The 115,343-nt window shown below is 47.5% G+C and carries 111 protein-coding genes, 1 tRNA gene, 2 pseudogenes and 1 riboswitch (1 of these 115 running past the window's edge); of the genes and pseudogenes, 59 read left to right on the forward strand and 55 right to left on the reverse strand.

Features of this window, described 5'->3' with window-relative positions; translation table 11 throughout:
* From ACTHS8_RS06000 to coaBC, 3 genes are all read left to right on the forward strand, one after another.
* Window positions 1–181, forward strand: a 181-nt coding sequence (locus ACTHS8_RS06000) for a hypothetical protein (RefSeq protein ID WP_440373243.1), incomplete at its 5' end; no start/stop codon positions are given.
* A gap of 136 nt (window positions 182–317) precedes the next feature.
* A complete protein-coding gene (locus ACTHS8_RS06005) occupies window positions 318–1,547 on the forward strand; it encodes a tetratricopeptide repeat protein (protein WP_440373244.1) in 1,230 nt (409 codons plus the stop codon).
* 44 nt (window positions 1,548–1,591) lie between these two features.
* On the forward strand, window positions 1,592–2,770 hold the full coding sequence (coaBC, locus tag ACTHS8_RS06010) for a bifunctional phosphopantothenoylcysteine decarboxylase/phosphopantothenate--cysteine ligase CoaBC (RefSeq protein ID WP_440373245.1): 1,179 nt from the start codon (window positions 1,592–1,594) through the stop codon (window positions 2,768–2,770).
* A 54-nt stretch (window positions 2,771–2,824) separates the two neighbouring features.
* Here the strand turns inward: coaBC and era are convergent, their stop codons facing one another.
* Both era and rnc read right to left on the reverse strand, forming a co-directional pair.
* On the reverse strand, window positions 2,825–3,754 hold the full coding sequence (gene era, locus ACTHS8_RS06015) for a GTPase Era (protein ID WP_036493257.1): 930 nt from the start codon (window positions 3,752–3,754) through the stop codon (window positions 2,825–2,827).
* A 64-nt stretch (window positions 3,755–3,818) separates the two neighbouring features.
* Complete coding sequence (gene rnc / locus ACTHS8_RS06020) at window positions 3,819–4,538, reverse strand: ribonuclease III (RefSeq protein WP_003683027.1); 720 nt, start codon at window positions 4,536–4,538, stop codon at window positions 3,819–3,821.
* Window positions 4,539–4,792: 254 nt separating this feature from the next.
* Here rnc and ACTHS8_RS06025 point away from each other — a divergent pair, with 254 nt between their 5' ends.
* The 3 genes from ACTHS8_RS06025 (at window position 4,793) to nusB (ending at window position 6,239) form a co-directional block, all read left to right on the forward strand.
* Window positions 4,793–5,116, forward strand: a complete 324-nt coding sequence (locus ACTHS8_RS06025) for a DUF2185 domain-containing protein (protein ID WP_371508234.1) — start codon at window positions 4,793–4,795, stop codon at window positions 5,114–5,116.
* 93 nt (window positions 5,117–5,209) lie between these two features.
* Complete coding sequence (ribH, locus tag ACTHS8_RS06030) at window positions 5,210–5,689, forward strand: 6,7-dimethyl-8-ribityllumazine synthase (protein WP_036493252.1); 480 nt, start codon at window positions 5,210–5,212, stop codon at window positions 5,687–5,689.
* Between the two features lie 121 nt (window positions 5,690–5,810).
* A complete protein-coding gene (gene nusB / locus ACTHS8_RS06035) occupies window positions 5,811–6,239 on the forward strand; it encodes a transcription antitermination factor NusB (protein WP_049350952.1) in 429 nt (142 codons plus the stop codon).
* 117 nt (window positions 6,240–6,356) lie between these two features.
* Here the strand turns inward: nusB and ACTHS8_RS06040 are convergent, their stop codons facing one another.
* A complete protein-coding gene (locus ACTHS8_RS06040) occupies window positions 6,357–6,779 on the reverse strand; it encodes a type IV pilin protein (protein WP_440373246.1) in 423 nt (140 codons plus the stop codon).
* 289 nt (window positions 6,780–7,068) lie between these two features.
* Between ACTHS8_RS06040 and ACTHS8_RS06045 the strand changes: the two genes are divergently transcribed.
* The 10 genes from ACTHS8_RS06045 to nagZ all read left to right on the forward strand — a co-directional run bounded on the left by ACTHS8_RS06045 (window position 7,069) and on the right by nagZ (window position 21,424).
* A complete protein-coding gene (locus ACTHS8_RS06045) occupies window positions 7,069–8,250 on the forward strand; it encodes an efflux RND transporter periplasmic adaptor subunit (protein ID WP_188209865.1) in 1,182 nt (393 codons plus the stop codon).
* 81 nt (window positions 8,251–8,331) lie between these two features.
* Window positions 8,332–10,269: a MacB family efflux pump subunit gene (locus tag ACTHS8_RS06050; protein WP_293205166.1), complete on the forward strand. Its 1,938-nt coding sequence runs from the start codon at window positions 8,332–8,334 to the stop codon at window positions 10,267–10,269.
* Between the two features lie 63 nt (window positions 10,270–10,332).
* Complete coding sequence (locus tag ACTHS8_RS06055) at window positions 10,333–11,715, forward strand: TolC family protein (protein WP_440373247.1); 1,383 nt, start codon at window positions 10,333–10,335, stop codon at window positions 11,713–11,715.
* A 112-nt stretch (window positions 11,716–11,827) separates the two neighbouring features.
* Window positions 11,828–12,694 carry a DUF808 domain-containing protein gene (locus ACTHS8_RS06060; RefSeq protein ID WP_440373248.1) on the forward strand — a complete coding sequence of 289 codons (867 nt, stop codon included), beginning with the start codon at window positions 11,828–11,830 and terminating at the stop codon, window positions 12,692–12,694.
* Between the two features lie 55 nt (window positions 12,695–12,749).
* Window positions 12,750–14,297: an apolipoprotein N-acyltransferase gene (lnt, locus tag ACTHS8_RS06065; RefSeq protein ID WP_440373249.1), complete on the forward strand. Its 1,548-nt coding sequence runs from the start codon at window positions 12,750–12,752 to the stop codon at window positions 14,295–14,297.
* Between the two features lie 279 nt (window positions 14,298–14,576).
* Entirely contained in the window at window positions 14,577–15,440 is an 864-nt protein-coding gene (gene rpoH / locus ACTHS8_RS06070; protein ID WP_440373250.1) for an RNA polymerase sigma factor RpoH, read from the forward strand.
* A 148-nt stretch (window positions 15,441–15,588) separates the two neighbouring features.
* Entirely contained in the window at window positions 15,589–16,842 is a 1,254-nt protein-coding gene (gene hemA, locus ACTHS8_RS06075; protein ID WP_003684306.1) for a glutamyl-tRNA reductase, read from the forward strand.
* Window positions 16,843–17,086: 244 nt separating this feature from the next.
* On the forward strand, window positions 17,087–18,586 hold the full coding sequence (locus ACTHS8_RS06080) for a DegQ family serine endoprotease (RefSeq protein ID WP_440373251.1): 1,500 nt from the start codon (window positions 17,087–17,089) through the stop codon (window positions 18,584–18,586).
* Window positions 18,587–18,720: 134 nt separating this feature from the next.
* Entirely contained in the window at window positions 18,721–20,241 is a 1,521-nt protein-coding gene (locus ACTHS8_RS06085; RefSeq protein ID WP_440373252.1) for a Na+/H+ antiporter NhaC family protein, read from the forward strand.
* 97 nt (window positions 20,242–20,338) lie between these two features.
* The gene (gene nagZ / locus ACTHS8_RS06090) at window positions 20,339–21,424 is read left to right on the forward strand and encodes a beta-N-acetylhexosaminidase (protein ID WP_440373253.1); all 1,086 of its coding nucleotides are present in this window, start codon (window positions 20,339–20,341) and stop codon (window positions 21,422–21,424) included.
* 78 nt (window positions 21,425–21,502) lie between these two features.
* On the opposite strand, the gene ACTHS8_RS06095 is transcribed toward nagZ, so the two are convergent.
* A complete protein-coding gene (locus ACTHS8_RS06095) occupies window positions 21,503–22,249 on the reverse strand; it encodes an amino acid ABC transporter permease (protein WP_440373254.1) in 747 nt (248 codons plus the stop codon).
* A gap of 327 nt (window positions 22,250–22,576) precedes the next feature.
* Here ACTHS8_RS06095 and trhP point away from each other — a divergent pair, with 327 nt between their 5' ends.
* Complete coding sequence (gene trhP / locus ACTHS8_RS06100; protein ID WP_049350962.1) at window positions 22,577–23,932, forward strand: prephenate-dependent tRNA uridine(34) hydroxylase TrhP; 1,356 nt, start codon at window positions 22,577–22,579, stop codon at window positions 23,930–23,932.
* 63 nt (window positions 23,933–23,995) lie between these two features.
* Here the strand turns inward: trhP and hemC are convergent, their stop codons facing one another.
* Window positions 23,996–24,931, reverse strand: coding sequence for a hydroxymethylbilane synthase (gene hemC, locus ACTHS8_RS06105; RefSeq protein ID WP_141745143.1), 936 nt, complete (start codon window positions 24,929–24,931; stop codon window positions 23,996–23,998).
* Between the two features lie 118 nt (window positions 24,932–25,049).
* Between hemC and ybeY the strand changes: the two genes are divergently transcribed.
* From ybeY to ACTHS8_RS06130, 5 genes are all read left to right on the forward strand, one after another.
* Window positions 25,050–25,565 (forward strand): rRNA maturation RNase YbeY, encoded by a 516-nt coding sequence (gene ybeY, locus ACTHS8_RS06110; protein WP_440373255.1) that lies wholly within the window; start codon window positions 25,050–25,052, stop codon window positions 25,563–25,565.
* Between the two features lies 1 nt (window position 25,566).
* Window positions 25,567–26,409 carry an HlyC/CorC family transporter gene (locus ACTHS8_RS06115; RefSeq protein WP_070589562.1) on the forward strand — a complete coding sequence of 281 codons (843 nt, stop codon included), beginning with the start codon at window positions 25,567–25,569 and terminating at the stop codon, window positions 26,407–26,409.
* On the forward strand, window positions 26,406–27,143 hold the full coding sequence (locus ACTHS8_RS06120; RefSeq protein WP_003679393.1) for a methionine ABC transporter ATP-binding protein: 738 nt from the start codon (window positions 26,406–26,408) through the stop codon (window positions 27,141–27,143). The genes ACTHS8_RS06115 and ACTHS8_RS06120 overlap by 4 nt, the downstream gene beginning before the upstream one ends.
* A 1-nt stretch (window position 27,144) precedes the next feature.
* Window positions 27,145–27,831, forward strand: coding sequence for a methionine ABC transporter permease (locus tag ACTHS8_RS06125; RefSeq protein WP_440373256.1), 687 nt, complete (start codon window positions 27,145–27,147; stop codon window positions 27,829–27,831).
* Window positions 27,832–28,029: 198 nt separating this feature from the next.
* Window positions 28,030–28,941: a MetQ/NlpA family ABC transporter substrate-binding protein gene (locus ACTHS8_RS06130; RefSeq protein WP_440373257.1), complete on the forward strand. Its 912-nt coding sequence runs from the start codon at window positions 28,030–28,032 to the stop codon at window positions 28,939–28,941.
* Between the two features lie 590 nt (window positions 28,942–29,531).
* On the opposite strand, the gene ACTHS8_RS06135 is transcribed toward ACTHS8_RS06130, so the two are convergent.
* From ACTHS8_RS06135 to ACTHS8_RS06180, 10 genes are all read right to left on the reverse strand, one after another.
* Complete coding sequence (locus ACTHS8_RS06135; RefSeq protein WP_440373258.1) at window positions 29,532–30,557, reverse strand: FAD:protein FMN transferase; 1,026 nt, start codon at window positions 30,555–30,557, stop codon at window positions 29,532–29,534.
* A gap of 116 nt (window positions 30,558–30,673) precedes the next feature.
* A complete protein-coding gene (locus tag ACTHS8_RS06140) occupies window positions 30,674–31,168 on the reverse strand; it encodes a nitrous oxide reductase accessory protein NosL (protein WP_254323188.1) in 495 nt (164 codons plus the stop codon).
* On the reverse strand, window positions 31,165–31,995 hold the full coding sequence (locus ACTHS8_RS06145; RefSeq protein ID WP_440373259.1) for an ABC transporter permease: 831 nt from the start codon (window positions 31,993–31,995) through the stop codon (window positions 31,165–31,167). The genes ACTHS8_RS06140 and ACTHS8_RS06145 overlap by 4 nt, the downstream gene beginning before the upstream one ends.
* Window positions 31,992–32,885 (reverse strand): ABC transporter ATP-binding protein, encoded by an 894-nt coding sequence (locus ACTHS8_RS06150; protein ID WP_188209882.1) that lies wholly within the window; start codon window positions 32,883–32,885, stop codon window positions 31,992–31,994. The genes ACTHS8_RS06145 and ACTHS8_RS06150 overlap by 4 nt, the downstream gene beginning before the upstream one ends.
* 59 nt (window positions 32,886–32,944) lie before the next feature.
* A complete protein-coding gene (locus ACTHS8_RS06155; RefSeq protein WP_440373260.1) occupies window positions 32,945–34,306 on the reverse strand; it encodes a nitrous oxide reductase family maturation protein NosD in 1,362 nt (453 codons plus the stop codon).
* Between the two features lie 198 nt (window positions 34,307–34,504).
* The gene (nosZ, locus tag ACTHS8_RS06160; protein ID WP_254342447.1) at window positions 34,505–36,472 is read right to left on the reverse strand and encodes a TAT-dependent nitrous-oxide reductase; all 1,968 of its coding nucleotides are present in this window, start codon (window positions 36,470–36,472) and stop codon (window positions 34,505–34,507) included.
* Between the two features lie 110 nt (window positions 36,473–36,582).
* A complete protein-coding gene (locus tag ACTHS8_RS06165; RefSeq protein ID WP_440373261.1) occupies window positions 36,583–38,856 on the reverse strand; it encodes a 4Fe-4S binding protein in 2,274 nt (757 codons plus the stop codon).
* Window positions 38,857–39,344: 488 nt separating this feature from the next.
* The gene (gene porB, locus ACTHS8_RS06170) at window positions 39,345–40,406 is read right to left on the reverse strand and encodes a trimeric porin PorB (RefSeq protein ID WP_295862466.1); all 1,062 of its coding nucleotides are present in this window, start codon (window positions 40,404–40,406) and stop codon (window positions 39,345–39,347) included.
* A 313-nt stretch (window positions 40,407–40,719) separates the two neighbouring features.
* Window positions 40,720–41,565: a tRNA pseudouridine(38-40) synthase TruA gene (truA, locus tag ACTHS8_RS06175; protein WP_440373262.1), complete on the reverse strand. Its 846-nt coding sequence runs from the start codon at window positions 41,563–41,565 to the stop codon at window positions 40,720–40,722.
* A 232-nt stretch (window positions 41,566–41,797) separates the two neighbouring features.
* Window positions 41,798–43,789, reverse strand: coding sequence for a FimV/HubP family polar landmark protein (locus tag ACTHS8_RS06180; protein ID WP_440373384.1), 1,992 nt, complete (start codon window positions 43,787–43,789; stop codon window positions 41,798–41,800).
* A 353-nt stretch (window positions 43,790–44,142) separates the two neighbouring features.
* Between ACTHS8_RS06180 and ACTHS8_RS06185 the strand changes: the two genes are divergently transcribed.
* The 6 genes from ACTHS8_RS06185 to dtd all read left to right on the forward strand — a co-directional run bounded on the left by ACTHS8_RS06185 (window position 44,143) and on the right by dtd (window position 47,529).
* Window positions 44,143–44,676, forward strand: coding sequence for a septation protein A (locus tag ACTHS8_RS06185; RefSeq protein ID WP_070712274.1), 534 nt, complete (start codon window positions 44,143–44,145; stop codon window positions 44,674–44,676).
* Window positions 44,676–44,966, forward strand: a complete 291-nt coding sequence (locus tag ACTHS8_RS06190) for a YciI family protein (RefSeq protein ID WP_004519663.1) — start codon at window positions 44,676–44,678, stop codon at window positions 44,964–44,966. Before ACTHS8_RS06185 ends, ACTHS8_RS06190 begins: the two co-directional genes overlap by 1 nt.
* The gene (locus ACTHS8_RS06195) at window positions 44,963–45,235 is read left to right on the forward strand and encodes a BolA family protein (protein ID WP_440373263.1); all 273 of its coding nucleotides are present in this window, start codon (window positions 44,963–44,965) and stop codon (window positions 45,233–45,235) included. The genes ACTHS8_RS06190 and ACTHS8_RS06195 overlap by 4 nt, the downstream gene beginning before the upstream one ends.
* Before the next feature lie 51 nt (window positions 45,236–45,286).
* Entirely contained in the window at window positions 45,287–46,159 is an 873-nt protein-coding gene (locus tag ACTHS8_RS06200) for a peptidylprolyl isomerase (RefSeq protein ID WP_440373264.1), read from the forward strand.
* Between the two features lie 45 nt (window positions 46,160–46,204).
* Window positions 46,205–46,969 carry a peptidyl-prolyl cis-trans isomerase gene (locus ACTHS8_RS06205; RefSeq protein WP_250580682.1) on the forward strand — a complete coding sequence of 255 codons (765 nt, stop codon included), beginning with the start codon at window positions 46,205–46,207 and terminating at the stop codon, window positions 46,967–46,969.
* A gap of 98 nt (window positions 46,970–47,067) precedes the next feature.
* Window positions 47,068–47,529: a D-aminoacyl-tRNA deacylase gene (gene dtd / locus ACTHS8_RS06210; protein ID WP_003748635.1), complete on the forward strand. Its 462-nt coding sequence runs from the start codon at window positions 47,068–47,070 to the stop codon at window positions 47,527–47,529.
* 59 nt (window positions 47,530–47,588) lie between these two features.
* Here the strand turns inward: dtd and ACTHS8_RS06215 are convergent, their stop codons facing one another.
* The 14 genes from ACTHS8_RS06215 to hisC form a co-directional block, all read right to left on the reverse strand.
* Window positions 47,589–48,107 carry a gluconokinase, GntK/IdnK-type gene (locus ACTHS8_RS06215; protein WP_440373265.1) on the reverse strand — a complete coding sequence of 173 codons (519 nt, stop codon included), beginning with the start codon at window positions 48,105–48,107 and terminating at the stop codon, window positions 47,589–47,591.
* Window positions 48,108–48,198: 91 nt separating this feature from the next.
* The gene (locus tag ACTHS8_RS06220) at window positions 48,199–49,584 is read right to left on the reverse strand and encodes a GntP family permease (protein WP_440373266.1); all 1,386 of its coding nucleotides are present in this window, start codon (window positions 49,582–49,584) and stop codon (window positions 48,199–48,201) included.
* A 575-nt stretch (window positions 49,585–50,159) separates the two neighbouring features.
* Entirely contained in the window at window positions 50,160–50,936 is a 777-nt protein-coding gene (gene tatC, locus ACTHS8_RS06225; RefSeq protein ID WP_070606845.1) for a twin-arginine translocase subunit TatC, read from the reverse strand.
* 15 nt (window positions 50,937–50,951) lie between these two features.
* The gene (gene tatB, locus ACTHS8_RS06230; protein ID WP_440373267.1) at window positions 50,952–51,611 is read right to left on the reverse strand and encodes a Sec-independent protein translocase protein TatB; all 660 of its coding nucleotides are present in this window, start codon (window positions 51,609–51,611) and stop codon (window positions 50,952–50,954) included.
* 3 nt (window positions 51,612–51,614) lie between these two features.
* On the reverse strand, window positions 51,615–51,818 hold the full coding sequence (gene tatA / locus ACTHS8_RS06235; protein ID WP_003679438.1) for a Sec-independent protein translocase subunit TatA: 204 nt from the start codon (window positions 51,816–51,818) through the stop codon (window positions 51,615–51,617).
* Window positions 51,819–51,859: 41 nt separating this feature from the next.
* Window positions 51,860–52,183 (reverse strand): histidine triad nucleotide-binding protein, encoded by a 324-nt coding sequence (locus ACTHS8_RS06240; protein WP_049329536.1) that lies wholly within the window; start codon window positions 52,181–52,183, stop codon window positions 51,860–51,862.
* A 117-nt stretch (window positions 52,184–52,300) separates the two neighbouring features.
* Window positions 52,301–52,624, reverse strand: coding sequence for a phosphoribosyl-ATP diphosphatase (locus ACTHS8_RS06245; protein ID WP_003679440.1), 324 nt, complete (start codon window positions 52,622–52,624; stop codon window positions 52,301–52,303).
* Window positions 52,625–52,656: 32 nt separating this feature from the next.
* Window positions 52,657–53,064, reverse strand: coding sequence for a phosphoribosyl-AMP cyclohydrolase (hisI, locus tag ACTHS8_RS06250; RefSeq protein ID WP_440373268.1), 408 nt, complete (start codon window positions 53,062–53,064; stop codon window positions 52,657–52,659).
* 43 nt (window positions 53,065–53,107) lie between these two features.
* A complete protein-coding gene (hisF, locus tag ACTHS8_RS06255) occupies window positions 53,108–53,875 on the reverse strand; it encodes an imidazole glycerol phosphate synthase subunit HisF (protein ID WP_440373269.1) in 768 nt (255 codons plus the stop codon).
* Between the two features lie 40 nt (window positions 53,876–53,915).
* Window positions 53,916–54,233: a hypothetical protein gene (locus ACTHS8_RS06260; RefSeq protein WP_063075325.1), complete on the reverse strand. Its 318-nt coding sequence runs from the start codon at window positions 54,231–54,233 to the stop codon at window positions 53,916–53,918.
* Between the two features lie 177 nt (window positions 54,234–54,410).
* Complete coding sequence (hisA, locus tag ACTHS8_RS06265; RefSeq protein ID WP_070606856.1) at window positions 54,411–55,148, reverse strand: 1-(5-phosphoribosyl)-5-[(5-phosphoribosylamino)methylideneamino]imidazole-4-carboxamide isomerase; 738 nt, start codon at window positions 55,146–55,148, stop codon at window positions 54,411–54,413.
* Window positions 55,149–55,220: 72 nt separating this feature from the next.
* Entirely contained in the window at window positions 55,221–55,865 is a 645-nt protein-coding gene (gene hisH, locus ACTHS8_RS06270) for an imidazole glycerol phosphate synthase subunit HisH (RefSeq protein ID WP_440373270.1), read from the reverse strand.
* A gap of 169 nt (window positions 55,866–56,034) precedes the next feature.
* Window positions 56,035–56,991 carry an imidazoleglycerol-phosphate dehydratase HisB gene (hisB, locus tag ACTHS8_RS06275; RefSeq protein ID WP_440373271.1) on the reverse strand — a complete coding sequence of 319 codons (957 nt, stop codon included), beginning with the start codon at window positions 56,989–56,991 and terminating at the stop codon, window positions 56,035–56,037.
* A gap of 19 nt (window positions 56,992–57,010) precedes the next feature.
* On the reverse strand, window positions 57,011–58,096 hold the full coding sequence (hisC, locus tag ACTHS8_RS06280) for a histidinol-phosphate transaminase (protein ID WP_440373272.1): 1,086 nt from the start codon (window positions 58,094–58,096) through the stop codon (window positions 57,011–57,013).
* A gap of 217 nt (window positions 58,097–58,313) precedes the next feature.
* Between hisC and ACTHS8_RS06285 the strand changes: the two genes are divergently transcribed.
* From ACTHS8_RS06285 to rplS, 9 genes are all read left to right on the forward strand, one after another.
* Window positions 58,314–58,670, forward strand: a complete 357-nt coding sequence (locus tag ACTHS8_RS06285) for a DUF2069 domain-containing protein (RefSeq protein WP_063075639.1) — start codon at window positions 58,314–58,316, stop codon at window positions 58,668–58,670.
* Window positions 58,667–60,499 (forward strand): Wzy polymerase domain-containing protein, encoded by a 1,833-nt coding sequence (locus ACTHS8_RS06290; protein WP_440373273.1) that lies wholly within the window; start codon window positions 58,667–58,669, stop codon window positions 60,497–60,499. Before ACTHS8_RS06285 ends, ACTHS8_RS06290 begins: the two co-directional genes overlap by 4 nt.
* A 207-nt stretch (window positions 60,500–60,706) precedes the next feature.
* Entirely contained in the window at window positions 60,707–61,384 is a 678-nt protein-coding gene (gene misR, locus ACTHS8_RS06295) for a two-component system response regulator MisR (RefSeq protein WP_070589510.1), read from the forward strand.
* 15 nt (window positions 61,385–61,399) lie between these two features.
* Complete coding sequence (locus ACTHS8_RS06300; RefSeq protein ID WP_070589508.1) at window positions 61,400–62,797, forward strand: HAMP domain-containing sensor histidine kinase; 1,398 nt, start codon at window positions 61,400–61,402, stop codon at window positions 62,795–62,797.
* A gap of 55 nt (window positions 62,798–62,852) precedes the next feature.
* Window positions 62,853–65,243 carry a GNAT family N-acetyltransferase gene (locus ACTHS8_RS06305; protein ID WP_440373274.1) on the forward strand — a complete coding sequence of 797 codons (2,391 nt, stop codon included), beginning with the start codon at window positions 62,853–62,855 and terminating at the stop codon, window positions 65,241–65,243.
* A 75-nt stretch (window positions 65,244–65,318) separates the two neighbouring features.
* Window positions 65,319–65,567 (forward strand): 30S ribosomal protein S16, encoded by a 249-nt coding sequence (gene rpsP, locus ACTHS8_RS06310; RefSeq protein WP_003684452.1) that lies wholly within the window; start codon window positions 65,319–65,321, stop codon window positions 65,565–65,567.
* 15 nt (window positions 65,568–65,582) lie between these two features.
* On the forward strand, window positions 65,583–66,092 hold the full coding sequence (rimM, locus tag ACTHS8_RS06315) for a ribosome maturation factor RimM (RefSeq protein WP_049329569.1): 510 nt from the start codon (window positions 65,583–65,585) through the stop codon (window positions 66,090–66,092).
* The gene (trmD, locus tag ACTHS8_RS06320) at window positions 66,092–66,841 is read left to right on the forward strand and encodes a tRNA (guanosine(37)-N1)-methyltransferase TrmD (protein ID WP_440373275.1); all 750 of its coding nucleotides are present in this window, start codon (window positions 66,092–66,094) and stop codon (window positions 66,839–66,841) included. The genes rimM and trmD overlap by 1 nt, the downstream gene beginning before the upstream one ends.
* 14 nt (window positions 66,842–66,855) lie before the next feature.
* Window positions 66,856–67,221 (forward strand): 50S ribosomal protein L19, encoded by a 366-nt coding sequence (gene rplS, locus ACTHS8_RS06325; RefSeq protein ID WP_003679470.1) that lies wholly within the window; start codon window positions 66,856–66,858, stop codon window positions 67,219–67,221.
* A 211-nt stretch (window positions 67,222–67,432) separates the two neighbouring features.
* On the opposite strand, the gene ACTHS8_RS06330 is transcribed toward rplS, so the two are convergent.
* Window positions 67,433–68,842, reverse strand: a complete 1,410-nt coding sequence (locus ACTHS8_RS06330) for a PepSY-associated TM helix domain-containing protein (protein ID WP_440373276.1) — start codon at window positions 68,840–68,842, stop codon at window positions 67,433–67,435.
* Window positions 68,843–69,186: 344 nt separating this feature from the next.
* Here ACTHS8_RS06330 and greA point away from each other — a divergent pair, with 344 nt between their 5' ends.
* Both greA and ACTHS8_RS06340 read left to right on the forward strand, forming a co-directional pair.
* Complete coding sequence (gene greA, locus ACTHS8_RS06335; protein WP_003684304.1) at window positions 69,187–69,663, forward strand: transcription elongation factor GreA; 477 nt, start codon at window positions 69,187–69,189, stop codon at window positions 69,661–69,663.
* Between the two features lie 97 nt (window positions 69,664–69,760).
* Complete coding sequence (locus ACTHS8_RS06340) at window positions 69,761–70,189, forward strand: DUF4149 domain-containing protein (protein WP_440369693.1); 429 nt, start codon at window positions 69,761–69,763, stop codon at window positions 70,187–70,189.
* 136 nt (window positions 70,190–70,325) lie between these two features.
* Here the strand turns inward: ACTHS8_RS06340 and ACTHS8_RS06345 are convergent, their stop codons facing one another.
* Window positions 70,326–71,087 (reverse strand): OmpA family protein, encoded by a 762-nt coding sequence (locus tag ACTHS8_RS06345; RefSeq protein WP_371489816.1) that lies wholly within the window; start codon window positions 71,085–71,087, stop codon window positions 70,326–70,328.
* 442 nt (window positions 71,088–71,529) lie between these two features.
* Between ACTHS8_RS06345 and ACTHS8_RS06350 the strand changes: the two genes are divergently transcribed.
* Complete coding sequence (locus ACTHS8_RS06350; protein WP_036493297.1) at window positions 71,530–72,480, forward strand: CysB family HTH-type transcriptional regulator; 951 nt, start codon at window positions 71,530–71,532, stop codon at window positions 72,478–72,480.
* Between the two features lie 86 nt (window positions 72,481–72,566).
* On the opposite strand, the gene fnr is transcribed toward ACTHS8_RS06350, so the two are convergent.
* Window positions 72,567–73,301, reverse strand: a complete 735-nt coding sequence (gene fnr, locus ACTHS8_RS06355; protein ID WP_039862092.1) for a fumarate/nitrate reduction transcriptional regulator Fnr — start codon at window positions 73,299–73,301, stop codon at window positions 72,567–72,569.
* A gap of 161 nt (window positions 73,302–73,462) precedes the next feature.
* On the opposite strand from fnr, the gene hemN reads away from it, so the two are divergent.
* The 4 genes from hemN (at window position 73,463) to ACTHS8_RS06375 (ending at window position 77,233) form a co-directional block, all read left to right on the forward strand.
* On the forward strand, window positions 73,463–74,884 hold the full coding sequence (gene hemN / locus ACTHS8_RS06360) for an oxygen-independent coproporphyrinogen III oxidase (RefSeq protein ID WP_070591642.1): 1,422 nt from the start codon (window positions 73,463–73,465) through the stop codon (window positions 74,882–74,884).
* 131 nt (window positions 74,885–75,015) lie between these two features.
* Window positions 75,016–75,348 carry a hypothetical protein gene (locus ACTHS8_RS06365; protein WP_440373277.1) on the forward strand — a complete coding sequence of 111 codons (333 nt, stop codon included), beginning with the start codon at window positions 75,016–75,018 and terminating at the stop codon, window positions 75,346–75,348.
* Between the two features lie 614 nt (window positions 75,349–75,962).
* Window positions 75,963–76,208, forward strand: a complete 246-nt coding sequence (locus tag ACTHS8_RS06370) for a DUF1289 domain-containing protein (protein ID WP_440373278.1) — start codon at window positions 75,963–75,965, stop codon at window positions 76,206–76,208.
* 38 nt (window positions 76,209–76,246) lie between these two features.
* A complete protein-coding gene (locus ACTHS8_RS06375) occupies window positions 76,247–77,233 on the forward strand; it encodes a TraB/GumN family protein (RefSeq protein ID WP_440373279.1) in 987 nt (328 codons plus the stop codon).
* 98 nt (window positions 77,234–77,331) lie between these two features.
* On the opposite strand, the gene argF is transcribed toward ACTHS8_RS06375, so the two are convergent.
* From argF to ACTHS8_RS06415, 8 genes are all read right to left on the reverse strand, one after another.
* Window positions 77,332–78,327 (reverse strand): ornithine carbamoyltransferase, encoded by a 996-nt coding sequence (argF, locus tag ACTHS8_RS06380; RefSeq protein ID WP_440373280.1) that lies wholly within the window; start codon window positions 78,325–78,327, stop codon window positions 77,332–77,334.
* Between the two features lie 37 nt (window positions 78,328–78,364).
* Window positions 78,365–79,048 (reverse strand): SLATT domain-containing protein, encoded by a 684-nt coding sequence (locus tag ACTHS8_RS06385; protein ID WP_440373281.1) that lies wholly within the window; start codon window positions 79,046–79,048, stop codon window positions 78,365–78,367.
* Between the two features lie 28 nt (window positions 79,049–79,076).
* Window positions 79,077–79,835, reverse strand: a complete 759-nt coding sequence (locus ACTHS8_RS06390) for a methylated-DNA--[protein]-cysteine S-methyltransferase (RefSeq protein ID WP_440373282.1) — start codon at window positions 79,833–79,835, stop codon at window positions 79,077–79,079.
* 94 nt (window positions 79,836–79,929) lie between these two features.
* On the reverse strand, window positions 79,930–81,063 hold the full coding sequence (gene dapE / locus ACTHS8_RS06395) for a succinyl-diaminopimelate desuccinylase (RefSeq protein ID WP_440373283.1): 1,134 nt from the start codon (window positions 81,061–81,063) through the stop codon (window positions 79,930–79,932).
* A 100-nt stretch (window positions 81,064–81,163) separates the two neighbouring features.
* Window positions 81,164–81,784, reverse strand: a complete 621-nt coding sequence (locus ACTHS8_RS06400; RefSeq protein WP_004519621.1) for a glucose-6-phosphate 1-dehydrogenase family protein — start codon at window positions 81,782–81,784, stop codon at window positions 81,164–81,166.
* A 34-nt stretch (window positions 81,785–81,818) separates the two neighbouring features.
* Window positions 81,819–82,328: a hemerythrin domain-containing protein gene (locus ACTHS8_RS06405; protein ID WP_314592463.1), complete on the reverse strand. Its 510-nt coding sequence runs from the start codon at window positions 82,326–82,328 to the stop codon at window positions 81,819–81,821.
* A gap of 85 nt (window positions 82,329–82,413) precedes the next feature.
* On the reverse strand, window positions 82,414–82,992 hold the full coding sequence (gene azu, locus ACTHS8_RS06410; protein WP_440373284.1) for an azurin: 579 nt from the start codon (window positions 82,990–82,992) through the stop codon (window positions 82,414–82,416).
* A gap of 291 nt (window positions 82,993–83,283) precedes the next feature.
* Window positions 83,284–83,706, reverse strand: a complete 423-nt coding sequence (locus tag ACTHS8_RS06415) for a DciA family protein (protein WP_295847837.1) — start codon at window positions 83,704–83,706, stop codon at window positions 83,284–83,286.
* 154 nt (window positions 83,707–83,860) lie between these two features.
* Between ACTHS8_RS06415 and secA the strand changes: the two genes are divergently transcribed.
* The 3 genes from secA to ACTHS8_RS06430 all read left to right on the forward strand — a co-directional run bounded on the left by secA (window position 83,861) and on the right by ACTHS8_RS06430 (window position 88,402).
* Window positions 83,861–86,614 carry a preprotein translocase subunit SecA gene (gene secA / locus ACTHS8_RS06420; RefSeq protein ID WP_440373285.1) on the forward strand — a complete coding sequence of 918 codons (2,754 nt, stop codon included), beginning with the start codon at window positions 83,861–83,863 and terminating at the stop codon, window positions 86,612–86,614.
* A gap of 132 nt (window positions 86,615–86,746) precedes the next feature.
* The gene (aroC, locus tag ACTHS8_RS06425; protein ID WP_440373286.1) at window positions 86,747–87,847 is read left to right on the forward strand and encodes a chorismate synthase; all 1,101 of its coding nucleotides are present in this window, start codon (window positions 86,747–86,749) and stop codon (window positions 87,845–87,847) included.
* Window positions 87,848–87,964: 117 nt separating this feature from the next.
* Window positions 87,965–88,402: a ProQ/FINO family protein gene (locus ACTHS8_RS06430; RefSeq protein WP_440373287.1), complete on the forward strand. Its 438-nt coding sequence runs from the start codon at window positions 87,965–87,967 to the stop codon at window positions 88,400–88,402.
* Between the two features lie 225 nt (window positions 88,403–88,627).
* Here the strand turns inward: ACTHS8_RS06430 and ACTHS8_RS06435 are convergent, their stop codons facing one another.
* A complete protein-coding gene (locus tag ACTHS8_RS06435) occupies window positions 88,628–90,202 on the reverse strand; it encodes an inorganic phosphate transporter (protein ID WP_311476911.1) in 1,575 nt (524 codons plus the stop codon).
* A gap of 153 nt (window positions 90,203–90,355) precedes the next feature.
* On the opposite strand from ACTHS8_RS06435, the gene ACTHS8_RS06440 reads away from it, so the two are divergent.
* Window positions 90,356–91,459, forward strand: coding sequence for an anhydro-N-acetylmuramic acid kinase (locus tag ACTHS8_RS06440; RefSeq protein ID WP_440373288.1), 1,104 nt, complete (start codon window positions 90,356–90,358; stop codon window positions 91,457–91,459).
* A gap of 63 nt (window positions 91,460–91,522) precedes the next feature.
* Here ACTHS8_RS06440 and ACTHS8_RS06445 read toward each other — a convergent pair whose 3' ends face one another.
* The 11 genes and pseudogenes from ACTHS8_RS06445 to rlmD form a co-directional block, all read right to left on the reverse strand.
* On the reverse strand, window positions 91,523–93,082 hold the full coding sequence (locus ACTHS8_RS06445) for a TerC family protein (RefSeq protein ID WP_101755888.1): 1,560 nt from the start codon (window positions 93,080–93,082) through the stop codon (window positions 91,523–91,525).
* Window positions 93,083–93,342: 260 nt separating this feature from the next.
* Window positions 93,343–93,819, reverse strand: a pseudogene (locus ACTHS8_RS06450) (fimb protein); the annotation flags it as partial.
* A gap of 147 nt (window positions 93,820–93,966) precedes the next feature.
* A pseudogene (locus tag ACTHS8_RS06455) lies at window positions 93,967–94,975 on the reverse strand (IS5 family transposase).
* Between the two features lie 199 nt (window positions 94,976–95,174).
* Window positions 95,175–95,570 (reverse strand): hypothetical protein, encoded by a 396-nt coding sequence (locus ACTHS8_RS06460; RefSeq protein WP_440373289.1) that lies wholly within the window; start codon window positions 95,568–95,570, stop codon window positions 95,175–95,177.
* A 245-nt stretch (window positions 95,571–95,815) separates the two neighbouring features.
* Window positions 95,816–95,891 (reverse strand) — tRNA-Asn (locus ACTHS8_RS06465).
* A gap of 98 nt (window positions 95,892–95,989) precedes the next feature.
* Window positions 95,990–96,349 carry a roadblock/LC7 domain-containing protein gene (locus tag ACTHS8_RS06470; protein WP_003679682.1) on the reverse strand — a complete coding sequence of 120 codons (360 nt, stop codon included), beginning with the start codon at window positions 96,347–96,349 and terminating at the stop codon, window positions 95,990–95,992.
* A 39-nt stretch (window positions 96,350–96,388) separates the two neighbouring features.
* Window positions 96,389–97,030: a hypothetical protein gene (locus ACTHS8_RS06475; RefSeq protein WP_003679679.1), complete on the reverse strand. Its 642-nt coding sequence runs from the start codon at window positions 97,028–97,030 to the stop codon at window positions 96,389–96,391.
* 1 nt (window position 97,031) lies between these two features.
* The gene (locus tag ACTHS8_RS06480; protein ID WP_003748733.1) at window positions 97,032–97,568 is read right to left on the reverse strand and encodes a GTP-binding protein; all 537 of its coding nucleotides are present in this window, start codon (window positions 97,566–97,568) and stop codon (window positions 97,032–97,034) included.
* Between the two features lie 10 nt (window positions 97,569–97,578).
* Window positions 97,579–98,682 carry a response regulator transcription factor gene (locus tag ACTHS8_RS06485; protein ID WP_063075607.1) on the reverse strand — a complete coding sequence of 368 codons (1,104 nt, stop codon included), beginning with the start codon at window positions 98,680–98,682 and terminating at the stop codon, window positions 97,579–97,581.
* A 23-nt stretch (window positions 98,683–98,705) separates the two neighbouring features.
* A complete protein-coding gene (locus ACTHS8_RS06490) occupies window positions 98,706–100,181 on the reverse strand; it encodes a 23S rRNA methyltransferase (RefSeq protein ID WP_440373290.1) in 1,476 nt (491 codons plus the stop codon).
* 124 nt (window positions 100,182–100,305) lie between these two features.
* Entirely contained in the window at window positions 100,306–101,631 is a 1,326-nt protein-coding gene (rlmD, locus tag ACTHS8_RS06495; protein ID WP_063075605.1) for a 23S rRNA (uracil(1939)-C(5))-methyltransferase RlmD, read from the reverse strand.
* 139 nt (window positions 101,632–101,770) lie between these two features.
* Here rlmD and ACTHS8_RS06500 point away from each other — a divergent pair, with 139 nt between their 5' ends.
* Window positions 101,771–102,916, forward strand: coding sequence for a L,D-transpeptidase (locus ACTHS8_RS06500; protein WP_440373291.1), 1,146 nt, complete (start codon window positions 101,771–101,773; stop codon window positions 102,914–102,916).
* A gap of 94 nt (window positions 102,917–103,010) precedes the next feature.
* Here the strand turns inward: ACTHS8_RS06500 and queC are convergent, their stop codons facing one another.
* Window positions 103,011–103,670: a 7-cyano-7-deazaguanine synthase QueC gene (queC, locus tag ACTHS8_RS06505; protein WP_440373292.1), complete on the reverse strand. Its 660-nt coding sequence runs from the start codon at window positions 103,668–103,670 to the stop codon at window positions 103,011–103,013.
* A 3-nt stretch (window positions 103,671–103,673) separates the two neighbouring features.
* A riboswitch (PreQ1 riboswitch) is annotated at window positions 103,674–103,719 on the reverse strand.
* 71 nt (window positions 103,720–103,790) lie between these two features.
* On the opposite strand from queC, the gene ACTHS8_RS06510 reads away from it, so the two are divergent.
* Window positions 103,791–104,390 (forward strand): CDP-alcohol phosphatidyltransferase family protein, encoded by a 600-nt coding sequence (locus ACTHS8_RS06510; RefSeq protein ID WP_440373293.1) that lies wholly within the window; start codon window positions 103,791–103,793, stop codon window positions 104,388–104,390.
* 140 nt (window positions 104,391–104,530) lie between these two features.
* On the opposite strand, the gene ACTHS8_RS06515 is transcribed toward ACTHS8_RS06510, so the two are convergent.
* Both ACTHS8_RS06515 and ACTHS8_RS06520 read right to left on the reverse strand, forming a co-directional pair.
* Window positions 104,531–106,393 (reverse strand): Pycsar system effector family protein, encoded by a 1,863-nt coding sequence (locus tag ACTHS8_RS06515; RefSeq protein ID WP_440373294.1) that lies wholly within the window; start codon window positions 106,391–106,393, stop codon window positions 104,531–104,533.
* Between the two features lie 166 nt (window positions 106,394–106,559).
* Window positions 106,560–106,844 (reverse strand): PepSY domain-containing protein, encoded by a 285-nt coding sequence (locus tag ACTHS8_RS06520; protein ID WP_315111948.1) that lies wholly within the window; start codon window positions 106,842–106,844, stop codon window positions 106,560–106,562.
* 231 nt (window positions 106,845–107,075) lie between these two features.
* Here ACTHS8_RS06520 and ACTHS8_RS06525 point away from each other — a divergent pair, with 231 nt between their 5' ends.
* The 9 genes from ACTHS8_RS06525 to ACTHS8_RS06565 form a co-directional block, all read left to right on the forward strand.
* Window positions 107,076–107,846, forward strand: coding sequence for a PP2C family protein-serine/threonine phosphatase (locus tag ACTHS8_RS06525; protein ID WP_440373295.1), 771 nt, complete (start codon window positions 107,076–107,078; stop codon window positions 107,844–107,846).
* Window positions 107,847–108,003: 157 nt separating this feature from the next.
* Window positions 108,004–109,746: a bifunctional alpha/beta hydrolase/class I SAM-dependent methyltransferase gene (locus tag ACTHS8_RS06530; RefSeq protein WP_440373296.1), complete on the forward strand. Its 1,743-nt coding sequence runs from the start codon at window positions 108,004–108,006 to the stop codon at window positions 109,744–109,746.
* A gap of 65 nt (window positions 109,747–109,811) precedes the next feature.
* Complete coding sequence (locus ACTHS8_RS06535) at window positions 109,812–111,098, forward strand: phosphatase PAP2/dual specificity phosphatase family protein (RefSeq protein WP_440373297.1); 1,287 nt, start codon at window positions 109,812–109,814, stop codon at window positions 111,096–111,098.
* A 2-nt stretch (window positions 111,099–111,100) separates the two neighbouring features.
* Complete coding sequence (locus tag ACTHS8_RS06540; protein ID WP_440373385.1) at window positions 111,101–111,475, forward strand: hypothetical protein; 375 nt, start codon at window positions 111,101–111,103, stop codon at window positions 111,473–111,475.
* Window positions 111,476–111,538: 63 nt separating this feature from the next.
* Window positions 111,539–112,246 carry a lysophospholipid acyltransferase family protein gene (locus ACTHS8_RS06545; protein ID WP_440373298.1) on the forward strand — a complete coding sequence of 236 codons (708 nt, stop codon included), beginning with the start codon at window positions 111,539–111,541 and terminating at the stop codon, window positions 112,244–112,246.
* On the forward strand, window positions 112,243–113,232 hold the full coding sequence (locus tag ACTHS8_RS06550; protein WP_107792327.1) for a phosphatidate cytidylyltransferase: 990 nt from the start codon (window positions 112,243–112,245) through the stop codon (window positions 113,230–113,232). The genes ACTHS8_RS06545 and ACTHS8_RS06550 overlap by 4 nt, the downstream gene beginning before the upstream one ends.
* A 108-nt stretch (window positions 113,233–113,340) precedes the next feature.
* Window positions 113,341–113,961: a DUF2238 domain-containing protein gene (locus ACTHS8_RS06555; protein WP_440373299.1), complete on the forward strand. Its 621-nt coding sequence runs from the start codon at window positions 113,341–113,343 to the stop codon at window positions 113,959–113,961.
* 334 nt (window positions 113,962–114,295) lie between these two features.
* Complete coding sequence (gene ubiU, locus ACTHS8_RS06560) at window positions 114,296–115,303, forward strand: ubiquinone anaerobic biosynthesis protein UbiU (protein WP_440373300.1); 1,008 nt, start codon at window positions 114,296–114,298, stop codon at window positions 115,301–115,303.
* Window positions 115,304–115,313: 10 nt separating this feature from the next.
* Window positions 115,314–115,343, forward strand: the 5' portion of a protein-coding gene (locus tag ACTHS8_RS06565) for a U32 family peptidase (protein WP_440373301.1). It continues 888 nt past the right edge of the window; only the first 30 of its 918 coding nucleotides appear in the window; it begins with the start codon at window positions 115,314–115,316; the stop codon falls past the right edge of the window.

The raw sequence follows: 115,343 nt of genomic DNA on the forward strand, positions 1-115,343 counted from the left end.
CTGTCTGCTTCGTTTTCTTCACCGCGTCAGCAGCGAAGAACCGAACTATACGCCTCACAACAAAACCAGTCAACACCCAGTTTCAAAAAAATTAAAATTTTTTCACAACTATCTGTATTTAAACAATTTAAAATTTATTGAATTTTATCGTTCGATAAATAAAACAGATATCCTAAGATAAATAGTCCTACGGCTTTGCTCTTATTTGCCACATTCAGCACTCTATATCTCTATATTACTGGCGCTTTAGTCCTATCTACTCTTACAATCTCTACTTTCCCCAATAAAACAATCATAAATTTAGAATAGTCCCTATTATGAGTAACGAAAAGATTCAACAAAAATTTGAACAAGCATATCACTCTTTTATCGAAGAGGAAAATTACGAGGAAGCGCTTAAACGTGCCGAAATTCTTTGCCTTCTCAACCCCCAATCTGTCGAATTTCATCATAAAGTTGCTTATGCCTATCTGAAGCAATTGAAATGGGAAAAAGCCATTGAGGCTGAAATGAAAACGCTAGAGCTGGATAGCACCTATATTCCTGCTTTGGATTTACTTGCCCATGCTTACGGCGCTCTAGATAATTGGGAAAAAACCGGGTTTTACGGTCATCAGGCTTTGGTTCTAAAAGATAAAGCCATTCCAGACCTAGAACATGAAATCATTCCGACACCAGCTCCAAAAAACGGCAAACGGATTATCTCCTTTTCTTTATTTGGCAATAATTCCAAATATATTGAACCTGCCGTCTTGAATACCCAGCTTGCGCCTGTGCTTTTCCCCGGTTGGACATGTCGTTTTTATGTTGACGATTCTGTATCGGCTGAAGCTATTCAACGATTTAGAAATAACGGTGCAGAAGTGATTAAAGTTGGCGCTCCATTGGACAACTGGCCGGGTACGATGTGGCGCTTTCTTGCCATCAATGATCCCGAGGTTGAATACGTTATTTTCCGTGATGCAGATTCTATTATTTGTTATCGTGATGCAGCAGCCGTATCCGAATGGATAAAAAGTGGCACCCTATTCCACACTATTCGCGACTCAGGCTCGCATACTGCCCTGATTCTTGCGGGCATGTGGGGCGCTAAAGCGGGTGCAGTCCCAGATATGCAGGCAAGAATTCAAAACTTTGTCGACGAGGGCTACCCTTCCAGACATTTTGCCGACCAAGATTTTCTAGAAAAAGAATTGTGGGCCTATATCCGTCAGAACCTGTTTGCACATGACAGATTATTTGATTTCTGTAATGCACACGAAATTCCCGGCGAGTTCTACTCTAATTATCAAATCGCTTTCAGCGAAGGGGTTACCAGCTTTAATGCAACGACTGATTATGAAGACGGCAGTCTGGCAAGATGGACGCTGTACTCCAGTGCTTCGCCTTTGGTCAATCCGGACTACTCGCTCAATGTTGTTCCTGAATTTAAAGTCTGCAGTTATGTGACTGAAGTGAAAAACGGGGTGGTTTCAGCATTCCTACCGAAGAGATATGGCAATGCGATTAAAGCAAAACTGGCCAGAATCAACATCGAACAAATTTAATTTGATTTGATTCCTATATATCTCATTTCATGAACCCGTTATTTATGAGCAAACACATTCTCCTCGGCATTACCGGCGGTATTGCGGCGTATAAATCTTGCGAACTGGTCAGACTGCTGAAAAAGCAAGGACATTCTGTATCAGTGGTGATGACAGATTCTGCGACAGAATTTGTCTCCCCGCTGACTTTCCAAGCTTTAACCGGCAACCCTGTTTTATCGGATACCTATTCAGGTGCTTCCAATAATGGCATGGCGCACATCAATCTGACGCGTGAGGCTGATGCATTTCTTATTGCGCCTGCAACTGCCAATACGATTGCCAAAATTGCCAACGGATTGGCCGACAACCTGCTGACTACTTTGGCTGCAGCCAGAAAATGTCCTTTGGCCGTTGCGCCTGCAATGAATGTCGAAATGTGGAACAACCCTGCCAACCTGCGCAATATTGCGCAACTGGTTTCAGACGGCATTACCGTGTTTTACCCAAACAGTGGCGAACAGGCTTGTGGCGAAACAGGTACAGGCAGAATGGTTGAAGCGATCGATCTGGCAGATTTGCTAGAGGATTTATGGACACCAAAGCTGCTGAGCGGCAAAAAAGTTCTGATTACAGCCGGCGCAACGTTTGAAGCCATCGATCCTGTCCGCGGCATTACCAATATTTCCAGCGGACAAATGGGTATGGCTTTAGCGCGTGCGTGCCGTGCTGCCGGAGCGAAAGTCACGCTGATTTACGGCCAAATTCAGACGGCTTTGCCGGCAGGCTTGGCTCATTCCGAACAAGCTGTCAGCGCAGAAGCCATGTATCAGGCAGTTCACCGCCATATCCATGAACAAGATGTCTTTATTTCCGTTGCAGCCGTTGCAGACTATAAAGTCAAAAACAGCAGCAACGAGAAACTAAAGAAAAACGGCAATCAGCCTCCAATTATCAAACTGACGGAAAATCCGGATATTCTCGCATCCATTGCCGCCTTGCCTTCTCCACCATTCTGCGTTGGCTTTGCTGCCGAAAGCCATCAGGTTTTGGAATTTGCACGGGCAAAACGTTTGCGCAAAAACGTACCGATGCTGGTGGCCAACCAAGTTTCCGTTTCCATGGGTAAGCCAACCAATCAAATCACCATTATTGATGACCTTGCCGAAACCTCATTTCCGGAAACATCGAAACGCCAAGCAGCAGATGAAATCGTCAAACGTTTGGCTGAACTGTTGGCTTGATAAACAAAGGCCGTCTGAAAGTTTTTCAGATGGCCTTTATTCAAACACATTAAATCACAAACCCAATTCGCGCAGAAAACGAATATCGTCTGCCCAACCGGATTTCACTTTCACCCAAATCTTCAAGAAGACTTTGGTATCAAACAATTTTTCCATATCAAGGCGGGCTTCAGTAGAAATTTTCTTCAATTTCTCCCCACCCTTACCAATTAAAATCGCCTTTTGGCTGTCTTTATCGACCAACACCGCGATATAAATGCGGAACAGTCCGCTTTCCTCTTCCTCAAATTGCTCCACTTCAACATTCATCGCATACGGCAGCTCTTCACCCAAATAGCGGAACAATTTTTCGCGCACAATTTCCATCGCCAAGAATCGGCTGGATTTGTCCGTTACCATATCTTCCGGATACATCGGGATACTTTCCGGCAGATACGGCTTGAGCAGTTCCAGTAGATTGGCAATACGCAGACCATGTTTCGCGCTGACTGCCTCGCTGGCGGCAAACTCAAACTCTTGGCGTACTTCATTGATAAACGCCTCAAGCGCAAATTTATCTTTGGCTTTATCTTTATCGATTTTATTGACCACCAATACCACAGGCGTATGCTTAGGCAACTGCTTCAGCACCACGCGGTCGGCATCGGTAAAGCGCATGGCCTCTACCACAAAAACCACCACATCCACGCCGCTCAACGCTTCGGTTACGTTTTGATTAAGACGGTCGTTCAAAGCATTACGGTGATTGGTTTGGAAACCCGGCGTATCGACAAACACAAATTGCGCCGTGTCGTCGGTGTAAATACCGGTTACACGGTTGCGCGTGGTTTGTGCTTTTTTACTGGTAATACTGATTTTCTGACCGATTAAATGGTTCATCAGCGTGGATTTGCCGACATTCGGGCGACCCACGATGGCCACAAAGCCGCACCGATAATCTGTCGGGTGTTGCGACTCGTTTTGCAAAAAGGTTTCGATATCCATTTATATATGACTTTCTTGATTGTTTCAGACGGCCTTTGCATTTTCTCAAAGGCCGTCTGAAGTATTATTTTTTAGCTTTTTTCAAAGGAAACTTCTGTTCCAACCACTCTAAGGCTTCACATGCCGCTTTTTGCTCGGCCACTTTCCGACTGCTTCCGCGTGCATTGCAGATGAAACCGAGTTCACCCAAATCACAGGAAATCACAAACATCGCATCAGCCGTCTGCTCCGCCTGCTCTTCGATTCGATATTTCGGCAAGGCAAAGCGGCGTGCCTGCAAGGCTTCCTGCAAAGCAGTTTTACTGTCTTTCTTGCCGATATTCAAATCCGCACGTTTCACGCGTTCCGCAAACAAATGGCGAACCACTTTTTCCGCCGCAGAAAAATCCGCATCAAAGCTGACCGCCGCAAACATCGCCTCCATCGCGTCAGCCAAAATTGAAGGCCGTCTGAAACCGCCGCTCTTCAACTCGCCGGCACCCAAATACAAACCGTCGCCGACATTCATTTCCAACGCGATTTCAGCCAACACGCCTTCATTTACCAAAGCCGCACGCATCCGCGACAACTCGCCTTCCGACAATTTCGGAAACGCGTCAAACAACATCCTCGCCACGGAATAGTTCAAAATCGAATCGCCGACAAATTCAAAACGCTCATTGTGTTTGGCATTGTAGCTGCGGTGGGTCAAAGCCTGCTGGAGCAGCTCCATATTGCGGAACTCATAGCCCAGACGCTTTTGAATCGCTCGATGCGCCTGCTGTTTGAGCAAATCAGGTTTCATTCCATACTTTCAAAAAAACAGCCGGAAAGCACGCCTCATCCGCAGTGAAACAAAATAAAAAGGCTACACCGGCAACTTTTTTATTTTGGCTCATTGTTTCTTGCGTCCCTCAAGCCGATAAACAATCAAAAGCCGTCATATTCAAACCTGACGGCACTTGCCGACATTGTACCATCAAACCGCCCCTGCACACATCCGTGCGGAAAAGCGGCGAATCGTGTAAAATCATGCCAAATCATCTCTTTGTCAACTCCATGAACAAATTTGCCCAAGCATTGGCCGCAGCGCTCGACCGCTGCATCGTCACCAACACCGTCGCCGAACAAGGCGAGCCCGTCGGCTTCCTCTACCGCGAAGCCCCCGTATTTGAAAACGACAGCGGCTGGCGTATTTTCAGCGGCGACGAAACTGACGAATACACCGACAATCCCGACAATTTCAGCATTGTCAGCCTCTCTGCCATTACCGCAGACAATCCCGACATCGCGCCCCTGCTGGCTCAAGCAGAAGGCAGCGCGTGGGAATTGAACGAAGACGGCGAGTTCCAAGCCGTTGCCGATTGGCAGCCGCAAGAATAACCCATCCCTATTTCGTTTCAGACGACCTACTTTATAACAAGGCCGTCTGAAACCGAGCCGAATCCCTATTTCACAAATACTGAAGGAATCATCATGAACATTATCGAACCACGCCTCGATGGCACCAACCTGCGCATCGGCATCGTTCAAGCCCGCTTCACCAACGAAATCGGCAGCGAAATGGTCAAAGTTTGCTGCCGCACCTTGAAAGAATTGGGCGTATCCGAAGACAACATCACGCTTGCCACCGTTCCCGGCGCGCTTGAAGTGCCTATCGCGCTAATGAACCTCGCATCCTCCGAACAATTCGATGCCCTGATTGCCATCGGCGTTGTGATTCGTGGCGAAACCTACCACTTTGAATTGGTATCCAATGAGTCCGGAGCAGGTGTCAGCCGCGTTGCCCTTGACTACAACATCCCTATCGCCAACGCCATCCTGACGACTGAAAACGACGAACAAGCCGTTGCACGTATCGAAGAAAAAGCCTCCGATGCTGCCAAAGTTGCCGTAGAATGTGCCAACTTGGTCAACCATCTTTTGTCAGAACAATACGAAGACGACGAAGAATAAGCTTCTCCCCGTATTGAATACCGCATATTTTCAGACGGCCTCTCAATCATGATATTGAGGCCGTCTGAATCATTCAATATTCAGCCGACAACCATCGGCACTCTCTTCACAAGGAATACCCATGAAAAGCCCACGCCGCCGCGCACGCGAGCTTGCCGTACAAGCTATTTATCAAGCAGGCATCAACAAAACTGCCGCTCCCGAAATTGCCAAAAACATCCACGAACTGTCCCAAACATCCAATATGGATGAAGAGTTGTTCAACAAACTGTTTTTCGGCGCACAAACCCATGCTGAAGAATACATGGAAAAAATCAGCCCCCTGCTCGACCGCGACGAAAAAGACCTCAGTCCTATCGAACGCGCCGTTTTGCTGGTTGCCTGCCATGAGCTGAGCACCATGCCTGAGACCCCCTACCCTGTCATCATCAACGAAGCCATCGAAGTTACCAAAACTTTCGGCGGCACCGATGGCCATAAATTCGTCAACGGCATCCTCGACCAACTGGCTTCCCGCATCCGCCCTGACGAACCGCGCCGCAAAGGCTAAGATTGACTTCGCATCGGGTCGGGATTACTGATCTTTGCCCTGTTTAGGCTAATGTACTTATACAGCCAAACCATTAAAAAGGCCGTCTGAAATTCAGACGGCCTTTTATATTTCGATTTATTCTGATTTTGGCATTTCATAACCGGGACAGTTTTGCTTGTCGCTGCTTGCCCAGATGATGCCGCTGTCGTTGTAATAAACGGTACAGGTTTCATTTGCATTGGTTTCTTTGTTGGGTTCGGCCTTCAAAATATAACCTGAATCGGAAGGATTAGGCATAGAAGCCGTACCTTCGGAAAAACTAATATTGAAATATTCATTCTGCTGTAAATTTTCAGCAGGAAAATCCTTAAATGTCCTTTTTTGAGTGTAGTAGCGTTCGAGCTGTTGGGCGTTATGCAGCATCTGCGTGCGGACGGCGGCAAGGCGCGTTTGGCGGATGTAGTTTTGATAAGACGGATATGCGATGGTAGCAAGAATGGCTGCAATCACAACGACTATCAGCAGCTCGATAAGCGTGAAGCCTTGTTGGTGTTTCATTGTATTTATGTCGTAAATAATTAGAATAAGACGTGAATATTATAGTAGTTTTCTTGCAGCTTAAATGTTCAGATTCGGAGGGAGTTTGGGAATTTATGTAAATGAGGTGCAAGTTCTGAAAAATGTTTACTGCCCTTTATTTTTTATTTCAATAAGTTAAACTTCAATTTAAACCGACCGTCTCTTGGTCGGACTTGGTCTTTACAGTAAAATCCAGTTGTTTTTTTGTTTCTATCAATACATTTGTTGCTTGTCTGCGACGTTATTTTATTGAATTGGTTCCTTTTATATGTCTAAAGTTTTCAAGTGGGCGGCCGGTACGGCTGTTGTAGTAGCAGCGGCTTTCGGCGGCTGGTCTTTGATGAAGCCTGAGCCTCAGTCTTCTTTTATTACAGAAGTAGTCAAACGCGGCGATATCCGTCAAACCGTGTCGGCAACCGGCGAAATCTCACCTTCCAATTTGGTATCCGTGGGCGCGGAAGCTTCAGGTCAGATTAAAAAACTGTATGTGAAACTGGGCCAACAAGTGAAAAAAGGCGATCTGATTGCAGAAATCGACTCAACCAATCAGATCAATACCTTAAATACCGAAAAATCCAAACTGGAAACCTATCAGGCAAAATTGGTTTCTGCCGAAATCGCGCTTTCCAGTGCGGAGAAAAAATATAAACGCGAACTTGCCTTATGGAAAGAACAGGCAACTTCCAAAGAAGACTTGGAATCTGCACAAGACTCTTTAGCCGCAGCCAAAGCCAATGTTGCCGAACTGAAAGCCGCTATCAAACAATCAAAAATCTCCATCAATACAGCCGAATCCGAACTAGGCCACACGCGGATTACCGCCACCATGGACGGCACCGTAGTCGCCATTCCTGTTGAAGAAGGCCAATCCGTCAATGCGGCGCAATCTACGCCGACCATTATTCAACTGGCCAACTTGGAAACCATGTTAAACAAAATGCAGATTGCCGAGGGCGACATCACGAAAGTCAAAGCCGGTCAGGATATTTCGTTCACCATTTTGTCCGAGCCGGACACCCCGATTAAAGCGAAATTAGACAGCGTCGACCCCGGCCTGACCACCATGTCTTTGGGCAGCTACACCAGTAGCACGGACACGACTTCCAATGCGATTTACTACTATGCTCGCGCCCTTGTGCCGAATAATGACGGCAAGCTCTCCATCGGCATGACCACTCAAAATACGATTGAAATCAACGGCGTGAAGAATGTCTTGCTGGTACCGACTCTGACCGTGAAAAAGCATAACGGCAAATCATTTGTCAGTGTTTTGGGCGCAGACAATAAAGCTGTCGAGCGCGAAGTAACCGTCGGTTTGAAAGACAGCATGAATACCGAAATCAAAAGCGGCTTGAAAGAAGGCGAAAAAGTGATCATTTCTGAAATGAGCGCAGATGAAAAGAATAAGAGCAGCGAACGCGCGATGATGGGCGGCGGCCCTCCTCGCTGATTGATTAAGGCCGTCTGAAAAATTTGACTGTGTTTCAGACGGCCTTAGTTCCTGTATTTCTATTTTTCGCCCGGAAAGATTATGAGTTTAATCGAATGTAAGAATATCAACCGTTTTTTCGGTAGCGGTGAAAACCGTGTGCATGTATTGAAAGATGTCAGCCTTTCTATTGAGAAAGGCGACTTTGTGGCGATTATCGGCCAGTCCGGTTCAGGCAAATCGACGCTGATGAATATTTTGGGCTGTCTGGATACCGCTACTTCCGGCTCTTATCAAATCGACGGCATCGAAACATCGCAAATGCAGCCGGATGAACTGGCGGCTTTGCGCCGTGAGCGTTTCGGCTTTATTTTCCAGCGTTACAACCTGTTAAGCTCGCTGACCGCCCGAGACAACGTCGCCCTGCCTGCCGTGTATATGGGCATGGACAGTAAAGAGCGCGCAGAACGTGCGGAAAAACTGTTGGGCGATTTGGGTTTACAAAATAAAGAAGGCAACAAACCCAGCGAACTTTCCGGCGGTCAGCAACAACGCGTTTCGATTGCCCGCGCGTTGATGAACGGCGGCGAAATCATCTTTGCCGACGAGCCGACCGGCGCATTGGATACCGCCAGCGGTAAAAACGTGATGGAAATCATCCATAAGCTGCACGAAGACGGGCATACCGTGATTATGGTCACCCACGATCCGGGCATTGCGGCAAACGCAAACCGCGTCATCGAAATCCGCGACGGTCAGATTATTTCGGATACGTCTAAAAATCCGGATATTCCGCCAAGCAAAGTAGAACGGATTAAAGAAAAAGCTTCCTGGTCGTTTTATTACGATCAATTTATGGAAGCATTCAAAATGTCGGTGCAGGCGATTATGGCGCACAAAATGCGTTCGCTGCTGACCATGCTGGGGATTATCATCGGTATCGCTTCGGTGGTATCAGTAGTGGCATTGGGTAATGGCTCGCAACAAAAAATCTTGGAAGACATCAACTCGATGGGCACAAACACCATCAGTATCTTCCCCGGCCGTGGTTTTGGCGACCGCCGCAGCGGACGGATCAAAACGCTGACGATTAATGACGCAAAAGCCATCAGCCAACAAAGCTACGTCGCCTCTGCTACCCCTCAAACCAACTCCGGCGGCACCTTGACCTACCGCAACACCGACCTGACCGCCTCGCTTTACGGCGTAGGCGAACAATATTTCGACGTGCGCGGTTTGAAATTGGAAGAAGGCCGTCTGTTTGATGATGACGATGTAAAAACCGATGCCCAAGTCGTCGTTATCGACCAAAACACCAAAACCAAACTCTTCGGCGAAGGTGTCAATCCTTTAGGCAAAACCATCCTTTTCAAAAAACGCCCGCTAACCGTCATCGGCATTATGAAAAAGGATGACAACTCGTTTGGTAATTCCGACTCGCTGATGCTTTGGTCGCCATATACAACGGTCATGCACCAAATTACCGGCGAAAGCTATACCAACTCCATCGTTGTCAAAATCAAAGACGATGCCAACACGCAAGTTGCCGAAAAAAGCCTGACCGAGCTGCTGAAAGCACGCCACGGTACAGAAGACTTCTTTATGAACAACAGCGACAGCATTAAAGAAATGGTTGAAAGCACAACCGGCACCATGACGCTGCTGATTTCTTCCATCGCGGTCATCTCTTTGGTGGTCGGCGGCATCGGCGTGATGAACATCATGCTGGTCTCCGTTACCGAGCGCACCAAAGAAATCGGCGTCCGCATGGCAATCGGCGCACGCCGCAACAATATTTTGCAACAGTTTCTGATTGAGGCCGTCTTAATCTGTATTATCGGCGGCCTGTCAGGCGTATTGTTGTCCGCAAGCATCAGCCTGGTGTTCAACTACTTTGTCACCGACTTCCCGATGAGTATTTCCATGACTTCCGTCATCGGCGCAGTTGTCTGCTCCACCGCCATCGGCGTCGCATTCGGCTTTATGCCTGCCAACAAAGCTTCCAAGCTCAACCCGATTGATGCGCTGGCTCAGGATTGATTATGTTTCAGACGGCCTATTATTTTAGGGCCGTCTGAAATGCTGTTACCCGAAAGATTTTTTATGAAGACGAAACCTTTTTCCCAAGCAGCCTTATCATTGGCTGTTGCCCTTGCCCTAAGTGCGTGCGCTGCACCTAAAGCCAATCCGAACCTGACACTGGAAGCGACCGGCCAAGTTATGAGCGCGGCGGAAACTGCCGAACGCTACGATGTCAACGGCAACTGGTGGGAAATCTACCAAAGCCAGCAGCTCAACGCGCTGATGGAGCAGGCGTTGGCGAATAATGTCGATTTGAAACAGGCGGCCATCAGCGTCAACAAGGCTTTGTATCAAGCCAATATTTTGGGTGCGGATTTGGTGCCTTCGTTCAGCGGCTCGTTGGGCGCGAACGCTTCTAAAAACCTGAAAACCGGCAGCCACGGCAATACCTTCAGCAGCCAGCTTGGTTTGAGCTACGAATTGGATTTGTGGCGCAAACTCAGTGCTACTGCCGATGCGCAGGTATGGGAATACCAAGCTACGCATGAAGACATGGCCAACACGCGCCTGACTTTGATTAATAATGTCGCCGATGCGTATTTCAATATCGCCTACCTGAACGAAGCCATCGAGTTAGCAAAAAAATCGCTGAAGCAATATCAGGAAATCAACCGCATCGCGAATGCCAAGTTCCGCTACGGCAGGGCCGACTCAAGCCAGCCGACCCAAGCCAAACAGTCATTGCTGAGCGCGGAAAACAGCCTATTGTCTTTGCAAAACAATTTGGATACGCAAAAACAGGTTTTGCGTAATTTGTTGAATTTAAGGCCGTCTGAAAACATGGCCGCCGATCCGGCACAATTCCGCCTGCTGCCTGTCAAAGGCGTGAACTTGGACGTACCGATTACCGTTTTGGCCAACCGCCCCGACCTGCGCGCCGCCGAATACCGCCTGCAAGCGTCGCAACAATCGGTCAACGCGCAAAAACGCAGTTGGTATCCGTCGATTACTTTGGGCGCAAGTCTGAGTACGTCCTCCGATAAAGCGAAAAGCACGTTCAATATCCCCATGTTAGGCGGATCGGCCACCATCAATCTGCCTTTCCTTAATTGGCAGACCATGAAATGGAAAGACAAAACCGTACAAGCGGAGATGGACAGTGCCAAGCTGAATTTTGAAAAAGCCCTGACCACCGCGCTCAACGAGGTCAACACCAATTACCTTGCCTACCGAAACGCGCAGTCCAGCCTTGCCAATCAAGAACAGCGTTATCAGTTAGACAAGAAAAACAGCCATTACTATCAAGTACGCTACCAACACGGTAAAAACGAGTTGAAAGACTGGCTGGAGGCTTTGAATTCGGAATACAGCTCGGCTCAAAACCTGCTGAACCAACGCTATGAAGCCTTGAAATACGAAAATATGGTGTATAAAGCCATGGCGGGACGTTATACGCCGAAATAGCATTTTCAGACGGCCTTTGGTTAATTTCCGTCAACGGCTGTCTGAAAAACATTCAAGCAACTGAATTTTCATATATAATCGCGCGTTTATTTGATTTTATCCGGACAACATTATGGCCTTCGCCTCTCTCTTTACGCTTTTGGACGACATTACCGCCGTTTTGGACGACGTAGCGATGATGACCAAAGTCGCCGCAAAAAAAACCGCCGGCGTGGTCGGTGACGATTTGGCGCTCAACGCCAATCAGGTAACCGGCGTATCCGCCGAGCGCGAATTGCCGATTATTTGGGCGGTGGCAAAAGGCTCTCTGGTCAATAAGCTGATTCTGGTGCCGCTTGCACTGTTGCTTTCCGCTTTCCTGCCAGCGCTGATTACGCCCTTGCTGATGATAGGCGGTGTGTATTTGTGTTTTGAAGGCGTAGAAAAACTGTTGCACAAATTTCTACACCGCAATGAACACGAAGACGGACACGATGCCGAGCCAGAAGTCACAGACGAAAAAACAAAAGTAAAAGGTGCGGTCCGCACAGATTTCATCCTCTCCGCCGAAATTATTATTATCGCGCTGGGCGTTGTTGAAAAATATGACCTGATAACACGTTCTTTGGTTATGGTTGCCATCGGTATCGGCATGACGGTGTTGGTGTACGGCTTGGTCGGCGTTATCGTCAAACTTGACGACCTCGGCATGATGTTGATGCGCCAAAAAAGTGCCACCGTGCAAGGTATCGGACGCGGTTTGATTTCATTTATGCCTTGGTTTATGCGCGGCTTGAGCATTGTCGGCACGCTGGCGATGTTCTTGGTTGGCGGCGGACTGATCGCCCACAACCTTGGCTTTTTGCACGATTTCCTCCACGCGCAACATTGGGACAGCGGCATGATGGAACATATCGCCAATCTGGTGGTCGGAGTAGCCGCCGGCGCATTGGCTTGCGCAATCGTCCTACCTGCAATGAAATTGTTTCAAAAAGACTGATTTTGTTTCACTGCCGTCTGAAAACTTTTCAGACGGCCTCAATACCATTTAAAGCATGAATATTTTCCGTAAACTCGAACAATATTGGCAACACCCACTGCTTTACTGGCCGCTGGTCATCTTGATTGCCGCCGCGACACCGTTCACTTTCGCCCCGTATTATCATTTCTGGCTGATGCCGCTGTTGTTTGGCGCGCTGATACGCCTGATTGAATTGCGGCCGCGCTTTGCCGTCATGACTGCCTATCTGTTCGGATTAATCGGTTATACGGCGCAGTTTTATTGGATACACACTGCCTTGCATGACGTTTCGGGTTTGCCGGATTCATACGCCATCCCCCTCACCTTCCTGCTGCCGGCATTTCTTGCGCTTTATCCGGCCATCTGTTTTTGGGTGTGGAGAAAATGCAACCTGTCACGCTGGGCCAAAACCGGCCTCCTGCTGCCGATTTTGTGGACGCTGGCAGAATTTGCCCGCGAACGTTTCCTGACTGGATTCGGCTGGGGTGCAATCGGCTATTCCCAAATCATCAAAGACAGCCCGTTGGCAGGCTTCGCGCCTTTGGGCGGCATTCATATGGTCACGCTGGCAACCGCTTTCCTCAGCGCATGGCTGGTGTTGCTGATTGACAATCATGGCCGTCTGAAACACCGCCTGCTGCCCTTATTCCTTATCGTTGCACTCTGCTCCGTCGGCTACATTTCCCAACAAACCGAATACACCCGCCCCGACGGCAGCACCAGCACCGTCGCCCTGATTCAAGGCAATATCGAGCAAAATCTGAAATGGAAAGAAGAACAAATCATTCCGACCATTCAGAAATACTACGAACAAATCAGCAAAACCAGTGCCGACATCGTCATCCTGCCCGAGACCGCCCTGCCGCTGATGCGCCAAGACCTGCCCGAAGGTATCTTGGAACAATTCGCCGAACAGGCGCAAAGCAACGGCAGCGCGTTGGCCATCGGTATCAGCCAATATACGCCCGACGGCAACGGCTACGAAAATGCAGTCATCAATTTGAGTGAATATCACAACAGCACTTCCGATGTCATCCCCTACTACGCCAAGAACCACCTCGTTCCATTTGGCGAATACAAACCCTTGCCCGCCATTACCGAGCGTCTCTATAAAATGATGGATATGCCTTTGGCCGACTTTCAAAAAGGCGGCGACAACCAAGCGCCTTTGGTGATGAAGGATCAAAAAGTCGCCTTCAATATCTGCTATGAAGACGGTTTCGGCGACGAACTCATCGCAACGGCGAAACGCTCTACCCTGCTCGCCAACATCAGCAATATGGCGTGGTATGGCAAATCCAATGCCATGTATCAGCAGCTTCAACAGTCCCAAGCGCGTGCAATGGAGCTGGGCCGCTACATGGTTCGCGCCACCAATACCGGCGCAACCGCCATTATTTCCCCTAAAGGGACGATTGTTGCCGAAGCCCAACCGGATACAGAAACCGTCCTCGAAGGCCACGTCAAAGGCTATATCGGCGAAACGCCTTATATGAAAGCAGGCGGCTCCACATGGCTTATCAGCATTTTGGCCGTTATCGGCGCATTCCTTATCCTGATTAGCCGGAAAAAACCAGAATAAAAATTTTTTAAGACCTTGTTATACAAGGTCTTTTTTATTACCAAAACTATTTACATACAGAAATGTTTGTAATATACTTATCCAAAACCTAGCAAATCACTCAAATTTTCTAAGACAATCAACCCTTGCGATTTAAGCAGTAAAAACTATTGAATCCATCGTTAATTTACAGAAAAAATCCAACCCATAACAAAACAAACTACAGGCAGTGTTATACTGCTTGTCACACAATAAACAAAAAGCCGTTTTCAGACGGCCTAATTAAGGAGAGCATCCTTTATGGATAAAGTTTTTGCATTACCCGTTATCCACAGCGGCAACGGTAGCCTCGAGCAATACATTCATACTGTCAACAGCATTCCCATGCTTACCGCCGAAGAAGAAACACAACTGGCCGAACGTCAACAAAAAGGCGATCTCAATGCCGCCAAACAGCTTATTCTGTCCCATCTTCGCGTCGTCGTATCCATTGCACGCGGCTACGACGGCTACGGCCTCAACCAAGCCGACCTGATTCAAGAAGGCAATATCGGCCTGATGAAAGCCGTCAAACGCTACGAACCAAGCCGTGGCGCGCGCCTGTTTTCGTTCGCCGTGCATTGGATTAAAGCAGAAATCCACGAATTCATTTTGCGCAACTGGCGTTTGGTTCGCGTTGCCACCACCAAACCGCAACGCAAACTGTTCTTCAATCTGCGCAGTATGCGTAAAAACCTGAATGCTTTGTCTCCAAAAGAAGCGCAAGAAATCGCCGACGATTTGGGTGTCAAATTGTCCGAAGTCTTGGAAATGGAACAACGCATGACCGGTCACGATATCGGCATCATGGCAGAAAACAACGATGACGAGGACAATTTCGCCCCTATCGACTGGTTAGCCGACCACGATGCAGAGCCTAGCCATCAGTTGTCCAAACAAGCCCACTACGCCCTGCAAACCGAAGGTCTGCAAAACGCCTTGGCGCAACTGGACGACCGCAGCCGCCGTATCGTTGAAAGCCGCTGGTTGCAAGACGATGGCGGTTTGACCCTGCACGAATTGGCTGCCGAATACGGCGTATCTGCCGAACGCATCCGCCAAATCGAAGCCAAAGCCATGCAAAAATTGCGCGGTTTCTTGGCAGAAGAAGCAGAAGCCGTTTAAGCCTTTCATTATAAAAAGGCCGTCTGAATCTTTTCAGACGGCCTTTTCGATGGCAAACCTTATTGTATCTTCTCCCCCAACACATTCATTTTAAAGCCCACTTAAGCTATAATACCCACCACACACACTACCCAGTCATACCATAACCATGCAACTTACCGTCGTCGGACTCAATCACCAAACCGCGCCCTTGAGCATACGCGAAAAACTGGCATTTGCAGCTGCAAATCTGCCGGATGCCGTGTCCAACCTCGCGCGCAGTGAGGCGGCGGAAGAAGCAGTCATTCTTTCTACCTGCAACCGCACCGAGCTCTACTGCGTCGGTGAAACCGAAAAAATCATCGACTGGTTGGCACAATATCACGACCTACCTGCCGAAGAAATCCGCCCTTACCTCTATACCTTAGATAATAATGAAACCGTCCGCCACGCCTTCCGCGTTGCCTGCGGTTTAGATTCCATGGTCTTGGGCGAACCGCAAATTCTCGGTCAAATCAAAGATGCCGTCCGCGTTGCGCAAGAACAGGAAAGCATCAACACCCACTTAAACGCCCTGTTTCAAAAAACCTTTGCCGTTGCCAAAGAAGTGCGTACCGACACTGCCGTCGGCGAAAACTCTGTATCCATGGCTTCTGCATCGGTCAAAATGGCAGAGCAAATCTTCCCTTCCATTTCCGATCTGAATGTCCTCTTTATCGGCGCAGGCGAAATGATTGAACTGGTGGCCACTTATTTTGCCGCCAAAAATCCCAAGCTCATTACCGTTGCCAACCGTACACACCAGCGCGCGCAGGAATTGTGCGACAAACTCGGTGTCAACGCCGAAGCCTGCCTGCTGAACGAATTACCTGATATTTTGCACGATTACGACGTGGTTGTTTCTTCCACTGCCAGCCAACTGCCCCTCGTCGGCAAAGGCATGGTTGAACGCGCATTGAAAAAACGCCACAACATGCCCGTTTTCCTGCTGGATTTGGCCGTTCCGCGCGATATCGAAGCCGAAGTCGGCGAATTGGAAGACGCATATCTCTATACCGTAGACGACATGATGGACATTGTCCAAAGCGGTAAAGATGCGCGCAAAAAAGCAGCGGCGGCGGCTGAAAGCATGGTGGAAGAAAAAGTCAGCGAATTTATCCGCCTGCAGAAAAACCGTCAAAGCGTTCCCCTTATCCGCGCCTTGCGCGACGAAGGCGAACGCGCACGCCGCCAAGTATTGGAAAATGCCATGAAGCAACTGGCAAAAGGCGTATCCGCCGAGGATGTCCTTGAACGCCTCTCCATTCAGTTGACCAACAAACTGCTCCACTCTCCGACACGCACGCTCAATAAAGCCGGCTCGGACAACAGCGAATTAATCGATGCCGTGGCGCAGATCTACCATTTGGATCAACACGACTGACCACAATTTCAAGGCCGTCTGAAAGAAGCGAACCGACCGACAGGTCATATCCCAAAGCTTTCAGACGGCCTTAAAACAATAAAATCCCAATTATCATTTTTTCATTTAAAATGAAATGCTTGAAAAAAAACCGTTAAAGTGTAAAATCCTACCCTATACATTTAAACAGCATTCAAACAATAAAACTGCCTGCCGGCTCAAACGCATGCCGACAATATGATAGGCACCGGCAAAAGGAACTTTCGTGAATATTAAAACAAACACATATCTGGCCCTTGCTGTCCTCTCAGCTTCCCTTCTTTCAGGTTGCGACAAAGTCAGCACCTTTTTCGGCAAAGACGAAAACAAAGAGCTCGTCCAACGCATAGAAACCAATACCGATGACGGAAAAGTCGGTATGTTGTTGCCCGACTTTGCCCAACTGGTGCAAAACGAAGGACAGGCAGTCGTCAATATTCAAGCGACACCGGCAAAACGCACTGCGACACCGGATGACGACCACAGCATGGACCTGAGCCAATTCCCCGACAACGATCCGTTTTACGAGTTCTTCAAGCGCCTTGTTCCCAATATGCCCGACATGCCGCAAGAAGATACCGAAAGCGACGCTTTGAATTTCGGTTCCGGCTTCATCATCAGCAAAGACGGCTATATCCTGACCAATACCCACGTGGTTGCCGGCATGGGCAACATTAAAGTCCTGCTCAACGACAAACGCGAATACACGGCCAAACTGGTCGGCTCAGACGCTCAATCCGACGTTGCCCTCTTAAAAATCGAGCCGCAAGAAGACTTGCCGGTTGTCAAAATCGGCAATCCGAAAGATTTGAAACCAGGCGAATGGGTAGCCGCCATCGGCGCGCCTTTCGGCTTTGACAACAGCGTAACTTCAGGCATCGTCTCCGCCAAAGGCCGCAGCCTGCCGAATGAAAACTACACGCCGTTTATCCAAACCGACGTTGCCATCAACCCCGGCAACTCCGGCGGCCCGTTATTCAACCTCCGCGGCCAAGTAGTCGGTATTAACTCGCAAATTTACAGCCGCAGCGGCGGTTTCATGGGTATTTCGTTTGCTATTCCGATTGATGTTGCCATGAATGTGGCCGATCAATTAAAAGCCAACGGCAAAGTCCAACGCGGTCAATTAGGCGTGGTTATTCAAGAAGTTTCTTACGATTTGGCCAAATCTTTCGGTTTGGACAAAGCAAGCGGCGCGCTGATTGCCAAAATCATGCCGAACAGCGCGGCACAACAAGCCGGTTTGCAGGTTGGCGACATCGTGCGCAAAGTTAACGGCGAAGAAGTCCGCGCTTCCAGCGATTTGCCCGTTATGGTCGGCTCGATTATGCCGGGTAAAGAAGTGACTTTGAGCATCTGGCGCGACGGCAAACAAACCGATGTCAAAGTCAAACTTGGCAGCGCAGCCGAACAAACGGAAACTTCGGCCAAAGAAGCCGAACACCCTCAACACGAAGGCGGCCATGACGGATTCACCGTTGAAAATGCAGGTGTTACCCTGCAGGTTGAAAACGCAGACGGCAAACAACGCTTGATCGTTCTGCGCGTTAGCGGTGCGGCCGAACGTGCCGGCCTCAAGCGCGGCGACGAAATCATTGCCGTCAGCCAAATCAGCGTCAATGACGAATCCACTTTCCGTAGCGCATTGGAAAGCGCAGGCAAAAACGTACCGCTTTTGGTGCAACGCGACGGCAATACTTTGTTCCTCGCGCTAAATCTGCAGTAGTCCGATTTTTTCAGACGGCATGATGATGTGTTAGATAACAAAATACCCATCTGTCAGAGGCGGTGGGTATTTTGTTATCCGCCTTCCAATTTAGGCCGTCTGAAAATATTTCACCGCTTATATACAATATAATTATGCAACTTATTAATTATTCAAATTCTATTTTATCTGTCGTCCCGGCAGCCATTGCACTCGCCTTGGCCATTGCCACGCGCCGTGTATTGCTGTCCCTAGGTGTCGGCATTATCGTCGGCTCATTCCTACTGGTAGGCGGTAATCCACTCGATGCTTTGGTTCACTTAAAAGACATGGCTGTCAGCCTGACTTGGGCGGACGGCGATTGGTCTTTGGGCAAACCCAAAATCCTGCTCTTTTTAGTGCTTTTGGGGATTTTCACTTCCCTGCTGACGCATTCCGGCAGCAACCAAGCATTTGCCGATTGGGCAAAACAGCACATCAAAGGCCGTCGCGGTGCGAAGCTGCTGACTGCCTGTCTGGTATTCGTTACCTTTATTGACGACTATTTCCACAGTCTTGCCGTCGGTGCGATTGCCCGCCCTGTAACCGACAAATTCAAAGTTTCCCGCGCCAAACTGGCTTATATCCTTGACTCCACTGCCGCTCCGATGTGCGTTTTGATGCCGGTATCCAGCTGGGGCGCATCGATTATCGCTACTTTGGCAGGCCTTTTGGTGACTTACAACATCACAGACTACACTCCAATGGGGGCATTCGTGGCCATGAGCCTGATGAATTACTACGCCGTCTTCGCATTGATTATGGTGTTTGTCGTTGCCTGGTTCTCATTCGACATCGGCTCTATGGCCCGTTTGGAACGTGCCGCTTTGAATGAAATTCATGATGAAACCGTTGAAACAGGTCATCCCAACGGCCGTGTATTCGCGCTGATTGTGCCGGTTTTGGTACTGATCGTCGCCACGATTTCCGCCATGATCTACACTGGTGCGCAAGCTTCTGAAACCTTCTCTTTGCTCAGCGCGTTTGAAAACACCGATGTGAACACTTCCCTCGTGTTCGGCGGTACTTGCGGCGTATTGGCCGTCATCCTCTGCACCATCGGTACCATCAAAACCAGCGATTATCCTAAAGCCATTTGGCAGGGCATCATCTCTATGCGCGGTGCCATTACCATCTTGATTTTGGCATGGATTATCAGCACCGTTGTCAGCGAAATGCACACCGGTGAATACCTCTCCACTTTGGTAGCAGGCAATATCCACGCAGGCTTCCTGCCCGTGATTTTGTTTATGCTCGCAGGCGTAATGGCCTTTGCTACCGGCACAAGCTGGGGTACATTCGGCATCATGTTGCCGATTGCCGCCGCCATGGCCGTCAAAGTCGAACCATCGCTGATTATCCCTTGCATGTCTGCCGTAATGGCCGGTGCCGTATTTGGCGACCACTGCTCGCCGATTTCCGACACCACCATCCTCTCTTCTACCGGCGCACACTGCAACCACATCGACCACGTTACCTCGCAATTCCCTTACGCGCTGACCGTAGCCGCGTCTGCTGCCACAGGCTACCTCGCACTGGGCATGACCGGCTCTGCACCTTTAGGTTTTGTGGTAACCGGCATCGTGATGGTTGTGTTAATTCTGATCTTAAAAGACAAGAAAAAAGTAACTGCCTAATTCAAAACCAATATTCAGACGGCCTGAGATATTTCCACACTCTCAGGCCGTCTGAACATAACGATTATCCAATATATACATTATTCAGGACGAAACAATGAATACGCCTCATCTTCCACGCGGCCCAGTCATGGCCGACGTCGCCGCCTATCATCTGACCGAAGAAGAAAAACAACGCCTGCTCGACCCTGCCGTCGGTGGCGTTATTTTGTTCCGCCGCAACTTTGAAAACGTCTCCCAGCTCAAAGCTTTGGTTCAAGAAATCAAAGCCGTCCGCACACCTGAACTCATCATCGCCGTCGACCACGAAGGCGGGCGGGTTCAACGTTTTATTGACGGCTTCACCCGCCTGCCGGCCATGAACGTATTGGGCGAAATTTGGGACAACGAAGGCAAAGAAGCCGCTTGCGCCCAAGCAGAACAAGTCGGCTGGGTTTTGGCAACCGAACTCTCCGCCTGCGGTATCGACCTATCCTTCACACCTGTTTTGGATTTGGACTGGGGTCAATGCGCCGTCATCGGCAACCGCAGTTTCCACCGTGATGCCAACATCGTGACCCAGCTTGCCCTTGCCCTGCAAAAAGGCCTGAACAAAGGCGGCATGAAATCTTGCGGCAAACACTTCCCCGGACACGGCTTTGTCGAAGGCGACAGCCATCACGTCCTGCCTTGCGACGAACGCAGCCGCGAAGCGCTAGAAGCCGCTGACCTTATCCCCTTCCGCGCACTGAGCCAGGCAGGCATGGCTGCAGTCATGCCTGCCCACGTCGTGTACCCGCAAACCGACAGCCAACCTGCAGGCTTCTCCGAAAAATGGCTGAAACAAATCCTGCGCCAAGAAATCGGATTTAACGGCGTTATCTTTTCAGACGACCTGACCATGGAAGGCGCATGCGGTGTCGGCGGTATTAAAGAACGCGCCCGCCTTTCTTTTGAAGCAGGCTGCGATATTGTACTGGTATGTAACCGCCCTGACTTGGTCGATGAATTGCGAGACGGCTTCCACGCACCAGCAAACGCCGACTTGGCAGCACGTTGGCAATACATGGCCAACACATTGACCGTACAAGAAGCTGCCAACATCATGGCAACCGAAGAATTCCAAGCAGCCCAACAAGCAACCGCCAAACTGGCAACGCCAAAAGACATCGCAGGCGGTGTCAAAGTCGGCGAAGCATTCTGATTCAAGGCCGTCTGAAACATTGACGGCAAATAAAAAAGGAAGACTTGAAAAAGTCTTCCTTTTTTTGATTCAAACCGATTAGCGGTGTTGCGGATTGTAACGGCTTTCCAATCGCAGGAATACCCAACCCAAAAAGCTTGTCAGCACCAAATAAATCAGCGCGATTGTATAAAGCGGCTCTTCATAGACAGAATAGCGGCCGGTAATCGTACTTTGCACATAAGCCAACTCTGCCACGCCGATGACGGAAAGCAATGAGCTGTCTTTCAACAACGTAATAAACTCACTGGCCAATGGCGGCAACATACGGCGCAAAGCTTGCGGCAAAATTACATAACGCATCGCCTGAGTATAGGTCAGACCCAAAGAACGCGCAGCTTCCATTTGGCCTTTATCAATCGACTGAATACCGGCACGGAAAATCTCACAAATATACGCACCCGAGTTCGCAATCAACGCCAAAGAACCGGCAATCAACGCACCATAAGAACGGCGCAAATCAATGGCTGCTTCGCCGCTAATCAATACACCGTCGGCTGGATGAACGAAAAATGGGAACCAAACATAAGCCCAAATCACAATTTGTACAAACAATGGCGTACCGCGGAACAGCGTAACATACCAAAAAGAAATCTTACGCAACATCCAAGCCAAGGCACGCATCGGCACACCGGCTTTTTCCGGATTGATCAAACGCGCCAATGCCAGCAGCAAACCCAAAATCGAGCCACCTGCCGTTGCAACCACCGTCAGTCCCAGCGTTGTCAACACGCCGTATAAAAACATCCAGCGGTATTCATAAATAATGTCAAAACGAAAATCCATAACCCTTCCGTCGGTCAAAATCGGTAACTAATCCGAATATTTTTTAAAATGAAGCTTGATATTTTACAAGAAAATACATTGCTTGAACGGTTTTTTGTTAAATTATTCCACCCAACCCTGCTTTTTTTACATTTCCAATGAATTGCAGCCCCTTTTCACCTTTCATCATATAAGACATTTTCCGTATAAAAAACAAAGCGCAAACCCGACACAAAATTGACCGAAACACAAAAACAGCGGATAATCCGCCCATTCTTCAAACATCTTTCAGACGGCCTTCCCTCTTTCCTTGAGGGCCGTCTGAAAACATTTTAAAAAGCATAAAACATGAAAGCACCCGAACTCTTATTGCCAGCAGGCGGCCTCGAACGTATGCGCGCTGCCTATGATTACGGCGCAGATGCCGTTTACGCCGGCAGCCCGCGTTACTCTCTGCGCGCCCGCAACAACGAATTTGCCAAACTCGACGTTCTCGAGCAAGGTATTAAAGAAGCGCACGAGCGCAACAAAAAATTCTTCCTGACCGTCAATACGCTGCCGCACAACTCCAAACTCAAAACCTTCGTTTCCGATATGGAGCCCTTGATTGCCATGAAACCCGACGCGCTGATTATGGCGGATCCGGGTTTGATCATGACCGTGCGCGAAAAATGGCCGGAAATGCCGATTCACCTGTCCGTTCAGGCAAACACCACCAACTACTGGGGCGTAAAATTCTGGCAAAACATCGGTGTCGAACGCATTATTCTGTCACGCGAATTGAGCATGGAAGAAATCGCCGAAATCCGCCAAGAATGCCCTGACATCGAACTCGAAGTCTTCATTCACGGCGCATTGTGCATCGCCTACTCAGGCCGCTGCCTGCTCTCCGGCTATTTCAACCACCGCGACCCCAACCAAGGCACCTGCACCAACTCCTGCCGTTGGGACTACAAGGTTCACAACGCCACTGAAAGCGATGCAGGCGATGCCCAGCTTCTGCAAGGTTTCAACTTTGAAAAAGCCCAAGAAGAAGCCAACCAAAACTTTGAAGGCATCAACGGTCAAAAACGCCATCCCTACGCCGACAAAGTTTTCCTGATTGAAGAGTCCAACCGCCCGGGCGAAATGATGCCGATTATGGAAGACGAACACGGCACCTACATCATGAACTCCAAAGACCTTCGCGGTATTGAAGTGGTTGAGAAACTGGCCAAAATCGGCGTAGACAGCCTCAAAGTCGAAGGCCGCACAAAATCGCTTTATTATGTTGCCCGCGTGGCTCAATCCTACCGTAAAGCGATTGATGATGCCGTTGCAGGCCGTCCGTTTGATTACAGCCTGTTGAGCGAACTCGAAGGCCTTGCCAACCGCGGCTACACCAGCGGCTTCCTCGAGCGCCACCAAACTCAGGATTACCAAAACTACCTGACCGGCCATTCCATCGCCAAACAAAGCCAATATGTCGGCCACGTTACCGAAATCGATGAAAACGGCTGGGCGACAATCGAAGTCAAAAACCGCTTCGCTGTCGGCGATTCACTCGAAATCATCCACCCGAGCGGCAACCAAACCATCAAATTGGAACAAATGACCCGCAAAGGCCAGCCTGTCGATGTTGCTCCAGGCAACGGCATTCAGGTCAAGATCCCCAATATGCAGGGCAAAGAAAAAGCTTTGGTTGCGCGGATTATGAATCCTTAAGCATCAACAAAATAAAGGCCGTCTGAAAGTTTCAGACGGCCTTTTAAAATTATCTATGCTGTTTTAAGCCTGTTCTTGCAATACGGCGGCAATCAATTCTTCCGCACCATCATCTGCCAGTTTTTTGGCGACAGCGCGACCCAAAGCATCGGCGTATTCGGCTGGAGCTTGCGCGTCCGCCTGCAAAATGACCGAACCGTCAGGATGACCGACCAAGCCGCGCAAGGTCAGCAAGCCGTTTTCTTCAGTGCAATATGCGGCCAGCGGCACTTGGCAGCTTCCGCCCAAAGCGCGCGCCAACGCACGTTCGGCCGTAACGCAGGCGTGTGTGGTATCGTGGTTCAACGGCTTTAAGACTTCGTACAAATCTTCGCGATGCGCTGCAATTTCAATACCCAATGCACCTTGTCCGGCGGCAGGCAGGCTGTCGGATTCCGACAAAATCATGCGGATGCGTTCGTCCAATTCCAGACGCTGCAAACCGGCGGCAGCCAAGATAATCGCGTCATATTCGCCGTTATCGAGTTTGGATAAACGGGTTTGCACATTACCGCGCAAAGGTTTGATAACCAAATGAGGATAGCGTGCACGCAACTGGGCTTCGCGGCGCAGGCTGGATGTACCGACGATGGCACCTTTAGGCATTTCTTCCAAACGCGCGTATTGGTTGGACACAAACGCGTCAAACGGATTGGCGCGTTCGCCGATGGCTGCAAGCGCGAAACCTTCAGGCAAATCCATCGGTACGTCTTTAATCGAATGCACGGCCAAGTCGGCTCGACCGTCATACAAAGCCTGTTCCAACTCTTTGACAAACAAGCCTTTACCGCCAACTTTTGACAAAGTTCTGTCCAAAATCTGGTCGCCACGCGTAGTCATGCCCAAAATCTCGACTTCGCAATCGGGATACAGGGCTTTCAGACGGCCTTGGATATGTTTTGCCTGCCACATGGCAAGCAGGCTTTCGCGACTGGCGATAACGAGTTTTTTCGGGTTCATAATGGTTGCCTGAAAGATGGAAAACGGCATGAAGTCTATCATATTTTGGGCGGTTTTTCAGACGGCATGGGGGTGAATATGTTATATTTACGCCTAAAAACCAAATTTTCCGGACAACATGAAACGCGCCAAACAATATCCTTTTTTATCCTTACAGCGGCAACGTTTTCATTTGAACTTTGAAAACGCTTCTTCCGCCGCCAACCTTCCTTCAGAGAACGACTTCTACCGCTGGGCGTGGTCTGCCTTGAAAAACGAATACCGCCACGCAGACATCAGCCTGATTCTTCTCGACGAAGAAGAAGCCCGCGCCTACAACCGCGACTACCGCGGCAAAGATTACGCCACCAATGTATTGAGTTTCGCGCTCAACGAAGGCGAAATCCTGCCCGACCAGTTTTCAGACGGCCTGTATGGCGATTTGGTGATTTGCCCGCAAGTGGTTTTGAAAGAAGCCGCCGAACAAGGCAAAACACCCGAGCAGCATTTTGCCCACCTGACCATACACGGTACTTTACACCTGATGGGCTACGACCACATCGAAGACGATGAAGCCGAAATAATGGAAGCCGAAGAAATCCGCCTGATGCTGGCGGCAGGCTTCCCCAACCCCTACCAAGAGGACGAATATTAAAATGGACGGTACGCAGTCGAAACCCAAGTTTTTCGAACGCCTAATCTCCCGACTTGCCGGCGAGCCCGACTCCGCCGAAGACGTATTGACCCTGTTGCGCCAAGCGCACGAGCAGGAAGTTTTTGACGCCGACACACTGACCCGGCTGGAAAAAGTATTGGACTTTGCCGAGCTGGAAGTGCGCGATGCGATGATTACGCGCAGCCGCATGAACGTATTGAAAGAAAACGACAGCATCGAGCGCATCACGGCCTACGTCATCGAAACCGCCCATTCGCGTTTCCCCGTCATCGGCGAAGACAAAGACGAAGTTTTGGGCATTTTGCACGCCAAAGACCTGCTCAAATATATGTTCAACCCCGAGCAGTTCCACCTGAAATCCGTCTTGCGCCCTGCCGTTTTCGTTCCCGAAGGCAAATCTTTGACCGCCCTTTTAAAAGAGTTCCGCGAACAGCGCAACCACATGGCGATTGTCATCGATGAATACGGCGGCACATCCGGTTTGGTCACCTTTGAAGACATCATCGAGCAAATCGTCGGCGAAATCGAAGACGAGTTTGACGAAGACGACAGCGCCGACAATATCCATGCCGTTTCTTCCGAACGCTGGCGCATCCACGCCGCTACCGAAATCGAAGACATCAACACCTTCTTTGGTACGGAATACAGCAGCGAAGAAGCCGACACCATCGGCGGCCTGGTCATTCAAGAGTTGGGACATCTGCCCGTGCGCGGCGAAAAAGTCATCATCGGCAGCCTGCAATTTACCGTCGCACGCGCCGACAACCGCCGTCTGCACACCCTGATGGCCACACGAATTAAAGAAAACACGGATAAACCATGATTATTCTGGATCACGTTTCCAAACACTATCAAACACGCGACAAAAAAGACTTTGTCGCCGTCGAGCCGACCAGCCTCGAAATCAAACAGGGGGAAATCTTTGGCCTAATGGGCTACTCCGGTGCAGGCAAATCCACCCTGTTGCGTCTGATTAACTTATTGGAACGTCCGGATACAGGTACCGTCAGCGTGTGCGGCCAAGAACTGACCGCGCTCAACGCCACGCAACTGCGCCACGCCCGACAAAACATCGGCATGGTATTCCAACAGTTCAACCTATTGAGCAACCGTACCGTTGCCGAAAACGTCGCTTTTCCTTTAGAAATTGCCAAATGGCCGTCTAAAAAAATCCAAGCGCGTGTTGAAGAATGTTTGGAAATCGTCGATTTGCAAGACCGTGCCAACCATTACCCGTCCCAACTTTCCGGCGGTCAAAAACAACGTGTCGGCATTGCCCGCGCGCTGGCGCCGCAACCTCAAGTCATCCTCGCCGACGAACCCACTTCCGCCCTCGACCCTGCCACTACGCGCAGCGTTTTGAAGTGTTTGGAAGACATCAACCGACGTTTCAACGTAACCATCGTCATCGTTACCCACGAAATGAGCGTTATCCGCCGCCTGTGTGACCGTGCCGCCCTCTTGGACAAAGGCCGTCTGTTGGAAATCGTTGAAGTACACGGCAACCAAATCCATGCCCAATCCGAAATCGGGCAAGAGCTGATTCGAGAGGACTAATATGGCAGATTTAACATTTGAAAGTGCTGTTGAGACCATCGTCAGCATGAAGGGCGAAATTATCCAAGCCTTGGGCGAAACCTTTATTATGGTCGGCCTATCGACTACTTTTGCCGTTATCTTCGGTACGATTTTGGGCGTATTGCTGTTTGTGACGTCAAGTCATCAGTTGCACTACAACAAACAGCTGAATTTATTTTTTGACAACCTGGTCAACCTGATGCGCGCATTCCCTTTCGTCATCCTGATGATTGCCATGATTCCTGTTACACGCGCCATCATCGGTACGACCATCGGCCCTGTTGCCGCCTCATTGGTATTGAGCGTATCCGGCCTATTCTACTTCGCCCGTCTGGTCGAGCAAAACCTACGCGAAGTACCCAGAGGCGTGATTGAAGCGGCCTCCGCAATGGGTGCCTCGCCCATGAGCATCATCTGCAAAGTGCTTTTAAATGAAGCGCGCGCAGGTATGGTTTCTAGCATTACCGTACTGGCTATCGGCCTTCTGTCATACAGCGCGGCGGCAGGCATGATTGGCGGTGGCGGCTTGGGCGACCTTGCCATCCGTTACGGCTACTACCGCTATCAAATGGAAGTCATCATCTTCATCGTTGCCATCCTGGTTTTACTCGTTATCCTGATTCAAGGTATCGGCAACAGATTGGCACGCAAACTGGATAAACGTTAAACATGCCGGGTCGTCTGAAATGGACTTACTATTTTTCAGACGGCCTGTTATCTATTTAGAACATATTAGGATATATATTCCAAATAAATTCACAAAAAACATCCTCATATTTCCAAAATAGATTTACAATCCCTCTTTTTTTGACGGCAGCAGCTTGAGGCTGTCTGAAACCGTTTTATCATCCATCAGGAGCAAAATATGCAAACCAACACATTCTTCAAAACCCTTTCAGTCGCTACGCTGGCCATCGTACTGGCTGCCTGCGGCGGTCAAAAAGACAGCGCGCCTGCTGCTTCTGCCGCTTCTTCTGCCAACAACGGCGCAGAGAAAAAAGAAATCGTCTTCGGTACAACCGTCGGCGACTTCGGCGATATGGTAAAAGACCAAATCCAACCGGCTTTGGAGAAAAAAGGCTATAAAGTCAAACTGATCGAGTTCACCGACTATGTGCGCCCCAACCTTGCTTTGGCTGAAGGCGAATTGGACATCAACATCTTCCAACATAAACCTTATCTGGACGACTTCAAAAAAGAACACAAACTGGACATCGTTGAAGCCTTCCAAGTACCGACTGCACCTTTGGGCCTATACCCTGGCAAACTGAAATCTTTGGACGAAGTGAAAGACGGCGTCAGCGTTTCTGCACCTAACGACCCGTCCAACTTTGCCCGTGCATTGGTTATGTTGAACGAATTGGGCTGGATTAAACTAAAAGCCGACGTTGATCCGCTAACTGCCTCTAAAAACGATATTGCCGAAAATCCAAAAAACATCCAAATCGTAGAACTTGAAGCCGCCCAACTGCCACGCAGCCGTGCCGACGTTGACTTTGCCATCGTTAACGGCAACTACGCCATGAGCAGCGGCATGAAACTGACTGAAGCCCTGTTCCAAGAGCCAAGCTTTGCCTACGTTAACTGGTCTGCCGTCCGCACTGCCGACAAAGACAGCCAATGGCTGAAAGATGTAACCGAAGCCTACAACTCTGACGAGTTCAAAGCCTACGCACAAAAACGCTTTGCCGGTTACAAATATCCTGCTGCATGGGGTAAAAACGCAGCTGCAGGTGCTCAAGCCGAAGCTGCTTCTACTGCTTCTGCAACCAAATAAGTAACTTTTTGAAAAAAGGCCGTCTGAACATTCAGACGGCCTTTTTCTATTGATTATCTCTTCCCAAAGCTCAAAACACGTTTTTTGATTAACGCCAAATACTTACACAATTCCCTTTTTAAACCAAATCAATATGTTGTAAAAAAGTTCAATAAAAAATCATGTTTTTATTCAATATAATCAATCACTAAATGAATTATTCTACTTTTTTATAATATTCACTAGTAATGTTCCGTTTATCCTGATATTATACCGCTCATCTAAAGACATCCGGTTATCTGCATTACAGACCGTTCATCTGAATTGCTTCAAACCACTTTGTCGGATTTTCCATGTATGTTGTGTTTCTCCGTATCGAAGGGGTTTGAGCGGTCGAAATACCGTATTGCTTAGATATTAAAGCTTCGTGCTTTGAAATGAGTGAATTTTTGTTTTAAGTGTCGTAATCTCTTGCTAATTACTCCCAGCTGCAAGAGTTTCAGGGTTGCCCCTTGGGCAGCCCTTCTTTTTTATCTTCCATTTTTTCAGCAATCAAGCCTTCCCTGCACTAGACACATAGTCAAAACCGCAATCAAGGCCCCCCCTTCCCCTCAGCCTCCAATCTTCTTCAATTCATTATTCGGCATCACCAGCCAAACCTGTGCCTTTTTAACTTGAGCCGCAGTACGGATGGACGCCTCATCCATAATGGAGAATGCAGTGGAAAAAGCATCGGCAACCGCCGCACTCTCCGCCATGACGCTCATGCTTTTATAACGCGGTTGGCTTCCGCCTGTACGCGGATCAAAAAGATGGGTAAATTTGCCAGCTTCGTCCATTACCGTGCCATAGCCGCCCGATGTGGCAAAGGCTTGGTTTTTCATGGCAATGGTGGTCAGGATTTGGTCTTCTTGGTCGGGATTGCGAATGCTGACATTCCACTCGCGCTGGTTGGCATTATCAAAGCCGTAAATTTCCCCCATATCAATCAATGCCTGGGTAACGCCTTGCTGCTTTAACAATTCAACTACTTTATCAGTGATATAGCCCTGCGCAATGCCGTTGAGTGACAAGCCCATGCCTTTTTGGGCAAAACGGATTTCTTTGGTATCAAAATCGACTTTGTTGAAATCCACTAATTTGAGCGTGTCTTTGATACTGCGTTCGGACGGCGGTGTTTCGGTTTTGGGGTTTCGCCTGAAATGGTCGGCATACAGATTCCACAAAGGCTGAATGCTGGGATCAAATGCACCCTGTGTCAGCTGATGAATATCTCGACTGATGCTGAGCAGCTGCAAAAAATCGGATGGCGGATTTTTCAGACGGCCTTCTCGGTTTAAACGGCTGATCAGGCTGTCGTCCCGATACAGGCTGAAGATTTTTTCCAACCGTAAAACTTCTGCCAATACTTTGTTGACCAATATTTCTGCCTGCTTGCGCTCAACGCCGAACAAACGCAACTCCGCGCCCGAACCCAATGCAATACCTCTCCAAATAACTGGCTGCTCTTCTTGATTTGGGCTGGTCGGATGAGTCGGTTGATTAGTTTTGCGGCTGATGGCAAAAGGAATGCCGACACCGGCGGCAAGTGTAGCGGCGATAGCAAGGAAACGGCGGCGCGTTAACGGAGTGGACATAAAGTATTCCTTGGTTTTTTATCTTTACATTGAAAGCTGCATTCATTAAATCATCAATCGGCAGCTTCCAACACAAAGGCCGTCTGAAACTGTTTCAGACGGCCTTTATTGGTTGTTTATTTGAAAATGTATTCGTCGGGCATCTCTGCAAAACCGACTACCCTGCCGCCTTTTTCTTTGGCGAATTTTTCAGCCTGAGCCTTGTCGGCAAACGGAAGCGCGTCTTCCGCACCCATACCGCCGATAAAGCTGCTTTCGATAACGTAATAGGCTTTTTTCGCATCTATCCATTCGGCGTCGGCATTGGGTTTTTCCCAATCTTTGACTTTGCCCATATCGGTAACATAGATGGCATGAATGCCTTTAGGCTCTTCGGGCAGTTTGGTGTAGCCGAACATCTGCTTGATGGTGGAAAACCAAACCGGTTTGTCAGGTTTGCCGTTCAAGAAGATTTGCGCTTTAGGGCCGTTGTGTTCGGTCAAATTCATGCTGCAGTAATGCCCGACTGCGCTGTCGCTGATTTGTTGGGGCGCAGGCGGAGGAGTATTTTCCTCTTTACTACAAGCAGATAAAGCAAGGATGGTGAATGCTGTAAATAATATTTTTCTCATATTTGTCTCTTTCCGAAAATCCAGGCGGCTAAGACCAAAGGAATGATAACCCATAATACCTGCGCCGTCAGCAAAACCGGCATAGTCAGGCTGATTTGATCGCTTAAACCGGCCATACCTGCGTACATCGCGGTGTTTTCATAACCAGTCAGGTTGAGCAGACGGTAAATGTCGGAAGGATTGAACAAGAGAATGGTTTCTACAACAGGCGCGGTAATGACTTGTTCGGTATCGGCAACCAAAATACCCAAAAGCGCCATATCGAAAATCACCACAAAAAACAGCCATACGCCGATGGCGATACCGGCGGCAGTACCGCGTTCTTTGACTTTCGCGCTGATCAAATAACCCATAGACAAAAAGGCTGCACCAAGAATCACACTGGCAACAATCAGGAGGGCAAAAGGTTTCCATGCGCCAAGGTCAAAGCTGCCGTTGGCAAGCTGAAGGGTAATGCCTGCCAATCCGTAGCCTGCCGTAGTAGCAAGGGCAAGGATGATGAGATGGCCGATAAATTTGCCGGCAAGGATTTGGTTGCGCGAAATCGGATAGCTCAACAACAGCGCCATCGTGCCGCGTTCGATTTCGCCAATCAGCGCATCATAAGAGAGCAACATCGCAATCAACGGAATCAGGAAAATCGACAGACTGGAGAGGCTGACAACGGTAACGGTCAACGGATCGACTTTGACTGTACCGGTAGGTGAGCTGCCCAGGAAACCCAATGACAGGGCAAGCGCGGCAAGCAGGAGTGCGGCGGCGAGTACCCAACGGTTGCGCAGGCTGTCGCGGACTTCTTTGCCGGTAATAATCCAAACGGGGTTCATACGTCTTCCCTTTTTAAGAATTGTGCGTACATATCGTCAAGTGTCGGGGTATGGATATCGATATAGGCAAGGTTGCCCAAATCACCCAATTCGCTCAAAAGTCCCATACGCTCTTCGGCTTTACATTGCGCTTTATACGACAGGCCGTCTGAAAGCGGCTGCCAACGCTCGCTCAACTGACGCGCTTCTTTCAAACGGACATTGACGGTCAACGGCAAACCGCTTTGAACATGCAACTCATCCATGCTGCCATCGGCAACTTTCACGCCGTTTTTCATGACGATAATGCGGTCGGCGTGGCCATCGAGTTCGGCAAGCGCGTGCGTGCTGAGCAATACGGTCGCACCGCGTCCATTCAGTTCGCGCACGACTTCGTAAAACATTTGGCGTGAAGCCGGGTCAAGGCCTGTGGTCGGTTCGTCAAACAATAAGACTTTAGGCTCGCCCAACAAGGCTTGTGCCAAAGCGAGACGCTGGCGCATACCTTTGGAGTAAGTGCCGACACGGCGACGTGCAGCTTGAGAAATGCCGACGCGTTCCAACAACTCACGGTTTTTACTCAAGGGCTGTTTTTTCAGCTTGGCATAGAAATCCATGGTTTCAATGCCGGTCAATGAAGGATGAAGCGCGACGGTTTCAGGCAGGTAGCCGATTTGACTGCGAAGCAGTGCGCCTGCCTTGCTGCCGGTACGCTCGCCCAGCAACATGACTTCGCCTTCGGTCGGTGTAATCAGGCCGAGTATCAGCTTCATGATGGTGGATTTGCCTGCACCGTTATGCCCTGCCATGCCGACACTTTCGCCTGCTTTGAGGACTAAATCGACTTGGTTGACGGCTTTTTGACTGCCGAATTGTTTGGTCACGTTTCTTAATTCGACGTGGTTGGTCATGAATAATTCCTTTGTGCCGTTTCAGACGGCCTCATTCAAAAGGCCGTCTGAAAACATGTTTAATTCAAAGATCCGTTTTCGGCATCGCTCCAATCGGATTGGCGCGTATTGGCTTCGTGCAACAGCTCATCCTTCATGGCTTCGTATTTGGTGCTTGTTTTGTTGCTGATCGGTTTCATCAATGGCTTACTGTCGATGACGCCGCCCGGCAAAATAGCGGGGAACTGAGATTGCGCCCATTTGACAATGCTGACGGCAGGACTGTTCATCAGCAGACGGGACACGGGCGCGCGCCAAATGATTTGGTCGATGATGCCGTTCGGTCGATAGGCGTTGTCGCCAAAACCATCGCCATCAAGGTCGAATGTGCTGTTGTCGCTCCAATAATTGCCTCGTCCGCCCTCTCCCCAATCAAGGAAACGGGTGCTGACGTATTTGACTTGGCTTTCGTTGTTGATAAACGAATTATTAAACAGGCTTGTGCCTTCAATAGCCGCGGTAAAGTGAATACCGATTTGACAGTTTTCAAAATGGTTGTCAAAAATTTTATTGAAGTTGGCGTTATAGGCGAATACGCATTTACCGGCTTTATTGATAATGTTGTCGTTAATATCGGAATAGTTGACGTAGTTGAGCATGATGCCTTGGTCACGGCTGCCCACAGCGATATTGCCATACACTTTAAGACGCTCTGAGAACATCAACACATAGCCCATATTGTTGCCGACGGAGATGTTGTTGCTGATCTCGCTGTCGTTGGTGTACATATAATGCACTGCAAAACGCAAATCACTGAAACGATTGCCTTTATAGGTGTTGTTTGTACTGGTATTGGAGAAAATACCGTCACGGCCTTTGGAAATATCGTTGTCGACAACTTGCGCGCCCGGCGCATTCCAAACCGTTACGCCATTACCGCGCTCATTCACGCGCAATGTGGCTTCCCCGACAATCTTATTTTCTCGCACCATCGATTCTGCCGCGCCATGGATGTACACGCCGACAGAGTTGTCCAAGATATTATTGTGTTCAACCAATGCACGCGGAGCCGTTTCCTCAAGATAAATCCCTGCATCCATGGCCGGCAGACTCAAGCCAGAATTTGAGACTGTCAGATTGCGCAGAGTCACGTCAGGCGCATGAACGGCAATGGTACGCCCGCTCCTGTCGCCAACAATCTTGGCGGAGCGGTCGGCCGGACCTTCAATGGTAATCGGTTTGTCGATATAGAGTTTGGTCTTGTATGTACCGGAGGCAAGCTTGAGCGTATCGCCGGCTTGGGCGCGCGCTAAAGCATCATTGAGATTGTCTTGTGCGGATACGTTGATGACTGCGGCAAAGGCCGTCTGAACCATACTGCCAAGCAGCAATACGAGTGCGGCACGTTGCCATTTGGAACGATGGATTTGTGTGTGCGTCATAATCATATCTCTGTTTCAGACGGCCTGTTTTCTACACGGTAAACATATGCAGAAACAGGTATTTTGATGTTATAGCAAAGCTGTCTGATGATGGCTTATATCTCATTGCAATATCTGCAGACAAACAGCTTTGCTATAAAGGCCGTCTGAAAAAATGTCTTTTCAGACGGCCTGAAGGATTAAATCATCCAACCAAAATTATTTTGGTTTAACAATCATTTGGCCTGACATTTCCATGTGCAATGCGTGGCAGAACCATTGGCAGTAGTACCAGTGTACGCCTGGACGGACTGCTTTGAAGGTTACAGAAGATGTTGCTTGCGGGCCAATCTCCATAGCGATACCATAGCCTTCCAAAGTGAAGCCGTGAGTCAAGTCCTCAATGGTCTCAACGTTGGTTACATATACAGTCACTTCGTCGCCTTGATTCACTTCAAATTGAGGAATGCTGTAAGCAGGCGCAACGGCAGTCATGTATACGCGTACTTTGTTGCCTTCGCGTACGACTTTGGCAGCTTTTTCCAGCTCAACACCGTCTTTTTGAGCTTGTTCCAAAGCTTCTTGCCAGAACCATGGGTCTTTGCGGTCCCAAGTTTTGCTTGGGTTCACTTTAGACGCAGCAACCAAGCACAAGTCGTGTGGTTCGGCAAAAGTCGGATTGTCGTGCACCAGACGCATTTCGTCGCCGGAGATGTCGATCAATTGGTCACACTCAGGTTTCAAAGGACCGGCATTCAAGAAGCGGTCTTTAGAGAACTTGTTCAAAGATACCAACCATTTACCATCAGCTTCTTTGGTTTCGCCCATGGTAGTGTGGTTGTGGCCAGGTTGATAGTGAACGTCAAGTTTTTGTTTAATCGGATCGATTTTCTCGCCTTTGTAGGCTTTAATCGCATCGTCGATGTTCCATTTCACCATTTGGCTGTCGATAAACAATGTTGTATAAGCATTGCCGCGACCGTCAAATGCAGTGTGTAATGGGCCAAGACCCAGTTGAGGCTCGGCTACGACAACATCACGCTCTTTGATTTTGCCTGCAAACAAGTCATCCAGTTTGCTAACATCCAATACGGTAACGGTTGGAGACAGTTTACCGTTGAGCATGATGTACTTGCCGTCAGGGCTTGCATTACAACCGTGAGGAGAGTTAGGAACCGGGATGTAACGAGTGTATGGAGAGTTGGCTTCCGCACGACCATCCAACATTTTCACGCCGTTAACTTCTTTGAAGTCGCCTTTTTTGATGCCTTCTTCGATGGCGGCCAGGTTAAATACCACACACCAGTCTTGTTCGTTAGAAGATGCACCTTGTACAGTCAGAGCGCGCTCAGAGTTATAGCAGGTAGAGAAAGAGTATTTACCTTGGTAGTCGGCATCGCCGTTGTCCAAGTTACCGTCTACCAATACTTGCCATGCGATGTCCATGGTTTCGCCGTCAACTGCAGTATAAACGGCATTCCAAGTTTTAGGATCATCCCATTTGCCTACGCCGTCAACAGGAACGATATGCTCGCCGTTGGCAAATACGTAACCGGTTTTCGGATAGCGTTGAGGACGCAGACCGTGGACACCCGAAACATTTGGAATTTCAACGATTTTATCGGTTTTCATCACATCCAAGCGGATACGGCAAACACGGTTGTTTGCTTTATCGTTGGCATATGCATAGCGGCCGTCGTAAGTCTGATCGGTAAAAGACAAGTGCGGGTGGTGCAAGTCGCCGTTAGGGTAACAACGCAGACCACTGTCTTGCAGGAATTTACGAGTTTCCGGCGTAATTTTTTCATTCAAAATACGCAAGCTTTCGTTGGTACGACCCCAACCGGTAGCGCTGTCCATATTGAATACAGGGATACGCATCAACTCACGCATAGAAGGTACACCGATCAAGCGCATTTCGCCTGATTGACCGCCTGACAGGAAACCGTAGTATTGGTCAAGCTCGCCTGGACCTACTTCGGAAGTTTGTTTACCCGGTTCGGCAGAATGAGCTGCTGCTTTCTCAGCAGGAGCTGCGCCAGAAGCGGCAGCTTTATCACCCTCACCGTTAGAGCAACCGGCCAAGCCCAACAAACCGGCACCGGCAATACCTGCACCGGAAGCAGCGGCAGTACCTAAGAATGAACGACGGCTTAAGCCGTTTTGTTCTAATTTTTCGTCTGACATACGACACTCCTTGGATAAAATCCGGCGGCCGATTTTTTTCAGACGGCCTGCCGATGAAAAAATTTCTAAGTCGGGCTGCCGATACAGCCCTCTTTTTTATTTATAAATTACTACTTGTCAACACTGATTGCTGATTCTTTTTTAACAAACTGAACAACTTGTTCTTGAGCATTTTGCGCTACTGCCGCATCGTGCTGCTCAGATTTTGCCGCCGCTTGCTTTTGTTTTTTCTTATTCGTTGCCACTACTTGAGGGCAACGCGTATCGTGGTGATACATTACCTGGCAATGCAGACATTGGATACATTCGTTCGGATGAATGTCACCTTCAGGTGCGATTGCCTGAACCGGACATTCGTGTGTACAAATCTGACAAGGATTGCCACACATTTTATAGCGACGCAGCCAGTCAAACACACGGAAGCGACCCGGCAATGCGATACCCGCACCCAAAGGACACAGATAACGGCAGAAGAAACGTTCGATAAACAAGCCTGCGATCAGCAAAGCGGCAGCGAACAGAACAAACCACCATTCACGCATAAATTTCAAAATGATTGCAGTTTTGAAAGGCTCAATTTCAGCAAATTTTTCAGCCGTACCCAAATCGTACAGGGAAATTGCCAACAAGGCGAAAAAAATTACATATTTAATCGCACTCAGACGGGTATGCAACAAGTGTGGTACTGTAATTTGTTTCAGACCCAATTTTTTGGCGATACGGTTGGTTAACTCTTGCAATGCACCGAAAGGACACAGCCATCCACAGAATGTACCGCGGTTCCACAACAGCATGGTCGCCGCTGTAAAGAGCCACAGAATAAATACCAGCGGATCCATCAGGAAGAATTCCCAGTGGAACTCAGTCAAAATGGCTGAGAACAACGTCAAAGTATTCACTACTGATAATTGTGCCTGAGCATACCAGCCGATATAAAACAGCGTAAAGATCAGGAAACAGAGGCGGAAACGGTCATACCATTTTTCGTAACGTACAATCCAGTCTTGGAACAGGAATACCAACAGGAGAATTGTCAAAGCAATACCGACAACAATAATTTGACCTTGTTTGGCTTTCCAAACCTGTTTCCAAAGTTGGTTGGAAACACCATCATCACCGGCAGTTGCATCTTCGGCAATACCTGTACTTTCAGGAGCTGAAGCTGCAGCCGCAACTTGCTCAACCGGCGCGCTGATTTCAACCGGCGGTGCTTTAGGATCGTCAACGTAGTAGCCTTTTGGCAATTCGTAATCCAAATCTGCAGTTACGAAAGCTTTATCGTTAACGCTCAATACACGTTGAATCATCAATTGCAAACGCCATGGCTCGGCACCATCAAATTCCACACCCTCAGGGATTGTGAACCAAGATACCTCTTTGAATGCAGGTGCACCTTCCGCTGCCAAAGCAACCACACGCTCATGCTGTGCATCAGTAAAACGGAAGCTGGTATCGCCCTGAATCATTTCGATACGGTCAAAGATACCGCCGCGAACATAACCCGAACCTTTCCAAGAATAGCGACCCTCGCCGGCCACCATTACGGCTTCTTGACCAGGTTTCAAACGTTTTTGCAGGTTGTTCCAGCCGGCTTCGCCTAAAAGACTTTTACCGATGGAAGGTTGGCTGACCAAGGCAACATACAGATCAATAAATGTATCATTACCATCGCCCTGCTCCGCATGATCTGCCACACCTGCTTTACCGCTTTTCTCAAACAGTTTATTGATTTCGTCGATAGAAATATGCAGATGACCGACGGCTTTTTGTTCCAAAAGCGCATTCCATGACAGGATATCTTGTTTGTCTTGACTGGCAACACGACGCGGACGGGTTTGAACGGCAGGTTCGGCAGACTGTTCGCCGGAAGCAGCTGCTGCATCGGTTTGAACTGCTTTATCAGTACCCAAATGATATTGATGGATTACCGCCTTAACAGAACGCTGAATACTGTCATTGATGACCATCAGGGTTACAGTCGCACCACTAATAATATCCCCTGGCGCAACACCCGGTTGAGGCGGGTTTTTAATAAAATTTAAGCCGATATATTTGTCAATGAATTTATCAACACGGGATTGCGGGATACCGATCAGCATAATTGGCTCATGGTGTTCAACCAATTTTGCTCCCGCAATAGTGCCATCATTGGCCAATGCAACCATTGTATCAATCGGCTTACTCGAATAACCACGCGTATTGACCACATCAGTCGTGATATAAACCAAACCAAGCTGCTCTTCGCCTTTATATACACGAGCAACCAAAGGCTTACCTTCAGGTTTGCCGTAGCGATCAGCACCAGGAAAAATTTCAGAAGGCTGAATTTTTGCCAAGAAATCAGGCAAGCGCTCTGCGTAAGCAGGCAGGCTTACTATCATCATAGAAAACACAGTAAACAGCACAAGGATTCGTTTCCAAATGCTACTTAAGCACTTCATTTCAAGACAGGACATGACTATTCCCGATATATCGATACTCTAAACACTTATATTATATGAATCATCTATCGGCAATAATTTGATTAAAATCAAGTTTACAAATCTTAAAACCAAATTCTACATGCTAATAATACTTTAGAACTATAAAAAATAAATCTTTTATTAGTAGACATGAAATATAGGAAAATCAAATCAATCCAATAACCATCTCAATATCGTTAACTTATTTATAATAATACTCAAAACAATTTCTAAAATTTCATTTAGCATATATTAAATAGAATATAACCTGACTTAAATTTCCATAGGCCGTCTGAAAACGAATATCGAAAATACTTTAACCTGCCCCTGCAATGACAAAATACATTTCTTACAAAAACAAAAAGAGCCTGTATAAAACAGGCTCTTTTTCAGACTAATCTTAAGTCAGATTAGAATTTGTGACGCAGGCCAACAGTACCAGCAGTTTTCTCGTATTTGTAGTCGCCTTTGCCTTCTTTCAACCAGCCAGCAGACAGCAGGGCAGAAGTACGTTTAGAAAAGTCGTAGTCAGCACCAACGATAACTTGGTTGTAAGCGCTGTTCTTTTGTTTCACGCCTTCTTCTTTAGCTTTGAAACCGTGAGCGTAAGAAACACGAGGAGTTACGTTACCGAAGCGGTAAGCAGCAGTTGCACCAACTTCAGTACGTTCGTTTTTCTTAGCACCAGCTACGTCAGCTTTGAAGCCTTCGTATTGACCTACAACAGCAACCATCAGGTTGTTGGCATCGTAACCAGCAGTCAGACGGTGAGCTTGGTGATCTTTGTAAGTACCAGCAGCCAAAGTAGTATTGTGGTTGAATGCATCCAAGTAGCCAGCATCCAAGACAGCATGTTTAGCGTAAGAACCAGCATAGCGACCAAAGAAGCCAGAGTTTTCGTAGTTCAGACCCAAATCGTAAGACGCACGGCTTTTCACAGCGTGATCGTATTTGTCGCCAGGGTTAGCATTGTCGCGAGGTTGGAATTGTACGCTTGCGCTGAAACCACCCAATACAGGAGTGTCGTAACGTGCAGATACTTTACGAGTATCTACACGTTTAATTTTACCCAGTTGCAGAGCATCTGCGTTAGCGGCACTAGATTCCCAAGGGTCGAAGCTGTCGCTGCTATCTTTCAGAGCAGTGTTCAGATTACCGGCACGAATTTTACCGAAGCCGCCTTCCAAACCAATGAAAGATTCACGGTTAGCAAAACCAGAGTCACCACCGGCGATAGAAGTGTTTTGTTCAACTTGCCAGATAGCATTCAGGTTGCTACCCAAGTGTTCGTGGCCTTTGAAGCCGATGCGAGAACCGTAGTCAGCAATCTCAGTAGCAGTTTTAGAAGTAGTCTTACCTTCTTTTACTTGAGAAATTTCAACGCCGGCTTTAACTTGACCGTACAGAGTCACATCAGCCATAGCTGCAACAGGCAGAGCTGCCAAAGTCAGAGCAATCAGAGATTTTTTCATTGCTGTATTCCTTTTCTATTGTGAAGAAATAACTTAAGCAGACTGGACAATCCGCTTAGGCTTACTTTATCGCTGGAATCAGCGATTCCATGACTGTCACTATAATTGTTCCTCTCTAAAAAAACAAACTTTATTCAATCCTCCCCCACTACTTCGGAAACCAAATAAAGGTAGGCACAACCCAAATAATGGAAATTTATTATTTAAAATCAATGATAAATTCCTCCTAAAACCATATTTGCATTTTTACAACACTTTATCAATTTACACATTAATCACGCTATTTTGTTGCTTTTATACCAATAATCCGCAGTCAGGCCGTCTGAAAACCATTACCCAGAACGCTCATCCACTCAGGCAACGATAGTTGCATCACTCCAAACTCATCAGGATAGTCAACACCTGTTAGATACAGGCCATCTGACATAAACGTTGGCGGAGCCTTCAATCTACTTTTTGCATGAAAGACTGACTCAAACTCATTCACACTGATTCTGCCACTACCCACATACACCAATGCACCCATAATATTGCGTACCATATGATGTAAGAATGCGTTCCCATGCAAATCAAGGCACAGATAGCGAGAAGTTCCACTAATACTTGCACTATATAGTGTCTTTATAGGGGATTTTGCCTGACATTCAGCTGCTCGAAAACTGGAAAAGTCATGCTCCCCCTCCAATAAGGCAGCAGCCTGCCTCATCAGATTTAAGTCCAATTTCAAATGCGTCCACCCTACCCTGCCAACCAATAATGGAGAACGAACCGGTGAGGATTCCAATAAATAACGATAATGGCGGCCATAAGCATCAAATCGGGCATGGAAATGAGGTGCAACTTTTTGCGCAACCAACACAGCAACACCATCAGGCAAATATGCATTGACACCCCGCACCCATGCTTGCTCCGGACGACTTACTGATGTATCAAAATGCACCACCTGGGCAGTTGCATGCACACCCGTATCCGTCCTTCCCGCAACAATAGTATTAATTTGTTCCCCCGCTATTGAAGACAATGCCTGCTCTAAGGCCGTCTGAACAGTCGGCAAATCTCCGGCCTGTTTTTGCCAACCATAAAAACGGCTACCGTCATAAGAAAGGGTCAAAGCCCAGCGCTGCACGAGATGCCCTGTTGTATTTACTTGTTCAGTCATTTCTTATACTTCTTGTAAATTGATATTGTTGTCTATACTCAAGTAACAAATATTAAAAAGGCGTGATCAACACACTCCTCCATTATGTATTTCAGACGGCCTTTATCTTCAACCATCATATAAAATAAAACCGAAATCTTACCCAACCAATAATAGACTCAGCCAAAATCTTGCTTTTTAATTTACCATAAAAAAGATGCCGTCTGAAACGGCATCTTCATTTGACTGGCACTTATACACCAAGTTCTTTCATCAGTTTTTGGGCTTTATGCAGAATATCGCCTTCAGCCTCTTCAATCAGCCCTTGCAATGTTTCTCGAGCCGCTTCAGGATCACCGATTTCGATATACATCTTAGCCAAATCATATTTAGCTTCAAGCGGTGCAGTCATACCGACTGATTCTGAAACAAAACCTCTTTCACTATTGCTTTTATCGGCGGCTACTGAAACATCTTCAGCACCCCATTCCAATGCACCTTCTTCAATCACAAACTCAGAAGCAGCTTCTTCTTTCTCTACTTCTTCTTTGGTTTCTTGAATTTGCAAGTCTTGATCTTGCTTGACATCAAATGGCAGCACATGGCTGTCTGAATCTTCAGGGGTATCTACCGTAAACTCGAGTGGCTCTTCATTTCTTGACTCAGAGACTTTTTTCTCTGCCGCCACATCAAACTCAGCAAATGTATTTGCCTGCTCTTCTTTACGTTCCGGCATAACAACAGATACCGGCTGATACGGATTTTCTGGTTCAGGTTCGTACACGCTTTCTGTTGATTCGATATTGTCCCAATCAGCATGACGACGTTGCTCTGTCTCAACATCATGCGTTACTGCACCTGAAAGAATACCTGCCTGACTATTGTCAATCTTGCCCAAATCAAGTTTGACATCATTAATAGTGGAAGATTCTTCTACTTCATTGATAACCACATCATCTTCGAAATCATCTTCGATAAACAGACCATCTTGAGTTTTTTCAGACGGCGTTACTTTAGTTGCAGCAACTGCAGCAGCTGAAGCAGCAACATTTTTCTGTACAGGCTTCTCTTCATCCTTACGGCTTACAGGTACCGCCTCTGTCTCGTCTTTACGTTTACCGGCAGCTTTCAACAACAACCAAGCAGCAATAAGGGCTGCTCCGCCTGCCAATAACCATTTCCATAAATTGCCGTCTGATTCGCCTTCTGTTTGCTCCGCGACAGAATCCGTGGTTGCAACAGGCTCAGAAGCCACTACATCCTCTTGGGCATCAGAAGCCATAGCTTCTTGAATATCTGACGCAGGAACAGTCGATGCGGCATTTTCATTGACAGCTGCAGATGCTGCTTGTTCTGTTTGTTCAGCTGAAGCTTGTTTCACTTCTTCCTGTTGCTGTGTATTTACGCCAGCATCTTTAACCTGGGCTTCAGTTTTAGCCTCAGGCTGAACAACAGGTTTTTCTGTTTTAGCTTCTGTTACATTGACGGTTTCATTGTCTTTCTCTGTCGCTGTAGCTGTATTGGTTTTAACAGGCGCAGAAGAAGCCAAGCGTTGCAATTCGCTACGGTTTGGGATATTCAGCACTTTACCTGCCAACATACGGTTGGCATTGTTATCAATAAACACATCCGGATTGGCATTAACCAACGCTTGAATGGTTTGATCCAAGGTCATACCTTGCGGACGGATGCTGGACGCAATGGCAATCAGGGTTTCACCCGTACGCACCAAATGCTGTCTGCCTGAACGTACGGCCGTATCGTTTTTAGCAGAGGCCGTCTGAACTTGTTTTTTTTCAGCCTTACGTTGCGCATCTTTACGCACTTGAGCTACCTGATTGCCTGCTGCTTTATTGTTTTTTGTTACAGGCTGTTGGGCATTGCGTGTCGGCTCGAAGGATTGAGATTCAGCAGCCTGACGGGTGCGGACGGATGCCACATCTTTAGCGTCGTATCCGGCCGGATCGATGATGGCAGTGTATTCACGCGATTGCGTGCCGACACCTACTTGGAAAACCAAAACAGGATCTTTAATGGCTTTGGAAGAACGAATCGTAACGACTGCCTTATCGCCTGATTTGCGTACTGCCGCGCGCAAATTGCCATTTGAAATAGTGGCCTTGCCGCCGTTAAGCAGAGCCTGGGCTTCCTCGCCTGTTACGGTAATACTGCCTGTAAAAGGCTCACCCAGATGAGATTGGACATTCAAGCCGCCCAAACCTGCTGAAGCACCAAGCGATGTCATTAAAGCGATAGAAGCTGTAATTAATTTAATATTGTGATGTTTTTTCAAAACTGATCCCCTGTTCGGAAATTATGGTACTGACCAATGTGCGCGCATTTAACCATATATTTACTAGATATTACGTCATGATATATTTTTAACCCATTTCTGCCAAGCAATACAGGCCATTCAGCCTGAAATTCCTTGGTAAATCTATTACTTTTGCATGCTTGTGTTTCTTTTTTACAAATTTCTCTAACCCAAAACAAATATTTTATATAAATATATGCGGTATTAAAGTCATGAGGGAAGGTGCAAAAAAACACATCTGCCTGTATGATTAGCATTTACTCAATTAGTTTCATCATTAACATATGAAAGTTTTGAGCGACTTATTCGCCGTATTCTTATTTTTCATTACATACATCATCACCAAAGACATGATTGCCGCAACGGCTGTCGCAGTTGTAGTCGGCATAGCCCAAGCTGCGTTGACCTTTTGGAAACACCGCAAGCTGGACACCATGCAATGGATCAGCCTGATTTTGATTGTCTTCTTTGGCGGTGCAACGATTTTACTGAAAGACAACCGCTTCATCATGTGGAAACCGACCGTTCTGTTTTGGATCGGCGCGATCGTCATGCTGTTTAGTCATCTTGCCGGTAAAAACGGGCTAAAAGCCGTGATGGGTAAAGAAATGCAGCTTCCTGATTTTGTATGGACGCGCCTGACTTATGCATGGATTGGCTTCCTGATTTTTATGGGTGCTGCCAATCTCTTTGTCTTTACGTATTTTCCAGACCAATGGGTCAATTACAAATTGTTCGGCACATTGGGTTTCACAATCATTTTTTCTATCGCACAGGGCATGTATCTGATGCGTTTCCAGCCTAAGGAGAACCAATAATGGAATATTTCATGCTTTTGGCCACTGATGCCGAAGATGTCCACGAAGCACGCATGGCGGCACGCCCCGCGCATTTGGCACGTTTGGAAGAATTGAAAGCGCAAGGCCGTCTGCTGACTGCCGGCCCCAATCCCCTGCCGGATAATCCAGAACGCGTCTCCGGCAGCCTGATTGTGGCTCAATTTGAATCTTTAGACGCCGCACAAGAATGGGCCGAACAAGACCCTTACGTCGATGCCGGCGTATACGCCGAAGTCTTGATCAAACCCTTTAAAGCCGTGTTCAAATGAGCAATATGCATCAAATGATTGAAGAACGCCTGCAGGCACTTGAGCCTGAGTTCTTCGATTTTGAAGATGAAAGCCATCTGCACGCCGGCCATGCCGGCAATAAAGGCGGCGGGCATTATGCGATATTGGTGGTCAGCAACGCATTTGAAAATATCGGCCGCCTCCAACGGCAACGTATGATTAAGCAGCTTTTACAAGACTTGTTTTCAGACGGCCTGATTCATGCGCTCAGCATCAAAGCAACCACGCCGGACGAATACTTCCATTAAGATTACCGCCCAAACTTTGATTTCCAATCATTAATTTAGAAGAGAAATACGATGAAAAAAACCTACTTTGCTTCAGCCTTGATGCTCGCTCTGACTTCCGGCACCCTGTTTGCCCAAACTTTGGTTACCGTCAACGGCCAAGCCATCGACAGCAGCGTTATTGACGACCAAGTGGCTTCCGTACGCGCCAGCAATCCTAACATTCAAGATACGCCTGAATTGCGTCAAATGCTGACTGAACGTCAAGTTATCAGCACTGTTGTTACCCAAGAAGCCAAAAAATTAAAGTTGGATCAAAGCGCTGAATTCAAAGCGGCACTGGAGCAAGCACGTGCCGATGCCGCCAAGCAAGGAGCGGATAAAAAGCCCACATTCAAAACCGAATGGGCGGCTTTTGAAAATGATTTGTTAGGCCAAGCTTTCGCGGCACATATCGTCCGTCAATATCCTGTCCAAGAAAAAGATGTCAAAGCCGCTTACAACGACTTCAGCAACTTCTATAAAGGTACTCAGGAAGTCCAACTAGGCGAAATCGTAACCGACAGCAATAGCAATGCTCAAAAAGCCATTGCCGACTTGGACGCGAAAAAAAGCTTTGCTTCGGTATTGAATCAATATTCAATTGATGAAGCTGCCAAAAAAGCCGGCGGTATCCCTAAAGCTTATGTTCCGCTCAAAGATTTGCAAGAATCAGCACCTCCGCTTTATGCAGCCGTCAAAGACCTAAAAAAAGGCGCGCACACTAGAACGCCGCTACAAAACGGTAATCTGTATGCCGTCTTCTATGTCAATGACCGCCGTAATGTTACCGTGCCTTCTTACGAAGCCGCTAAAAACGAGATTGGCAGCGACTTACAGGGAGCCCGTGTCAATGCGGCCATTCAATCATTGCTGAAAAAAGCCAGCATCAAAGTCAACAAATAATATAACGTGCCCGCCGTTTATAGCGGCGGGCAATAAGGAACTCACATGAACATCAAGCCCAAAACTGCCGTTTTGGCCATCCTCGCCCTGTCAACGGTCGGTTTGGCAACCGCCAAAGCGCCTGATATCGATCCTGCCCGCATCGACAACATGGTTGCCGAAGTATTGAGACAGGCCGACCAGCATCCCAACCAGACTGCCAAACCCGATGGTCAGGCAATCCGCAAAGATGTGGTTACACGCTTGCAGACTTTGGAAATCTTGAAAAATGAAGCCTTTAAAGCTGGTTTGGACAAAGATGCGGAAGTGCAGAATCAATTCAAAAACGTTGAAGCTGAGTTCTATGCCAACCAATATGCTGCTTATCTAGAACGTCAAACCGCAGTTGACGATGCCGAGTTGCGCCGTTTCTACGACCAGCAAACACGCATTATCAAGCTGCAACAAGTCAGCTTTGCCTCAGCCGACGAAGTACGCGCCGCGCAAGAACTGCTGCTCAAAGGCTTGTCATTCGAAGAGCTGATGAAGCGCTATCCTAACCCAGAACAAGAATTTGACGGCTTCATTTCTCCGCAACAGCTTCCTCCCCAACTGGCCGTTGCTTTTGCCGACATGACCCGGGGCGACGTAACACATGAGCCGATTCAGATGGAAAACCGTTTTTATCTGTTCAAACTCAGCGCGGTAGAGCATGATCCGAATGCCGAACCTTTCGAGCTGGTACGCAACCAAATTGCCCAAGCAGTCAAACGGCAAAAAGTTAATAATCAGATCGAACGCATCTTAAAAGAAAACGGCATTAATCCGTAAATTGATTCAATGGTTTCAGGCCATCTGAAACCATACTCCAACCCAAAGGGCGTGTCTTTTACGCCCTTTTTTACAAACTTCTTTTATTCAAAAACATCATGCGCGCCGTTATTCAAAAAGTTACCCAAGCCAAAGTTGACGTTTTGTCCGAAAACTCCCGCGAAACCTGCGGAAAAATCGACAACGGATTTATGATATTGCTCGGCGTTACCCACGCTGACACGGAAGCAGACGCCAAATACATTGCGGACAAAACCGCCAACCTGCGTATCTTTGAAGATGAAAACGGCAAATTAAATTTATCGCTCAAAGATGTCGGCGGCTCGATATTACTGGTTTCCCAGTTTACCCTTTACGCCGATGCGCGCAGCGGCCGCCGTCCGTCCTTCTCCAATGCCGCCCCTGCTGAACAAGCGGATAAACTCTATCAATATACCGCGCAACTTTTGCGCGAACATGGACTGACTGTCGAAACCGGCAGATTCCAAACCCATATGCAGGTTTCCCTTTGCAATGACGGGCCGGTTACCTTATTGCTTGATTCGCAAAAAACATTCTAAATCTCATCAAAAAAGGCCGTCTGAAATATTTCAGACGGCCTTTTCATTTCTGATCATTACTAAATCAAGCCTTGCGCTTTTACCCAGTTCACAATATCTGCCTCAACGGCTTCAGGCGAACCCGGATTGTCGATTTTAACGCCGTACTCATCCGCACCCAGCTCTTCCAAAATCTCCAGCTGCGAATCCAGCATACCGGCTTTCATATAATGCCCCTGGCGCGACAGCATACGTTCGAGATTGATTGCTTGAGGCGGAGTCAGATGAATAAAAGCCACCTTCCCTTCCGCACCACGCAGAATATCTCGATAGTGATGCTTGAGTGCGGAACAAGTAACGATGGAATATTTTTCCCCGTTTTTTGCCTGCTCCGTCATCCAGTCACGCAAATTGCTCAGCCAAGGATAGCGGTCTTCATCCGTCAGCGGAATACCGGCACCCATTTTGTCGCGGTTGGCTTGAGTATGGAAATCATCGCCTTCGGCATAGGGACATTGATCAAGATATTTTTGCAACGAGAGTGCGGCCGTGGTTTTACCGCAACCGCACACGCCCATCATGACAAAATGTGTCGTCATTTTTCTACTCCTTGTTTATCTGGATTTTAACGGTATTTAAAAACGGGCGGATTGTGTTATCTCAAAAACACTATCCGCCGGCCGTTTTCGATTAAACCAAAATAAACAACACTGACGATAAAGCAAAACCGATGAGTGCGATAAGTGTTTGGTTGACCGTCCATGTCTTCAAGGTCGTCGGCACATCCATATTCAACAGACGACCGACAAGCCAGAAGCCGGAGTCGTTAAAGTGGCTGCAACCAACGGAACCTGCCGCCGTAGCCAAGACCACGCAAGTAATCTGCCAATCGCTGAAACCTGCCGCTGCAACGGCCGGTGCCATCAACGCGGCAGCGGTAGTCAATGCAACGGTCGCAGAACCTTGCGCAATACGCAAAGCCAAAGCCACCAAGAAACAACCCAGCAAAACAGGGATACCCAAGTCCGCCATACTGTCTGCCAAAGCCTTACCGATACCGGAGGCACGCAATACGCCGCCGAACATACCGCCTGCACCGGTAATCAAAATGACCGAGCAAACCGGACCCAATGCGCCATCGATGGTTTTCTCCAAAGCGCTGGCTTTTTCACCACGTTTGCCACCCAATACATACATGGCTACCAAAACAGAAATCAGCAAAGCAATCGGTGTCGAACCGATCATACGACCAAATTGCACCCAACCTTCGTCTGCGCTGACGACTTTCTCGCTGATTAAAGTGGATAAACCAGTATTCAAGAAAATCAACAACATAGGAATCAGCATAATGCAGACGACGGTAGATGCTTTTGCAGGTGCTTTCGGCTGGTCATTATCTTGCGTACCGCCACTGATCAGATCAGGAACAGGTACATGAATGCTGTGACCCAAAACTTTACCCAATAAATAGCCACTGAAATACCAAGTAATCAAGGTAACAGGCAAACCTAAAATCAGCAGTTGACCGATGTTTGCACCATAAAATTCAGAAGCAGCAATCGGGCCGGGATGAGGCGGCAGGAAGACGTGCATAACCGAAAATGCGCCAATAGACGCCATCGCGTATGGCAGAACGGTCTGCTTCATACGGCGTGCCGTTGCAAACACAATCGGCAACATCACCACCAAGCCGGCATCAAAGAAAATCGGGAAACCAAAAATCAAAGAAGCCACGCCTAAAGCAAATGGCGCACGATTCTCACCAAAAATCCGAATCAGCGCATCTGCCAAGGACTGCGCACCGCCGGAAGTTTCCACCAAACGGCCGAGCATTGCACCCAAACCAACCAATAACGCCACGCTGCCAAGCGTACCGCCGAAGTTTTTGACCAATACATCATTAACAATGCTGCCCATAGGCAGACCTGTTACGATGGCAGTCAGCAGGCTGACCAATACCAGCGTCAGCAAGGCATGAACGCGCAGTTTTACAATCAAAATCAAGATCAGCAAAATCGCTGCAGCGGCGATACCGAGCAAGGTACCGGCACTCAGCGTTTGAGTCCATCCATCCATTTTGAAGCCTTTCTCTGTAAGAAAAATACAAATTTATTAATGTTTCTTAACACATTTGGATACGATAACACATTTTTACACAGAATCATACGGCTGGATTTAGTCAAAATATAAACTTCTCTTTTTCAAAACCCTTTTGCCAGATGCTTGATAACTAAGGATAGCAAAGAAAAAACAAGGACAATAAAAAGGCCGTCTGAAATGCAGTTAATTTTCAGACGGCCTGACATCATACTTTTCAATAAGATAGAAACGAATATTTTTTATCAATTACCTAATATCAAGATCCTTGATTTATACCTTGGCCAAAATCACCTTATTTCCCAAACGTAATTTCGCCAGCTTGGTATTGAAATCATCTTCAGAGTACCAGCCCATTGACGCATGAGGGACTATTACGCATTACTGCTTCGATTTCGGCAAAACCCTCGGTCGTAATTTTTAGTCGCATCAAAAGAATTTGTGGCTGTAGAGTTTTTGTACGATTCCCCGAACATTCATCATTCTGTTTCTTAAAAACTGAAAATACCATGATACAAAGGCCGTCTGAAAAATTCTTCAGACGGCCTTAATTCTTAAACTTCTGCCGGTGGTTGCGGTGTATCTTCATCTTCCTGCTGCGTTTTCACTTTGGCAAAACGACTGAACCAAATGCCTGCTTCGTAGAGCAGAATCAGTGGGACAGCAAGCAGGGTTTGAGAAATTACGTCAGGCGGCGTGATGATTGCGGCCACGACAAACGCACCGACAATCACATACGGACGCGCATTCTTAAGCTGTTCAGTCGAAACAATACCCATTTTGGCAAGCAACACCACAACGACGGGAACTTCAAACGTCGTTCCGAATGCGACAAACATGCCCAAAATAAAGGACAGGTATTTGTCGATATCGGTCGCCATATTGACGCCGACAGGGGTTACACCGGCCAAGAATTTGAAAATAACGGGAAACACCAAAAAATAGGCAAACGCCATCCCAACAAAAAAAAGTGTTACGCTGGACAACACCAGCGGCGTAATCAAACGTTTTTCGTTTTGGTATAAGGCAGGAGCGACAAACGCCCAAACTTGATACAGCGTGTGCGGCAACGACAGCAGAAACGCCGCCATCAAAGTAACCTTGACCGGCACAAAAAACGGCGCGATCACATCGGTCGCAATCATGCTGGTATCTTTAGGCAGATTGGCCATCAATGGTTCGGCAACAAAGGTATAGAGCTGCTGGGCAAACGGCATCATGCCCAAAAAGCAGACGACGATACCGATGACGATCCACATCATGCGGCGGCGCAGCTCGAGAAGATGCTCGATAAGCGGTTGGACGGGTTGTTCGTGTTGAGATTCGGACACCGGTTGACTCACTTTTTACTTACGGACGCGCAGTTTGGGCTTGGCGTGGAATTTCGGGCGCATATCGCGTTTGCGGCTCATCGCCTGCTTACGCAAAGAGGTCGTATGCAGCGGAGGAACATCAGCAATAGGAGATTCGATATAGCTGACTTCAACCGCAGGAGCAGGTGAAACTGAAGCCGTCAAGTACTCACGCCAAGCGCGGTCTTGCTCGGACTCGGCATTTTCAGCCTCGACAAGCTCTTGTTGCACTGCCCCACCCTGCTCAGAAGCCTCGATTGCACTTTCATTCTCAATGCTGTTTGAAGCCAGATCAGGCAAAGGATTGCCCAACTCGTCCACTCCGAAATCGGCAGGCGTTTTCTGTTCGGGCAGACGTTCCCACGGCTTGAGGCCGTCTGAAATATCGCTCAGGTTTTTTTGTGCATCATTGCCCAAGTCTTTGATACCGTCGCGAAACTCCGAAGCGGCGGCTTCAAATTCCTGCTTCACCTTGCGCAATTCGTCCAACTCAGCCTGAGTGTTGAGCTCCTGCTTGACGTTGTTGACGAAGCCTTGCAATTTACCGACCAAACGCCCGGCCATGCGCGCGGCTTGCGGCAGACGTTCGGGGCCAAGTACTATCAGGGCGACAACGCCGACCAGCAGCAATTCGCCCAAACCGAAATCAAACATGGATTATGCTTTGTCTTCGTCTTTTTTGTGTTCGATGACTTCGTCTTTTTTGGCATCTTTGCCGTCTGTACCTTCGTTCAGGCCTTGTTTGAAGTCATGTACCGCACCGCCGAGGTCTTTGCCGACGTTGCGCAATTTTTTGGTACCGAATACCAAAACGACGATAATCAGTACGATAATCCAGTGCCAAAGAGAGAAGCTACCCATGATAAATCCTTGAATTTGTTTAATTTAAAAAGAGATAATAATTATGCAGGCGTACCCATGATATGGATATGCAGGTGGAAGACTTCTTGTCCGCCGCCTTTGCCTGTGTTGATCAGGGTTTTGAAACCGTCGGTCAAACCTGCCTCATGGGCGATTTGAGGAACTTTCAACATCATTTTGCCCAACAGGGTTTGATGTTCGGCGGTTGCATGCGCCAGTGAATCGAAGTGCACTTTCGGAATCAGCAACAGATGTACTGGTGCGGCAGGACGGATGTCTTTGAAACAAAGCATCTCGTCGTCTTCGTAAACGGTTTGTGCCGGAATATCTTTGGTTGCGATTTTGCAGAAAATACAATTATCCATAATGGCTCCAATGGCCGTCTGAAAACGGGCGTAACGGGTTTCGACCAAAAAAGGGAAATCGTTTTACCCCAAGAGACGGATTCTGAAATAGGTCAAATACGAGATTGTAATATAAATTCAAGATTCTTTGCGAGAAGCTTTTTCCACTAATCCCGACAAACCTTGACGGCGCGCAAGCTCGTTTACTACATCTTCGGCGCGCAATCCGTGATGCGCCAATAAAACCATGGTGTGAAACCACAAATCCGCCACTTCGTAAACCAAATGCTCGCCGCCGCCATCTTTAGAGGCCATCAAGGTTTCACCCGCTTCCTCGATGACTTTTTTCAAAATCTTGTCTTCGCCTTTGTGCAGCAGTTGGGCAACGTAAGAAGCATCGGGATCGCCGCCTTTGCGCGAATCGATGACGTTTTGAATTTGGGTAAGGATAGTATCGGTCATGGTCGGTTTCCCTTATTTTCTTTCAGACGGCCTTAAGGATGTTTATGTCCGTAAATCGCCTCTTCATCTTTCAACACGGCATCGACTGTCTGCCATGCGCCGTCTTGCCAAACTTTGTAAAAACAGCTTTCGCGCCCAGTATGACAGGCAATGCCGCCGTTTTGTTCAATTAGCATGACCACCGCGTCTCCATCGCAATCCAGGCGCAATTCATGTACTTTTTGCGTATGTCCGGACTCTTCGCCCTTCATCCATTGTTTTTGGCGGGAACGGCTGTAATAGTGGGCAAAACCGGTTTCTACGGTTTTTTGCAGGGCCTCGGCGTTCATCCAGGCAACCATCAGCACACGGCGTGTCTGCCAATCTTGGGCAATCGCGCAAACCAAACCTCTTTCATCAAATTTTACGGCATTCAGCAGCGTTTCTTTTATGTTCGACATTCGCGTTTTTCTCCCATATTTTCAGACGGCCTTTGGATAGTAATCACAAACGCACTTCAATTCCTGCTTCACGCATGGCCAGTTTTGCTTCGCGGATACTCGCTTCGCCAAAGTGGAAAATACTGGCGGCCAATACCGCATCTGCCTTTCCTTCTTTAATGCCGTCCACCAAGTGTTGAACCGAACCGACGCCGCCGGAAGCAATGACCGGAATATCGACCGCTTCGCTGACCGCGCGTGTCAAAGGCAGGTTGAAACCTTGCTTGGTACCGTCCCGGTCCATGCTGGTCAGCAAAATCTCGCCCGCACCGCGCCGCTGCATTTCGACAGCCCACTCCACCGCGTCCAAACCGGTCGGATTACGTCCGCCGTGGGTAAAGATTTCCCAACGGGTGTTTTCAGGGTTGACCGCTTTGGCATCCATGGCAACAACAATCGCTTGCGAACCAAAAAAACCGGCCGCTTCGTTTACCAAATCAGGATTGGTTACAGCGGCCGTATTGATGCTGGCCTTATCGGCACCGGCATTAAGCAGACGACGGATATCGGCAACTGTGCGCACGCCGCCGCCGACTGTCAATGGAATAAAAACTTGTGAAGCGACTGCCTCAATAACGTGCAAAATAGTGTCGCGATTATCGCTGGAGGCAGTGATGTCCAGAAAGGTCAACTCATCCGCGCCTTCATCGTTGTAGCGTTTGGCAACGTCAACCGGATTACCCGCATCGCGCAGACCCAAAAAGTTGACGCCTTTTACCACGCGACCGTCTTTTACATCCAGACAAGGAATAATTCGTTTTGCCAATGCCATACTCAATACCTCTTATCCGCTCTCAGGCCGTCTGAAACCGTCAGGCCAAAAATTTGCTCAACCAATCCGGCAAATGTTGCAACAGCTGAAAATAACCAATGCCGGCCATCATCGCCAAAACACAGGAAATAATGAAATTGCTGTCAATGCGGCCGACTATGGAAAAAATCAAACCGGCAAATGCCCACACTATCCCATTGAAAATCATCCAATAGGTATCGATAATCGGCAAATCAAACGCCGTCAGCTGTCGCAGTATCACTGCAATCAGTGTGAACCACAAACTTTCGCTTAGCGGATACACTTCGCGATCGGATGACCAGATAATCCAAAAACCCAAAACAAACGCTTCAAGCATACCAATCCCTTAATAAAATAAGATATTGAGTGAGTTGTTTTTTATAATTATTTCAGACAGATTTTAAGTCTAAGGACTTTGCAAAATGCCGCTTTTAAAGGCATTTTCAGCTATGCGCCAACTCCTGCGCTGTTACACCCTGCAAAGCCCTAATCTGTATAATTAAACGCACTTAGTTCAAGCCAAAGAATCGGCCAGTTTTTGTGCCTGTGCGAAATCAATACTTCCCTCATAAATTGCGCGGCCGGTAATCGCACCGCTCACACCCTCTTTTTCAACGGCACACAATGCGTGGATATCGTCCAAATTCGTCAAGCCGCCGGAAGCGATAATCGGGATATTCACTGATTGAGCCAATTTGACGGTAGCCTCGATATTCACGCCGCTCATCATGCCGTCGCGACCGATATCGGTATAAATAATGCTGTTGACACCATCGTCTTCAAAACGCTTGGCCAAATCGACGACATGGTGTTCCGTTACCGTTGCCCAACCGTCTATCGCCACCATACCGTCTTTGGCATCCAAGCCGACGATAATCTGACCCGGAAATGCCTTACATGCTTCGCGCACAAATTCAGGATTTTTTACCGCGGCCGTACCGATAATCACATCTGTCAGACCCAAATCCAAATACTTTTCGATGGTGCCCAAATCACGGATACCGCCGCCAAGCTGTACCGGAATATCTTTAGCCACGGCGGCCAAAATTTCTTTAATCGCCGGAAAATTTTGAGGAACGCCTGCGAATGCGCCGTTCAAATCAACCAAATGCAAACGGCGTGCGCCTTGATTACGCCAATGCAAAGCCATCTCTGCCGGCGAATCGGAAAACACCGTCGCCTGCTCCATCAAGCCTTGTTTTAAGCGAACACAGCGTCCTTCTTTCAAATCAATGGCAGGTATCAACAGCATTTTTTTCTCCTCTACTCAATTTCAGTATATTTTACACAAATTAGCGATTTTTAGTAGATTTATGTTAAAGCCTCAAATCTGCCAATTTAAAAAATTCCGCAGCAGCAATAATCCTGCCTGATGGCTTTTTTCCGTGTGAAACTGTGTGGCAAACACATTATCTTTACCGACAATGCAGGCAAATTCATTCGGATATTCGCTGACGCCTAAAACAATCTCTTCATTTTTCGGCGCAAAATAATAGCTGTGAACAAAATAAAAATACTCGTTCTGCCCAATGTCTTGAAATAAAGGATGAGGACGGGTTTGACGCACTGTATTCCAACCCATATGCGGCACTTTCAGACGGCCTCCCTGTGCATCGGTTTGATTGGACAAAAACCGTTTTACTTGACCTTCAAACCAACCCAAACCATCTGTATCGCCTTCTTCGCTGTGTTCAAACAATAATTGCGCACCTACGCAAATGCCAAAAAACGGCTTGTTTTTCAGGCCGTCTGAAACCGCCTCACCCAAACCGCTTGCCTTCAGCGCCGACATACAATCCGGCATGGCACCCTGCCCCGGAAAGATTACCTTATCCGCCGCCATCACTTCTTCAGGCCGAGAAGTCAGATAAACCTCGGCATTTTGATTGGACAAGACCTGCGCCGCCTGAACAGATTTCAATACTGAGTGCAGGTTTCCCATTCCATAATCAACAATCGCTACTTTCATTGCTTCTCCTCAGGCCGTCTGAAAACATTTAATGATTAATATAATAATAAGAATGATTGTAGCAAAAGATGGTTTAAAACAAAATATTGCCGATATACAAGACAAATACTAAAAGGCCGTCTGAAATCCCAATCGGTTTCAGACGGCCTTTATTCATTCACACGATGCCTTATTCTTCAGATGCAGCTTCTGCTTCTTCTTGGACAGATTCTTCGCTCAGCGTGCCTTTGGTAGAAGGCGTTTGACCCATCATGCGCGGATCGTATTCGACTGCCATGCGCAAGGCGCGACCGAAGGCTTTGAAAACGGTCTCAGCTTGATGGTGTGCATTACGGCCGCTCAAATTATCGATGTGCAAGGTCATCATGCTGTGGTTCACAAGACCATGGAAAAATTCTTCAAACAAATCGACATCAAAACGGCCGATCAGGGCGCGGGTAAAGTCGATGTTGTACACCAAACCAGGACGACCGGAAAGGTCGATAACCACACGGCTCAACGCTTCATCCAGCGGAACATAGGCATGACCGTAACGGGTAATGCCGGCTTTATTGCCAAGCGCCTGTTTCAAGGCCTGACCCACCACGATACCGATGTCTTCAACCGTGTGATGATCGTCAATGTGCAAATCGCCTTTGCAGGTAATATCCAAGTCAATCAAACCATGACGCGCCACTTGGGCAAGCATGTGTTCAAGGAAAGGAACGCCAGTATCCAGACGATATTTACCGGTACCGTCAAGATTGAGGCTGACGGTGATTTGGGTTTCGCTGGTATTACGGGTAACGGTAACAAAACGGCCTTCGGTTGAAACACCAGTTTCTGCTGCTTCGACAGTTTGTTTTTCCAAACGCGCCGCTTCAACCGCTGCTGCTTTTTCTTGGTCTTTGCTGTGATCACGGTTTAGCCAGCCTTTGCGTTTGCGCATACCGGATTCCAACTTCGCAGCCAGGCTCGGACGAATGCCGCGTGCAGACTCGTCGCCTGCTTGTTGTTCCAAACGGCGCTTGAGCTGAGACAAAGAGGCGGAGTTTTCATAACCGCATGCGCGTGCAAGCTTGGTTAATGAGCCGGCTTCTTCAACCAGTAACAGAAAATTGGTCAAATGCAGTTGAGCTTTGTTCATGATGGTAGTTTCCTTAGAATCAAAGATTAGGGTAAAGGTTTTTAATAACAGCCAAGACGGCATCATTTTGCGCTGCCGAGCCTATGGTTATGCGGACACACTGATCCAAAAGCGGATGGCTGCCATGCAGTTTTTTAATCAGTATGCGGTTTTGCTTCAATGTTTCAAACAGCCCGTTCGCATCAGGAACACGAACGGTAATAAAGTTGGCTTCGCTCGGAAAAACTTGCAAACGGTTTAATTTCAGCAATTCATTCATCACGCGCGAACGCTCATTTTTTAATGTATCAATGTTTTGCTGAATGATTTGATGATGTTTCAATGAGAATTTTGCCGCCGCCAAGCTTAATTGATTCATATTATAAGGCGGAAGAATTTTGGCCAGTTCACCCATAATGCTTGGACTTGCCGCCGCATACCCCATCCGCAAACCGGCAAAGCCGATTTTACTAATGGTGCGCATTACGACCAGATTTTCGACTTCGCCCGCCCACGGAAGGAAACTGTCATGATGAAACGCACCATATGCCTCATCGACAACCACAATGCCGGTAGCCGCACGAATGACCGCCTCCACTTCTTCTCGCTTAAAGCACACGCCGGTAGGGTTATTGGGGTAGGCAATAAAAATTAATGACGGCTGATGTTGCTCGATAGCGGACAAAACGGCAGGAGGATTTAAAGAGAAATCCGGATTTAAGGGAACGCCGACATATTCCATGCCATAAAGTGCGGCATTATGACGATACATAACGAAACTTGGCTCAACACCCAATATACGCGCATTTGGTTTGGCAACCAGCATAGTCAAAAACTGGATAAGCTCGTCGGAGCCGTTACCCAACGCGATTTCCGCTTTATCGGGAATACCGAAAACTTCCCTCAATTCTTCATAAATACCACTCTTAGCAGTATGGGGATACAAATGAATCGGTGCCTGCTTTGCCAAATCTGCCCATTCTGACAATAAAGATTCATACCCGGCGAAAGGATGATGCGGACACTCCATGGCGTCCAACTTAATAAAACCTTCCGGCAAATCGGCAACCTGATAGGCTGTCATTACTTTAATATCATCACGGATAACATCAGCAACGCGATTCATGGTTTTCTATCCTCCTGAGATAAAGTATTTAGAATAATAACACAATCTTTATTAAATATATATATTAATAAGACTATAAAACAAGATAAAGTTTCATTCGTTTGAAGAAAAAACAATAAATCCTTTCTTCAGTATCTTTAAGCAATATTCTTGGCTTACCCCGCCTTTTTAGCGGTATAATTTTAAGTTTCCAGTACGGCTTTACGCCCTCAATATTGTGAACAATACACGCTCCCCATTACCTTATCTTACAACTTCCGTAAGCCTTATCCTGCTGATTCTACTTTCCTTGTCATGGGAATTGTGGATCGCGCCATTGCGCGAAGGCGGTTCATGGCTGGCACTGAAAGCCCTGCCGCTGTGCCTGCCGTTGACCGGCATTTTGAAAAAACGCATCTACACTTATCAATACAGCTCCATGCTGATTCTGATTTACTTTGCTGAAGCCTGTATGCGCCTGTCAGACACGGTCATCGCCAGCCGGATTTGCGCCGCCGTTTCCGTATTATTGTGCATTGCCTTTTTCCTCGGCTGCCTTGCATTTATCAAACAACAAAAACACACATCAAAATGACCTACCACACACTTTCAGACGGCCTGACTGAGTCTCCAGTGAAAACCTTTTGGCCTTTATGGCTCAGTTTTCTTTGGATTTGTGCCGTCCCTTTTCTCTCACTCTACCGAGTCGGTCCGCTGCCCAGCTTTTATTTGGAAGCCATCTCACTGAGCGGCTCATTGGTACTGACATTGATTAGCGCACACAAAGGCCTGCTGAATATCCGCCTTCCCGCACTCAGTATCGGTTTGTTTGCCATGGCTGCATTTTGGTCGCTCCAAGCGCGCTTCATGCATTCCACCTACCCTGGTATGAGCAACATCACTGCCTGGACCTTTGTCATTTTGGCACTGGGCGCATGGTCGGTTCGCGGCTGGGTAACTGCCTACGGACAAGAACGCGTCGTCAGCATCTTTGCTTGGTCTTTATTGATAGGGACAACCATACAGGCCGCTATCGTCTGGCTGCAATTTAAAGGCTGGTCCAACGTAGAATGGTTGAACGGCATCATTGCCCGAAGCAACGGCACCGTAAACGGCCAACTCGGCCAACGAAACCATTTGGGACATTATTTAATGTGGGGCATTTTGGCGGCATCTTATTTATGGACGGCACGTAAAATGTCCAATGCAGCAGGTTTTCTGTTCGTGTTAGCATTGACTGCGATTCTCGGCCTTGTCAACTCGCGCACCATCTTAGGCTACATCGCCGCCCTATTCCTGATTACGCCGTTATGGTTTTGGCGTACCCGTTTCCAACACAAACGTGCACTGTGCATTTTCCTTCTGACCGCAATCCTGGCCGCCGCTTTCCAATTCGGCATGGGCAGCCTGTTGGATTTGTTTGGCAACATCAAATACGAAACTGCTGTCGAACGCGCTGGCACCAGCGGTTTTGAAGGCTCCATGCGCCAAATCGAATGGAGCAAAGCATGGATTGCCTTTCAATCCGCACCTTGGTTCGGGCACGGCTGGAACAGCTTTGCCCAGCAAACCTTCCTGATCAATGCCCAACAACAATACTTCCCCAACAATATCCTCGGCGTACTGTTTACCCATTCGCACAATATCGTCATGCAGTTATTGTCCGAAATGGGCATTGCCGGCACCTTGCTTGCAACCTTAACCCTGCTTGCAGCCGTATGGCGACTATTGGGACGCAACCAAACACCGGCTTCCCTGTTTTTACTGACCGCCGCCGCCGTCAGCCTCTGCCACAGCATGCTCGAATATCCGCTTTGGTATATCTACTTTCTCACCGTATTCAGCCTGATTCTGTCGCTTACACCTTCTTATCCGAAAGATGTTTCAGACGGCCCTTTATCTACCCGAATCAGACAGTGGGCAGGCGGTATAGCCGCTTTATCGATTTTAATCGGCATGGCAAACCTCAGCTGGGAATATCAAAATCTGACCCAATATAGCCGTGTAGGGGAAACCGACAATCCGCAAACAGTTCAAAATAAAATCGACGGTTTGCAGCAGCTCTCCAAAGAAAGCCCTATGCTTGCCTATTACGCCGATTTAAGTTTGAGCAAACGTGCCGACCCGACCGATGCCTACATCCGCCCGTGGGCAGAAGAAGCCGCACTCAAAGCCCTAACCTACCGCCCCTACTCCAGCGCCTATCAAGTCGGCCTCTACCTCTACCGACAAGGCAAGAAAGAAGAAGGTGCGCAATGGATGCAGGCAGTGCAATATTATTACCCCTATATGATGTATTTCTACGCCGACAAAATACGCAGCCATCCGGTATTCGCCCCTCTGCTGCCCAAACTTTTGTCCGATTGCAAAGATTTCATCAATGCACCGAAACACCAAACTGCCAAATCATGTGACAAACCCTAAACAAAACACACTCAATTGTCAGTTTGTCCTTACAGGCCGTCTGAAAATGTAAAGAGCGACAAGTTTCTATGCAAAAAAGCGCAAAAGCACAGAAAATTACGCTATCAACAAAAGCAGATTGCATGTTAAGATTGAACACAACTCTATTTTAATCGCCGCACCGCCTATTTAGTGCCACGGCGCATACAATCACGAAAAGGAAATTCCATGAGTCGCGTATTACTCGTAGATGACGATGCCCTCTTGACCGAATTACTGACCGAATACCTGACTGCCGAAGGCCTCAACGTCCACAGCGTTCCTGACGGCGAAGCCGGCGTTCAAGAAATTCTGACCGGACAATACGATGTCGTCGTATTAGACTCCATGATGCCTAAAATGAACGGTTTGGACGTTCTGAAAAACGTACGCACCCAAAGCACTGTGCCCATCATCATGCTGACTGCAAAAGGTGACGACATCGACCGTATTATCGGTTTGGAAATGGGTGCGGACGATTATGTGCCGAAACCATGCACACCGCGCGAACTCTTGGCACGTATCAACGCCATCTTGCGCCGCGCACAACACAGCAACGAACAAAACAACGCGCCGAACAGCATTTCTGTCAGCGACGTTGTCCTCTACCCTGCCAAACGCCAAGCCAGCATCAAAGACATTCCGCTTGAATTGACCAGCACCGAGTTCAATCTGCTCGAAGTTTTGATGCGCCATGCCGGACAAGTTGTCAGCAAAGAGACCCTGTCTATCGAGGCACTCGACCGCAAACTGGCTAAATTTGACCGCAGCATCGACGTACACATCTCCAGCATCCGCCACAAATTGGGCGATGCTTCCCTGATTCAAACTGTACGCGGCTTAGGCTACCTGTTTGTTAAAAATTAAAGATTAAACAGATCAATGAAACTGTTTCAACGCATCTTCGCCACATTTTGCGCAGTCATCGTCTGCGCAATCTTTGTGGCGAGTTTTTCATTTTGGCTGGTACAAAACACCCTTGCCGAAAACCAATTCAACCAACGCCGCACCATCGAAACCACATTGATGAGCAGCATCATTTCCGCATTCAACTCACGTGGAGACAGCGGTGCGCGCGAAATTCTTTCCGAATGGAAAAACAATCCGGTTTCCAATGCCGTTTATGTCATTACCGGCGACGATAAAAAAGATATTTTAGGCCGAAACATCGACAGCCTCTCCATTGAGCGCGCCCGTATCTTTGCCATCAACAACCCCGAATCTGATTTGGCACACATCGAATACGACCGTTTCGGCGAAGAATACCTCTTCTTTATTAAAGGCTGGGACAATCATCAAGCCCAACGCCTCCCTAGCCCGCTCTTCATTCCCGGCTTGCCGCTTTCGCCTATTTGGCACGAATTTATCATTCTGTCTTTTATCATCGTTGTGGGGCTCTTGATGGCATACATCCTTGCCAACAACATTACCAAGCCTATTAAAATTTTGGGAGGCGGCATGGACAGAGTAGCCAACGGAGAACTTGAGACCCGCATTTCCCAACAAGTTGACGACCGTGACGACGAATTGTCCCACCTTGCCGTACAGTTCGACAAAATGGCCGAGAAACTTGAAAAACTTGTTGCCAAAGAGCGCCACCTGCTCCACCACGTTTCTCATGAAATGCGCTCGCCGCTAGCGCGTATGCAGGCGATTGTCGGCCTGATTCAATCCCAGCCGCAAAAACAAGAGCAATACCTCAAGCGACTCGAAGGCGAACTGGTGCGCATGGATACTTTGGTCGGAGAATTGTTGACCCTCTCTCGCTTGGAAACTTCCAATATCCCTTTGGAAAAAGAAAACCTCAAACTCGTTCCTTTCCTGACTAACTTGATTGAGGACAACCAAAGCATTGCCCACCAAAACAACCAAAGCGTTACCCTGAGTATTGACCCAAAAATTCCTGAAAATGCCGTAGTCAGCGCCAACGAAGGCTATCTATACCGCGCCTTTGACAACGTGATCCGCAACGCCATCAATTACAGTCCGGAAGGCAGCACCATTCAAACCCATATCGGACAAGACGGCAAAAACTGGATTATCGATGTTACCGACAACGGGCCTGGCGTAGATGAAATGCAGCTTCCGCATATTTTCACTGCCTTTTATCGCGCCGACTCCAGCGCGCACAAGCCCGGTACAGGTTTAGGGCTTGCCTTGACGCAACACATTATGGAACAGCACTGCGGTAAAATCATTGCTGAAAATGTCAAACCCAACGGCCTGAGGATGCGTTTTATCCTTCCTAAAAAGAAAGCCGGAGACAAAAAAGAAGTCTAAAAATAAGGCCGTCTGAAACTTTTCAGACGGCCAAAAACACAAATAAGGAACCATCATGAGTGCAACCGTCCAAACCGGCTACTTCTTCATGCCTGAACACATCATCCTCGTCGGCGCCAGCGAACGTCCGCAAAGCCTTGGCGAACGCATTTTCAGCCACCTGCTCGGTTCCTCATATCAAGGCAAAATCACCCCCGTCAATCTTCGACACAGCAGTGTCGCAGGCATTCCCTCCTACTCCAGCCTCAGCAAAATCCCGGGCCAAGCCGATTTGGTTGTTGCCGTTATCCCGCCCGACCATTACGACTCGCTGTTCAAAGCCTGCCGTAAAAAAGACCTGCGCCACATTATCCTGATTCAAGATTGGGAAAACCTACCACCCGAATCCTGTAAAAACGCCCGTTCCATCATTCAAAAACATCACGGCGACGAATTAAACATCAGCGCGTGCAATAGCGCAGGCATCCAACTCCCCTCGCTCAACCTCAACATCGGCACCCAAGCCGACTATCCGGCCGGCCATATCGCTTTACTGACCGGCCACAGCACCGTCAGCCGCAACATCAACCACCTGCTGAACACGCTGCACCAAGGCGTATCACGCCACATCAGCCTCAACTATGACCTAAGCCCCACCACATCCGCCGACTGGCTCAACCGCTTCGGCCACAACCGCCATACCAAAGTTGCCGTTACCCACTACAATCCGGCCGAAAACCAACGCGAGCTGTTCAGTGCCATCCGCCACTTTACACGCCACACTCCGCTTATCCTGTTGTCCACACACTACACCGACAACACAGACAAAGCCATCCTGCGCAGCCTCAGCCGCCATTGCAATTTCCAACTGGTATTCAACACCTCCGAACTGGAAGCAGCCCTAAAAGCCCACCTTTCCAGCATTCCCGTCATTACTAATCCCACCATTCTGTCCGACACACCGATAGAATGGCTGCGCACTACCGCCGATACCTGCGAATTGACCCTCGACCTCCCAACCGATGTACCATCCATCCGACAAGGCTGCATCGGCAGCAGCCCTACGCCTGCACGCATCCACCGCTTGGCACTCGAACAATTACAAAATCCACATACTCAAGCCCTGCTCGGCATTATTTCGCCAGATACGCCGGATGCGTACAGCATTCATCAAACTCTGGATAATTTGGCACAAAAAACCAGCAAGCCCATTCTCGTCAGCTATCGTTTTTCAGACGGCCTGACTCGGTTTAACACGCCGGAAGAAGCCTTACTGACACTTTATTTCCGCAATCAAACCGCCTATTTGCAACAGGTGCAAAATACCCCTGCACCAGCCAAAACAGGCCGTCTGAAAACACCTAAAAGCAAAAATATCGATAAAGCCATTGCATCCGGCCAAACCGAACTGATGGCGGAAGCCCTATACCTGCCTCCGTGCCAAACCCAAAAACACAATGCCGTCCAATTCCGGTTCAGCCGTCATGCCATTTACGGCAACATCCTTACCGCCCATTACAACGGTCAAACCGAAGCCGCATTACCTCCCTTTACCACGCTCGATATCCAGCGTTTAAGCCAGTTTGCAGAACTCGACAACACTTCCGTTCTCAATCAATTCCTGCATTCCCTAAACACGCTTATCCACAACGACCAACATATCGGCGACATTATCCTCAACTACAACGGCAACCAATACAGCAGTACCATTATTCCCAAAATCGTGGAAAAACCTGTTGCACCAACAACCAAAATCCCAAAAAAAGCCGTCCAAACATTGGAACAGGCCGCCGCCAAAATGCAAAGCGCCGCCGCCTACCTCCAACAAAAAAATCCTGCCGCAGCTGAATTCCTACGCAACACCGGCGAAGCCGCTTCCGAACTACTGCACCCTAAAATCGAAACGCCCGAGATACAAAACGTACTCGCACCCTATCCGAGCCAAACCGATACCTTTACCCTGCCCGACGGCAACACACTGCACATCCGCGCACTAGAGCCTGAAGATGCCGAAGCCAAACAAAAATTTGTCCGCCAATTACCTGCGGCCGACCGCTATACGCGCTTCATGACCCATACCAACGAGTTGCCACTGCCCACACTCGCACGGCTGACCCGTCCCGATTTCCATACCGAATGCGCGTGGGCAGCCTTCGCTTCAGACGGCCGTATCGTCGCAGTCAGCCGCTACAGCCGCATCAATCGCAATGAGTGCGAGTTCGGCATTACTTTGGCGCCAGAAGCACGCAAAACCGGCTTGGCCGGCAAAATGATGAGCCTGATTATCCAAACTGCCACACAGCAAGGTTACCAAACCATGAATGCGGAAATCCTCAAAGAAAACGCACCGATGCTCAAACTCGCTGAAAAATCAGGATTTACCGTCACCCCATCGGAAACCGACCGCGGCCTGTATCAAGCCAGCCTCGATTTGAACGAATGGCAAAACAGCAACAAAAACAAATAAAAACTTGCATAACCCGTGTGAAATATCCTAAAATTAGCGGTTTCTATATATCCGCATTTTTCAAAAGGACTCAAAATGGTAGTTATCCGTTTGGCTCGCGGCGGCTCAAAACACCGCCCTTTCTTCAACGTAGTCGTAACTGACTCTCGCAACCGTCGTGACGGCCGCTTCATCGAGCGCGTAGGTTTCTACAACCCCGTTGCCAACGAAAAACAAGAACGCGTACGTTTCGACGCAGACCGCATCAACCACTGGGTTGCTCAAGGCGCGAAAGTTAGCGACGCAGTTGCCAAACTGATTAAAGAGCAAAAAATCGCTGCTTAATCAGCCGAAACGACCATGACAGACACTCAAAAACGGGTAGCCATGGGCTACATCAAAGGCGTATTCGGCATTAAAGGCTGGCTTAAAATTGCCGCCAATACCGAATATACCGACAGCCTGCTGGACTACCCCGAGTGGCAGTTGTGCAAGGATGGCAAAACCCTGAATGTTGTGCTTGAGGCAGGTAAAATTGTCAATGGCGAACTTCAGGTCAAATTTGAAGGTATAGACGATCGCGACCAAGCATTTGCCTTGCGCGGCTATACCATCGAAATCCCCAGAGAGTCATTCGCCCCTACTGAGGAAGACGAATACTACTGGGCAGATTTAGTCGGCATGACCGTCATCAACAAAGAAAACATCGTCCTCGGCAAAGTCAGCAACCTGATGGAAACCGGTGCAAATGATGTTTTGATGATTAAAGGCGAACACGGACAAATCCTGATTCCCTTTGTCTCCAACTATATCGAATCTGTCGATACCGACAGCAAAACCATTATCGCCGACTGGGGTTTGGACTACTGATGCTGATTCAAGCCATCACCATTTTCCCGGAGATGTTCGACAGCATTGTCGAATACGGCGTTACAGGCAGAGCAAGAAAACAAAATCTTTGGCAGTTTCAAGCCATCAATCCCCGAAAATTTGCCGACAACAAACTTGGCTATATCGATGATCGCCCCTTCGGAGGTGGTCCGGGAATGATTATGATGGCGCCGCCGCTTCAAGCGGCAATCGAAGAAGCCAAAGCAAACTCGCAAAAACCTGCCAAAGTAATTTATCTCAGTCCGCAAGGTCAGCCGCTGACACATAAAAAAGCTGCAGAACTTGCCGAACTGTCCCATCTTATTCTTCTATGCGGACGCTATGAAGGCATAGATGAAAGACTGCTGCAAAGCAGTGTGGACGAAGAAATCAGCATTGGCGACTTTGTCGTCTCGGGCGGTGAATTACCCGCCATGATGTTGATGGATGCCGTCTTAAGATTGGTTCCGGGTGTATTGGGCGATATACAGTCAGCCGAACAAGACTCGTTTTCAGACGGCCTTTTAGACTGTCCTCATTACACCAAACCCGTAGAATTCCAAGGCATGATGGTTCCCGAGGTCTTACGCTCAGGAAATCATGGCTTGATTGCCGAGTGGCGATTGAAACAATCGCTGCGACGCACTTTAGAGCGCCGACCTGATTTATTGGAAAAGCGCAGTTTAATCCCAAAGGAATCCCGCCTCTTGAAAGAAATCTTGCAAGAGCAACAGGAAATCCAATCATAACTTAGGAAAAACAAATGAACTTGATTCAACAATTAGAGCAAGAAGAAATCGCTCGCCTGAACAAAGAAATCCCTGAATTCGCTCCAGGCGACACCGTTGTCGTATCTGTACGCGTAGTTGAGGGTTCTCGCAGCCGTCTGCAAGCATACGAAGGTGTTGTTATCGCTCGCCGCAACCGTGGCCTGAACAGCAACTTCATCGTTCGCAAAATCTCTAGCGGCGAAGGTGTAGAACGTACTTTCCAACTGTACTCTCCTACCGTAGAAAAAATCGAAGTTAAACGCCGTGGTGACGTACGTCGCGCCAAACTGTACTACTTGCGCGGCCTGACCGGTAAAGCAGCTCGCATTAAAGAAAAATTGCCTGCTCGCAAAGGTTAATAGCTTTCATCAAAAACCCACTTCAATGAAGTGGGTTTTTTGTTTTTATACAAGATCTCCTCGTCTTTCTTACACAATCCTGCAAGCCAATCACAATACACATCTCGCGCATAGACTTAAACAGAATCATAATTCCCCTACCTCTTTTAACCTTTATACAAAAGGCCGTCTGAAACAAAAGATTCAGACGGCCTTTAATCACATCGGGCGGTTATTTAAACCATCTTGCCAATGCCGGGATACGCGACAACAACAGTGTATCCAAAATCCAAATAACAGCGATTGCAGCAATGGCTGTTGGGAAAATCACAGCCAAAATCAAAAGCGGCACAGCCATTGCCCACCATACCGGCAATTTGATTTTCTGCGCCGGAGGAACCAAACCACGTGCTTCCGAAGGACGGCGTTTCCACCACATTACACAGCCGCTGACACAGATAAAGATAATCGCCAGACAGAACAAGACATTTGCCAATACGCTCCACCAGCCCAATGTACCCATATGCAAAGCAATGCTTGCCGCCATGAATTTACCAAACCAGTTGTAATCGTCGAAATGAATATCAGCCAGAATTTTACCGCTGTATTGATCGATGTGTACTGTGCGGTCAGCGGTCGGACTAATCATATCGTAACTCATTGAGTCTTGCGACAACGTCCATACACCGGTCTCACCTTTGGGTAAATTGAGCTGATAACGGCCTTTAAAGCCAATTTCACGTGCAAAGCGGTCAACCGTCTCCAAAGTCATCGGCTCGCTTGGATTAATGCCGTTTTTACCCATTGTCGTACCGGAAACCGGCATAGGCGTTAACTCCAAAATCCATGGCACTTCTTTAGATTTACCGTCGTTCAGCACATCACCATGGGTTGGTACGGAAGATACAGGATTCGGCTCGACGCCCCATTTACCCGCAGGAAATTGGCTCCACGCCTGAACCGCTTTACCCCCCCAAATACCTGCCCAAGCAATACCTGACAGACAGAACAGCAACAAAATCAAAGAAACCCAAGAACCAAATGCTCCGTGCATGCTACGCCACCATGTGCGTCCTTTGCCTGCTTTCGGCACAAGCATGGATTTCAGGCTGCGCTGTTTCGCCCACCACAAATAAATCCCCGTGATTATCATCAGGATGGTCAGCGACGCGGCAGTTTCTAGCAGATAGTCGCCCACCGGGCCGATCATCATATCGCCGTGGATTTCGTCCATCGTGTGATACCAGCCTTGACTGCGCGGCATCGTATTCACAACTTTTGCCGTATAGGGATCAACGGCAACCATAGTAGCTTTATCGTCATTGTTCACGCGGAATACGGCAACCATATCATCTGCGCGTGGCGCAATATACTGCACTACAGAAGCAGTTTCCGGATTCACAAACTGTCTGGCGGCCTCAGCCTGAGCCGACAAAGGCTGCACCACTGCCTGCGGCGTAATATGTATGCGTTCGCCTTCTTTACCGGTAATATTGGCGAATAGCAGCATTCCCAACCCTGTAACAGCCAGCAGGGTTAAAAACGGCGCAACCAAAAGTCCGGCATAAAAATGCCATCGCCAAACAGTCAAATAACGGCGGTTAGCCTGTTGTTCATTTTGGGAAGTTGGTTTTGTTTCCATATTTTCTCTTCATATAGTTAAAGCAGACTAATCACTACGAATTAGCAACAGGTATTTTAATCAAAAACATTCATTTAAGAAACCGTTTTTCCAGTGCAGCTTTGAAATACTTCAATATTTAGTTTTCAGGCCGTCTGAAAAAACAAAATAGACAGAAAACAACACTTTACTGAAAATCCGTTTTAATCATTGCGGTTTCGGCAGAATTTGGTAGAATACAGGCATTACTTATTTATTCATCAAGCCGCCAAGCTTTGGCGGCTTGTATTTTTATTTCCAATCCGGCTACCGCGCGTGGCCGGATAAAATTTTAAAAGCATTATCATGCTTTCATGGAGAACTCAATGCAAAAAATCCCTTTGACCGTCCGTGGTGCAGAATTGTTGAAACAAGAACTTCAACACCTCAAAAGCGTAGCACGCCCAGAAGTCATCGAAGCCATCGCCGAAGCACGTTCACACGGCGACTTGTCTGAAAACGCAGAATACGAAGCCGCCAAAGAGCGTCAAGGCTTTATCGAAGGCCGCATCGCCGAGTTGGAACACAAACTCTCTATGGCGCACATCATCAACCCTGCCGAAATCCATGCAGAAGGCAAAATCGTATTCGGCACAACTGTGACACTGGAAGATTTGGAAACTGAAGAACAAGTTACCTACCAAATCGTCGGTGAAGATGAAGCAGACATCAAAGAACGCAAAATCTACGTTGGCTCCCCCATTGCCCGCGCCCTGATCGGCAAAGAAGAAGGCGACGTTGCAGAAGTTCAAGCACCCGGCGGCGTACGTGAATATGACATCATTGCCGTGCAATATATTTAAATAAACAAAAGGCCGTCTGAAAACATTTTCAGACGGCCTTTTGTTGTATCTAAAAATACCATAATAGAAAAAGTGAAATATTCCCAGGAGAAACATAATGAATCTACTGTACAAAATTACCCAAACCGCTGCCGCTATATGGCTCGGTATGCAGCTGACAGCAGGCTATGTTACCGCCCCTATCCTGTTCCGCCTCCTACCTAAAATGCAGGCAGGAGAAATTGCCGGTATTTTGTTTGCCATTACAGCACTATGTGGCTTAGTAATTTTTGGCGCAGCCTATGCCTTTTTCAGACGGCAACTGGCCTCACTTTCTTGGTGGATTTTGGTACTTTGGCTACTCTTAGCCTGCAACCATCTTTTAGTTACGCCGGTTATCGAGGCACACAAGTACGGTCTGGATAACTGGCTACTGTCCCTAGTAGGCGGAACATTCGGCGTTTGGCACGGCTTATCCAGTATCCTCTTTTTGATTTGTACCATACTGGCAGCCATCTGCGTATGGAAATGGCCCAAACCAAACTAATCTGTCTCAATAAAAGGCCGTCTGAAAAGAAGTCTTTCAGACGGCCTTTTATTTTGAATCATGAACTCCCCCGACTCTTCAAATATAAACCATAAAAAAATGCCCTGCATATTGCAGGGCATTTTTCACAAACCGATTAAGGTTTAGCGTAACCGTGAACGCCATTGTAAGGAGCTGGGATCCAACCTTCATCAGTAGCAGGCAATTCGCCTTGACCTTCGATAGTTTGGCCTGGAGCAACTTGACGAGTAACAACGCTGCGGATTTTAACATCAACGCGACGGTCAGGTTCGATACAAGCGATAAGGGCAGCACGTTTCTTAGCTTTAGAAACTTTTTTACCCAGTTTAGCAACTTCAGCTTCACAAGTAGCAGTCATTTGAGCTTGAGACTCGCCCAGACCTACTGCAGAGATTTTGCTAGAAGCAACGCCATGACCTACCAAATAGTTAGCAACTACGTTAGCACGACGCTCAGACAGAGCTTGGTTGTATTGCTCAGAACCCATGAAGTCAGTGTGACCTTCAACACGTACAGTTTGTACGCTTTCGTTGCTCAGGCGTTGGGCCAAAGCGTCCAGGTTTTCTTGAGCTTCAGGACGCAGGTTATCTTTGTCGAAGCCGAACAGAGTTTTAGTAGACAGAGAAACAGTTTCATCAACATACTCAGGAGCTTGTTGTACAGGAGCAACTGCTTCGCGGTCACCACATTCAACACGGCCTTGGGTAGCTTTGTCGAAGTAGCTGTTTTTCCAGCATTCGCCGTAGTTGTTACGGACGATTTCTTGAGATTGGCTGCTTACGGTGTAACCGTGTTTGGTATGCGCTTCGCTGGCCATTGCGGTGCCAGAGGCAACCAAGGCAACGAACAATGCGCTTAATTTCAGCTGTTTGGTCATTTTATTCCCTCATCAAATTGTTATGCGGCGGACTAGGAAAGCAACCGCTGCAAAGTACCAATATACAGGCCGCAGTATCAAAACAGCGGCAAATCGGATATATCAGGTTGCACTATAAAGAAGCGCAAGGCAAACTGTCAATACTCGATGCCTTCAAACAATTATGAAGTGCCTGCTTCCTAGTAGTTAATCATGCCGAAAAATCAATCTTGTGTCATTAATTTAGGGCAAAATCAGCCAATTCACCCGCCCAAAGTTGTACAAAAACAACAAAACTTCATTCCCCTTTCATTCACAGATTTCCTGTTTTCATATCATTAAAAGATATTTTCATTAAAAACAACCATTTTCAAAACTCAGGGCAAAACCGGGCAAAATATGTTAAATTACAGACCGTTTGTCGCACAAAATCCACAATAACAACGTATCCGATACTGCCACCATGAAACTGCAACAATTACGTTACGCCCTTGAAGTTTACCGGCACAATCTGAATGTTTCCGAGGCTGCCGATGCGCTTTTTACATCCCAGCCCGGCATTTCCAAACAAATCCGCCTGCTTGAAGAAGAATTGGGTATCCAAATTTTTATCCGCAGTGGCAAGCGTGTGGTTTCCGTTTCGCAACCGGGCAAAGCCGTGTTAGAGATTTCGGAACGGATTTTGCGCGATGTGCAGAACATTAAAAATATCGGCAGCGAATTTACCGATCATGACAGCGGCTCTCTGACTATTGCCACGACGCACACCCAGGCGCGTTATGCATTGCCTAAAATCGTTGCAGAATTTGTGAAAAACTACCCTAAGGTCAATTTGACCATCAAACAAGGCAGCCCTTCCGCTATTGCCCAAATGGTCAGCAGCGGAGAAGCAGATTTGGCAATTATTACCGAACGCATTGACGATCATCCCGAGTTAGGCAAACTACCCTGCTATGAATGGAATCATGCCGTCATTGTTCCGCACGACCACCCTCTTTTGGACTGCCGCAATCCTTTAAGCCTTGAAGATTTGGCTTCTTTTCCGCTGGTTACTTACGAATTTGCGTTCAACTCCGGCAGCAGTATTGCGCGTACCTTTAATAAAGCGCATATCGAGCAACCTGATGTTGCTTTATCGGCTGCCGATACGGATGTATTGAAAACGTATGTACGCTTAGGCTTAGGAGTGGGTTTGATGGCCAAAATGGCGTACGATCCCGTTGTCGATCAAGATTTGCAGCTGATAGACGCGGCGCACTTATTTGAGCCGTCGCCCACTTGGATAGCCTTACGCACCGACACCTACCTGCGTGGCTATACCTATGATTTTATACAGATGTTCGCTCCGAAACTGACCCGTGAAGCAGTTGACCGCATTCTGTACACGCCGGTTGTTGAAGATTTTTCAATTTAACATCTAACTATAACTTGCGTAACTTAACAATTATTCTTTAATTCTTGTTAAAAAGGCCGTCTGAAATATTTCAGACGGCCTAAGATTCAGATAGCATGCGAACAACCAGAAACCATTTTCTTCAAGGTTGTCGCATCTAAGATTTTGATGTGCTTGTGTTCAACAGAAATCAAGCCTTCATGATGGAATTTAGACAAGGTGCGGCTGACTGTTTCCAGTTTCAGCCCCAAATAGCTGCCGATTTCCTCACGCGACATCCGCAAGATAAAATCATTGGCGGCAAAACCTCGTGAATAGAGACGCTGGGACAAGTTGAGCAAGAATGCCGCCAATCGCTCTTCAGCGCGCATATTGCCCAAAAGCAACATAACGCCCTGATCTCGGACAATTTCGCGGCTCATCAAGCGGAAAAAGTGGGAGCGGAGGCTGGGAATATCCTGACCGAGTTCCTCAATATGAGTAAACGGAAGCTCGCATACCTCGCTGTCTTCCAAAGCCACAGCATCACAGCTGTGAATATGGGAACAAATCCCATCCATACCGATCAGCTCGCCCGACATAAAAAAGCCGGTTACCTGATCTCGTCCATCTTGGCTGGCGACTGTTGTCTTAAAGAAGCCCGCACGGATGGCAAACAAAGAGGTAAACGGCTCGCCGGCACGGAACAGGTATTCACCTTTTTTCAGACGGCGGCTTTGACGAATAACCGCGTCCAATTGTGAAAATTCGTTAGGCATCAGTCCGACAGGCAAACACAGCTCGCGTAAAGAACATGTGGAACACAAGGTTTTCATTTGATGTGTTGCATTGTGTGTGGCCATAACGCACCCTTAATCTGCATAGTTCTATAAATCCCTGATGAAGCCGAATAACTATTGACCCAAGTCAAAGTTGGCATATCATTATCAGGCATTCTACCAAACTATCGAAATTTTGACTAAAATTTTCCCTAATTTCCCTACTTTATACTACAAGCCCAACCATGAAAATCATCCCCATCTCAAATAATACCAACACAAACAACGAATTACCGGAATTCGATCGTGAATTGATTGCCAGTTTGCCATCAAGCGGTCCCCGTTATACATCCTACCCAACTGCCGATCGCTTCCATGAAGGCTTTAAAGAAGCCGAATATATCCAAGCTTTAAGCCTGCGCAATACGGGAGCGCTCAACAAACCCCTTTCGCTCTACATCCACATCCCCTTCTGCAATACCATCTGCTACTACTGCGGCTGCAACAAAATCATTACCAAAGACAAAAGCCGTGCCGATGCCTATATCCAGTATCTGGAAAAAGAAATGGAATTGCTGGCACCTCATTTAGGCGGAAGACACCAGCTCGCGCAGCTCCACTTCGGCGGCGGCACGCCCACATTCCTGAGCGACGACCAACTCGAACGCGTCTTCGACATGATTCGTAAATACTTTCAGCTGATTCCCAACGGCGAATACTCCATCGAAATCGACCCGCGCAAAGTCAGCCGCGAAACCGTCCTCAAACTGGGCAAACTTGGTTTCAACCGCATGAGTGTCGGTATTCAAGACTTTGACCCTAAAGTACAGGAAGCCGTCAACCGTATTCAAAGCTACGAAGAAACCAAAGAAGTGATTGATGCCGCGCGTGAAGCCGGGTTTAAATCGGTCAGCGTCGATTTAATTTACGGCCTGCCACACCAAAACACTGAAAGCATCAAGACCACCATCGACACGGTCTTGTCCCTCGATCCCGACCGCCTTGCCCTCTACCACTACGCCCACCTGCCGCATATCTTCAAACCACAACGCCGTATCGACACCAATGTCGTACCCGGCAGCGAAGAAAAACTCGATATGCTGCAATATTGCGTTCAAACCCTGACCGAGCGCGGCTACGTTTTCATCGGTATGGACCACTTTGCCAAACCTGACGACGAACTCTCCATCGCCCTCAAAGAAGGCTTCCTGCAACGCAACTTCCAAGGCTATTCAACCTATGCCGACTGCGATTTGGTAGCGATCGGCGTGTCCTCTATCGGCAAAATCGGCAGCACCTACTCCCAAAACGAGCGCGACATCGATGCCTATTACGCCGCACTCGATGCCGGACATCTGCCGATTATGCGCGGCTACCAACTTAATCAAGACGACATTTTGCGCCGCAACATCATTCAGGATTTGATGTGCCGCTTCTCGCTTGATTATCAAATTTACGAAAGCGTGTTCGGCATTCCGTTTAGCCGCTATTTTGCAGCCGAACTGGAAGATATGAAGCAACTAGAAACCCTCGGTCTGGTTCGTCTCAAACCGCACAGCCTGACCGTTACGCCAAAGGGCCGTTTCCTGATCCGCAACATCGCCATGGTGTTCGACTACCATCTGCGCCATAAAGAAACCAAAGCCAAATACTCGCAAACTGTATAAATAGGGATAGAAAAGGTCGTCTGAAAATTTTCAGACGACCTTTGTTTTTATTTTCAATATTTTCGGGTAACATAAAACCATATTTCCCGCTTTATCAGGATTCAAAGTTAATTTGTATAGGCGCGTATCCTATGATTACCGAGCAGCAAAACGATATCCTCAGCATCAATCAAGTGCAGCTTCTCCTTGCTGAAAAACGCACGGCACTTGCTATCATGCGTACGGGCATTGCCGTTTTCGCACTCCCTTTGTCTATTTTCAGTGCGCTGATTGCGACATCGAAATGGTACGAAGCCGTTGATGTTTGGCCTTTGCTCGTACTGGTCAGTCTGATGAACATCAGTTTGATTATTTTCTCGGTCTATCTGATTACCCGCTCACTCCGTAGAATGCATCAATACGACCGAATGATTGCCGATATCAAATACAACAATCAGTCTTTGCGTAAACTGATTAAGTCATAAAATGCAGATCGTTGGGGCTGAAATAGGTCGTCTGAAAATCAAAATATAGGGGAACTCCAGATTTGTATTAAAACATGATTCTGCCAAACATACCGTAATTGATCTTGGAGACCTTACTGTACATTTTGCTCCCCCTATTTGAATCGATACGATACCATTGCAGTACAAGATATAAAATGAACATTAAACATAAAGAATGGATAAAAATCTTACTCCTCCCTCATTTAATAACGGCCATTTTCTTAGGACCAGCAATAATTGTTTTTTGGTCAGGTGGATTTGTCGGTCTCTATTCTGTTATAAACGTGTTCAGTGAATTAGGTTCGCTTAAATATTATATTTATATTGGAATTCCTTTAATTTTTATAATATTCTTACTTGGGTTTTATTGGAAAAATCTGACGATAGGGAAGATACTGACTTCTTCTGCGATATATTTATGGTTTCTCTTAGGATTTTTATGCCTAGGGTGGCAGATATAAACTTATCAAAATGATCAACTCAATTGGATATTGGTAGGAATCCTACCGGATACACTTGTCGTGTTTAGACGAAAGCGAAAGCAGTCTGCAATTTTGCTTTGTCCAGTCCCTTATCTCAAACGCTTTTAAAATATGGAACAACCCGATTTTTTCCCCATCCCCAGTCCCTGTATAGGTGTCTGCGAAGCCAATGCCAAAGGTTATTGCAAAGGCTGCCTGCGCAGCCGGGAAGAGCGCTTGTACTGGCTCCAGATGACCGACAACCAAAAGCATCAAGTCATGCACCTTCTATCCCTCAGGAAGGCCAAAATCCGCAACCGCAAAATGGAAAAACCCGAAACGGGCGAACATCCGGTTCAAAACCTGCTCGATTTCTAAATCGCCCTTGCCTACCGCACACCACAATAAGGAAAAACATGAAAAAACTGCTCGCCTGCCTGCTTGTGCCATTGACCGCCTTTGCCTTGGGTGCCTGCAAACCCGCTGCGACCTCAACCGACAACAAACCTGCCGAACTTAACTGGCAGCAGCCTAAACTAACCAGCAATGTTTGGAAAATCAGCAAAGAAGGCCAACCAGACTCCTATCTGCTCGGCACCATTCACATGGGACGAACCAATCAAACCTTGTCTTCCGATGCAGTCAAACTGTTGCAATCCACCGACCAACTGACCACAGAAGTTGACGCATTGCCGGACAGCAGTCCGGAAACAAAAAAAATGTATCAAAAATACTTCAAAGAAGTCATGAGTACCGAACCGCTCAGTCGCAAGCTTGGAAAAGCAGATTTCCGTCTTTTACAAGAAATCTATTCACAAAATGAAGAAAGCCGACCCATCGCCAAAATTGCCGACAAACTCCACCCGTGGGCAGCATTGGTTTTTGCCGGCAGCGCATTTCCCCAAGGATATAGTGCAGAAACCGGTGCAGATATGTTGCTGACCAACGCAGCAGTCAATATCAACAAACCGCGTGGTTCATTAGAAAGCTTGGACGAAGTTTCCGCAATCTTCAAAGCACAGCCTGAAGAAACCATGATCAACTTTCTGAAAGCCAGCATTAAAACCAATAAAGAAGAAACCGAAGATGTCAAAAAACTCCATCAAGCCTATTCAGACGGCCGCTTTGAAGAACTCATCCCACTTTTAGAAGAAACCGAACAACGCACCCTCAAACGTGTTGATGCCAAGTACGCCAAAGCCATGTCCGATTGGCTGAAAAACGACCTCCTGATCCGCCGCAACCAGGCATGGCTGCCTAAAATCCGCAAGCAATCCGCCAAACAAAGCACCCTCTTTGCCGTCGGCATTGCCCATTTACCCAGCGAAAAAGGCTTAATCGAACTATTGCGTCAAGAAGGCTATCAAGTAACCCCCGAACCCAAAATCCTGATTTGGCAATAAATCCAATCCAACAACAAGGCCGTCTGAAAGTCTTTCTTTCAGACGGCCTTTATTTAATCTCTATTAAATGAAGCGGTAAGCAATGTTGAGCGTAACAATCAATCGCCTAATGCCGCTACCATCACCGCTTTAATCGTGTGCATCCGGTTTTCTGCCTGATCAAACACGATGCTGGCTTCGCTTTCAAAGACTTCTTCCGTTACTTCCACACCATTCAGACCGAACGTCTCATAAATCCATTCGCCCACTTTGGTTTCGCGATTATGGAAAGCAGGCAGGCAATGCATAAACTTGACTTGCGGATTTTCTGCCGCCGCCATCAATGCGGGCGTAACTCGGTAATCTTTCAGCAAATCGATACGTTCCTGCCAAGCCTCTTTAGGCTCGCCCATGCTGACCCACACATCGGTATGGATAAAATCCACGCCTTTCACGGCTTCTTTCACATTCTCCGTCAACAAAATCCGTCCGCCGGTCTCTTTGGCAACAGCCTGCACCGTCTCGATAATGTTTTCAGACGGCCACAAACTTTTCGGCGCACCGATACGCACGTCCATGCCCAGTTTCGCAGCCAACACCAGCAACGAATTGGCCATGTTGTAACGCGCATCACCGACGTAGGCAAACGCAATTTGGTTCAAAGGCTTGTCGCTATGCTCGCGCATCGTCAGCGCATCGGCAAGCATTTGGGTCGGGTGAAACTCGTTGGTCAAACCGTTGAACACAGGCACGCCTGCATACTTGGCCAGCTCTTCCACCACATCCTGTCCAAAGCCGCGATACTCGATGCCGTCAAACATCCGCCCCAAAACACGCGCCGTATCCTTAATGCTTTCCTTATGCCCGATTTGGCTGGCGGACGGCTCCAGATAAGTTACCCCTGCCCCTTGGTCGCGTGCAGCGACTTCAAACGCGCAACGGGTACGGGTCGATGTTTTCTCAAAAATCAGGGCGATGTTTTTTCCCTTCATCCGTTGCACTTCGCACCCTGCTTTTTTGGCAGCTTTAAGTTCGGCAGCAAGACTCAAATAATTCAGGATTTCGTCTTGACTGAAATCAAGCAGCTTCAAAAAATGTCGGTTTTTGAGGTTCATCAATTAATTCACTTTCTAATATTCTTAAATAAATTTTCTAGGCAACTTTTAAATATTTCGTAAGAATTTGTGTAATACTAAGCAAATCCAACAAAAAAATTAATTCCAATATTACCAGCAAGAATTGAGGCACATAAGGTAATGAATTTTTAATAAAAATTTCTAGCCTAAATAATTTTCTGCATATAAAGTGCATTTCCCAATATTCAGTTAAATATAATTGCGCCTTTTTAAAATCTGATCGATTATGATTTTCGCAATTTTTTATAATTTCATGATATTGATCTGAATATTTTTTTAAATCAATATCTTTTTCATCCTTTAATTCAGACCGTATTTCACGAATCATATTCTTTAAATCAACCCCACACCTATCTAAATCACTTGCTCTTACCTCATACTTAGCTGTACCAATTATAGTTGAATATACTAATACAGAAACAGCCAAGAAGATTTGTATAACTGATAACGTTTGTGCCTCATATACCTCTTTCCTCACTATCATCTGTAATAATGGAATTAAGATTAGCCCAAGAGAAAAAATTGTCGTAGTTACAAATGCACCTTTACTTAATGTCCTAATTCTTTCTGCCGCATTAAATCGACAAACAGATGTAGTTTTTAAACTCATTAAAAAGTTCTTTACAGCATCTTTTTCATCTTTAACTATTTCGACAGGAGATAAAAATTTCTTTATTTTTTTTGAAGGATTATCTTCCATACATTTCCCTTTAACGGCATATTTATTACTAATAGTATAGCTCCATTTGATAACTATTTTGTTCCAAATTCAATAGAAGCTTCTTGCGCCTCATGCCACCTGCGTAGCCAGTCAGTTTACCGTCGCTACCGATGACACGGTGGCAGGGAATCAGGATGGACACTTTGTTCTGCCCGTTTGCAGCGGCAACGGCGCGAATGGCTTTAGGATTACCCAACTGCTGCGCCTGCTCCTTGTAGCTGCGCGTTTCGCCGTAAGGAATGGTCAGCAGCGCATCCCACACCTGCTGCTGGAAGGCTGTACCTATCGTTTCCAAAGGCGTAGTAAAAACTTTCAGACGGCCTTGAAAGTATAAATCCAATTCTTGGCGCAAAAGTTGCGTTTGCTCATTTTCTTGGAAAATAAACTGCCCGCGCAAAGCTTTTTGGACAGCCATGATTTCCTGTTCCATATGTTTCTGCCCGACAAATTCCAGCAGACACAAACCCTTACCGCCGAACACCGCCAACATCTCGCCCAACGGCGTGGCAACCGCAGCCGCAGTCAGTTCGTGCGAACTATCCGGATAACGCGTTTCCAACAGTCGGATAGCTCGGCGGATACGGACATATTCCTCAGGCGTACAACCGATACAGTCAATAAAATCCTGCTCAAACTGCTTGGCTCCGTGTTCCGTAAACCGCTCGTGCAGCAAGGCTTCGAGGTCGGCAGAAAAGTCGGTTTCCAACTGCTCGCGGATTTCATTCCACTTTGATGGAAGCGCATTTAAAGAAGGCAGAGTAATCATATTTTGCCTTGTCCAATTATCGATAACTTAAGAGAAAACAAAAAGAGCCAAAGAATCATATTGCTCTATCGTTTTTCAAAGCCTACGGGCCTTTTCACTTCAACAAACGTTTCAACATACCCTCATACACTGCCGACAGCTTCGGAATATCTTCCAAACGTACGTTTTCGTTGATTTGGTGGATGGTCGCGTTGGACGGGCCTAACTCGATGAGTTCTTTGGCAATGGCTTTGATGAAGCGTCCATCCGAAGTACCGCCGGTGGTGGACAATTCGGCCTCAACGCCACAAATCTCGGCAATTGCTTCGCGTGCCACATCGGTCAACTTTCCGGCCTGAGTTAAAAACGGTTGGCCTGAGCAAGACCACTGCAAATCGTATTGCACGCCGTGTTTGTCCAAAATGGCGTGAACGCGTTGTTTCAGCCCTTCTTCGGTAGACTCGGTAGAAAAGCGGAAATTGAATTTGACGTTCAGCTCGCCCGGAATCACGTTGGTCGCGCCTGTGCCGCCGTTGATATTGGAAATTTGGAAACTGGTCGGCGGGAAGTATTCGTTGCCCTCGTCCCAGACTTCTTGTGTCAGCTCTAACAAGGCCGGGGCAAAAGTATGCACGGGATTGATTGCCAAATGCGGATAGGCAATATGGCCTTGCTTGCCTTTGACGGTCAGGTTGCCCGACAACGAGCCGCGGCGGCCGTTTTTCAACATATCACCCAATTTATCTACGGCAGTCGGTTCGCCGACGATACAGTAATCAATCAACTCTCCGCGCGCTTTCAACACATCGACGACTTTGGTCGTACCGTCCAGCGCATCTCCCTCTTCGTCGGAAGTAATCAGAAGCGCAATACTGCCTTGGTGGTCGGGATGTTCGGCAACGAAACGCTCGCAGGCGGTAACGAAACAGGCAATGCTGGTTTTCATATCCGCCGCGCCGCGACCATACAGACGGCCTTCACGCTCGGTCGGTTCAAACGGAGGCGAATCCCATTTTTCAACAGGTCCTGTCGGTACAACGTCGGTATGCCCTGCAAAACAGACGACGGGAGCTTTCGTACCGCGTCGCAACCAGATGTTTTTGGTGTCGCCGAAATGAAGTTCTTCAGCCGCAAAACCGATTTTTTGCAGGCGTTCGGCCAGCAGTTGTTGGCAGTTTTGGTCATCCGGCGTAACAGACGGGCGGGAAATCAGCTCTTTGGCCAACTCTAAGGATTGGGTTTCGGTCATATTTGTTCACTTTGAGAAACAGGCCGTCTGAAACGTTCTGAATATAATTTTCAGACGGCCTTGAGTTTATTATGGGCAATTTGTCTTTCTGCGTCCTGAGTTATTTTCCATGACAAGCTTCGTACAGCGGCAGTAAGTCTTCCACTGTTTCCACTATCCATTTCGCGACATCCTGCTTGCCCAAATCATCGCGTTCGATGTGTTTCCCGATACAGAAGAAATCTTTGTCGTCTCGAAGCTTTCTATCGCCGTCGCTTTGTTGGGCGACGGTACGATAATCGTCATATTCGCTTTCCGCACCATGCCACATATCGAATGAAGCGTATTTTTCAGTATCAAAATTATCCAGCCAGCGGTTGTAATCAGGCAGCGCGATGGGGGAAACATCGGCTTTATAGCAGTGCCAGTCCAAGCTGACGCTCAAACGGCGGCGATTCAGCAAAATCGATAAAATCGCTGCGGAATTTTTATATTGTTCGTATTTAAAATAGGCAAAGAAATGAGCGCGCACCTGCCAGCCGTTACACCAGCGTTCGATATGCGGCGGCGCAAACGGCGCACCCAATTCGGCGGCAACCTGCTGGATCAGCTGCTGCCATACCTGCCAGTTTTCTTTATAGTCTGCCTTGATTTGCGGAATGCTTTCAGGCTGGTATTTTTTTAGCTGGGAAAACTGGAAAAAAGGGATATTGAACAAATCGCAACTTTTTGGGGTCAGCATAGTGTTTTCCTTGAGACGATTATTTCAGACGGCCTTATTTGCGGCGGCGTGCGGCCATGATTTCACCGATTTCGGTCAATTTTTCTTTGGGGATAAAGGTTTTGCCCATATCAAACAGCGGCTCTTCAATCGCCAGATGAACATCATATCCTGCGACAAAACGTTTGAATGCTTCGGCATCAGGGATATAGGCGTTGTCCGCTTCAAGCTTGGCAAATTCAGCCGCTACGCCGTTCCAGTTGCTATGCAGGCTGACATGTTGGCGCAACAGCTCGTCAACGCTTTCTTGAGCTTGTGGCGCATATTGCAATAAAAGCGGAAAGAAGTTTTCTTCTTCATCTTCATGGTGCAACGGCGCGGCAACGTTGAAATACTGGGCAATTTGGCGGATGGTTTGCAAAACAACCTGATTGCAGCCATTTTCGGCAATATAGTCCGACAACATGGCAACCTGATTGCAGAAACGGCGCACTTTGCCGTGGCAGGCGTACAGCATTTCAATGGGTTCGGCAAAAGTAACGCTTTTGGTTTCAAACGGGTTCATAGGATTTATTCTTAAATTAATGTTTCCAGATTATAACAAAACAGCCTGCGCAAGGCAGGCTGTCTGTTTTCGAGCTTTAGGCGGATTAGTCAACCAAAGTAACTTTACCGTTCATCAAAGCGCCGTGACCTGGGAAGGTACAAGCAAATTTATATTCGCCGCCGGCCAATTTAGCAGGATCCAGAGTCAGGGAAGCTTCTTCGCCACCACCGATCAGTTTGGTGTGGGCAACAACGCGTGCATCATCAGGTTTAACGTAGTCAGTGTCAGCAGCACCGGCACCGTCTTTGAAAATACCGTCCATGTCTTCAGCTTTACCGATGACGATGTTGTGGCCCATGCTGGTTTTAGGTTGGGTACCGGTGTGTTTCAAGGTGATGGTGAATTCTTTACAAGCTTTGCTTACTTGGATTTCTTTAGTGTTGAACTGCATAGCGTCGTTGGCTTCAACAGTAGTCGCGCAGTTGCCGGCAGCAGGAGCGGCAGCAGCGTCGGCTGGAGCAGCTTCAGAAGCAGGAGCTGCATCAGCAGGTGCAGTAGTTTCTGCAGGGGCAGCTTCGGAAGCGGCAGAAGCAGCAGGGGCTTCAGCAGGTTTTGCAGCTTCTTGAGAGCATGCAGCCAAGCCGATAACGGCAGCGGAAATCAGAGCCAGATAAGCTTTCATTGATGTATCTCCTAATGATGAGAGTTTTGTTAAGTTCTATTAACAGCACTACACGAATATATTAATAAAAGGCAAACGCTAAACTAAAATTTATCCGCATAGCGTGATGTGAAATTCAGGCGTTATTTTGCTACAAACTTCACACGAAATCAAAGTTTCAAGCCAAGTTTACATCAGTTTACCTAAAAGAAAACAGATACTTTTTAGGTCGTATTTCTTTAGTATTAGATGCTATCAGCCGAACGATATAAGTTTTAACATTTATTAACCGTAATCTCATCTGGCATAATTCTAACGACTGTGCTTGCGTACCAATTCTGCCAATGCCGCCGCCAATTCGGGATGTTTACCTTCCAATTTAGCTGCCGCCTCATCGAAACTGTCTAAAGCTGCCTCGCTCAATCGCAAACTATTGGTTTTCGGCTGAACCGGAGGCTTGGGGACTACCCTGACCACCACTTCCCTGACGCCTGCATGCAATGTTTGCAACTTGGGCAACATGGCAGGCAGGATCATTTTCAAACGCGAAGCAGCCATATTGTTGGCAGCAAGCAAGACCAATCTTCCGTCTTCTACGCAGGCCGTCTGAAAATGCGGATGCAGGTTGGCCGGCAAAACCGTTTTGATTTTTGCATCCAATTTCCGCCATTGTTGCGATTGTTGCAACAAGCCCGCCAATAAATGATCGCGCTTGCCTAATTGTGCTAAATCCATATGTTTCAGACGGCCTCTCAGTGAATTAACCAAACAATTACAATTGAAATACAGCAAAACCGCCTTTATTTCAAACAGCATTACCGCGTTATACAAGCGCTTGTGTTAAAATCCCAGTTTCGCCCACTATTATATCAAGGCGCAGGAATTATTCATGCTGACAAACATTGCTAAGAAAATCTTCGGCAGCCGCAACGACCGCCTGCTGAAACAATATCGTAAATCCGTTGCCAAAATCAACGCGCTTGAGAAACAAATGCAGGCATTGAGCGATGCAGAACTGCAAGCTAAAACAGCCGAATTCAAACAACGTCTCGCCGACGGACAAAGCTTGGACGACATTTTGGTCGAAGCCTTTGCCGTCTGCCGCGAAGCATCGAGCCGTGTATTGGGCATGCGCCACTTCGATGTACAGCTGATCGGCGGTATGGTCCTGCACAACGGCAAAATCGCCGAAATGCGTACCGGTGAAGGTAAAACTCTGGTGGCCACCCTTGCCGTTTACCTGAATGCATTGTCAGGGAAAGGCGTACACGTCGTTACCGTCAACGACTACCTCGCCTCCCGTGACGCGGGCATTATGGAACCGTTGTATAACTTCTTAGGCTTGAACGTCGGCGTGATCGTCGCCGATTTGCAACCTTTTGAACGCCAAACCGCTTACGGTGCCGACATTACTTACGGTACAAACAACGAATTCGGTTTCGACTACCTGCGCGACAATATGGTTACCGACCAATACGACAAAGTTCAACGCGAATTGAACTTTGCCGTTGTCGACGAAGTGGATTCCATTCTGATTGACGAAGCGCGTACGCCGCTGATTATTTCCGGCCAGGCGGATGACAACATCCAGCTCTACCGCGTGATGAACGCTGTTCCTGCCCACCTTATCCGCCAAGAAACCGAAGAAGGCGAAGGCGATTACTGGGTAGATGAAAAAGCACACCAAGTTATCCTGAGCGAAGCCGGTCACGAACACGCCGAACAAATCCTGACCCAAATGGGCTTATTGCAGGAAAACGATTCGCTCTACTCTGCCGCCAATATTTCCCTGATGCACCACCTCATGGCTGCATTGCGCGCGCACACCCTGTTCCACAAAGACCAACATTACGTCATTCAAGACGGCGAAATCGTGATTGTGGACGAATTCACAGGCCGTCTGATGGCCGGCCGCCGCTGGTCAGAAGGCTTGCACCAAGCCGTTGAAGCCAAAGAAGGTGTAGAAATCAAACGCGAAAACCAAACGCTCGCGTCCATTACCTTCCAAAACTACTTCCGCCTGTACAGCAAACTGTCCGGCATGACCGGTACGGCCGACACCGAAGCCTTCGAGTTCCAAAGCATTTACAACCTCGAAACCGTCATCATCCCGACCAACCGTCCTGTACAACGTAAAGACTTCAACGACCAAATCTTCCGTTCAGCCGAAGAAAAATTTGAAGCCGTCGTCAAAGACATCGCCGAATGCCACAAAAACGGTCAACCGGTTTTGGTCGGTACAACCAGCATCGAAAACTCCGAACTGGTTTCCCGCTTATTACACGAAGCAGGTCTGCCGCATAACGTTCTGAACGCCAAAGAACACGAGCGCGAGGCATTAATTGTCGCTCAAGCCGGTAAAGTCGGCGCGATTACCGTTGCCACCAACATGGCAGGCCGCGGTACCGACATTGTCTTGGGCGGCAACCTCAAACATCAAATCGAAGCCATCCACGCCGATGAAACCTTGAGCGAACAGCAAAAACAAGCGCAAATTTCCGCCCTTGAAAGCGGTTGGCAAGCCGAACACGACCAAGTTGTCGCCGCAGGCGGTTTGCACATTATCGGTACAGAACGCCATGAAAGCCGCCGTATCGACAACCAGTTGCGCGGTCGCGCGGGCCGTCAGGGCGACCCCGGCTCCAGCCGTTTCTATCTGTCGTTTGAAGACCCATTGTTGCGCCTGTTTGCACTCGACCGTGCCGCCGCCATCCTCAACCGCCTGGCACCTGAACGCGGCGTCGCCATCGAACACGGCCTTCTGACCCGTCAAATCGAAGGCGCACAACGTAAAGTCGAAGGCCGCAACTTCGATATGCGCAAACAAGTTTTGGAATACGATGACGTAGCCAACGACCAACGTAAAGTGATTTACCATCAACGCAACGAAATCCTGACCAGCAAAGACGTCAGCGATTTGACCCGCGAAATCCGTGCCGACGTTATCAGCGACTTGGTTGATTACCACATCCCGCCTGACAGCATGGAAGAGCAATGGGACATTCCGGCACTGGAGCACCAACTTGCCGCCGATTTCCGCCTGCATGTCGATATTAAAGGCTGGCTGAAAGAAGACAGCACTTTGGACAACCAAGACATTAAAGAACGCCTCATCAAGCGCATCGAAGACGAGTATGCCGAAAAAGTTGAATTGGTCGGCAAACAGGCTATGTCAGACTTCGAACGCAATGTTATGCTGCAAGTTATCGACAACCAATGGCGCGAACACCTCGCCGCCATGGACTACTTGCGCCAAGGTATCCATCTGCGCAGCTATGCTCAGAAAAATCCGAAACAGGAATACAAACGCGAAGCTTTCGCCATGTTTGAAAACCTGTGGCGCGGCATCAAACAAAACATTGCCGCTTTGCTGACCGCCGTTCAAATCGAGCGCAACAGCGAATACGACCACACTGCCGCACAAAGCGTCAGCGATGTTCAGACTGTCCACTCCGATGCGCCTGATATGGAAGAATTGCTCGGTCAATCGCAAACCGATTTGGTTACCGAAGCATTCGATCCAGACGGCACAGACTTCAGCCCCGAAGCGCTTGCACAAAACGGCCTGATTGTTCACCGCAACGATCCTTGCCCTTGCGGCAGCGGCCTGAAATACAAACAGTGCCACGGTAAATTGAACTAAGCAGTCATCTCAAAAGGCCGTCTGAACAAGTGTAAAAACGAAATCAAAGATTCTCGTTTTACCGTTCAGACGGCCTGAGAATTATCCAAACAAGTAAAAAATTTCCAAACCCAATTTCAAAAGAGTATCCCTATGGCAGGCAATACCTTCGGACAAATCTTTACCGTTACCACTTTCGGCGAAAGCCACGGCGCAGGCTTGGGCTGCATCATTGACGGCTGCCCGCCCGGATTAGAATTGAGCGAAGCAGATATCCAGCTTGATCTTGACCGCCGCAAACCCGGCACCAGCCGCCACGTTACCCAACGCCGCGAAGCCGACCAAGTCGAAATCCTCTCCGGCGTATTCGAAGGCAAAACCACCGGTACACCCATCGCCCTCTTGATCCGCAATACCGACCAGCGCAGCAAAGACTATGGCAATATTGCCACCAGTTTCCGCCCCGGACATGCCGATTACACCTACTGGCATAAATACGGTACACGTGACTATCGCGGCGGCGGTAGAAGTTCCGCCCGTGAAACCGCTGCCCGCGTTGCAGCCGGAGCAGTTGCAAAAAAATGGCTGAAAGAAAAATTCGGTACTGAAATTACCGCCTACGTTACCCAAGTCGGTGAAAAAGAAATCCAGTTTGAAGGTTACGAATATATTTCCCAAAATCCTTTTTTTGCTGCAAACCAAAGCCAAATTGAGGACTTGGAAAACTATATGGACAGCGTGCGCAAATCATTGGATTCTGTCGGCGCAAAACTTCATATCGAAGCAGCCAACGTCCCTGTCGGCTTGGGAGAACCGGTTTTTGACCGCCTCGATGCAGAAATTGCCTACGCCATGATGGGCATCAATGCTGTCAAAGGCGTGGAAATCGGTGCAGGTTTTGATAGCGTAACGCAACGCGGCAGCGAGCATGGCGACGAGCTCACGCCACAAGGCTTTCTATCCAACCACTCAGGCGGCATCTTGGGCGGCATCAGCACCGGACAAGACATTCATATGAATATTGCCATCAAACCGACCAGTTCCATCGCTACACCGCGTCGCAGCATTGATATAGAGGGCAACCCTGTCGAGCTTGCCACACACGGCCGCCACGACCCCTGCGTCGGCCTACGCGCCGCTCCGATTGCTGAAGCCATGCTGGCCTTGGTATTGATTGACCACGCCTTACGCCATCGTGCGCAAAATGCCGATGTTCATGTTAATACACCGGACATTGCCAAACTGGAAAAATAACCGTTTACGTCTGAATATTCTCAGAAAAATTTAGCCAAATCACAGTCTTTATACTACAATAGCACCTTATTGCCGTATGACGAAAATACGGATTTATATTAGAGGAATACAACCGCAATGGCACAAGAAACCGCTTTGGGCGCTGCGCTGAAATCTGCCGTCCAAACCATGAGCAAGAAAAAACAGACAGACATGATTGCCGACCACATTTACGGCAAATATGATGTATTTAAACGATTCAAACCGTTGGCCGTCGGCATCGACCAAGACTTGGTTGCCGCCCTGCCCCAATACGACCCTGCACTGATTGCACGCGTACTGGCCAACCACTGCCGCCGTCCGCGCTATCTGAAAGCACTGGCTCGCGGCGGCAAACGTTTTGACTTGAACAACCGCTTCAAAGGCGAAGTCAGTGCAGAAGAACAAACCATCGCCCAACAACACCCAGCCGTTCAACAGGCATTGGCTGCACAAGCCGAACGTCAAGCCGCTAAGGCTACCGCTGAAGCAGAAGCTGCTCCTGCTCAAGCTGAGACCAATGAAGTTGCTGAATAATGTTCAGACGGCCTGATAAGGCTTGCACTAAATAAATAGAGCCCCAAATTCAATACGACATCTTTAACGTCTATGAATTGGGGCTTTTTTATTACCTTAACCTTATAGTGGGCTGATTAAAAATAGCTTTGTTTGTTCATAACAAACTAAAATCTCCTCTTAATGAACATAAATAAAGGCCGTCTGAAACATCTTTCAGACGGCCTTTCTAAATCAAATAATCAATTAAAACACTGCTTGTAAAACCAAATAGCTGACAACAGACAAAACGGCAGCGGCAGGCAAGGTAATCACCCAAGCAAGGCCGATCGGTTTCATCAATTTCCAGTTGGCATTGCGGTTAACCAAGCCGATACCCAAAACTGCACCCACCAAGATATGGGTACTGGAAACGGGCAAGCCCATAAATGATGCAGCCATCACAACGGCTGCGGCAGAAAGTTCTGCAGAAAAACCTGATGCAGGGTGCATTTCTGCCAAGCTGGTGCCTACAGTTTTAATCACCTCTTTACCGACAAACCATAAGCCGACGATCAAAGCGATACCGAAAGTCAACATGGCAATCGGCGGTACGGCGTTTTGAGCAGTAATGCTGTTAGTACGTAACACATCCATAATCGCGGCAAACGGACCAATCGCATTGGCAATATCGTTTGCACCATGGCTGAATGCGAAACCGCAAGCGGTAAATACCTGCATCCATGAAAACATTTGGAAGGTCGATTTATCCAAATCTTTACGTTTTAAACTTTTGGCAAATACAAACGTACCCATCCAAATAGCCGCACCGATCATGAAAATGGTCAGGAAGCTGTTCACATTGCTCATGCCCAAATGCAGATTTTTCAGACCTTTGAAAATCAACATGGCCGCAATCATCATACCGCCGACAGAAGCAATAAACGGCACCCAAGAATGCAGGGCTCTGTAAGAATCTACTTCACCCTTACGGCTGTCAAAGCGGTGCAGACCACGATAATACTCAGACTGCAATTCTGCAGGATCAAAGTCCGGCTCATCATAGATTTGGGCATCATGCGCCATTTTGGTGGCGTATTCGACTTTTTCAGATTCACTTAAGGCTTCAAAAAACAGGCGATGCTCTTCTTTATAGGCTTTCTTCTCCAGCTTGATGCCTTTGAGCGTATTATCAGCCCAAGAGTTGTAGTCTAAAACGTTTTTCTTAATTCGTGAAAACAACAGATAGGAAACGATGCCACCCAAAACCGGAGACAATATCCAAGACAAGGCAATTTCGCCCAACTTGTCCCATTGAATCAGCGCAACGGAATCCACACCGTTCAATGCCGCCATACACAAGGCGCTACCGACGATACCGCCGATAATGGCATGTGTCGTGGAAACCGGCAGGCCTTTGTGCGATGCAAAAAGCAGCCACAATGCCGCAGCCAAAAGCGCAGACATCATAATAAAGACAAACTGCATCGGATCAAGATGCATGCCATTCAAATCGACAATACCCTTACGGATGGTATCTGTTACCTCGCCGCCGGCGATCACTGCGCCGCTGACTTCAAATACTGCCGCAATTAGCAAGGCTTGCGGAATGGTCAATGTGCCGGAGCCGACACTTGTACCGAAAGAGTTGGCAATATCGTTACCACCCACATTAAACGCCATAAAGACGCCGAAAAAGGTAGCAAGGATAAACAGGCCGGAGTGGTTGTAGTGGGTATAACCCAAGCCCCAATAAATAAAATAGCCGACCATGCTCACAAGCATAGCGGCAAAAACCGTATTAATCAGCTTCAAGTTCGCACTCGACTGAGTTTGAGCCATGGAAAGTTTCCTTTTGGAAAACATGTTGAGTCGCGTTATTTTAACCTCTTTGTAATCTTTCTTGCACCAACTATTTACATTAAATGCCGAAATTCCCGTAAAAACGTCAAAAGGCGTTAAAATGTCATTTTACCTTCTCTTTCTGTAACCGAAATGCAACCCCAATACTATATCGGCATCATGTCCGGAACCAGCATGGACGGTGCCGATGCCGTACTGATTCAAATGCAGGGCAAGCAATGGCAACGCGCCGTTGCTCATAGCTTTCTACCCTATTCAGACGGCCTGCGCCAAGAATTATTGGCACTGCAAGACATAGGCGAAAATGAATTGCACAGAAGCAATATCCTGGCGCAAACACTCAGCCACCTATACGCCCAAACCGTCCAACAACTATTGACAGAACAAAACCTGTCGGCCAAAAACATTGCCGCGATCGGCTGCCACGGACAAACCATCCGCCATGCGCCAGAATACGGTTACAGCATTCAATTGGTCAACCTCTCGCTTTTAGCCGAGCTGACCGGCATTTTCACGGTCGGCGACTTCCGCAGCCGCGACCTTGCCTGCAATGGTCAAGGTGCGCCCCTCGTCCCCGCTTTTCACGAAGCGCTGTTTCAAGATGCGAATGAAACCCGAGCCGTACTCAACATTGGCGGCATTTCCAATATCAGCATTCTTCCACCCGACAGCCCTTCTTTCGGCTTCGATACCGGCCCCGGCAATATGTTGATGGACGCATGGATGCAACATATTTGGCGACAGCCTTACGACAAAAACGGGGAAAAAGCCGCACAAGGCAAAGTCCTCCCAGACCTGCTCGCTTCCCTACTCGACCATCCTTACTTCAGCCGCCCTTATCCGAAAAGTACAGGCCGAGAATTGTTTTCTCTAAGCTGGCTTCAAGGCCGTCTGAAAGGTAATGAAAAGCCGGAAGATGTGATACGCACATTGGTCTTTTATACTGCACAAACCATTTTTGATGCGACTAAACAAGCTGCTCCGGCAATTCATAATCTTTATATCTGCGGCGGCGGCATCCGCAATCCGGTTTTGATGCAAGACTTGGAAACCCTGTTTTCCCCCGACACCAAATTGCACAGCACAGCCAAGCTCCATCTTGACCCGCAATGGGTCGAAGCCGCCGCTTTCGCCTGGCTTGCCGCCTGTTGGTGCAATCAAGTTCCAAGCAATCCCCACCATGCAACCGGCGCACATTCACACCGAATCTTAGGCTCGGGACATTACGGCAACTAAAATTGAATCAATAAAAAGGCCGTCTGAACATTTTCAGACGGCCTTTACTATATTAGCTTTTACTTATTCTTCTTCCGGCAAACGATTGATTTTTACACGGGTAATCCGTTGTCCGTCCTTCTCAACCACTTCAAAACGCCAGCCATGGTAATCGATGAAATCGCCCACATCAGGAATACTTTGCAATTCTTCCATGATCAAGCCGGCAACGGTATGGAAGTCCGCGTCTTCCTCTTGAGCAGGCAGATTTAATTGTGAAGCCAATTCCACATACTCCAATGCACCATCCACAGACAGTGTTTCATCCTGACTGGCTGGAGCAGCTTCTTCTTCCTCACGCTCAAACTCTTCGGGAAACTCACCGGCAATGGTTTCCAACAAATCTTTCATGGTTACCATACCCAGCACCGCGCCAAACTCGTCCACCACCAACGCATAATCCGCGCTGCTTTGACGGAACAATTCTATAGCATTCAATGCCGTCGTACTGTCCGGCAAAATCAATGGTTGGCGCAAGGCCGTCTGAATATTGATTTCTCCCGATTCAAGCAGCTGGTTCAGCAAATCTTTTTTACTGATATATCCCAAAGGCTCATCTACACCTGCCTTACCGACAACCAACAAACGGCTATACGGCGTATTTTTCAGCTGCGCATTTTGCTCTTCCCGACTTTGGGAAATATCCAATTTCTCAATTTCCCGACGCGGAATCATCACGCCCATAATCGGACGCTCCGCCAAAGTCAGCACGCTGCGAATCATGGATTTTTCGTTTTCTTCAAAATGCTCGTCATCGCCGCCATTATCGCCTGCTTTTGCCAAAATGCTTTCACGGATACCCATCATGCCCAACACATTTTCAGCGGTGCGCTTACGCCAAGAAGTGCTGATGTAGTCATTTTTGCGGGCATTCTTTTGCGAAACCTGATTAAACAGTTCGATCAAAATCGAGAAGCCGATCGCCGCATACAAATAGCCTTTCGGAATATGGAAATGGAAGGCTTCCGCAATCAGGCTAAAACCGATCATCAACAAGAAACCCAGACACAACATCACAACGGTCGGATGCTTGTCCACAAAGGCAGTCAACAGTTTGCTGGCGGAAATCATCACCGTCATCGCCACAACAACCGCACCCATTGCCACCACAATATGATCCACCATCGCCACTGCCGTAATGACAGAATCGATAGAGAAAACCGCATCTAAAATCAAGATTTGCGCCACAACGCCCCAAAAAGCAGAATGCTTCTTCTGCCCTTCAGCAACAGCAAATTGATTATGACCTTCAAGGCGTTCATGCAGCTCGGTAGTTGCTTTATAAAGCAGGAAAATACCGCCGGCAAACATAATCATATCTTTACCGGAAATCTCCAAGCCGCCCAGCTCAAACAAAGGACGTGTCAGCGTCATGATGTGCGCCATAAAGCCCAGCATGAAAATCCGAATAACAACGGCCAAACCCAAGCCCGTTATCCGCGCCCTATCACGTTGCGATGGTTTAACCTTGTTTGCCAAAATCGCTACGAAAACAAGGTTATCAATACCTAAAACAACTTCCAAAACCAGAAGCGTGGCAAAGCCTATCCAAGTATGCGGCTCTGCCAACCAACTGAAATCCATAATGATTGTGTTCCTTTAAAATACAAAAAGGCAGCCGTTCCGCTTAAAACGGACAGACTGCCAAAGTTCGGACATAAATAAAGGGAAAGAAGCGGTATAACAACTACTCTGCTCTGCGTCTTTCATGAAAAATTTATGCCTCGGTCAAAAATAATGGCAAACAGTTTATCAGTTTGACGAAAGAAAGGCAAAGTCTGACAGCATATTTTCTTTTAAAAACAGCCTACACCATTACTTACCCGCTTTCAGACGGCCTTTTCTTACTTGATAAAACCATCAATCGGCGCATAACCCAAGAAATCTGCCTGATCATTCAATATCACAACCCATTCTTTACTTCGCGCACTGGTAAATGGCAAGAAATACAACTTTTTCCCATAGTTTTCCAGCGAAGCCAGTTTTAAAATTGACTCCTCACTCATGCCACGGGCTTTTGCCAAGACAGACAACGGTTTCATTGCCCTACGAATTTTCTCACGTTCCTGCAGCGAATCTGGCAACCACCAAGAAGGCCTCATACTCGGTTCAATACCTTTCAAAGACAAATCAAGACTTTGATTAGCCTCATCCGGACTCGTTGCCTCACGCAACCCAACACGACGCACGCCAAACCAAGATAAATCCTGCAAATCCTTTGGACCATGGCTCAAATCATTTACATCAATTTCTGCAGCAGTTACCACATTTATCCTATCGGTTTCAAATGCGGTAACCACTGGATGTACCAAAGATACACTGAGACCTTTGCAAAATTCCTTTTCCCCAACAGCCGAAACCTAAATAAAGATTTTCGGTTATTTTTGTTTCAAATATCCACTGATTCTACTCAAATACCTCCTTAATCCCCCTTGGATACCTGATTAATCAGGCATCCGGGCCGCCTTTTAGGCAGCTACAGACACACTTAGCCTGTTAGCCGCTTTCAACAGGTTCAAACACATCGCCTTCAGATGGCTTTGCGCACTCACTTTAATCAGCCCGAAATAGGCTGCCCGGGCATAGCGGAATTTACGGTGCAGCGTACCGAAGCTTTGTTCGACCACATAACGGGTCTTTGACAAATATCGGTTGCGTTTGGTTTGCGCTTCCGACAGCGGATGTTTGCAGTGGGCTTTGCGCATAATGCCGTCTAACAACTGATGCTCTTTCAGATGTTGCCGGTTTTCCTCACTGTCATAGCCTTTGTCGGCATAGACGGTCGTACCTTTGGGCAGACCTTCCAACAAAGGTGACAGGTGTTTGCACTCATGGGCATCGGCGGGGGTAATGTGCAGTTTCTCGATATAGCCTTCCTCATCGGTACGGGTATGTTGTTTGTAACCGAGTTTGTAGAGGCCGTTTTTCTTTGTCCAACGGGCATCGCTGTCTTTACTCGGTGTGGTTTGGCCGCTGACTTATCCTTCTTCGTCAACTTCTATGGCCTGACGCTGTTTGCTGCCGGCAGTCTGAATAATGGTGGCGTCAACAACGGCGGCGGATGCTTTCTCTACTTTTAGGCCTTTTTCGGTCGGTTGGCGGTTAATCAGTTCCAGCAATTCGGATAGGGTGTTGTCTTGCGCCAGCCAGTTGCGGTAGCGGCATAAGGTACTGTAATCGGGGATGCTCAGTTCGTCAAAACGGCAAAACAGGTTGAAATCGATGCGGGTGATGAGGCTGTGTTCGAGTTCGGGATCGGAAAGGCTGTGCCATTGTCCGAGCAGGACGGCTTTGAACATGGACAACAGGGGATAGGCGGGACAGCCGCGGTGGTCTCGAAGGTAACGGGTTTTTTGACGATTCAGGTATTGTTCGATCGGCTACTAATCAATCACCTGATCCAACTTCAATAGTGGGGAAGCGGTCGATGTGTTTGGCAATCATGGCTTGGGCAGTTTGCTGGAAGAAGGTAGTCATGGAAAATCCCCTAAATGTCTTAGTGGGAATTTAGGGGATTTTGGGGAATTTTGTAAAGGTCTTCAGCTATATCGAAATAATCATCAGCCTATATAGTGGCATGTGGTATTACTCGGAAAAATAAAAAATGCCGTCTGAAATTAAGATTTTCAGACGGCACGGTTTATATAGACAATAATTTTCTTAGAAAATATAACGATTATATTCTTTCAGAAATTACGGATATATTTAATCTCCATACAGTTAAAGTAATTAATCTGCCATCTAAATAAGAATATTTTAATTGAAGAGCATCATCTACAAAGCAAATATTTCCAGCTGTAAATGTATTGCCATCTAGCCTACCTGTTATCTTATATTGTGTACTATCACCTATTCTTTCAAAAGGAATAATAACAGATTCATCTGTATTAACCTCTTCCAATATAAACTTATCAACAATGAAATAGTCAAGTTCCACATTGTAAACTTTATTTACTTCAATAGCCATTGGACAATAATCGAGGAAACAATATAGATCGTTATTTTCTATAGAAAAATATGCAAATTCCTCAATTGTTTCATCCATTTTTTTTAGCTTTGCTGAGTAAATCATTTTTAACCTTTCATAAATTATTTTACTTCATAAATTGTTTTATCTTTTGGATTGCTACGATTTATAGTTCTCCAAAACTCTTTTCCACTTTTCACATGGATGGTTGTGATGGCACTTTAATAATTTGTTCCTATAAAGGCTGATGAATTAAGTATAATCATTTAATCAATCATCATCAAAATATCTTAAAATATTAACCAATAGATAAAATAAAAACCACCATGTAACATGGTGGTTTTAAAATTTGGCTCCCCGACCTGGGCTCGAACCAGGGACCTGCGGATTAACAGTCCGTCGCTCTACCGACTGAGCTATCGGGGAATTAAAAATGGAATTATATAGAAAATATCAGAAACTTGTCAAGCAACAATCTATATAAAAACAAAAATATTTTTATATCTTTTTAATTTATAAAACTTTTATAAGATTTCAGCAATTTGTTTGGCCGCACGTTTCGCATCCAACAAAATCAAGCCTAATTTACCGCTTTCTTTTGCCATCAATGCCAACACTGCATTTTCACCTGCTTGACTCAACAGAATATAGCCATTTTTACCTTTAACCATTACCTGATCCAACTCACCGCAAGCCAACTCATGTACGGAACGATTGCCCAATGCCAAAAGCGTTGCCGACATCGCACCTACACGGTCTGCATTCAGGTGTGAAGGCAGCATGGTTGCGATCGGCAGGCCGTCTGTAGAAATAACTGCAGAAGCAGTGATATCAGCCGAGGTATTGTTCAAATCGCTTAATACAGAGATTAATAGTTGTTGCATAGTCGCTCCATTCTAAAATAAATATCGGTCAGGCAAAAATCAACGGCTGCCGTATCGGTGGTACAGCACTTTAACCAAAGTAACAAAAGCCTCTTTATTTAAGTCAGGCATTCCGCCAATTACCAAAATCAGCTTGGTCATGCCAATATACAGAGGGAAAAAGGTCAATTCACTTTGGCCTGAAGGATCACAAATACCCCATGCGCTATTATTGATATGCAGGTTATTGCGAATCAAAAGACGGTGATTGTCTTCCATTTTGGCCACTTCGCTCGCCAAAAGGCCCAACTCTTCCGCAGCCTCGTGATGGAAATTGGCATTGGCAAAATACAAACCGTTTTCATCAGCCAATAAAGCTTTGCCAGAATTAGACAACTGTTCCAACAATGTAGGCAATTGCTCGTCAGTCAAATGGATATCGTCTGTGCTGATTTCCTCATCACCATACAAAAATTCCAAGCGTTGGAGGCGATACAGCAGGTTCAAAGCGGTATTAATGTCGCTGGTATCCGCCCATGCCAAGATTTTTTCGCTGCTGATGGTTTCAGACGGCTCTGCACGCAACAGACCATACAATAAAGTTCTGCTGGCACTGGGCGTATCACTTGAAACAGCATAATACGCACCCGCAGGTGTAATCTTAGGATATAAATTTGCTTGTAAAGAGAGTGTCGCTTCCATCTTATACCTCTAATCCGGGGTCAATTGAGAACAACATGGCAGTAACCAATTGTTTTACATCGTCTTCTCGACGCGCATCAATCTCAAAAACCGGTACATTAAAATTATTCTGTGCTAAATATTTTTGATAAACATCCACGCTTGGTAAGGATCGGATATCCATCTTTGTTACCCCTACAACCAGAGGCGCTTTTTTCAGCAACTCCCGGAATGCATCCAAGAAGAATTGCAAGTCTTTCAATGGGTTGCTTCTTGTATTATCCAAAAGAAGCACCAAGCCCATACTGCCTTGGCTCAGAATTTCCCACATGAAATTAAAACGCTCCTGACCAGGCGTACCATAAAGGTGAACCTTGGTTTCCTCATCCAAATGAATGACACCGTAATCCATTGCCACAGTCGTGTACCCCTTGCGGACAAGTGTCATATCAGATGCGGATGCATCTGTTTGAACCGGTGGTTCATCAGATAAAGCTGAAATTGCAGTGGTTTTACCTACGCCAACAGGACCGGTAAAGATAATTTTATTTTCTTTCATGACGTGTCCTTTACGATTTACCCAGCAACTTACGCATCAGGCGTTGCAACAGGCCGCGAGGTTGTTCTTTCGACGGACCGGCAACTTTTTGAGCCTCTTTACTCATTGCTGTTTCAGGTACGTCTTTGCTATTCACATCAATCTGTTCGTTCAACGAAGGCGTATTGTTTGCATCAGTTGCAAATTCTGTATCTGTTGCCAAAAAGCCTGTCATATATGTTGCCGATAAATAATTCAAAATATCAGGCATTTCTAAAGGCATGACTTTATAGAGGATATTCAGATTAACAGACGTTTTTGTCAGAAATGCCGACAAACGCATAGATTCCGGAACATGTGCCAAACGAGTTAAGTTTGGCCACCGCTTGAGTGTAAAGACAGTTTGCGGTGTCATCGGATAAATCAGACGGCCTGATGCAGTCCAAATAGCCATTTGCCACAAGCATGACATAATCGTGACTTTGGCTTTTTCTTTCCATTGAGGATTATCAGGAACAGCCTTACACACGACAGCCAAGTTATCGTTCTTACACAATTTCTCCAACTCATTGGCACTGACTGTCAACAGTACTCGCTGGATACTAGGAAACACGATTAATATCGGCTTGCCTTCATGCAAGACGGCAATATCTTGGTGTCCTTGACTGGCAAATTTCAGCGCACCCAACAAGCCTTTATTTGGATTAAATCGGCGGATGGTTGCTTTTCTTGTGCCATCTGAATTTGATTGTCTTTTATTCTCTTCAGCCGCTTGTTGCTCAGACGGCTCAAAAACATTGCCGCCTTGGGCCAGGCTGCGCAAAATAGGAAACAAGGTATCGAATTTGACCGGCTTAGCCAAATAAGGAGTCGTTACTGTCGGCAACTCGGAAGAAAACATAGCCACAGGTACTTCCGGATAAGTTTTCTTCGACTCTTTCCAAGCTTCTACACCTGCCGGAGTATCGGTATCAACCAATATCAAGTCCGGTTTTTCATCAGAATCAGGGGAAACGATGACGTAATTCGTCGTATTGTGCATTTTAAATGCCATACGGAATACCGCCTGCTGTTGCTCACCCATCTCCTGTAGCATAACCCGTATGGTTTTAATTTTTGGTAAATGATTATTCATCACTCGTACTTTCTACGATTATCTTATTTTTTTGAATATTGGTTCATTCGTTGCAAGAGACGGCTCATTGCCAAGACAACCTCTTCAGGCAGGCTGACAACACGCTCCCGCAACAAGCGCAGAAATTGTTCCAAACGTCCCCAATCTTCAACGCGTTCGTACAAATCAAACAAGATAATGTACAACTGCGACTCTTGAGGATACTGCAGAACAGCCTGTTCCAAAGTACCGATGGCCAAATCCAACTGACCGTAGGCCAACAAAGATTCCACTTCTTTCAGAGCTTCATCAGCTGGTGAAGAGCTGGCGCTGATGACTGAAGAGTCTTTTTGAACCAACTCACGATATTTGGCTTTCATCTGCAAAGAACTTGGCTGAATATAACCGCGCTTCAAGCCAATCTCTTTAATTTGCTGTTCAGACGGCCCTTTTTCCAAATCATCAAAAATTTCGTGATAACCAAGGCTATAACCCCAACCAAGCATACGTTCTTTTACTTGACGGCCATATTGACCCAAAGAGTGGTAAAGCTTCCACAGATGCTTGGCAAACTGCCCTACTTCTTCGTTCTGATAATCCAGACGCAAGGCATCGATAATGAGACCAGCAGGCTTCGCAGAAGTTTGGATTGCTTTGTTGTATTGATGCAAAGCAGTCTCGTAGCTGATCTTGTCTTTCAGGATTTTTGCACTACGCTCCGGTTTGGCAAAACCAATAACCGCACCCATCTCTTCAGGGCTGATTTCACCAAAATCTTTCTTGCCTAATACGATAGGCGCACGTTTGCCCATACCTGGGACGACCATGCGTTCAACCGAATCGCTCTCAAAGGCAATATGCTCGTCGGAAGCAACTTCCAAACCATTTTGGTCGCCAATTTGACGGTCCACTTCCTGCATATTCCAACCGAGATAACGCTCGGCAAAAACACGCAGGCGCAGGTTAGTAGAATCCAAAGCCAGACCGGCTTTCAGGTATTCGGCTACGCTGTCTTCAGAAAGGGAAGCACTATGACGCTCAAGCGTATCCGCCAGCATGTCGATATTACCGACTCGCAGATTCAAACCGATTAATTCATGAACCAGTTTTTCCGGCGCACCGTCTTCCAAAGTATTGAGATAACCGGCCAAAGACTCCGCTGCTTTGCTCTCATAGCCGAACTGTTTATAAACCTGATATTCGGTCAACGGATCGACTTCTTGTGCGGAAACAGAAGCTGTTGCATCGTTTGAGCCGCTTCCACCCCATTCCCAGTCTTGATTATCCGCATTGGAAACTGTCTGGTTGACTTTCTCAATCCAGTCGTTTCCATCCTCAGAGGAGGCTGTATGAGCAGCAGATGTACGGCCGCTTTTTGATGCATGCGCGCTTTGTTTGTCTGAATTGTTACTTTGTTTATGACGAACAAAAACCAACACCAGCAAAAAAAACACCAGCAAAAAAATAGTTAAAAATTGATAGTTCAAGAACACCTCCCGGTCTTGTGCTGCAAACTGCATTTATTAACATCTGTTGCTTTACGCGCAACTTCAACGTTATTCATTCCCCAAACGAATGATGATAACATGAATGCACTCATTTTTACATTAAAAACCCTACTCACATAAAGGACTTGATACCAATTTACAACTCAAACACACCGATGGATTCAACATGCGAGGTTTGTGCAAACATATTCATGATTCCTGCCGCCTTAAACTTATAGCCCTTATCAACCAAGACACCGGCATCTCGTGCAAATGTTGATGGATTACACGAAACATACACTATCTTCTGAGGCAAAAACGGTTTGTGTAGTGATTTGACAACAGCATAAGCTCCGTTTCTCGGCGGATCGAGCAACAACTTGTCAAATTGTCCCCACGACTCAACAGTCTTTTCATCGGTATCAAATAAGTCTGCAACAGAAAACGTCATATTCTCGGCACAACGATTCAGGCGTGCATTTTCCTTTGCCCTATCTACCAAATAATCGGCGCCTTCGATACCGACAACTGATGCGCCACTTTTTGCCAGCGGCAAACTGAAATTACCCAAACCGCAAAACAGATCGGCAATCCGCTCCCCTTTTTGAGGGTTTAAAAGTCTGACGGCCCTTGCCACCATCACTTCGTTCAGCTGCGCATTAATCTGCGTAAAATCACCAGGCTTGTAAGGCATTTCCACATCAAATTGAGCAAAAGTATAGTTCAGAGCAGGTGCGTTCTCAGGGTAAAACGGCAAGGGCTCGGCATGATCCTGCAACCATATTTGCCATGCCTTTTCAGCACCCGACAATATCTTATCAAACCAATTACGCAATTCGCTTAATATTTGTCCAAACGGTTGATTTACGAAACGAATGTTGAGCACCGTCACATTTTTCCCGCAATAAAACTCAACAAGTTTCACTTTTACACCGTCATCATGCAGCTTTTGCAGCAAATTGCGGACATCAGGCAATCTATCGGACACATGCTTAGGCAAAATATGGCAATGGCGGATATTGACGACATCATGGCTTTTTTTGGCCTGAAAACCGAGTTTCAGACGGCCTTGCTTATCCACCGAAACACTTAAACTCGCTCTATCGCGATAATACCAGGAGTGACCATATAAAGGGGGTAAAATTATTTCCGGCTTGACCTTACCTATCCGTTCCAACTGTTCTTCCAAAATCCGTTGCTTTAACGCAACTTGTGCTCCGAAAGAAACATGCTGAAGCGAACAGCCGCCACATGTATCAAAATAGCAACACGCCGGCTCGACACGTTCGGAAGAAGTCTTCAAAACCTTTTCAACTTGAGCCTCTGCAAACTGTTTTTTCTCTTTATGTATGACAAACGTTACACGCTCTCCAGGCAGCGCACCGCCGATAAATACAGTCTTCCCATTAACTCTGGCAACACCCCTGCCCTCATAATCCAAAGAAAAAACTTCCGTCTCTTGATACTGTTCTTTCACACCCATACCGTTTCCGCCACGCAGCCGCTACCCGACCGTTTGACTGTCTTCCAATACCGAAAGCGCATATTTTCTCACAAAAACACAGAGTTTCAGGTATCATGCGCCAAAAACTTTCATTTCAAACCCTACAAAAAAAGACGACATGAAAAAAATACTGTTCGGCCTGACCGCCGCCCTTTTAACTTCAGCCGCTGCTGCAAACACACTTATTCCAGACGTCTCCCCTGCCTCTTCCGGACAACACGTCGTTATTAATATTACGCAACAGCGTTTGTTCCTCTACGACAACGGCAAACTAAGCAAAATTTATCCTGTTGCCGTCGGCAAAGCCATGACCCAAACTAATCTGGGCGAACATAAGATCGGCGCAAAAGCCTACAACCCGGTTTGGCATATCCCTAAATCCATCCAAAAAGAACGCAATGACGGCGTAAAAAGCGTGCCGGCCGGCCCAAACAATCCGCTGGGTCCCGTATTTGTCCGTCTTGGCGACCCTAAATTAAGCCTTGGCATCCACGGCACCAATGCCCCTGCCAGCGTACCCGGCGTCCGCAGCCATGGTTGCGTACGCATGAAATCCCCTGATGCATTGGAATTCGCCAAAACCATCGCAACAGGTTCCCCTGCTTCCGTTATCTACCAAATGGCAAGCCTGAACGAAGATGCGAACCAAAACTTGTGGCTGGCTGCCTATCGTGACCCGTACGACAAGAAAAACCTTGATACGGCTGCCCTGAAAAAAAGCATTGCCGCTTGGGCAAAAGCGCACGGTAAAACCATTCCTGCAGCGCGTGTGGATGCAATCCTGAAAGGACGCACCGGTGCAGCAAACTGTCTGACCTGCGCCAAAGGCGTGAAACTCAAATCGCCTTTGAAATCTTTGGCATGGACCAGCGGCACGGATGCTTACAGCAAACCTAAAGTCATGCCGAAACCGGCTCCTGCTAAAGATGTGGTATTGCCTCAAGGCACTGAAATCGAAGTTGATGCTACCGACGATACAAACAAGGCAGCATCCGAACCGAAACAAAGCGTTCGCCCGACTCCGGTGAAACCGGCAAAACCTGCTGCCAAACCGGTAACCACTCCGGCCGATGCTCCCGCCTCTGCACCTAAAGCCGCCTCCGAACCGGCTACTGCCCCTGCTTCTGCACCTAAAGCCGCCTCCGAACCGGCTACTGCCCCTGCTTCTGCACCTAAAGCCGCCTCCGAACCGGCTACTGCCCCAGCCTCTTCTCCTGTAAAAGATGCTCCGGCAAGCAGTGAACCGGCAGATTTGCTGTTCTAAGCAGAACAAAATACATAGCCAAAGGCCGTCTGAAATGAATTTTAGACGGCCTTTTCGTACAACTGGATATTGGAAATAGATGCCCCCTCTTAATTCAGACGGCCTTTTTACTTTCCAAATATTCCGACAAACCGCGCTCGCGCAAAATACAGCTCGGGCATTCATGGCAACCACCGACTACACCGTTATAACAGGTATGCGTATGCTCGCAAATATAATCCAATGCACCCATTTCATCTGCCAGCGCCCATGTTTGCGCTTTGGTTAAATACATCAAAGGCGTGTGAATTTGAAAAGCGTAATCCATAGCCAGATTCAGCGTGACATTCATCGACTTAACAAACACATCGCGGCAGTCGGGATAACCGGAAAAATCGGTTTCGCACACGCCGGCAATGATATGGCGTATTCCCTGCCCTTTGGCGTAAATAGCGGCGTAAAGCAAAAACAAAGCATTGCGTCCATCTACAAATGTATTGGGCAGGCCGTCTGAAGCTGTTTCAATGGATGCCGTATCATCCATCAAGGCATTGTGTGTAATCTGTTGCATCAAGCTCAAATCGAGTACTGTCTGCTTTACGCCCAAATCTTGGGCAATCCAACGCGCGCGATCCAATTCGATGGCGTGGCGTTGCCCATATTGAAAAGTGATGGCCTGCACATTTTCACGGCCATATGTTTGAATTGCCTGAATCAGACAGGTTGTTGAATCCTGCCCGCCCGAAAAAATAACGAGTGCCTGCTGTTTTTCCATAGTAGATTCCTAGTTTTGTTAACGCGGGAGGTTTGCGAACCGCGTGATTCGAAGATTGACGGATTATAACGGATTTCGTCTATAATCACGGCACTTCATTTTCTTTTATATAGCATAATTATGAGCATCTACGCCCTGAAACCAAAATTTCAAAACCTGTTACGCCCCATTGTTAAGCGACTGTATCAAAAAGGCATTACTGCCAATCAGGTTACCCTGTTTGCCTGCGCCGTTTCTATTTTGATCGGTTTGCTTTTAGCATTGTTTGCAGGTGTATCCACATTATTCTGGCTTTTGCCGATCTGGTTGTTTGTCCGTATGGCACTGAATGCAATGGACGGTATGCTGGCACGGGAGTTCGGCCAACAATCGGCATTGGGCGGTTATTTGAATGAAATCACCGATATTGTCGCCGATGCTGCTTTGTATCTGCCTTTTGCCTTCATTGCACCTTTCGGCGGCGTACAAATTGCCCTGTTTATTTGGCTGGCGGCAATGACTGAATTTTGCGGTGTTTTGGGACAAGTCCACGGCAACGGCCGTCGTTATGACGGACCATTCGGCAAAAGCGATCGCGCATTCTTTATCGGCGTATTGGCCGTATGGTATGCAATCGCCGGCAGCTTCCATTCGCTTTTCTATATCCTTATGTGGCTGGCCTGCGCGGCATTGGTTTATACCTGCTACAACCGTGTCATCAATGGCTTGAAGGCCGTCTGAAACTTGTCCACGTTCTTGGGTTAATCATCATTGATTAAAATATTTAAACCCATCACCCCGTTTTACTGAAAACAAAAAAGGCCGTCTGAAACCATAAACTATCGGTTTCAGACGGCCTTTTATTCAGCAGCCAAGATAACTTACTGTTTACCCAGCTGACTGTAATCTACCAACATATACTTGGCAGTAATTTTCTGCGAAGCATTACCTTCATCGCCCATCAGAATCATCTGCGGCTTGCCGTTAATGGTAATCGAATCAACAGCTTCAACGTTGGTGATGTGTTGCAGATTAGGCAGAGAGATTTTTTGCGGTTCATCGGTCGGATTACCGCTCCAAGTCCACAGTTGTGAGAATTTCTGTCCATTCTCATCCTTCACTTCATTGGCGATAACGTAGGTTTTCAACACAGGATCATAGTTGAGGGAACGGATACCGCCGCCATCAATATCAATCACCGCCACTTCATCAAACTCAGGTTTGGCATTGCGCTCGAACACATCTTTCGGATTGCTGATAAACGCAACTAAAGCCATGTTGTTGAACTCAGGATCACGGAAGCCCAAAACAAGACGTTTTTTCACAGGATCAAACGCCATGCCCTCAATATTGATTTCTTCAAAAGAAACTTCTGCCTTGGTTCGCTCGCGAATCAAATCATGCAGCTTGTGATCGGTTTCCAAAACCTGCGTCAGATTGTCGTAGCTGGTCAGCCCCAACACATTACCGTCTTGGATTTTAAAGCGCATCAGGTGTTCGCGGTCAGGCGAGCGGTTGCCTTTACGGGTGCGCGAGTGTGAAGTCAGCGCGTAGATAAAGCCTTCATCGTCGCGTGCCAAAGCCTCCAAGTCGCTGAGACGGCGTTTGAAACCGGTAATCACGCGTGTATCCAATGCCTCGTCTTCCACAAACCTACCGGTTTTATCAATGCTGATGATACTGAACGCATGGTTTGGTTCGTCTTCCGCGATCAGCAGCTTACCATCTGGAAGCTGTTGTACAGCAGAAGGCTCAAATACGCCGTTAAACATATTGATACCCAGCGAACGCAGCTCTGCCGCATTGTTGGCCGTAGGCGTCAGTAATGACGGCAATGTTTTCACGCCGATAAATGCCGCCAACGAAGCCAGCAAACCCCAGCGGAATACCGCATAAGATAAGTTAATGTATTTAAACTGCTTATCTGCCAACAAACCGAGCCAGTAAAGATGGTCGCTCATCTTTTCATAGATTTGTTTACGGTCGCCCATAATCTCCTGCATCATTTCCCAATATTGATCTTTTTGCAGTTTCACACGGTCTTCATAAATCAAAATATTGGGTTGGCTGCCGCCAAAAAAGCGCGTTTCGGTACTGCTGAGGCGGGTTTTCAAATCTCGCAGCTTAGAACGGCCGCGGACAAAATCCTTAAACCATGTACGCGCCGCCTGCATTTTACCGATACGTTCCGGCGAGGCAGAAAGCAATGCAAACACGATAGAGGCGGCAGCAGTAATCATAAACGTACTAGCCGGAATCAAAAATTCGGGCGACGATGAAAAAATAAATGCGCCCGAAATCATCAGTGCAGAAACAATAAAACCATTCAACGAAATCATAATGTTCGCTTTGGTTGCCGCCAGCGCCAACAATTCCATCTCCGAGCGTACGGCATTGCGGAACATGGTTTCCACGCCCTTATTCGTACCCAACAAATCAGGCTCATTCAAATCCTCGGCTTTATTCTTTTTCTTCTTCGCCTTGTCTTTTTTGCGTTTGGCTTTCTTCTCATTTTTTTCAGACGGCATTTCAGGATGTTCAACCACTACCTGACCTTCTACCGCTTCCTGAATTTCTACCGCTTCAGCCACAACCTCAACTTCGTTTTCAACAACACCGTTTTGCTTGTGATCCCAAAACTCAACATCCTGTTGGGATTCGGCAGCTGCGCCGTCGTTTAAAGGCTTTTCTTGGTCGCCCACCAGCTTCGGCTGACCATCTTCCTTCCAATCATTCAAACTCATATCATGACTCCCAACATCAAACACTTTGAATTAAATGGAAAATAAAAAGCATATTTAGTTCATTTATTTTAGGTAATTTACATGCTGTTTTACATTCTTTAAATTCCTAAATAGCAAACTGCCGCAGGACCAAAAGCCCTGCGACAATCCACTTTATATCGAAATATTAATAATCGATGCGCTCTTTGATAATTTTCAAATCAGGGTAAGACAAAACAATGTCGTACTCACGGCCATCTTTAAACGCCTCAACCTCCAACACAGGCTGACCTCGACGGCTATCGGCATCAACATCTTGAACTTGATAGCCGCGTTGTTCCAACATTTTTACGGCTTTAGCACGGTTTTGCTCGAAGTTTTTGTCGCTGTAAATTTTGTGTTCGATGTAATCGCTGGCACCGGCAGTAGCGGCAGACAAAGCAACGATGGCGGTCAATAAGAATTTTTTCATGTTTGATTTCCTTTTAAAATTTGTATTCGGGTTTCGATGGATGTATTAAAACATGACAAAATTAGCAGTTAATTAGTGCTTGGTTAAACACCGTAAAGGCCGTCTGAAAACTGTTCAGACGGCCTTGATCCTTAATCATCAAATTTTAAACGTATTGCCCAAGTGTAAATCCGGAGGGTTAGAAACGATGAAAAGCCTACAGCGAATATCCACCCAACAAATGGACAAATCATGAACAAATTTTGCGAAATCACCTTTTGCCAACAAATCGGCAGCAACAAACAGCACAACCAAGATGCCCTTTTTAATGGCGAACAAGTGTTTCAATATAAACTCAAAACCGCTGAAACACGTCTTGAAACCCGTCCACGCTTTATCATCGGGATAGCCGACGGCATTTCCAATAGCAACCGTCCCGAAAAAGCCAGCAAATCAGCCATGCACCTATTAAGCCGTACAGCCAAACTCAACCGTCAAACCATCAATCATGTACAAACCGCTTTATCTCAAGAGTTGGCGGAAGATTATTTTGGTTCATCAACCACTTTTGTTGCCGCAGAAATCAACCAAACCACCGGCAAAACCAAAATCATCAGCGTAGGCGACAGCCGCGCCTATTCGATTGATACACAAGGAAAATGGAAGCAGCTGACGCAAGATCACTCGATACTCTCCGAATTGCTGGATGGTTTGTCGGATAAAAAAGAAGAAGGGTTCGCAACCATATATGGTGGCGTTTCTTCTTATCTAGTAGCAGATTATTCCGAATTCCAAGACAAAATATGCCATATCGAACTTACACTTAAAGCAGGAGAAAGCCTGCTGCTTTGTTCAGACGGCCTAAGTGATGCCCTTTCAGAAGAAATAAGAGAAAAAATTTGGCAACAATATGATAATGATAAGTCCCGTCTGACTGTGTTTCGTAAATTAATTGCGAAACAAAGAGTTTATGATGATATGTCGGTAGTAGTTTGTAAGGTTATCCAAACGCCCTCTATCTAACTCTTTTAACAATCACTGTCATCAGTTTTAAGTGAAATTTGAAACCATCTTTTACCATATCTCTCCATCATTGCATTCGTCCATCTATCGGATAATCATTGCATTTATCCGATATGTCATGATACTGTTCAAAAAATATGACTATTAGGAGTTTCTCATGTTCGAACAGCAAAAATTCTTTTCTACCCAAGACGGGACTTCGCTTTTCTACCGCTATCGCCCTGCTGCCGATGGTTCTTCCGATAAAGCCATTGTGCTGTTTCATCGCGGGCATGAGCATTCCGGCCGGATGATGTTTGTGGCGGATGAGCTGGGTTTTGATGATTTTGCCTATTTCGCTTGGGACGCGCGCGGTCATGGTTACAGCCCCGGTGAACGTGGCGATAGTCCGAGTATTGGCACTTCGGTTGCTGATGTAGATGATTTTATCCGACACATTCAAAGCGAATACGGCATCAAACCTGAAAACATCTGCGTGATTGCGCAAAGTGTCGGCGCGGTATTGGTTTCTACTTGGTTGCACGATTACGCACCGAAAATCCGTTGTGCCGTATTGGCTTCGCCTGCGTTCAAAGTCAAACTCTATGTTCCGTTTGCCCGTACCGGTTTGAAACTCATGCAAAAGTGGCGCGGCAATTTCTTTGTCAACAGCTACGTCAAAGCCCACTATCTGACCCACAATAAAGAACGCCAAGACAGCTACGACAACGATCCGCTGATTGCCCGCGCCATTTCTGTGCGCATTTTGCTGGGTTTATATGAGGCGGCCGAACGTGTAGTTGCCGATGCACAAGCGATTACTACGCCTGTACAACTGTTGATTTCAGGCAGCGATTGGGTCGTTCATCACAAACCGCAACATGATTTCTACAATCGTTTGGGCAGCCATATTAAAGAGCGCCATATCCTGCCCGGTTTCTACCATGACACTTTAGGTGAGCAAGACCGTGAAATCGCATTTGTGGAAATGCGCCGTTTTATCCGCGAGTGTTTCAACCAACCTTTGCAACCAGTTGATTTAACCCAAGCCCATTTGCACAGCGACAGCCGCCGCGAAGCTGACGAACTGGCTACGCCTTTGCCTATTTGTTCGCCACGCGGTGCATTTTGGGCAATATATCGTGCCTCGCTCAAACTGGGTGCGCGCTGGAGTGAAGGCTTGAGAATCGGTCAAGAAACAGGTTTTGATTCGGGCAGCACGCTGGATTACGTCTACCGTAATCAACCGCAAGGCAGCAACGCTTTCGGTGTATGGGTGGACAAATACTATCTCAATGCCATCGGCTGGCGCGGTATCCGCCAACGCAAAGTCAATATCGGCAAAGCCATTCAGACGGCCTCAGCCAAATTGCGTGAAGCAGGCAAACCTGTACACGTTTTGGATATTGCGTCCGGTCATGGCCGCTATGTATTGGATGCCCTGACTACCGATACGTTGCCTGATTCCGTACGCTTGCGCGATTACAGCCCGATTAATGTCGAAGCCGGACGCAAACTGATTGCCGAGCGCGGCTTGCAAAACACGGTAACCTTCAATGAAGTCAATGCTTACGACCGCGCCAATTATCACGATTTTCAGCCGCGTCCAACGTTGGGCATCGTCTCCGGCCTGCACGAATTGTTTGCCGACAACGATTTGATTTTGAACTCGCTCTACGGCTTCGGCGAGGCCATTGAACCCGGCGGCTACCTGATCTACACCGGCCAGCCGTGGCATCCGCAACTGGAAATGATTTCCCGCGCCCTGACCAGCCACAAATCAGGCAGCCCAAACTGGGTAATGCGCCGCCGCAGTCAGCAGGAAATGGATCAGCTGGTTGAAAAAGCCGGTTTTGAAAAAATCCATCAATGGATAGACGAAGACGGTATTTTCACCGTGAGCTTGGCAGTGAAGAAATAAAAATAAAGGCCGTCTGAACAATTCTTTAACTTTCAGACGGCCTTATTTAAACCATGTACCTATCCATGAAACCCTCCCTAAAAACCTCCCTGCTCAAGCTGATTTTGGTCGGTATCCTGTTTTACACCAGCTACGGCCTCTCCAACTATTACGCAGCGTCGCTAGACTATGTGCCTGAAATCGCTTTTGCATGGGAGAGCAACATTCCGTTTTGGGCATGGACGATTGTGCCTTATTGGTCGCTGAACCTGATGTATGCCGCGGCATTTTTTCTTTGCCGTGATACACATGAACAAAACCGATATGTAGTGCACCTTGTAGCCGCCCAACTGATTGCAACTGCTTGCTTTGTGCTGTTTCCGCTACGCTTCGGGTGGCCCAAACCGCACGCCGATGGGCTGTCAGGCTGGCTGTTTGATTCATTGGCTGCATTTGATTTACCGTACAACCAAGCACCATCTTTGCATATCGCGTTGGCGATTATCGTGGGTGCATTTTATTGGACGCGCTTTCCCAAAATCCGCCTGCCGCTTTTCTTATGGCAAAGCCTGATTGCCTTGTCGGTACTGACGACTTATCAACATCATTTTATTGACGTGCCGACCGGAGCATTGCTTGGCTGGCTGGTGTTGTGGGCTTTCCCGCGTCAGATGACTTCGCCGTTAAAACTGGGCTCGATTAATGTACGCTCAAGAAAGATTGCGTTGCTGTATTTACTTGGCGCGTATTTGATGGCTTTGCCTGCGCTGCTGGGTGGTGTGTGGCTGTGGTTTATATGGATTAGCGTGTCTTTGCTGATGGTGGCCTTTGCCTATTTGACTGGGAATGCAAACATATTCCAAAAACAGGCTAACGGTAAATTATCGGCGGCAGCGACGGTTTTACTATTGCCTTATCTGGTGGGCGTACGGCTAAACATGGCGTATTGGTTACGCGGTAAAGCGAAAACGGCACAAGTCCGCCATGATGTATGGATTGGCAGCGTTTTGGGAATTTCAAACCATCTGCCTGCCGTATTGGATGTATGTGCCGAATATCCCTGCTGTAGCTATCAGGGAGAATATCGCGCTCTGCCTTTACTGGATATGGTAACGCCGTCTGAAAACGATTTGGTTCAGACGGCCTTGATATTGGAAACCTTGCGCCAAAAACACGGCAAAGTGCTGGTATGTTGCGCTTTGGGTTATGGAAGAAGTGCCGCAGTGGTGCTGACGTGGCTGCTGGCCTATGGTGGCTGCAAAAACTTGGCGCAAGCGAAGGCCGAACTCAAACAGGCTCGACCGCAAATGGTATTATCGCCGGCCACTGCCCAAGCAGTCGAAGCTGCGGCCAACCGTTTAAAACAAGGATAATGATGGACAACGCAACCGATAGCCGTATTACTGCCCACCTGCTCTCTACCGCACATTATGTTGTCGCCTGCAATGCCCTGCTGCTTACCTTATCGGCAAAATATGGCAGCGCATGGTTTACGGTGCAACTCGTCTTAGTAGCGGTTTTGCTGTACTGCCATATCCGCATTCACTTCGACCACCGCGTGTTCCAAGACTTTGCCGACAACCGCTACTCTCCTGAAGACTTTGACCAATCCTTACAACAAAACGGTTTGCGTCAAATTTCAGGCAGCCGTACGTTAACCCAACGGATAAACGGCGCACTTTCCTTATGGCGCAAAAGCTTATACCTGACCGCCGCACAATTTTTAATTTTGCTTATCCAAAGCATTTGATTATTTTAGCTGATTTACCCAAACCGAATCCTTAGCGGTATCTCACTCCCAAAGGCAGAAACAATGAAAAACTTCCTCAAAAAACAACTTGCCTGGCTGACCGACCAAGCCTTGTGTCTGTCGGTCTCTTTTCTTACGGGCGTGCGCCCCAAAAGCCCGCACGAGCTGACATTCAATCAGCACCAAAAGGTCTATTATGCCAATCACGGCAGCCATGGCGATTTTGTGCTGGTGTGGATTTCCCTGCCCTGCCGCTGGCGCTTGTCCACGCGTCCAGTCGCCGGTTCGGATTACTGGCTGACAAGCAAACTCAAACGCTTCATCATTCAAAACGTTTTCAACGCCTTGCTGATTCCGCGCCATAGCGATAATCCGCAAGCAATTACCGAACAGATGAAAGACGCGCTAAACGCAGGCGACTCCTTGATTATTTTCCCTGAAGGCACGCGTAACACTGATGACAACACCATCCTACTGCCGTTCAAGTCCGGCATTTATCATTTGGCAAAAAGCAAACCCGATACCGAATTTGTGCCGATTTGGATAGACAACATCAGCCGCGTACTGCCCAAAGGCAAAATCCTGCCTATCCCGCTTTTGTGTGAAGTCCATATCGGACAGCCGCTTACCTTGCAGGAAAACGAAGACAAAGACAGCTTTTTGACACGCAGCCGTGAAGCGCTGCTGGCACTCAGGCCGTCTGAAAACGACCGCAGCGAACTTCGCCAAAATGAACCTGAAGTTCAGCAAAACAAAGGAGGACAAGCATGAGCCTTTCTACGACTTCCCAACAAATCATTGTCGAACAAGCCGCCGCTCATCTGACTCCGCAAGCCAGCTATATTTTTGTCGGCGTATTTGCCGTATTGTGTTTTGCCAGCATCATCGGACAATGGCTCAAGCGCAAAAACGGCGCAGATAATGCCACCATAGCCAACCTCAACGCCCGTATTTACGCATGGTGGCTGATGACGCTGGTGTTGCTGGGTGCGTTTTGGTTCGGCAAAATCGGGGCGGTTGTACTGTTTTTCCTGATTTCATTTGCCGCACTGCGCGAATTTATGACCCTCGTCTATCGCCGCCGCAGCGACTATTACAGCATGGTGGTCTGCTTTTACCTGCTGCTGCCGGTGCAATACTATTTCGTCTATGACGGCTGGTACGGCATGTTCAGCATTTTTATTCCGGTTTACGGCTTTTTGATACTGCCGATTATTGCCAGCCTCAGCGGCCAAACCGCGCATTTTTTGGAACGCGCCGCCAAAACGCAATGGATGGCGATGATTTGCATCTTCTGTCTGTCCCATGTTCCTGCGCTGATGTTTCTAGACTTGGACGGCTTCGATAACGGCAACAATATCCTGTTGCTGATCTTCCTGATTGGCGTGGTGCAAGTATCGGATGTGTTGCAATACGTTTGGGGCAAACTGATTGGCGGTGCAAAAATCATGCCCTCACTTTCCCCGTCCAAAACCATTTCCGGCACTGTCGGCGGTATTTTATCGGCCACTGCCATTGCCGCGTTGATGGCGCCGATTACGCCGTTCTCCCACGGCCAAGCCGCCGTTATCGGCTTTATCGTCTGCCTAATGGGCTTCTTTGGCGGCCTGGTTATGTCTGCCATTAAACGCGATTACGGTGTCAAAGACTGGGGCAATATGATACGCGGACATGGCGGTATGCTTGACCGCGTTGATTCGATTTGCTTTGCCGCGCCCGTATTTTTCCACATCACCCGTTATTTCTGGAACGGCTAAACTTCAGGCCGTCTGAAAACTATTTTTCAGACGGCCTTTAATATCCGAAACCGTCAATCCGCCGATTCGTTATACAATACGCAACCCTTGTTATTACATACACACAATATGAATAAACCCTCTCCAATTTTTCCCATTTTTCTTGCTACGATTATCTTTGCCCTCATTGTTTGGTCAGGTATCAATCCCCATGACCGCGCAGTCTGGTACGCCGAAATCATCCCCGTAGCCTCCGTATTTCTCCTTCTGGTTGCCACTTACCGTATTTTCCGCTTCAGCAATTTGGCCTACTTATTCATGAGCTTCTGGCTGATTATGCATTCAATCGGCGCATACTATACTTTTGCCGATGTGCCGTTTGAATCCATCAACCGCTTTGTCGAGCCGATTTTGGGCGAAAACCGCAATCATTACGACCGCATTGCCCACTACATCATCGGCTTTTATGCCTACCCGATGGCCGAATGGCTGCTGCGCCGCAAGTTGTGTAATCTGCCGCTGGCCTTGTTTTTCTCCCTGTTCTTTATCATGAGCGTGGCTGCCGCCTATGAAATCATCGAATGGCAATATGCCGTCACCGATGGCGGAGAAGCCGGACTGGAATTTTTGGGTTCTCAAGGCGATATTTGGGACGCGCAAAAAGACATGCTTGCCGATACTTTGGGCGCGTTAACTGCTCTGTTTATTTTTGTATTTACCCGACCCGATAAACGCTTGGGTTTCTCTTAAATCTACCCCTTTACAGCAAAAGGCCGTCTGAAACCAGATTTTCAGACGGCCTTTTTTCATTTTTCTATCGATATTATTGTAAAAATTAATAAATGCGATAGTTAAAAACATAAGCCGATTTTGAAACAAAATCCGTCATCAAAATTTTTAAGCACATGAAATATATAAAAAACAACGTCTGTTAAGATTTTGTAAACAATATGCCTACGTCAACCTGAATTTTTCAATTTGATTTAAATCAGCATATCTTGTGTCATTAATCCATAAAATATCCGGAATTCTACAAAATATTGATTAACCCGATAGAAGTTATCATTAAGATGAGAAACACAAAATGCAGAAAATTCCAGAATTAGTCTGCCCCGCCGGCAACCTGCCTGCACTGAAAACAGCTGTGGACAACGGTGCGGACACGGTTTACATGGGTTTAAAAGATGCGACCAATGCACGAAACTTTCCAGGACTGAATTTCGATATGAAATCTGCGCGGGAAGGCGTAGCTTACGCCCATGCGCGCGGGCGCAATGTGCTGATGGCCATCAATACATTCGCACAAGCCGGCCAAGTGGAGCGTTGGCACGCCGCTGTGGATACGGCGGCGGATTTGGGTGCCGATGCAATTATTGTTGCCGACCCTGCCATCATGGCGTATGCGGCAGACAAACATCCGAATTTACGCCTGCATATGTCGGTACAAGGTTCGGCCACCAATTACGAAGCCATCAATATGATGAAGGAGCTTTTCGGCATCCGTCGTGCCGTTTTGCCGCGTGTACTGACCATCGATCAGGTCAAACATGTGATTGATAATACTGATGTGGAGATTGAAGTTTTTGGCTTCGGCAGTTTGTGTGTGATGGTGGAAGGCCGTTGCATCTTGTCGAGCTATGCAACAGGCGAATCGCCCAATATGCAAGGTGTCTGCTCTCCGGCAAAATCCGTCCGCTGGGAACAACTGCCCGACCGCATGAACGTACGTCTAAACCGGGTATTGATAGACCAATACAAACCCAATGAACCCGCAGGTTATCCAACCTTGTGCAAAGGCCGCTTTGAAGTCAATGATGAAACCTACTACGCTTTGGAAGAACCGACCAGCCTAAATGTTTTGGAAATGTTGCCCGAACTCATCAAAATCGGTGTGTCCGCCATCAAAATCGAGGGACGCCAACGTAGTCCGATGTATACGGCACAAGTAACCAAATCCCTGCGCCAAGCATTGGATGCAGCCGCAGCCGACCCGTCGCATTTCAAAGTCAATCCAGCCTGGAACAATGCCTTGAGCAAAGTTTCGGAAGGTCATCAGACAACTTTGGGCGCATACAACCGCCCATGGAAATAAGGGGGAAAAAATGAATTCATTGAAATTGTCGCTGGGCCCT

Source organism: Neisseria sp. P0016.S008 (assembly GCF_051957775.1).
Taxonomy (GTDB): Bacteria; Pseudomonadota; Gammaproteobacteria; order Burkholderiales; family Neisseriaceae; genus Neisseria; species Neisseria flavescens_B.

Bases quoted from the DNA above. Each gene is read 5' to 3' on its own strand.
- ACTHS8_RS06430 (WP_440373287.1), top strand. From the start codon at position 87,965: ATGGCACAAGAAACCGCTTTGGGCGCTGCGCTGAAATCTGCCGTCCAA.
- ACTHS8_RS06400 (WP_004519621.1), bottom strand. From the start codon at position 81,784: ATGCTGACCCCAAAAAGTTGCGATTTGTTCAATATCCCTTTTTTCCAG.
- ACTHS8_RS06140 (WP_254323188.1), bottom strand. From the start codon at position 31,168: ATGAGAAAAATATTATTTACAGCATTCACCATCCTTGCTTTATCTGCT.
- ACTHS8_RS06040 (WP_440373246.1), bottom strand. From the start codon at position 6,779: ATGAAACACCAACAAGGCTTCACGCTTATCGAGCTGCTGATAGTCGTT.
- ACTHS8_RS06550 (WP_107792327.1), top strand. From the start codon at position 112,243: ATGAGCCTTTCTACGACTTCCCAACAAATCATTGTCGAACAAGCCGCC.
- greA (WP_003684304.1), top strand. From the start codon at position 69,187: ATGCAAAAAATCCCTTTGACCGTCCGTGGTGCAGAATTGTTGAAACAA.
- ACTHS8_RS06365 (WP_440373277.1), top strand. From the start codon at position 75,016: ATGATTACCGAGCAGCAAAACGATATCCTCAGCATCAATCAAGTGCAG.
- ACTHS8_RS06200 (WP_440373264.1), top strand. From the start codon at position 45,287: ATGAAAAAAACCTACTTTGCTTCAGCCTTGATGCTCGCTCTGACTTCC.
- ACTHS8_RS06415 (WP_295847837.1), bottom strand. From the start codon at position 83,706: ATGGATTTAGCACAATTAGGCAAGCGCGATCATTTATTGGCGGGCTTG.
- ACTHS8_RS06540 (WP_440373385.1), top strand. From the start codon at position 111,101: ATGGACAACGCAACCGATAGCCGTATTACTGCCCACCTGCTCTCTACC.
- ACTHS8_RS06025 (WP_371508234.1), top strand. From the start codon at position 4,793: ATGAACAAATTTGCCCAAGCATTGGCCGCAGCGCTCGACCGCTGCATC.
- porB (WP_295862466.1), bottom strand. From the start codon at position 40,406: ATGAAAAAATCTCTGATTGCTCTGACTTTGGCAGCTCTGCCTGTTGCA.
- ACTHS8_RS06530 (WP_440373296.1), top strand. From the start codon at position 108,004: ATGTTCGAACAGCAAAAATTCTTTTCTACCCAAGACGGGACTTCGCTT.
- ACTHS8_RS06050 (WP_293205166.1), top strand. From the start codon at position 8,332: ATGAGTTTAATCGAATGTAAGAATATCAACCGTTTTTTCGGTAGCGGT.
- fnr (WP_039862092.1), bottom strand. From the start codon at position 73,301: ATGGCCACACACAATGCAACACATCAAATGAAAACCTTGTGTTCCACA.
- tatB (WP_440373267.1), bottom strand. From the start codon at position 51,611: ATGTTTGATTTCGGTTTGGGCGAATTGCTGCTGGTCGGCGTTGTCGCC.
- ACTHS8_RS06240 (WP_049329536.1), bottom strand. From the start codon at position 52,183: ATGGATAATTGTATTTTCTGCAAAATCGCAACCAAAGATATTCCGGCA.
- azu (WP_440373284.1), bottom strand. From the start codon at position 82,992: ATGAAAGCTTATCTGGCTCTGATTTCCGCTGCCGTTATCGGCTTGGCT.
- ACTHS8_RS06345 (WP_371489816.1), bottom strand. From the start codon at position 71,087: ATGACCAAACAGCTGAAATTAAGCGCATTGTTCGTTGCCTTGGTTGCC.
- ACTHS8_RS06490 (WP_440373290.1), bottom strand. From the start codon at position 100,181: ATGCAGTTTGCAGCACAAGACCGGGAGGTGTTCTTGAACTATCAATTT.
- ACTHS8_RS06165 (WP_440373261.1), bottom strand. From the start codon at position 38,856: ATGATGATAGTAAGCCTGCCTGCTTACGCAGAGCGCTTGCCTGATTTC.
- ACTHS8_RS06260 (WP_063075325.1), bottom strand. From the start codon at position 54,233: ATGCTTGAAGCGTTTGTTTTGGGTTTTTGGATTATCTGGTCATCCGAT.
- nusB (WP_049350952.1), top strand. From the start codon at position 5,811: ATGAAAAGCCCACGCCGCCGCGCACGCGAGCTTGCCGTACAAGCTATT.
- ACTHS8_RS06135 (WP_440373258.1), bottom strand. From the start codon at position 30,557: ATGTCCACTCCGTTAACGCGCCGCCGTTTCCTTGCTATCGCCGCTACA.
- nosZ (WP_254342447.1), bottom strand. From the start codon at position 36,472: ATGTCAGACGAAAAATTAGAACAAAACGGCTTAAGCCGTCGTTCATTC.
- dapE (WP_440373283.1), bottom strand. From the start codon at position 81,063: ATGACCGAAACCCAATCCTTAGAGTTGGCCAAAGAGCTGATTTCCCGC.
- lnt (WP_440373249.1), top strand. From the start codon at position 12,750: ATGAATATTTTCCGTAAACTCGAACAATATTGGCAACACCCACTGCTT.
- ACTHS8_RS06185 (WP_070712274.1), top strand. From the start codon at position 44,143: ATGAAAGTTTTGAGCGACTTATTCGCCGTATTCTTATTTTTCATTACA.
- ACTHS8_RS06205 (WP_250580682.1), top strand. From the start codon at position 46,205: ATGAACATCAAGCCCAAAACTGCCGTTTTGGCCATCCTCGCCCTGTCA.
- ACTHS8_RS06445 (WP_101755888.1), bottom strand. From the start codon at position 93,082: ATGGATTTCAGTTGGTTGGCAGAGCCGCATACTTGGATAGGCTTTGCC.
- hisF (WP_440373269.1), bottom strand. From the start codon at position 53,875: ATGGCATTGGCAAAACGAATTATTCCTTGTCTGGATGTAAAAGACGGT.
- aroC (WP_440373286.1), top strand. From the start codon at position 86,747: ATGGCAGGCAATACCTTCGGACAAATCTTTACCGTTACCACTTTCGGC.
- hisI (WP_440373268.1), bottom strand. From the start codon at position 53,064: ATGTCGAACATAAAAGAAACGCTGCTGAATGCCGTAAAATTTGATGAA.
- nagZ (WP_440373253.1), top strand. From the start codon at position 20,339: ATGAATACGCCTCATCTTCCACGCGGCCCAGTCATGGCCGACGTCGCC.
- hisB (WP_440373271.1), bottom strand. From the start codon at position 56,991: ATGAACAAAGCTCAACTGCATTTGACCAATTTTCTGTTACTGGTTGAA.
- ACTHS8_RS06405 (WP_314592463.1), bottom strand. From the start codon at position 82,328: ATGAACCCGTTTGAAACCAAAAGCGTTACTTTTGCCGAACCCATTGAA.
- ACTHS8_RS06180 (WP_440373384.1), bottom strand. From the start codon at position 43,789: ATGACATCGCTTGGTGCTTCAGCAGGTTTGGGCGGCTTGAATGTCCAA.
- ACTHS8_RS06340 (WP_440369693.1), top strand. From the start codon at position 69,761: ATGAATCTACTGTACAAAATTACCCAAACCGCTGCCGCTATATGGCTC.
- ubiU (WP_440373300.1), top strand. From the start codon at position 114,296: ATGCAGAAAATTCCAGAATTAGTCTGCCCCGCCGGCAACCTGCCTGCA.
- ACTHS8_RS06385 (WP_440373281.1), bottom strand. From the start codon at position 79,048: ATGGAAGATAATCCTTCAAAAAAAATAAAGAAATTTTTATCTCCTGTC.
- ACTHS8_RS06480 (WP_003748733.1), bottom strand. From the start codon at position 97,568: ATGAAAGAAAATAAAATTATCTTTACCGGTCCTGTTGGCGTAGGTAAA.
- ACTHS8_RS06370 (WP_440373278.1), top strand. From the start codon at position 75,963: ATGGAACAACCCGATTTTTTCCCCATCCCCAGTCCCTGTATAGGTGTC.
- ACTHS8_RS06305 (WP_440373274.1), top strand. From the start codon at position 62,853: ATGAGTGCAACCGTCCAAACCGGCTACTTCTTCATGCCTGAACACATC.
- ACTHS8_RS06045 (WP_188209865.1), top strand. From the start codon at position 7,069: ATGTCTAAAGTTTTCAAGTGGGCGGCCGGTACGGCTGTTGTAGTAGCA.
- coaBC (WP_440373245.1), top strand. From the start codon at position 1,592: ATGAGCAAACACATTCTCCTCGGCATTACCGGCGGTATTGCGGCGTAT.
- era (WP_036493257.1), bottom strand. From the start codon at position 3,754: ATGGATATCGAAACCTTTTTGCAAAACGAGTCGCAACACCCGACAGAT.
- rpsP (WP_003684452.1), top strand. From the start codon at position 65,319: ATGGTAGTTATCCGTTTGGCTCGCGGCGGCTCAAAACACCGCCCTTTC.
- ACTHS8_RS06085 (WP_440373252.1), top strand. From the start codon at position 18,721: ATGCAACTTATTAATTATTCAAATTCTATTTTATCTGTCGTCCCGGCA.
- hisA (WP_070606856.1), bottom strand. From the start codon at position 55,148: ATGCTGTTGATACCTGCCATTGATTTGAAAGAAGGACGCTGTGTTCGC.
- ACTHS8_RS06515 (WP_440373294.1), bottom strand. From the start codon at position 106,393: ATGAGTTTGAATGATTGGAAGGAAGATGGTCAGCCGAAGCTGGTGGGC.
- argF (WP_440373280.1), bottom strand. From the start codon at position 78,327: ATGAACCTCAAAAACCGACATTTTTTGAAGCTGCTTGATTTCAGTCAA.
- ACTHS8_RS06510 (WP_440373293.1), top strand. From the start codon at position 103,791: ATGAGCATCTACGCCCTGAAACCAAAATTTCAAAACCTGTTACGCCCC.
- ACTHS8_RS06220 (WP_440373266.1), bottom strand. From the start codon at position 49,584: ATGGATGGATGGACTCAAACGCTGAGTGCCGGTACCTTGCTCGGTATC.
- ACTHS8_RS06440 (WP_440373288.1), top strand. From the start codon at position 90,356: ATGCAACCCCAATACTATATCGGCATCATGTCCGGAACCAGCATGGAC.
- ACTHS8_RS06060 (WP_440373248.1), top strand. From the start codon at position 11,828: ATGGCCTTCGCCTCTCTCTTTACGCTTTTGGACGACATTACCGCCGTT.
- rplS (WP_003679470.1), top strand. From the start codon at position 66,856: ATGAACTTGATTCAACAATTAGAGCAAGAAGAAATCGCTCGCCTGAAC.
- ACTHS8_RS06460 (WP_440373289.1), bottom strand. From the start codon at position 95,570: ATGATTTACTCAGCAAAGCTAAAAAAAATGGATGAAACAATTGAGGAA.
- ACTHS8_RS06500 (WP_440373291.1), top strand. From the start codon at position 101,771: ATGAAAAAAATACTGTTCGGCCTGACCGCCGCCCTTTTAACTTCAGCC.
- rimM (WP_049329569.1), top strand. From the start codon at position 65,583: ATGACAGACACTCAAAAACGGGTAGCCATGGGCTACATCAAAGGCGTA.
- ACTHS8_RS06150 (WP_188209882.1), bottom strand. From the start codon at position 32,885: ATGACCAACCACGTCGAATTAAGAAACGTGACCAAACAATTCGGCAGT.
- ACTHS8_RS06215 (WP_440373265.1), bottom strand. From the start codon at position 48,107: ATGACGACACATTTTGTCATGATGGGCGTGTGCGGTTGCGGTAAAACC.
- ACTHS8_RS06535 (WP_440373297.1), top strand. From the start codon at position 109,812: ATGAAACCCTCCCTAAAAACCTCCCTGCTCAAGCTGATTTTGGTCGGT.
- ACTHS8_RS06350 (WP_036493297.1), top strand. From the start codon at position 71,530: ATGAAACTGCAACAATTACGTTACGCCCTTGAAGTTTACCGGCACAAT.
- ACTHS8_RS06095 (WP_440373254.1), bottom strand. From the start codon at position 22,249: ATGGATTTTCGTTTTGACATTATTTATGAATACCGCTGGATGTTTTTA.
- ACTHS8_RS06390 (WP_440373282.1), bottom strand. From the start codon at position 79,835: ATGATTACTCTGCCTTCTTTAAATGCGCTTCCATCAAAGTGGAATGAA.
- ACTHS8_RS06155 (WP_440373260.1), bottom strand. From the start codon at position 34,306: ATGACGCACACACAAATCCATCGTTCCAAATGGCAACGTGCCGCACTC.
- hemA (WP_003684306.1), top strand. From the start codon at position 15,589: ATGCAACTTACCGTCGTCGGACTCAATCACCAAACCGCGCCCTTGAGC.
- ACTHS8_RS06120 (WP_003679393.1), top strand. From the start codon at position 26,406: ATGATTATTCTGGATCACGTTTCCAAACACTATCAAACACGCGACAAA.
- hisC (WP_440373272.1), bottom strand. From the start codon at position 58,096: ATGAATCGCGTTGCTGATGTTATCCGTGATGATATTAAAGTAATGACA.
- ACTHS8_RS06485 (WP_063075607.1), bottom strand. From the start codon at position 98,682: ATGAATAATCATTTACCAAAAATTAAAACCATACGGGTTATGCTACAG.
- ACTHS8_RS06290 (WP_440373273.1), top strand. From the start codon at position 58,667: ATGACCTACCACACACTTTCAGACGGCCTGACTGAGTCTCCAGTGAAA.
- ACTHS8_RS06130 (WP_440373257.1), top strand. From the start codon at position 28,030: ATGCAAACCAACACATTCTTCAAAACCCTTTCAGTCGCTACGCTGGCC.
- misR (WP_070589510.1), top strand. From the start codon at position 60,707: ATGAGTCGCGTATTACTCGTAGATGACGATGCCCTCTTGACCGAATTA.
- tatA (WP_003679438.1), bottom strand. From the start codon at position 51,818: ATGGGTAGCTTCTCTCTTTGGCACTGGATTATCGTACTGATTATCGTC.
- ACTHS8_RS06055 (WP_440373247.1), top strand. From the start codon at position 10,333: ATGAAGACGAAACCTTTTTCCCAAGCAGCCTTATCATTGGCTGTTGCC.
- trmD (WP_440373275.1), top strand. From the start codon at position 66,092: ATGCTGATTCAAGCCATCACCATTTTCCCGGAGATGTTCGACAGCATT.
- hemC (WP_141745143.1), bottom strand. From the start codon at position 24,931: ATGAACCCGAAAAAACTCGTTATCGCCAGTCGCGAAAGCCTGCTTGCC.
- ACTHS8_RS06145 (WP_440373259.1), bottom strand. From the start codon at position 31,995: ATGAACCCCGTTTGGATTATTACCGGCAAAGAAGTCCGCGACAGCCTG.
- ACTHS8_RS06195 (WP_440373263.1), top strand. From the start codon at position 44,963: ATGAGCAATATGCATCAAATGATTGAAGAACGCCTGCAGGCACTTGAG.
- ACTHS8_RS06520 (WP_315111948.1), bottom strand. From the start codon at position 106,844: ATGAAAAAATTCTTATTGACCGCCATCGTTGCTTTGTCTGCCGCTACT.
- hisH (WP_440373270.1), bottom strand. From the start codon at position 55,865: ATGAAAGTAGCGATTGTTGATTATGGAATGGGAAACCTGCACTCAGTA.
- ACTHS8_RS06475 (WP_003679679.1), bottom strand. From the start codon at position 97,030: ATGGAAGCGACACTCTCTTTACAAGCAAATTTATATCCTAAGATTACA.
- ACTHS8_RS06330 (WP_440373276.1), bottom strand. From the start codon at position 68,842: ATGGAAACAAAACCAACTTCCCAAAATGAACAACAGGCTAACCGCCGT.
- hemN (WP_070591642.1), top strand. From the start codon at position 73,463: ATGAAAATCATCCCCATCTCAAATAATACCAACACAAACAACGAATTA.
- truA (WP_440373262.1), bottom strand. From the start codon at position 41,565: ATGACTGAACAAGTAAATACAACAGGGCATCTCGTGCAGCGCTGGGCT.
- rlmD (WP_063075605.1), bottom strand. From the start codon at position 101,631: ATGGGTGTGAAAGAACAGTATCAAGAGACGGAAGTTTTTTCTTTGGAT.
- trhP (WP_049350962.1), top strand. From the start codon at position 22,577: ATGAAAGCACCCGAACTCTTATTGCCAGCAGGCGGCCTCGAACGTATG.
- ACTHS8_RS06545 (WP_440373298.1), top strand. From the start codon at position 111,539: ATGAAAAACTTCCTCAAAAAACAACTTGCCTGGCTGACCGACCAAGCC.
- ACTHS8_RS06470 (WP_003679682.1), bottom strand. From the start codon at position 96,349: ATGCAACAACTATTAATCTCTGTATTAAGCGATTTGAACAATACCTCG.
- ACTHS8_RS06190 (WP_004519663.1), top strand. From the start codon at position 44,676: ATGGAATATTTCATGCTTTTGGCCACTGATGCCGAAGATGTCCACGAA.
- ACTHS8_RS06435 (WP_311476911.1), bottom strand. From the start codon at position 90,202: ATGGCTCAAACTCAGTCGAGTGCGAACTTGAAGCTGATTAATACGGTT.
- secA (WP_440373285.1), top strand. From the start codon at position 83,861: ATGCTGACAAACATTGCTAAGAAAATCTTCGGCAGCCGCAACGACCGC.
- ribH (WP_036493252.1), top strand. From the start codon at position 5,210: ATGAACATTATCGAACCACGCCTCGATGGCACCAACCTGCGCATCGGC.
- ACTHS8_RS06555 (WP_440373299.1), top strand. From the start codon at position 113,341: ATGAATAAACCCTCTCCAATTTTTCCCATTTTTCTTGCTACGATTATC.
- ACTHS8_RS06375 (WP_440373279.1), top strand. From the start codon at position 76,247: ATGAAAAAACTGCTCGCCTGCCTGCTTGTGCCATTGACCGCCTTTGCC.
- ACTHS8_RS06525 (WP_440373295.1), top strand. From the start codon at position 107,076: ATGAACAAATTTTGCGAAATCACCTTTTGCCAACAAATCGGCAGCAAC.
- dtd (WP_003748635.1), top strand. From the start codon at position 47,068: ATGCGCGCCGTTATTCAAAAAGTTACCCAAGCCAAAGTTGACGTTTTG.
- ACTHS8_RS06300 (WP_070589508.1), top strand. From the start codon at position 61,400: ATGAAACTGTTTCAACGCATCTTCGCCACATTTTGCGCAGTCATCGTC.
- queC (WP_440373292.1), bottom strand. From the start codon at position 103,670: ATGGAAAAACAGCAGGCACTCGTTATTTTTTCGGGCGGGCAGGATTCA.
- ACTHS8_RS06125 (WP_440373256.1), top strand. From the start codon at position 27,145: ATGGCAGATTTAACATTTGAAAGTGCTGTTGAGACCATCGTCAGCATG.
- ybeY (WP_440373255.1), top strand. From the start codon at position 25,050: ATGAAACGCGCCAAACAATATCCTTTTTTATCCTTACAGCGGCAACGT.
- rpoH (WP_440373250.1), top strand. From the start codon at position 14,577: ATGGATAAAGTTTTTGCATTACCCGTTATCCACAGCGGCAACGGTAGC.
- ACTHS8_RS06005 (WP_440373244.1), top strand. From the start codon at position 318: ATGAGTAACGAAAAGATTCAACAAAAATTTGAACAAGCATATCACTCT.
- rnc (WP_003683027.1), bottom strand. From the start codon at position 4,538: ATGAAACCTGATTTGCTCAAACAGCAGGCGCATCGAGCGATTCAAAAG.
- ACTHS8_RS06115 (WP_070589562.1), top strand. From the start codon at position 25,567: ATGGACGGTACGCAGTCGAAACCCAAGTTTTTCGAACGCCTAATCTCC.
- ACTHS8_RS06245 (WP_003679440.1), bottom strand. From the start codon at position 52,624: ATGACCGATACTATCCTTACCCAAATTCAAAACGTCATCGATTCGCGC.